At 42.3% G+C, this 115,343-nt stretch carries 108 protein-coding genes, 2 tRNA genes, 1 pseudogene and 1 riboswitch (2 of these 112 running past the window's edge); of the genes and pseudogenes, 38 read left to right on the top strand and 73 right to left on the bottom strand.

Annotated features, from left to right (window positions below; genetic code table 11):
• On the top strand, window positions 1–62 hold the final stretch of the coding sequence (gene hisF, locus J699_RS08745; protein WP_004657307.1) for an imidazole glycerol phosphate synthase subunit HisF. Its footprint begins 697 nt before the window's first position; the window shows 62 of its 759 coding nt (coding positions 698–759); its start codon lies beyond the left edge, outside the window; it ends in the stop codon at window positions 60–62.
• A gap of 302 nt (window positions 63–364) precedes the next feature.
• Here the strand turns inward: hisF and J699_RS08750 are convergent, their stop codons facing one another.
• Window positions 365–1,009: a sterol desaturase family protein gene (locus tag J699_RS08750; protein ID WP_032868510.1), complete on the bottom strand. Its 645-nt coding sequence runs from the start codon at window positions 1,007–1,009 to the stop codon at window positions 365–367.
• Window positions 1,010–1,125: 116 nt separating this feature from the next.
• Here J699_RS08750 and J699_RS08755 point away from each other — a divergent pair, with 116 nt between their 5' ends.
• Complete coding sequence (locus J699_RS08755) at window positions 1,126–2,133, top strand: AraC family transcriptional regulator (RefSeq protein WP_032868508.1); 1,008 nt, start codon at window positions 1,126–1,128, stop codon at window positions 2,131–2,133.
• Window positions 2,134–2,310: 177 nt separating this feature from the next.
• Window positions 2,311–3,000 carry an aquaporin Z gene (gene aqpZ, locus J699_RS08760; protein ID WP_005227775.1) on the top strand — a complete coding sequence of 230 codons (690 nt, stop codon included), beginning with the start codon at window positions 2,311–2,313 and terminating at the stop codon, window positions 2,998–3,000.
• A gap of 49 nt (window positions 3,001–3,049) precedes the next feature.
• On the opposite strand, the gene J699_RS08765 is transcribed toward aqpZ, so the two are convergent.
• The 3 genes from J699_RS08765 to J699_RS08775 form a co-directional block, all read right to left on the bottom strand.
• Window positions 3,050–3,292 (bottom strand): hypothetical protein, encoded by a 243-nt coding sequence (locus J699_RS08765; RefSeq protein WP_005227777.1) that lies wholly within the window; start codon window positions 3,290–3,292, stop codon window positions 3,050–3,052.
• 67 nt (window positions 3,293–3,359) lie between these two features.
• Window positions 3,360–4,433, bottom strand: coding sequence for a DNA/RNA non-specific endonuclease (locus tag J699_RS08770; RefSeq protein WP_032868507.1), 1,074 nt, complete (start codon window positions 4,431–4,433; stop codon window positions 3,360–3,362).
• Window positions 4,434–4,592: 159 nt separating this feature from the next.
• A complete protein-coding gene (locus J699_RS08775; protein WP_032868506.1) occupies window positions 4,593–6,473 on the bottom strand; it encodes a potassium transporter Kup in 1,881 nt (626 codons plus the stop codon).
• A gap of 123 nt (window positions 6,474–6,596) precedes the next feature.
• On the opposite strand from J699_RS08775, the gene J699_RS08780 reads away from it, so the two are divergent.
• Window positions 6,597–6,686 (top strand) — tRNA-Ser (locus tag J699_RS08780).
• A 165-nt stretch (window positions 6,687–6,851) separates the two neighbouring features.
• On the opposite strand, the gene J699_RS08785 is transcribed toward J699_RS08780, so the two are convergent.
• The 3 genes from J699_RS08785 to J699_RS08795 form a co-directional block, all read right to left on the bottom strand.
• The gene (locus tag J699_RS08785) at window positions 6,852–7,805 is read right to left on the bottom strand and encodes a hypothetical protein (RefSeq protein WP_032868505.1); all 954 of its coding nucleotides are present in this window, start codon (window positions 7,803–7,805) and stop codon (window positions 6,852–6,854) included.
• A 146-nt stretch (window positions 7,806–7,951) separates the two neighbouring features.
• Window positions 7,952–8,959, bottom strand: a complete 1,008-nt coding sequence (locus J699_RS08790; protein ID WP_032868504.1) for an HNH endonuclease — start codon at window positions 8,957–8,959, stop codon at window positions 7,952–7,954.
• Between the two features lie 7 nt (window positions 8,960–8,966).
• Complete coding sequence (locus J699_RS08795) at window positions 8,967–9,554, bottom strand: class I SAM-dependent methyltransferase (protein WP_032868503.1); 588 nt, start codon at window positions 9,552–9,554, stop codon at window positions 8,967–8,969.
• 122 nt (window positions 9,555–9,676) lie between these two features.
• Between J699_RS08795 and J699_RS08800 the strand changes: the two genes are divergently transcribed.
• Window positions 9,677–10,003, top strand: coding sequence for a gamma-glutamylcyclotransferase family protein (locus J699_RS08800; protein ID WP_032868501.1), 327 nt, complete (start codon window positions 9,677–9,679; stop codon window positions 10,001–10,003).
• Between the two features lie 100 nt (window positions 10,004–10,103).
• Window positions 10,104–10,179, top strand: a tRNA-Thr gene (locus J699_RS08805).
• A gap of 9 nt (window positions 10,180–10,188) precedes the next feature.
• On the opposite strand, the gene J699_RS08810 is transcribed toward J699_RS08805, so the two are convergent.
• From J699_RS08810 to J699_RS08825, 4 genes are all read right to left on the bottom strand, one after another.
• Window positions 10,189–10,611, bottom strand: a complete 423-nt coding sequence (locus tag J699_RS08810) for a GFA family protein (protein WP_032868499.1) — start codon at window positions 10,609–10,611, stop codon at window positions 10,189–10,191.
• Window positions 10,612–10,618: 7 nt separating this feature from the next.
• Complete coding sequence (locus J699_RS08815) at window positions 10,619–11,446, bottom strand: SAM-dependent methyltransferase (protein WP_032868498.1); 828 nt, start codon at window positions 11,444–11,446, stop codon at window positions 10,619–10,621.
• 1 nt (window position 11,447) lies between these two features.
• Window positions 11,448–12,746, bottom strand: coding sequence for an FAD-dependent oxidoreductase (locus J699_RS08820; protein WP_005282532.1), 1,299 nt, complete (start codon window positions 12,744–12,746; stop codon window positions 11,448–11,450).
• A 432-nt stretch (window positions 12,747–13,178) separates the two neighbouring features.
• Entirely contained in the window at window positions 13,179–14,045 is an 867-nt protein-coding gene (locus J699_RS08825) for a pirin family protein (RefSeq protein ID WP_032868497.1), read from the bottom strand.
• A gap of 286 nt (window positions 14,046–14,331) precedes the next feature.
• On the opposite strand from J699_RS08825, the gene ycaC reads away from it, so the two are divergent.
• Together ycaC and J699_RS08835 are read left to right on the top strand one after the other, a co-directional pair.
• Window positions 14,332–14,958 carry an isochorismate family cysteine hydrolase YcaC gene (gene ycaC, locus J699_RS08830; RefSeq protein WP_004657244.1) on the top strand — a complete coding sequence of 209 codons (627 nt, stop codon included), beginning with the start codon at window positions 14,332–14,334 and terminating at the stop codon, window positions 14,956–14,958.
• Window positions 14,959–15,027: 69 nt separating this feature from the next.
• Complete coding sequence (locus tag J699_RS08835) at window positions 15,028–15,954, top strand: LysR substrate-binding domain-containing protein (protein ID WP_032882829.1); 927 nt, start codon at window positions 15,028–15,030, stop codon at window positions 15,952–15,954.
• Between the two features lie 8 nt (window positions 15,955–15,962).
• On the opposite strand, the gene J699_RS08840 is transcribed toward J699_RS08835, so the two are convergent.
• On the bottom strand, window positions 15,963–16,883 hold the full coding sequence (locus tag J699_RS08840; RefSeq protein ID WP_032868495.1) for a LysR substrate-binding domain-containing protein: 921 nt from the start codon (window positions 16,881–16,883) through the stop codon (window positions 15,963–15,965).
• 136 nt (window positions 16,884–17,019) lie between these two features.
• Here J699_RS08840 and J699_RS08845 point away from each other — a divergent pair, with 136 nt between their 5' ends.
• A complete protein-coding gene (locus J699_RS08845; RefSeq protein WP_032868493.1) occupies window positions 17,020–17,697 on the top strand; it encodes a hydrolase in 678 nt (225 codons plus the stop codon).
• A gap of 108 nt (window positions 17,698–17,805) precedes the next feature.
• Here the strand turns inward: J699_RS08845 and J699_RS08850 are convergent, their stop codons facing one another.
• Window positions 17,806–19,254 (bottom strand): NAD-dependent succinate-semialdehyde dehydrogenase, encoded by a 1,449-nt coding sequence (locus tag J699_RS08850; protein WP_032868491.1) that lies wholly within the window; start codon window positions 19,252–19,254, stop codon window positions 17,806–17,808.
• Window positions 19,251–20,543 carry a 4-aminobutyrate--2-oxoglutarate transaminase gene (gene gabT / locus J699_RS08855; protein WP_032868490.1) on the bottom strand — a complete coding sequence of 431 codons (1,293 nt, stop codon included), beginning with the start codon at window positions 20,541–20,543 and terminating at the stop codon, window positions 19,251–19,253. The genes J699_RS08850 and gabT overlap by 4 nt, the downstream gene beginning before the upstream one ends.
• Before the next feature lie 153 nt (window positions 20,544–20,696).
• Between gabT and J699_RS08860 the strand changes: the two genes are divergently transcribed.
• Window positions 20,697–22,196: a PLP-dependent aminotransferase family protein gene (locus tag J699_RS08860; RefSeq protein WP_032868489.1), complete on the top strand. Its 1,500-nt coding sequence runs from the start codon at window positions 20,697–20,699 to the stop codon at window positions 22,194–22,196.
• A gap of 69 nt (window positions 22,197–22,265) precedes the next feature.
• On the opposite strand, the gene J699_RS08865 is transcribed toward J699_RS08860, so the two are convergent.
• Complete coding sequence (locus J699_RS08865; protein ID WP_032868488.1) at window positions 22,266–23,699, bottom strand: amino acid permease; 1,434 nt, start codon at window positions 23,697–23,699, stop codon at window positions 22,266–22,268.
• Window positions 23,700–24,350: 651 nt separating this feature from the next.
• On the opposite strand from J699_RS08865, the gene J699_RS0218705 reads away from it, so the two are divergent.
• On the top strand, window positions 24,351–24,899 hold the full coding sequence (locus tag J699_RS0218705) for a sce7726 family protein (RefSeq protein WP_131224141.1): 549 nt from the start codon (window positions 24,351–24,353) through the stop codon (window positions 24,897–24,899).
• Here J699_RS0218705 and J699_RS08870 read toward each other — a convergent pair.
• Genes J699_RS08870 through J699_RS08880 form a run of 3 tightly spaced genes read right to left on the bottom strand, consistent with a single transcriptional unit; the run spans window position 24,879 to window position 27,479 of the window.
• Window positions 24,879–25,985, bottom strand: a complete 1,107-nt coding sequence (locus tag J699_RS08870) for a beta family protein (protein WP_032868485.1) — start codon at window positions 25,983–25,985, stop codon at window positions 24,879–24,881. The genes J699_RS0218705 and J699_RS08870 overlap by 21 nt on opposite strands.
• Entirely contained in the window at window positions 25,975–26,802 is an 828-nt protein-coding gene (locus J699_RS08875) for an ImmA/IrrE family metallo-endopeptidase (RefSeq protein WP_032868484.1), read from the bottom strand. The genes J699_RS08870 and J699_RS08875 overlap by 11 nt, the downstream gene beginning before the upstream one ends.
• Complete coding sequence (locus tag J699_RS08880; RefSeq protein ID WP_050441681.1) at window positions 26,799–27,479, bottom strand: hypothetical protein; 681 nt, start codon at window positions 27,477–27,479, stop codon at window positions 26,799–26,801. The genes J699_RS08875 and J699_RS08880 overlap by 4 nt, the downstream gene beginning before the upstream one ends.
• 698 nt (window positions 27,480–28,177) lie before the next feature.
• Between J699_RS08880 and J699_RS08885 the strand changes: the two genes are divergently transcribed.
• From J699_RS08885 to J699_RS08900, 4 genes are all read left to right on the top strand, one after another.
• Window positions 28,178–28,786, top strand: coding sequence for a hypothetical protein (locus J699_RS08885; protein WP_032868482.1), 609 nt, complete (start codon window positions 28,178–28,180; stop codon window positions 28,784–28,786).
• 25 nt (window positions 28,787–28,811) lie between these two features.
• Window positions 28,812–30,050, top strand: a complete 1,239-nt coding sequence (locus tag J699_RS08890; RefSeq protein ID WP_032868481.1) for a tetratricopeptide repeat protein — start codon at window positions 28,812–28,814, stop codon at window positions 30,048–30,050.
• Between the two features lie 572 nt (window positions 30,051–30,622).
• Entirely contained in the window at window positions 30,623–32,383 is a 1,761-nt protein-coding gene (locus J699_RS08895) for an AAA family ATPase (protein ID WP_032868480.1), read from the top strand.
• Complete coding sequence (locus J699_RS08900; protein ID WP_032868479.1) at window positions 32,380–33,222, top strand: HNH endonuclease; 843 nt, start codon at window positions 32,380–32,382, stop codon at window positions 33,220–33,222. Before J699_RS08895 ends, J699_RS08900 begins: the two co-directional genes overlap by 4 nt.
• A 37-nt stretch (window positions 33,223–33,259) precedes the next feature.
• On the opposite strand, the gene J699_RS08905 is transcribed toward J699_RS08900, so the two are convergent.
• The 8 genes from J699_RS08905 to J699_RS08930 all read right to left on the bottom strand — a co-directional run bounded on the left by J699_RS08905 (window position 33,260) and on the right by J699_RS08930 (window position 42,117).
• Entirely contained in the window at window positions 33,260–33,676 is a 417-nt protein-coding gene (locus J699_RS08905; RefSeq protein WP_032868478.1) for a hypothetical protein, read from the bottom strand.
• The gene (locus J699_RS08910; protein WP_228131922.1) at window positions 33,673–35,832 is read right to left on the bottom strand and encodes a hypothetical protein; all 2,160 of its coding nucleotides are present in this window, start codon (window positions 35,830–35,832) and stop codon (window positions 33,673–33,675) included. The genes J699_RS08905 and J699_RS08910 overlap by 4 nt, the downstream gene beginning before the upstream one ends.
• A complete protein-coding gene (locus J699_RS08915) occupies window positions 35,829–37,382 on the bottom strand; it encodes a site-specific integrase (protein WP_079281791.1) in 1,554 nt (517 codons plus the stop codon). Before J699_RS08915 ends, J699_RS08910 begins: the two co-directional genes overlap by 4 nt.
• A complete protein-coding gene (locus tag J699_RS0218690) occupies window positions 37,379–38,311 on the bottom strand; it encodes a site-specific integrase (protein ID WP_228131921.1) in 933 nt (310 codons plus the stop codon). The genes J699_RS08915 and J699_RS0218690 overlap by 4 nt, the downstream gene beginning before the upstream one ends.
• A gap of 76 nt (window positions 38,312–38,387) precedes the next feature.
• Entirely contained in the window at window positions 38,388–38,747 is a 360-nt protein-coding gene (locus tag J699_RS19805; RefSeq protein WP_228131920.1) for a hypothetical protein, read from the bottom strand.
• 147 nt (window positions 38,748–38,894) lie between these two features.
• Window positions 38,895–39,464, bottom strand: a complete 570-nt coding sequence (gene ssb / locus J699_RS08920) for a single-stranded DNA-binding protein (protein ID WP_032882828.1) — start codon at window positions 39,462–39,464, stop codon at window positions 38,895–38,897.
• Window positions 39,465–39,515: 51 nt separating this feature from the next.
• Window positions 39,516–40,877, bottom strand: coding sequence for an MFS transporter (locus J699_RS08925; RefSeq protein WP_032868476.1), 1,362 nt, complete (start codon window positions 40,875–40,877; stop codon window positions 39,516–39,518).
• Window positions 40,878–41,034: 157 nt separating this feature from the next.
• Window positions 41,035–42,117 (bottom strand): DUF475 domain-containing protein, encoded by a 1,083-nt coding sequence (locus J699_RS08930; protein ID WP_005227830.1) that lies wholly within the window; start codon window positions 42,115–42,117, stop codon window positions 41,035–41,037.
• 172 nt (window positions 42,118–42,289) lie between these two features.
• On the opposite strand from J699_RS08930, the gene tenA reads away from it, so the two are divergent.
• Complete coding sequence (gene tenA, locus J699_RS08935; protein WP_032868475.1) at window positions 42,290–42,970, top strand: thiaminase II; 681 nt, start codon at window positions 42,290–42,292, stop codon at window positions 42,968–42,970.
• Between the two features lie 37 nt (window positions 42,971–43,007).
• Here tenA and J699_RS08940 read toward each other — a convergent pair whose 3' ends face one another.
• The 4 genes from J699_RS08940 to J699_RS08955 form a co-directional block, all read right to left on the bottom strand.
• Entirely contained in the window at window positions 43,008–43,739 is a 732-nt protein-coding gene (locus J699_RS08940) for a hypothetical protein (RefSeq protein ID WP_032868474.1), read from the bottom strand.
• A 319-nt stretch (window positions 43,740–44,058) separates the two neighbouring features.
• On the bottom strand, window positions 44,059–44,412 hold the full coding sequence (locus J699_RS08945; protein WP_032868473.1) for a DUF1304 domain-containing protein: 354 nt from the start codon (window positions 44,410–44,412) through the stop codon (window positions 44,059–44,061).
• A 70-nt stretch (window positions 44,413–44,482) separates the two neighbouring features.
• The gene (locus J699_RS08950; protein WP_032868472.1) at window positions 44,483–45,460 is read right to left on the bottom strand and encodes a zinc-binding dehydrogenase; all 978 of its coding nucleotides are present in this window, start codon (window positions 45,458–45,460) and stop codon (window positions 44,483–44,485) included.
• 4 nt (window positions 45,461–45,464) lie between these two features.
• Complete coding sequence (locus tag J699_RS08955) at window positions 45,465–46,067, bottom strand: TetR/AcrR family transcriptional regulator (RefSeq protein ID WP_032882827.1); 603 nt, start codon at window positions 46,065–46,067, stop codon at window positions 45,465–45,467.
• A 244-nt stretch (window positions 46,068–46,311) separates the two neighbouring features.
• Between J699_RS08955 and uvrA the strand changes: the two genes are divergently transcribed.
• A complete protein-coding gene (uvrA, locus tag J699_RS08960) occupies window positions 46,312–49,143 on the top strand; it encodes an excinuclease ABC subunit UvrA (protein ID WP_032868468.1) in 2,832 nt (943 codons plus the stop codon).
• On the opposite strand, the gene J699_RS08965 is transcribed toward uvrA, so the two are convergent.
• From J699_RS08965 to blaOXA, 3 genes are all read right to left on the bottom strand, one after another.
• The gene (locus J699_RS08965; protein ID WP_032868466.1) at window positions 49,105–49,830 is read right to left on the bottom strand and encodes a hypothetical protein; all 726 of its coding nucleotides are present in this window, start codon (window positions 49,828–49,830) and stop codon (window positions 49,105–49,107) included. The genes uvrA and J699_RS08965 overlap by 39 nt on opposite strands.
• 94 nt (window positions 49,831–49,924) lie before the next feature.
• Entirely contained in the window at window positions 49,925–51,646 is a 1,722-nt protein-coding gene (locus tag J699_RS08970) for a GGDEF domain-containing protein (RefSeq protein ID WP_032868465.1), read from the bottom strand.
• 534 nt (window positions 51,647–52,180) lie between these two features.
• A complete protein-coding gene (gene blaOXA, locus J699_RS08975) occupies window positions 52,181–53,017 on the bottom strand; it encodes an OXA-294 family class D beta-lactamase (protein WP_032868464.1) in 837 nt (278 codons plus the stop codon).
• A 690-nt stretch (window positions 53,018–53,707) separates the two neighbouring features.
• Here blaOXA and omp33-36 point away from each other — a divergent pair.
• Window positions 53,708–54,622 carry a porin Omp33-36 gene (omp33-36, locus tag J699_RS08980; protein WP_262475552.1) on the top strand — a complete coding sequence of 305 codons (915 nt, stop codon included), beginning with the start codon at window positions 53,708–53,710 and terminating at the stop codon, window positions 54,620–54,622.
• A gap of 121 nt (window positions 54,623–54,743) precedes the next feature.
• Here omp33-36 and J699_RS08985 read toward each other — a convergent pair whose 3' ends face one another.
• Window positions 54,744–55,394: a response regulator gene (locus tag J699_RS08985; protein WP_005227861.1), complete on the bottom strand. Its 651-nt coding sequence runs from the start codon at window positions 55,392–55,394 to the stop codon at window positions 54,744–54,746.
• A 351-nt stretch (window positions 55,395–55,745) separates the two neighbouring features.
• On the opposite strand from J699_RS08985, the gene msuE reads away from it, so the two are divergent.
• Window positions 55,746–56,486 (top strand): FMN reductase, encoded by a 741-nt coding sequence (gene msuE, locus J699_RS08990; RefSeq protein ID WP_032868463.1) that lies wholly within the window; start codon window positions 55,746–55,748, stop codon window positions 56,484–56,486.
• A gap of 25 nt (window positions 56,487–56,511) precedes the next feature.
• Window positions 56,512–57,618, top strand: a complete 1,107-nt coding sequence (sfnG, locus tag J699_RS08995) for a dimethylsulfone monooxygenase SfnG (RefSeq protein ID WP_032868462.1) — start codon at window positions 56,512–56,514, stop codon at window positions 57,616–57,618.
• 78 nt (window positions 57,619–57,696) lie between these two features.
• Here sfnG and J699_RS09000 read toward each other — a convergent pair whose 3' ends face one another.
• Window positions 57,697–58,110, bottom strand: a complete 414-nt coding sequence (locus tag J699_RS09000; RefSeq protein ID WP_032868735.1) for an Lrp/AsnC family transcriptional regulator — start codon at window positions 58,108–58,110, stop codon at window positions 57,697–57,699.
• A 105-nt stretch (window positions 58,111–58,215) separates the two neighbouring features.
• Here J699_RS09000 and J699_RS09005 point away from each other — a divergent pair, with 105 nt between their 5' ends.
• Complete coding sequence (locus J699_RS09005; RefSeq protein ID WP_032868461.1) at window positions 58,216–58,758, top strand: cysteine hydrolase family protein; 543 nt, start codon at window positions 58,216–58,218, stop codon at window positions 58,756–58,758.
• 267 nt (window positions 58,759–59,025) lie between these two features.
• Here J699_RS09005 and acs read toward each other — a convergent pair whose 3' ends face one another.
• Window positions 59,026–60,969, bottom strand: coding sequence for an acetate--CoA ligase (gene acs / locus J699_RS09010; RefSeq protein WP_032868459.1), 1,944 nt, complete (start codon window positions 60,967–60,969; stop codon window positions 59,026–59,028).
• A 352-nt stretch (window positions 60,970–61,321) separates the two neighbouring features.
• Here acs and J699_RS09015 point away from each other — a divergent pair, with 352 nt between their 5' ends.
• Together J699_RS09015 and J699_RS09020 are read left to right on the top strand one after the other, a co-directional pair.
• Window positions 61,322–61,891, top strand: a complete 570-nt coding sequence (locus J699_RS09015; RefSeq protein WP_005227871.1) for a DUF805 domain-containing protein — start codon at window positions 61,322–61,324, stop codon at window positions 61,889–61,891.
• Between the two features lie 126 nt (window positions 61,892–62,017).
• The gene (locus tag J699_RS09020) at window positions 62,018–62,998 is read left to right on the top strand and encodes a mechanosensitive ion channel family protein (RefSeq protein ID WP_032868458.1); all 981 of its coding nucleotides are present in this window, start codon (window positions 62,018–62,020) and stop codon (window positions 62,996–62,998) included.
• Here the strand turns inward: J699_RS09020 and J699_RS09025 are convergent.
• From J699_RS09025 to prfB, 5 genes are all read right to left on the bottom strand, one after another.
• A complete protein-coding gene (locus tag J699_RS09025; protein WP_032868457.1) occupies window positions 62,978–63,688 on the bottom strand; it encodes a 16S rRNA (uracil(1498)-N(3))-methyltransferase in 711 nt (236 codons plus the stop codon). The genes J699_RS09020 and J699_RS09025 overlap by 21 nt on opposite strands.
• Window positions 63,685–65,004, bottom strand: coding sequence for a 3-deoxy-D-manno-octulosonic acid transferase (locus J699_RS09030; RefSeq protein ID WP_032882826.1), 1,320 nt, complete (start codon window positions 65,002–65,004; stop codon window positions 63,685–63,687). The genes J699_RS09025 and J699_RS09030 overlap by 4 nt, the downstream gene beginning before the upstream one ends.
• A 108-nt stretch (window positions 65,005–65,112) precedes the next feature.
• Window positions 65,113–66,177, bottom strand: a complete 1,065-nt coding sequence (locus J699_RS09035; protein WP_032868454.1) for an alkene reductase — start codon at window positions 66,175–66,177, stop codon at window positions 65,113–65,115.
• 26 nt (window positions 66,178–66,203) lie between these two features.
• The gene (locus J699_RS09040; RefSeq protein ID WP_005403396.1) at window positions 66,204–66,506 is read right to left on the bottom strand and encodes an ArsR/SmtB family transcription factor; all 303 of its coding nucleotides are present in this window, start codon (window positions 66,504–66,506) and stop codon (window positions 66,204–66,206) included.
• 161 nt (window positions 66,507–66,667) lie between these two features.
• Window positions 66,668–67,763, bottom strand: a protein-coding gene (prfB, locus tag J699_RS09045; protein ID WP_104021895.1) for a peptide chain release factor 2 whose coding sequence is annotated in 2 segments (ribosomal slippage) — window positions 66,668–67,690 and window positions 67,692–67,763 — 1,095 coding nt in all. Because the reading frame shifts where the segments join, the coding sequence is not laid out codon by codon here.
• A gap of 417 nt (window positions 67,764–68,180) precedes the next feature.
• On the opposite strand from prfB, the gene J699_RS09050 reads away from it, so the two are divergent.
• Entirely contained in the window at window positions 68,181–68,948 is a 768-nt protein-coding gene (locus J699_RS09050) for a putative porin (RefSeq protein ID WP_005227880.1), read from the top strand.
• Between the two features lie 43 nt (window positions 68,949–68,991).
• Here J699_RS09050 and recJ read toward each other — a convergent pair whose 3' ends face one another.
• The 11 genes from recJ to J699_RS09105 form a co-directional block, all read right to left on the bottom strand.
• Window positions 68,992–70,692, bottom strand: a complete 1,701-nt coding sequence (gene recJ, locus J699_RS09055; RefSeq protein ID WP_032868453.1) for a single-stranded-DNA-specific exonuclease RecJ — start codon at window positions 70,690–70,692, stop codon at window positions 68,992–68,994.
• Window positions 70,693–71,343, bottom strand: a complete 651-nt coding sequence (gene pdxH, locus J699_RS09060; protein WP_005282420.1) for a pyridoxamine 5'-phosphate oxidase — start codon at window positions 71,341–71,343, stop codon at window positions 70,693–70,695. It abuts the gene before it with no gap.
• 12 nt (window positions 71,344–71,355) lie between these two features.
• Window positions 71,356–72,693 (bottom strand): phosphoglucosamine mutase, encoded by a 1,338-nt coding sequence (gene glmM / locus J699_RS09065; RefSeq protein WP_032868452.1) that lies wholly within the window; start codon window positions 72,691–72,693, stop codon window positions 71,356–71,358.
• A gap of 128 nt (window positions 72,694–72,821) precedes the next feature.
• Window positions 72,822–74,288 carry an IMP dehydrogenase gene (gene guaB / locus J699_RS09070; protein WP_005227887.1) on the bottom strand — a complete coding sequence of 489 codons (1,467 nt, stop codon included), beginning with the start codon at window positions 74,286–74,288 and terminating at the stop codon, window positions 72,822–72,824.
• A 141-nt stretch (window positions 74,289–74,429) separates the two neighbouring features.
• Complete coding sequence (locus J699_RS09075) at window positions 74,430–74,795, bottom strand: YkgJ family cysteine cluster protein (RefSeq protein WP_032868451.1); 366 nt, start codon at window positions 74,793–74,795, stop codon at window positions 74,430–74,432.
• Between the two features lie 127 nt (window positions 74,796–74,922).
• Window positions 74,923–75,729 (bottom strand): MBL fold metallo-hydrolase, encoded by an 807-nt coding sequence (locus tag J699_RS09080; protein ID WP_032868733.1) that lies wholly within the window; start codon window positions 75,727–75,729, stop codon window positions 74,923–74,925.
• Window positions 75,730–75,885: 156 nt separating this feature from the next.
• Entirely contained in the window at window positions 75,886–76,461 is a 576-nt protein-coding gene (locus J699_RS09085) for a TMEM165/GDT1 family protein (protein ID WP_005227893.1), read from the bottom strand.
• A gap of 84 nt (window positions 76,462–76,545) precedes the next feature.
• A riboswitch (yybP-ykoY riboswitch) is annotated at window positions 76,546–76,686 on the bottom strand.
• Window positions 76,687–76,720: 34 nt separating this feature from the next.
• The gene (locus J699_RS09090) at window positions 76,721–77,008 is read right to left on the bottom strand and encodes a hypothetical protein (protein WP_032868450.1); all 288 of its coding nucleotides are present in this window, start codon (window positions 77,006–77,008) and stop codon (window positions 76,721–76,723) included.
• A 136-nt stretch (window positions 77,009–77,144) separates the two neighbouring features.
• On the bottom strand, window positions 77,145–79,112 hold the full coding sequence (locus tag J699_RS09095) for a 2-oxo acid dehydrogenase subunit E2 (RefSeq protein ID WP_032882825.1): 1,968 nt from the start codon (window positions 79,110–79,112) through the stop codon (window positions 77,145–77,147).
• 2 nt (window positions 79,113–79,114) lie between these two features.
• A complete protein-coding gene (gene aceE / locus J699_RS09100) occupies window positions 79,115–81,832 on the bottom strand; it encodes a pyruvate dehydrogenase (acetyl-transferring), homodimeric type (RefSeq protein ID WP_005282403.1) in 2,718 nt (905 codons plus the stop codon).
• A 205-nt stretch (window positions 81,833–82,037) separates the two neighbouring features.
• The gene (locus J699_RS09105) at window positions 82,038–82,742 is read right to left on the bottom strand and encodes a M23 family metallopeptidase (RefSeq protein WP_005227901.1); all 705 of its coding nucleotides are present in this window, start codon (window positions 82,740–82,742) and stop codon (window positions 82,038–82,040) included.
• 105 nt (window positions 82,743–82,847) lie between these two features.
• Here J699_RS09105 and J699_RS09110 point away from each other — a divergent pair, with 105 nt between their 5' ends.
• A complete protein-coding gene (locus tag J699_RS09110; protein WP_005227903.1) occupies window positions 82,848–83,288 on the top strand; it encodes a DciA family protein in 441 nt (146 codons plus the stop codon).
• 98 nt (window positions 83,289–83,386) lie between these two features.
• Here J699_RS09110 and lpxC read toward each other — a convergent pair whose 3' ends face one another.
• The 9 genes from lpxC to J699_RS09155 all read right to left on the bottom strand — a co-directional run bounded on the left by lpxC (window position 83,387) and on the right by J699_RS09155 (window position 93,346).
• A complete protein-coding gene (gene lpxC / locus J699_RS09115) occupies window positions 83,387–84,289 on the bottom strand; it encodes a UDP-3-O-acyl-N-acetylglucosamine deacetylase (RefSeq protein WP_032868448.1) in 903 nt (300 codons plus the stop codon).
• Between the two features lie 111 nt (window positions 84,290–84,400).
• Window positions 84,401–85,582 carry a cell division protein FtsZ gene (gene ftsZ / locus J699_RS09120; protein ID WP_005227906.1) on the bottom strand — a complete coding sequence of 394 codons (1,182 nt, stop codon included), beginning with the start codon at window positions 85,580–85,582 and terminating at the stop codon, window positions 84,401–84,403.
• Between the two features lie 164 nt (window positions 85,583–85,746).
• The gene (gene ftsA, locus J699_RS09125) at window positions 85,747–87,009 is read right to left on the bottom strand and encodes a cell division protein FtsA (RefSeq protein ID WP_032868447.1); all 1,263 of its coding nucleotides are present in this window, start codon (window positions 87,007–87,009) and stop codon (window positions 85,747–85,749) included.
• A 61-nt stretch (window positions 87,010–87,070) separates the two neighbouring features.
• On the bottom strand, window positions 87,071–87,928 hold the full coding sequence (locus J699_RS09130; protein WP_032868445.1) for a cell division protein FtsQ/DivIB: 858 nt from the start codon (window positions 87,926–87,928) through the stop codon (window positions 87,071–87,073).
• Window positions 87,929–87,934: 6 nt separating this feature from the next.
• Window positions 87,935–88,861: a D-alanine--D-alanine ligase gene (locus tag J699_RS09135; protein WP_032868444.1), complete on the bottom strand. Its 927-nt coding sequence runs from the start codon at window positions 88,859–88,861 to the stop codon at window positions 87,935–87,937.
• 47 nt (window positions 88,862–88,908) lie between these two features.
• A complete protein-coding gene (gene murC / locus J699_RS09140; protein ID WP_032868443.1) occupies window positions 88,909–90,354 on the bottom strand; it encodes a UDP-N-acetylmuramate--L-alanine ligase in 1,446 nt (481 codons plus the stop codon).
• A 13-nt stretch (window positions 90,355–90,367) separates the two neighbouring features.
• Complete coding sequence (gene murG / locus J699_RS09145; RefSeq protein WP_079281789.1) at window positions 90,368–91,465, bottom strand: undecaprenyldiphospho-muramoylpentapeptide beta-N-acetylglucosaminyltransferase; 1,098 nt, start codon at window positions 91,463–91,465, stop codon at window positions 90,368–90,370.
• A 226-nt stretch (window positions 91,466–91,691) separates the two neighbouring features.
• Window positions 91,692–92,636, bottom strand: coding sequence for a glutathione synthase (gshB, locus tag J699_RS09150; protein WP_032868442.1), 945 nt, complete (start codon window positions 92,634–92,636; stop codon window positions 91,692–91,694).
• A 227-nt stretch (window positions 92,637–92,863) separates the two neighbouring features.
• A complete protein-coding gene (locus J699_RS09155) occupies window positions 92,864–93,346 on the bottom strand; it encodes a glutathione peroxidase (RefSeq protein WP_032868441.1) in 483 nt (160 codons plus the stop codon).
• A gap of 177 nt (window positions 93,347–93,523) precedes the next feature.
• Between J699_RS09155 and J699_RS09160 the strand changes: the two genes are divergently transcribed.
• Both J699_RS09160 and J699_RS09165 read left to right on the top strand, forming a co-directional pair.
• Window positions 93,524–93,976, top strand: coding sequence for a MarR family winged helix-turn-helix transcriptional regulator (locus tag J699_RS09160; RefSeq protein ID WP_032868440.1), 453 nt, complete (start codon window positions 93,524–93,526; stop codon window positions 93,974–93,976).
• Window positions 93,977–94,183, top strand: a complete 207-nt coding sequence (locus J699_RS09165; protein ID WP_032868439.1) for a DUF3565 domain-containing protein — start codon at window positions 93,977–93,979, stop codon at window positions 94,181–94,183.
• A gap of 59 nt (window positions 94,184–94,242) precedes the next feature.
• Here J699_RS09165 and J699_RS09170 read toward each other — a convergent pair whose 3' ends face one another.
• From J699_RS09170 to J699_RS0218685, 3 genes are read right to left on the bottom strand one after another with little or no spacing between them, the layout of a single operon-like run.
• A complete protein-coding gene (locus J699_RS09170) occupies window positions 94,243–94,998 on the bottom strand; it encodes an SDR family NAD(P)-dependent oxidoreductase (RefSeq protein ID WP_032868438.1) in 756 nt (251 codons plus the stop codon).
• Window positions 94,999–96,300 carry an FAD-binding oxidoreductase gene (locus J699_RS09175; protein WP_032868437.1) on the bottom strand — a complete coding sequence of 434 codons (1,302 nt, stop codon included), beginning with the start codon at window positions 96,298–96,300 and terminating at the stop codon, window positions 94,999–95,001.
• Entirely contained in the window at window positions 96,301–96,714 is a 414-nt protein-coding gene (locus J699_RS0218685; RefSeq protein ID WP_032868436.1) for a GtrA family protein, read from the bottom strand.
• Between the two features lie 29 nt (window positions 96,715–96,743).
• On the opposite strand from J699_RS0218685, the gene J699_RS0218680 reads away from it, so the two are divergent.
• The 3 genes from J699_RS0218680 (at window position 96,744) to J699_RS09185 (ending at window position 99,911) form a co-directional block, all read left to right on the top strand.
• On the top strand, window positions 96,744–97,622 hold the full coding sequence (locus J699_RS0218680) for a decaprenyl-phosphate phosphoribosyltransferase (RefSeq protein WP_032868435.1): 879 nt from the start codon (window positions 96,744–96,746) through the stop codon (window positions 97,620–97,622).
• Window positions 97,623–97,641: 19 nt separating this feature from the next.
• Window positions 97,642–98,055, top strand: a complete 414-nt coding sequence (locus tag J699_RS09180; RefSeq protein WP_032868434.1) for a divergent PAP2 family protein — start codon at window positions 97,642–97,644, stop codon at window positions 98,053–98,055.
• Between the two features lie 119 nt (window positions 98,056–98,174).
• A complete protein-coding gene (locus tag J699_RS09185) occupies window positions 98,175–99,911 on the top strand; it encodes a tetratricopeptide repeat protein (RefSeq protein WP_032868433.1) in 1,737 nt (578 codons plus the stop codon).
• Between the two features lie 301 nt (window positions 99,912–100,212).
• On the opposite strand, the pseudogene J699_RS19925 reads toward J699_RS09185, so the two are convergent.
• Both J699_RS19925 and J699_RS09190 read right to left on the bottom strand, forming a co-directional pair.
• Window positions 100,213–101,520 (bottom strand): annotated as a pseudogene (locus J699_RS19925) (PQQ-dependent sugar dehydrogenase).
• A gap of 2 nt (window positions 101,521–101,522) precedes the next feature.
• Window positions 101,523–101,909, bottom strand: a complete 387-nt coding sequence (locus J699_RS09190) for a hypothetical protein (RefSeq protein WP_050441680.1) — start codon at window positions 101,907–101,909, stop codon at window positions 101,523–101,525.
• A 954-nt stretch (window positions 101,910–102,863) separates the two neighbouring features.
• On the opposite strand from J699_RS09190, the gene J699_RS09195 reads away from it, so the two are divergent.
• Window positions 102,864–103,361, top strand: a complete 498-nt coding sequence (locus J699_RS09195) for a hypothetical protein (protein WP_032868430.1) — start codon at window positions 102,864–102,866, stop codon at window positions 103,359–103,361.
• A gap of 20 nt (window positions 103,362–103,381) precedes the next feature.
• On the top strand, window positions 103,382–104,026 hold the full coding sequence (locus J699_RS09200; protein ID WP_032868429.1) for a hypothetical protein: 645 nt from the start codon (window positions 103,382–103,384) through the stop codon (window positions 104,024–104,026).
• Window positions 104,027–104,084: 58 nt separating this feature from the next.
• On the opposite strand, the gene pyrE is transcribed toward J699_RS09200, so the two are convergent.
• Window positions 104,085–104,735 (bottom strand): orotate phosphoribosyltransferase, encoded by a 651-nt coding sequence (pyrE, locus tag J699_RS09205; RefSeq protein WP_005209496.1) that lies wholly within the window; start codon window positions 104,733–104,735, stop codon window positions 104,085–104,087.
• A 41-nt stretch (window positions 104,736–104,776) separates the two neighbouring features.
• On the opposite strand from pyrE, the gene J699_RS09210 reads away from it, so the two are divergent.
• Both J699_RS09210 and J699_RS09215 read left to right on the top strand, forming a co-directional pair.
• On the top strand, window positions 104,777–105,601 hold the full coding sequence (locus tag J699_RS09210; RefSeq protein WP_005227948.1) for an exodeoxyribonuclease III: 825 nt from the start codon (window positions 104,777–104,779) through the stop codon (window positions 105,599–105,601).
• 437 nt (window positions 105,602–106,038) lie between these two features.
• Window positions 106,039–106,389 carry an arsenate reductase gene (locus tag J699_RS09215; protein ID WP_032868428.1) on the top strand — a complete coding sequence of 117 codons (351 nt, stop codon included), beginning with the start codon at window positions 106,039–106,041 and terminating at the stop codon, window positions 106,387–106,389.
• A gap of 67 nt (window positions 106,390–106,456) precedes the next feature.
• Here J699_RS09215 and J699_RS09220 read toward each other — a convergent pair whose 3' ends face one another.
• Entirely contained in the window at window positions 106,457–106,894 is a 438-nt protein-coding gene (locus tag J699_RS09220) for a DUF2147 domain-containing protein (protein ID WP_005227959.1), read from the bottom strand.
• 204 nt (window positions 106,895–107,098) lie between these two features.
• Here J699_RS09220 and J699_RS09225 point away from each other — a divergent pair, with 204 nt between their 5' ends.
• The gene (locus tag J699_RS09225; protein ID WP_005227960.1) at window positions 107,099–108,010 is read left to right on the top strand and encodes an alpha/beta hydrolase; all 912 of its coding nucleotides are present in this window, start codon (window positions 107,099–107,101) and stop codon (window positions 108,008–108,010) included.
• A 274-nt stretch (window positions 108,011–108,284) separates the two neighbouring features.
• Window positions 108,285–109,472, top strand: a complete 1,188-nt coding sequence (locus tag J699_RS09230; RefSeq protein ID WP_032868427.1) for a GGDEF domain-containing protein — start codon at window positions 108,285–108,287, stop codon at window positions 109,470–109,472.
• A gap of 44 nt (window positions 109,473–109,516) precedes the next feature.
• Here J699_RS09230 and J699_RS09235 read toward each other — a convergent pair whose 3' ends face one another.
• The 4 genes from J699_RS09235 to J699_RS09250 form a co-directional block, all read right to left on the bottom strand.
• A complete protein-coding gene (locus tag J699_RS09235; RefSeq protein ID WP_032868426.1) occupies window positions 109,517–110,212 on the bottom strand; it encodes a glutathione S-transferase family protein in 696 nt (231 codons plus the stop codon).
• Window positions 110,213–110,214: 2 nt separating this feature from the next.
• On the bottom strand, window positions 110,215–112,068 hold the full coding sequence (dsbD, locus tag J699_RS09240; protein ID WP_032868425.1) for a protein-disulfide reductase DsbD: 1,854 nt from the start codon (window positions 112,066–112,068) through the stop codon (window positions 110,215–110,217).
• Between the two features lie 79 nt (window positions 112,069–112,147).
• Entirely contained in the window at window positions 112,148–112,915 is a 768-nt protein-coding gene (locus J699_RS09245; protein WP_005227965.1) for a transporter, read from the bottom strand.
• A 31-nt stretch (window positions 112,916–112,946) separates the two neighbouring features.
• Complete coding sequence (locus J699_RS09250; protein WP_032868424.1) at window positions 112,947–113,492, bottom strand: ankyrin repeat domain-containing protein; 546 nt, start codon at window positions 113,490–113,492, stop codon at window positions 112,947–112,949.
• 167 nt (window positions 113,493–113,659) lie between these two features.
• On the opposite strand from J699_RS09250, the gene J699_RS09255 reads away from it, so the two are divergent.
• Complete coding sequence (locus tag J699_RS09255; RefSeq protein ID WP_032868731.1) at window positions 113,660–113,923, top strand: hypothetical protein; 264 nt, start codon at window positions 113,660–113,662, stop codon at window positions 113,921–113,923.
• 181 nt (window positions 113,924–114,104) lie between these two features.
• On the opposite strand, the gene J699_RS09260 is transcribed toward J699_RS09255, so the two are convergent.
• A complete protein-coding gene (locus J699_RS09260; protein WP_005227968.1) occupies window positions 114,105–114,479 on the bottom strand; it encodes an HPF/RaiA family ribosome-associated protein in 375 nt (124 codons plus the stop codon).
• Window positions 114,480–114,848: 369 nt separating this feature from the next.
• On the opposite strand from J699_RS09260, the gene J699_RS09265 reads away from it, so the two are divergent.
• On the top strand, window positions 114,849–115,343 hold the 5' portion of the coding sequence (locus J699_RS09265) for an outer membrane protein OmpK (RefSeq protein ID WP_032868423.1). 231 nt of this gene lie beyond the right edge of the window; only the first 495 of its 726 coding nucleotides appear in the window; the start codon lies at window positions 114,849–114,851; the stop codon falls past the right edge of the window.

The following is a 115,343-nucleotide window of genomic DNA, read 5'->3' as shown; positions in this document are numbered from 1 at the left end:
AACACACCATTCCAGAAGCAAAACAATATCTTGCGGCACAAGGTATTGAAATGCGTCTCTGATACATCAGGGATAGAAATATGAACCTCTCTGATGAGAGGTTTTTTTATGGAAAGCTTTTTACAGGCAAAAAAATACCTTGCTGGGCAAGGTAAGAAACGGCGTTATATAACGCTAGAGGGTAAAACATACATATCCATTTTGAGCAAAATATAGTCAAATATTTTGTCTGAGCTAAAGTAGCGCTAAAATCTGTAGAAATATTGACATTAAAAACCATTTTCATTGACAATTTACGACAAAATTTTGATTCTTCCGTTATGAATCCTGCTGACCAAACCCGTATGCTGTTTTATCGGTCGCTTTAAGCCACCGCATCATCGGCTTGATCTTGCGACGGCACTGCTGTGACCAGTTTAGGTTTGTGCTCCACCCATTTTACCGGGAAAACAGCCTCTACTGCTTGAGTCAGGGCTTGAGACAATACTGCTGGCAAGCGGAGACCCAATGGATTGGCCTCTTTTAAGTCTGCAGATGAGACCACACGGGTACCCATCACATAATCAAACCATGGTCGGGTCACACACCAGTTGGCATCCTGATTGGAATTCATGTGATGATCATAATGCCAGGGAATGGTTCGTTTGGCCCAATCCGGTTCCAGATGCGCACGGCGGTGTACATAATAATAATTGCCTGCACTATACAGCGCGGCCAGAGACATACCTTTTGAAAGTGGATAGAACGCCACACTGGCAACACCGGCCACCACCGCCAATGACATGATTTCATTACGTGTGCGCCAATGCTCAACACCTTCTACATAACAGTCGTCAGAAAACTGCTGCTTACGCACTTCACGATGATGGGCCCAGTGCGACTCCATACTTTTCGGTACCGGACTATAGCGTGGCTGACCGGGACGATGTACGCCATGCAAAATGTATTTATGGGCAAACCATTCAAATGCGTTCGCCACTGCCAAGCCTGCGATAAAACCCTTAATCATGGTCTTCTCCCCTATATTTGCTTATTTTTATTCAGCATATAAATTTTGATAGGCGAAGTATTGACGATAGGCTATAGTTATATTGACAAAACACGACAAGCGAACAGGTGGACAGGATGTCACAGCTCAAGCACTATACCGGCTCTGTTTTTGGTGGTTTGGGGCATTTGTTAAAAGCCTATTGTGAAGCAGAACAGATTGCCATTCCTGAACAATTACAACAGGTTCAGAATCAGGAACGCTTTGATTATGTGATTTGGCGGGATCTGTTAGAAGATCTAAATCGACTACATCCGAAGAGTGGCCTAGGCTTGGAAATCGCCGCCTATGTACAGCCCAAACATCTGGGGATTATTGCCTATCTGGCCTTATCCTGTGAAAATCTGGGCGAAGCTTTAGCGCGTTATCATGACTTTCACCGCCTGATTTATGATGGCAGTCCTTTGGTGGTCGAATTCAATGATCGCTATGCCTCCATCCGCTGGGAAGCGCCTGAACCGCATCCGACCCAACTGACCGATGAAATTGCCATTGCGCTGATGGTGCAATTTCTCAAGCTATTTATGTCCGGTGACGTAATTCAGCTGCATGAAGTGCATTTCGTCAATGCCGCACCTAAAAACATCAGCATTTATGAGCAGTATTTCCGTTGTAAAGTGCGCTTTGATCAGCCTAAAACACAGTTACTGCTTCCGGTTAGCGAGGCATTTAAACCCTTACGTAGCGGTGATCACACCTTACAGCAACTGTTGTTGCAGCAAGCCCAAGCCTTGCTGGATAAATTGCCCAATTCGACCCAACTGGATCAACGTTTACAACATGCCATTTTGACTGGCCTGCAAAAAAACCAATATCAGCTCGATTTTATTGCCGAAAAGCTGGGCCTTTCCGTGCGCCAATTACAGCGTCATTTACAACAACAACACACGACTTTTCAGCAACGGGTGCAACAGGTGCGCTTTATGCTGGCCACTGAATATCTCAAAGATCCGCATCTCAGTTTGCAGGAAATTGCGCTACTGCTATGTTATTCGGAACAAAGCGCTTTTCAGCGTGCTTTTAAAATCTGGACCGGGCAAACCCCGCAACAGTGGCGAAACAACAACACAATTTACAATTCTTAATAAAATTACCCATGAACTAACGGTTTCACAACTGATCCATTTTTTCACACGTTTTATACAAGAGCCTATATACCTATGTGAAATAGTTCACACTTTTTTCACACTGTTGACACATATCCATAATAACGTTTTGGATGCTTGTTTTTTTTATTTTTTAAAACATGTTTGGTGATAACAATGAACAAATATTTAGCAGAATTTCTTGGTACTTTTTGGCTTGTTTTTGGTGGTTGTGGTAGTGCTGTACTTGCAGCAGCATTTCCAGAGCTTGGCATCGGCTTTCTTGGTGTAGCACTTGCTTTTGGTTTAACTGTATTAACGGGCGCGTATGCCTTTGGTCATATTTCAGGTGGTCACTTTAATCCGGCGGTCAGCGTCGGTTTATGGGTCGGTGGACGTTTTAATGCCAAAGACCTGGTGCCCTATATTATTTCTCAGGTGATTGGTGGTGCGCTGGCAGCATTCGTGCTGTACATCATCGTACAAGGTCAGGCCGGTTTTGCCGGTACAGGCGGCTTCGCGACCAACGGTTATGGCGAACTTTCTCCAAACCACTTCTCTGTGGCTTCAGCATTCCTGATCGAAGTAGTCCTCACAGCCTTCTTCCTGATCGTGATCATGGGTGCGACGGACCGTCGTGCACCGGCTGGCTTCGCACCGATTGCGATTGGTTTGGCGCTTACCCTGATCCACTTGATCAGTATCCCTGTGACTAATACTTCTGTGAACCCGGCACGTAGTACTGCGGTGGCTTTATTTGCGGAAACTGCTGCACTTAGCCAGTTGTGGTTATTCTGGGTTGCGCCAATCATTGGTGCCATTATCGGTGCAGTGATCTACAAAGTGGTGGGCAGCGAGAAAAACTAAGCGCATCACACCGCATAAAAAAAACAGCCTGTATCGGCTGTTTTTTTATTTATAAAAATGGATTCTCAATGTCCTGTTCCAGCTGGCGCTCGATCTGTTCAGGCAGTTCCTGTTTCTCCAAGGCTGCCACCACCTCATTGATAAAGCCTTGTAATGCCTTTGCGGTTTTTAAACCAGCCTGATCTTTGGTGATTTGCAAATTGCCATATAAGCTCACACAATCCACCTGATTTTCCAGGGTCAGGTCATAAATTGCTGACGACTCATCACCATGTTCAAAAGGTTTAAACATCTTTCTCTCTCGTTATTGTTGTCTCTCACCCAACATGAGCCAAGCACGATCACTTTGCAAGCGTTTCTTAGCGCAACATTTGTAAGAAATACTGTACCAAGGCATTGATCAGCTGGTTAATCATGGCCTGCTTGGTCTGTTCATCAATCTGCGGCAACTTACTGCCTGCCGACTCAGTCGATTGTGAGGTAAATTGACGCTGCTGGGCCTGAATGGCATCAGTCTTGGCCTCTTCCGCACACTGGCTTTGCCCATCCCAATGTGAATAGCTGATGTCCTTATTCGGCTTCACCTGTTGCGCAGACAAAGGCAACTGATAGACATTGCGTTTCTGCTGTTCGGTCAATTGTGGGAATAAATTAATTCCCAGCTTTTCTTCCAGATAGCAGACACTCACCACTTTGACCTGTAATGAATTATTGTTTGGCGCATAGTAGGCACCAATAATGCCCTGCTTGGGTAAATACACCGCTTTATACACCGCGGTCGGGACAATCACCCCTTTACCAATGGTTTTTAGGCGTTTGCCTTCAAAGATTGGTCCGGTCAGTACATAGGCATCTTTATGCTGTTTGGTGACCATGGAACGCACCGCTTCTTCCAGTTTGCGCCAGACTTCCTGATTATTTTTAGGGGCTTGCGGCACCATATTGGCCAGGGAGAAACTGTCATACTGGGCTGCGGTATTGTTCATGTCCCCGTTAGGTGCCATGTGGCCACGGTCATAGCCGGAACCACGATAATCCGATAACAACGCGCGATGCGCCAACTGCACCCGGGTTTCTTCATGGAAATTATCTTCACGTTTGATTTTGACACTTAAACGTTCAGGGGTGAGATATTCCGCTGACCACAACGGGGTCTTGGAGATGCCCGAATACATTACATTGAAGTCATTAAAACACAAGGCATAACTGTCTTTTTTCAGACTGTCTTTGCTCAATAACGGCGGCACATCACGATAGAACGGTTTTAAACAGGCGCCATTACTGGACTGGAACGGGATCAGTTTCGAAATTTTTTCATTGCCAAATGCAATCGCAAAACTTCCCGTCGCGACTGCAGCCAGCACAAGCTTTCCAACATTCTGGCTCAAAAAAGCAAATGGAGTTTTACCCTTTCTGGTTGGTCTCTTCGCCATAACTACATCAAAATCAATATGAACGCGCAGCTTAACAACTCAAAGCCTTGCTGTATATTGGGTTTCAGCCTAGAGCGACATTTTATGTCGCAAATCTGTACACTTGCTCAACAGACAATAAAAAAGGCACTTGAGCGTGCCTGTTTTATCAACTTCAACTTAAATTTCGATCTGACTACCCAGTTCCACCACACGGTTGGTCGGAATCTGGTAGAAGTCACTGACCGGACTGGTATTGCGCTGCATCGAGATAAACAGCTTTTCACGCCATGGTGACATGCCATCACCAACGGTATGCACAATACGATCTCGCGAAATGAAGAAACTCATTTGCATCATATCGAACTCAAAATCCAGTTGTTTATAGGCCTGTTCCAGCGCGACCGGAATATTCGGCTGGTCCTTGAAACCATAATAGACATAGATGCGATAAAAGTGCTCATCCAGCTTTTCCACTTTTAAGCGGTCGGCTTCAGCCACATAGGGAATATCCTGCGTATAAACCGTCACCATCACATTGCGCTCATGCAGCACCTTGTTGTGCTTGATGTTATGCAACATCGCATGCGGCACAATATTCGGGGTACCGGTCAGGAAAATCGCTTCACCTGGCACATATTGGGTTTCCTTGCTCATGCCAATACTTTTAATAAATAATTCGATTGGCAACGCATTGGTTTCCATGCGGTTATACACGATTTCACGACCACGTTTCCAGGTCATCAGAATGGTATAGACCACCACACCTATCAGGATTGGTACCCATCCGCCAGAGAGGATTTTTAATGAGGTTGAACCGACAAAAATCAGATCTATGATCAGGAATGGCACCGCAAACAACGCCACTTTCCATGCAGGCCAACGCCACACCCCATAGGCCAGCGTCGAGATCAGGATGGTACCGCAGAGCATGGTCATGGTCACCGCAACGCCATAGGCACTGGCCAGTTCGGCACTGCTTTCAAACAGCAGAATCAGGATCACCACCGAGATAAACAACACCCAGTTAATGAAAGGCAAATAGATCTGGCCCTGCTCTACATCAGAGGTATGGTGCACGGTAAGACGTGGCAAATAGCGTAACTGCATGGCCTGATTGGCCATCGAGAACACACCGGTAATCACCGCTTGAGAGGCAATCACCGCTGCGGCAGTTGCCAGTCCGATCATCGGGAATAAGGCCCAGTCAGGCACGAGCAGATAGAACGGGTTTTCAATCGCCTTGGCATCACGCAACAGTAAGGCGCCCTGGCCGGCATAATTGAGCAGCAAGCACGGCAAGACCACGATAAACCAGGCCAGCTTGATCGGCATCCGTCCAAAATGGCCCATATCGGCATAGAGCGCTTCCCCACCGGTCATGGTCAGGATCACCGCTCCCATGGTAATAAAGGCAACTGTCGGCTGGTCATAGACAAAATGCAACGCCCAGTAAGGATTGACCATCATCAACACATACGGAGTCTGAATGATGCTCCACAGGCCAATCAGGCCAATAGATGCGAACCATAATAAGGTGATCGGCCCAAAGAATTTGCCCATGGTGGCAGTACCATGTCGTTGCACCATAAACAAAGCGGTTAAAATACCCAGCGCAATCGGGACTAACCAACGATCCAGTGTGGGTGTGATCAGACTCAGGCCCTCAATCGCCGACAGTACCGAAATGGCTGGCGTAATAATGCCATCACCAAAGAATAGAGATGCCCCGATAAAGCCCAATGCGATCAGAAAGATTTTATTCTTGTTAGTGAATACGTTAGAACGCAGGTTCAATGCCAGCAAAGACATGATCCCGCCTTCGCCATTGTTGTCTGCACGCATGATCATCGACACATATTTAAAACTGATGGTCAGGTTCATGCACCAGAAGATCAGCGACAGGATGCCGAGAATCGATCCTTCACTGATATCCACATGTCCTGTGACAAAGCATTGCCGTATCGCATAGAGCGGACTGGTCCCAATGTCTCCAAATACCACCCCTAATGCTGCCAGCGTCATCGCGGGCAATGCGGCTTTTTTTGCAGTACTTTGCATATTATGTCGCTTCAAACTAAAACGTTATATGGCGCAATCTTATCATTAGCCAAAAAGTTTTTCTGCAAATCTGTTCATCACAACTTGGCAGCCCGCATTTTTTTGGTTACTATCGCACACCTTGGTGAGGTGTCCGAGTGGCTGAAGGAGCACGCCTGGAAAGTGTGTATACGTTTGCGCGTATCGAGGGTTCGAATCCCTCTCTCACCGCCAGAATTTTAATTCATGTGTGTGCATGAAATGAGAAAGCTTAAATCGAAGGATTTAGGCTTTTTTATTGCTTTTATTTTTTCAATTAATTTTATAGGAATATTTAAAATCTCAATAATTTTAATTAAAATACAGTTACTTATAATTAAACTATCTAATAGTTTAAATCTAGTTATCATCAACTTTCCGGACTTTCTCAATCGTAATGTACTCATTCGGAATAACGATCTGTTTCTCAATCTTTTTAACTTTGTAAGCAATCAGAGTATTTTTACCAATACCCTGAAATAAAACTTTTACATCCTTAAAAATAAAGGTTTGATGTTCGCTTAACTCAGGAGTCGTTGTTTTAGGTAAATCAATTAAGCTGGCATAAGGGGCTTTAATATACAGTGTCGCTTTTTCTATACTGACACCTGTTTTTTGCATTGTGAAATCTAAGAATACTTTGCCAATATCTCCAATAAAAAACATAGGTACAAGGGGAATTAGGATAAGAAAGAACGATATTTGTATACTGTCTTTAATATGTGTTTCTAATCTCTTTAATTTAGTTCTTGCAAATGCTTTAAGATTTTCACTGGCATCAGGATCATCAATAATCTCCTTTAAGTTTTCAAACTTATTGCTAAACTCTTTGATCTTCTGCCTATTAATGTAAAAAGCATAATAGAAAAGTGAAATAAAGGCCGAAGTAAGTGCTACATAAAGACTGATTTTCCAATGCAATAACAATAAACTTCGAATGGTATATAAAAGATAAAGAGAGCCAGCTAGTGTCAGGATACTTATCTTTGGAAAGGGAAGTTTTCTACCTATTTGTATGTGCTGAGGTAAATATTTATCTATGGCACTTAAAATTAGATAGGCGATAGGCATCAATGAAATCCCGAAGAAAAACAGCACTATGCTTAATCCAGTATAGACAATAGAACAGGCAACAAAAATCAATAGAAAAATGAGTGTATCGCCAAAGCTAATTTCTGAAGGGATATAACCAATTGTGAGAAGATAGGCAACTAAGCACAATATTCCAATCGAAATAATTACTTTTATAGTTGTTAGCCCTACCTCATGCCACTGACTAAAATTATTTAAAAATCTTGTTGTTAAATCATTCATTATTCATTAAACCAATTTTTATAACGCCCTTTAAATGAGCTTCCCCAAAACATGTAAACCTATTATGAAATACTTATTAATTCCCAAGTTAGATTTTTTAGGTACTTTGCCTCAAACAATTTAGATAAATTCAAAAATAATCTATATCACTGATCCCATAATAGATATCCATTCTCTTTAGCTTGCCGATACGCCCAACTCGCAACACTATGGGATCTTTCAATATTCGTCAGAAATCCAAGCTTTGATAACTCCTCTGTAATAAGGCTATCAAAATTTTGGTTTCGCTCTTGCCACTGCAACAAAAAATCTTCCGACGCCAAGAAATCACTTTTAGCTGAATTACATTTTTCATCTGCAAGTACAAAATTATGACCTGTATCTGCTGGGTATATTGCCCAAGGTATGAAATGGTCTACAGCCCATTTATTTTGTTTAATTGGCTTTTGACAGTAGAAGCATTTACATGCCTGCAGGTCAACTAGAAATTCCCCTACTTGTCGAAGCTGATTTCGGCTAGGTTCAAACATGAATGTTGCCAGATCAGGTAAACCATCCAGAACCAATAAATTACCTTTATTTAATCTAACAAAATCAACCCACTTTTTCTGGCATAACTCTTCAATAATTTCACTGAATTGACGCAAGCAATACATGACATTAGGCAAAAGTATGAGCTGTTTTCGAGAATCTTCTAAACGATATAAAAACTCAATATTTTGCCCTTTCAAATTCTGTAGGTAAGTTACAGGCATTTTCTTTACGATATCTGCCACTTTCTTTTTCAATTGCAACCAATACACATGATCTCGTCTGGCTAAGGCAAGGGATTTATAACTTTGCTGAGCAGTGTAAATTAAGCTGATAATTCCTGCTTGCTTTCCATTATTCTGTTGTAATCGGAACGGTTCATTTTCATTAAAATGAAATGGCAGTGTCTGCTTCCAATATAAATCTATAAATTTTTCTGCAATATCCAGATAGTCTAAAGTTAAGCCTTCTCCAGTATCGCGTCCCTGTTCAATCGCCAAGCGGGAAAGACTCATCAATAAAGCAAATTTATAAGTCGAAGAAAAACTTCCTGAATGTAAAATTTGCTGAATCTGTTTCAGAAACTTGAGTTGCTGCTGTGGTGTAGGTATAGATACTGACATTATTTATTCAATTTTGTTTTTGAAATACGATATTAAGCCAATCTTCATTATGATCGGGACGCTTATCAATGGTAATCCATTGTTGTAACAGTAAAATATTATCAAATTTTTTTAATAGGTTCTGTACTTGTGACTCATTCATATCGGTAAATTGTCGTCCATCCTTGTAACGATCTTCCTTCCCATATTTAAATGATATATAGCAGATTCCATTCACTTTTAATGCTTTTAGTATTTTCTCCAACACCTCAGGCAAACGTTTTCTTTCACAATGTAATAGTGAAGCACATGCCCAAACACCATCATATTGATTTAGCTCAGACAACTCATAGAAGCTTTCAAAACGCACATCGATTCCAGTCAAGCATCTTGCCTTATCAACCAACTCTTTTGAATAATCTATTGCTGTAACCTGATAACCTTTATTCTTAAAAGCCAAGGTATCTCTACCTGAACCACAGCCCAAATCAAGTATAAAGGCATGGGCTGGTAGATAACGTAAAAACGGTTGGTATAGGCTCTCCATATCTACTTTAGATGTAGACTCGAAAAATTCCAATGCATTGATATCGTAATAATCTAGAGTATGTTTCATTTATAACATGAGTAATTTTTTTCGATTCTACCAAAAATAAAAACACATATTCATGAGGCATCAATAAAGTTCTTAGTTTATTATTTTACTACCCTATTCCTTTTACCTCCCTACCCTTCACTATGCTCAGTTTATTTGTTTATGGGACTCTAGGACCCAACCGTCCCAATGCCCATATCATGGAAAATATTGGTGGTACATGGGCAGAAGCACATGTATTTGGTACCCTCAAACAACAAGGCTGGGGAGCAGAACTTGGCTTTCCGGGTATTGTTTTAGATCAAAGCGAAAATCAAGTATCTGGCTTTGTATTTTTCTCAGACAACCTGGAACAACACTGGCAACAATTGGACGAATTCGAAGGTGCAGACTATCAACGTGTGCCTGTCAAAGCCCATTTAAACACAGGCGAAATCATTGATTCCTTTGTTTATGCGCTGAATCAATAGAATTGAACTGGCGAAAATTCCATAGGCCCATTAAATTCATCCGTTTGCTTATTTTTTCGCTTGTTTTTTTAAACAAATTCTGTAGAATTCTCGCCACGTTGCCGGCATAGCTCAGTTGGTAGAGCAACTGACTTGTAATCAGTAGGTCCACAGTTCGAATCCGTGTGCCGGCACCATTTCTTGCTTTATTCTCTTTTCTTCCCCATCATTTTCTCAAAATGCGAAATATCCGGATTTAACAGATCCCATTCATTGGCATGACTCACAAAACATTCTGCTTGTGGTTGATACAGATTTGGATCATCCAGCGTTCCTGCACGAATTGAAATCATCTCCGGTACCAGCTGAGGCAAACCAAACATTTGCGAACCACAGGTTGGGCAAAAGGCTCGGCGAATCGGCTTGCCAGACAATCCCAAAGATTCAAAATATTTTAGTTCGCCTTCGATCTTCAGTTCGGATTGATGAAAGAATGCAATCGGCGCATAGGCACTGCCCGTGGCCTTCTGGCAATCACGACAATGACAATTAAAACGATAACGTGGCGCAACCTCCGCCTGATAGCTCACCGCCCCACACAGGCATGAACCTTTATATTGATTTGGCATCTTGTTCTCACTGTTTTACTGCACTGACCTGAATATAACGTACTAATCCATCCTGATAGAGTTTTCGGCACAACTTGGCAGTCATCTCGATTTTGAACTGGGCAAAATCAAAACCATGCTTTTCAGCTTTTCGCGACTCAATATATTGAGCAAAACCTTTTAACACCGGTTCGGAAAAATCCTGAATCTGAATTTCGCAAAAACCCTGCTGCGCCAAGGTCTGCTCAAGCTGCTGCTGATCTAGCAGCTGCTGCCAATGCACATCGGCGCTCTTTAACAGGTAATGATAGTGCTGTTGTTGAAGATATCCACAGTTTGCCCAGTTCTCTGACCACATCAAGGTATGAAATGCGATTCGGCCTTTTGAATTTAAAACCGGGGACACGGCATCAAGAAATGAATTCAAATCACTGTGATAAGCTGCATCGATACACAGCACCGCATCAAATGAATTCAAAAGTGGCAGTGCTTTTAAATTCAAAAAATTTGCACAATAAATTTGAACTTGCGGTAAGTATTTTTGAATTCGTTGTACACAGGCAGGTTGCAGTTCAACTGCGCTGAGTTGTTGAATCTGGTATTGCTGTAACCAGTGCAACAGGCTGGCCCCTTGTCCACAGCCCAGATCTAAAACACGATCTGTTGATTTGAGTTGTAGGGAGGCAGCGATCTGATCGGCCAGACTTTGGCAAGCCAGCGCATAGTCCTGCTGCTGGTCCTGCCAAAAGCCCAAATTGCTCCAGGCAAGCGCTGCGTCATCTCCGAGATGCCCGGCATCAATGGCATATTTATGCCCGATGACTTTTTCAATCAGTGCCTGCTTGAAGAAGCGCATATTAATAACCGAGTTCGGGTGCAACCTTCACTTTTGGTTTTAGTCCAACAAAAGGTAACGGCGCACCTAAAATTTCAGAAATGTGCATGGCTGAAGTGACAGCCGATTCTAAAATTGGCAAACCATCACATGACCATGAACCACAATAAAACACTTTACGGTTTTGGTCTAAATGACGCTGCTGGATCTGTTTATTCAGCGCGACCGTTTCCGAGTCCACCACCGCACGGGTCAGTTTGACCTTGGAAATGATTTTCTTCGGATCAATGTCAATGACTGGGCACCAGGTCTGGAACACGGCATTTTTACCGACCAGCGTCGGTTCAATCGAGTTAATCCACACGGTAAATTGCTGACGGGTAAATTTACGGTCCATCATATAGCTGAGTACCGCCCAGTCTTTACGGCGTTGCGGCATCACAATCGGGTCGGTATGAATGACCAGATCACCTTCTTCAAAACGGAATTTTTTCAGCAAGGCAATATCTTCAGCAAACTGCGGCTGTTTCAGGAAGCCTTCAATCGCTGGGGTTGGCGTGGCAATCACCACCCGGTCAAACAGCTGGCGCTCGCCCTGGTCATTTTCCACCAGCACTTTATCGCCCTGCTCTTCCACTGTCTTCACCGGTGAGCCACTATGGATCTCAATGCCATCAATCAGGCGGCTGACCAGCGCGGGCGTGCCGCCTTTCATCCGCAATAAGGCTTCACCTTCGGTCAACTGGCGAATAAATTCCAATAATGGTTTGGCTGGCCATTCACCAATAGTCTTGGGATGACAGGTACAAATGGTATACAGCACTGGCATCACCGTACCATGCCAGAACACTTCCTCAATATGATATTGATTCATAAATTCAGCTAAGGTAATGTCCTGCTTGTCTGACTTAAAGAATTGGTGTACTGCCGTTTTCAGCTGCAACATGCCCTTGACCAGACGCCAGCCATATTGCTGGATGCCTTTACGGTTATTAATGATCGGGAAGTTACCAATGCGGCTGCGTGAGGTGGTGAGCCAAGTCTCTGTTTTATCTTCAAACAGCCAGCTGCACGCCATAAAAGTGCGTACCGGGAAAGTTTCAATACCTAAGTAGCTGGCCAGACTCAGGGTGTTCTGCCACAGCTTTGGATTCATGACACGCAAAGGTGCATCAATAATGCCACCATCAAAGTCAATACTATGACTATCCATGCCTCGACCTGCGAGCGCTTCGAATATCGTTACTTTATGTCCTGCATCATGTAGGATTCTGGCTGAGGCAAGTCCTGCCATTCCACTGCCAATAATTGCAATATCCAAAATTATGTCCCATCAGTTGATGATTTTTCTTGATTATGACTGATACTCGGGCCAAATACGGTATTAAAAAATACCAGATTCAGCATTTCAGGCCATGTTTTGTTGAATTTCATTGTTCATTTATTGTTACATTTTATCACAATTCTGATTCTGCACTTAAGCCAATGAAACCATTCAAAAAATTACCTTTTAGGCCACAAAACTATACAGAACATTCTTTATTTTTTCATTTTCAGGGCTTTAGGGGCTTTGCAAAGCACAAATTTAGCGCTATTCTTTTGATATAAGAACGAGAACAAAGTCACATAATAAGCTGAATAATTATAAGTGACAATAAATTAAAAAAATCAATAGAGGACCCTTATAGCGAAAGCCCGTCACACTTCAAGGTGTGACGGGCTTTCTTACATAGGCTTGGATTTAACTGCGCAATCAAGCCTCCATCCGGCCAAATTTACCGCTATTGAAATCACGTACAGCTTCAACGATTTCCGCTTTGCTGTTCATGACAAAAGGCCCATAACCTTCAATCGGTTCATTTAGTGGCTGACCGGTCAGGATCAGGAATTTACTGTCCTGTTCCGCCTTGAGGCTAAACTCGATATCTTCACGGCTCAGTACCACCAGACTTGGCGCTTCAATGCTTTGGTCGTCATTCACGCTCACTTTCCCAGACAGCAATACCAATAAGGTGGTATGGCCTTCGGTCACATAAAAGCTGTGTTGCTGACCCTGTACAATCGTGCCATCCCAGACATTAACCGGACTAAAGGTGGTAGCGGCGCCATCCACGTCCTGATATTGACCTGCGATGATGCGCATTTCACTGCCTGCATCATCCAGGGCAATGTGCCGAATCTGGTCGGCTTCAATGGCCTGATATTTTGCTTGCGTCATTTTTGAATGAGCGGGCAAATTGACCCACAGTTGCACCATTTCAAACAAGCCGCCCTCGTGGGCAAATTCAGGCGAATGAAATTCCTGATGCAGAATCCCGCCACCGGCCGTCATCCATTGCACATCACCCGCTTTAATGGTTCCGCCACCACCACTGGAGTCTTTATGGGTCACTTCACCTTGGTAAGCAATGGTGACTGTTTCAAAGCCACGATGCGGGTGTGAACCCACCCCATGTTGCGCTGTAGTTGGATCAAAACGATAAGGCGCAGCGTAGTCCAGTAACAGGAACGGACTCAGGCTCTGGCCTAAACGGTCATACGAAAACAGGTTATACACCGGGAAACCATCACCGACCCAGTGCATGTGTTTGTTCTGATACACACCAAGAATTTTCTTCATCTGGTTTCTCCTATAGAGTAGAAGTTCTGCTGTTGGATGCTATTTTACGCCTGCAACAGGGGGGCTTATAGCCTCAGAATGGCAACACATTATTCTATCTATAGGACAATTTAAAATTAAGGAGCCTATTGAAAGCTAAATATAATCAATCATCCTATTTTTGATATTGTTTGTCTCATTTTTTGTGCTTCATCTGACTTAAAAATTTAACTAGCATAATTTCAAGCAGTACGGACCTTCATCTTCTTATCCGTCTTCTTCTTTACAACAACATGAGGATACAACAATGGCTAAAGACTATATTCGCCTAGACAAAGACAACGCAGCGGTTCTTTTGGTCGATCACCAGGCTGGCCTACTTTCACTGGTTCGGGATATTGATCCAGACAAATTTAAAAACAATGTGCTGGCCTTGGCAGATGCGGCAAAATACTTCAACTTACCGACGATTTTAACCACCAGCTTTGAAAATGGCCCGAATGGTCCACTGGTGCCTGAACTGAAAGAACTGTTTCCGGATGCGCCTTATATTGCCCGTCCAGGCCAGATCAATGCCTGGGACAATGAAGATTTTGTCAAGGCAGTGAAAGCCACCGGTAAAAAACAATTGATTATTGCCGGTGTGGTGACGGAAGTCTGTGTGGCATTCCCTGCGCTGTCTGCCTTGGCAGAAGACTTTGAAGTGTTTGTGATTACCGATGCCTCGGGAACCTTTAATGCGCTCACTCGCGATGCCGCGTGGGACCGTATGTCACAAGCCGGCGCACAGCTGATGACCTGGTTTGGCATGGCCTGTGAACTGCACCGTGACTGGCGCAATGACATCGAAGGGCTGGGGGCTTTATTCTCGAATCACATTCCGGATTACCGCAATTTGATGACCAGCTACTTCACCAACACCGCAGAAAAATAAGCCGCCCTATTAAGATCAGGACAGTTAATGCTATCCTGATCTTGTCGTATTTACCGGATCTGCTTTGCCTTGATCAACTCATTTGATGACTTTCATTATTTCTATCTGGTGGTGAAACACGGCGGATTTAGTGCGGCCAGCGAAGCTGAAAATATCAGTAAATCCAAGCTGAGCCGTCGCATTATTGAACTGGAACAGAAGTTTAATGTCAGCCTGATCCAGCGCACCACCCGGCATTTTAAAGTCACCGAGTTAGGCCAGGAATTCTATGAAGAATGCTGCAAGGTCATTGCCCAAGTGGAATGTGCCGAAAATGTCTTGCTGAAACAGAAAAATGAACCGCAAGGTACGGTCAAGATCAGTTGCCCACCGTTGATGATGCATTTTCAGATTCGTAAATTACTGAATCAGTTCTTAAAAAACTATCCCAAAGTTGACATCTCTCTGGAACTGACCAGCCGTCGTGTCGATGTGCTGCATGATGATATTGATATCGCGATCCGTACCAGTTTTGAACCGAATCAGGATTCCAGCCTGATTGTCCGTGACGTGATTCGTACCGAACATTGTCTGGTGGCGGCCCCCGAATTACTGCAAGGCCAGACCATACAGCATTATTCAGACTTGCAGCACTATCCGAGCGTGGCCCTAGGTATACAAAAACATCAATATTACTGGCACTTATGTCATGTTGAGCGGGATGAAACGGTGGATGTGCCGTATCAGCCACGGGTCAAAAGTAATGATCTGGCAGGCGTGTATTATGCGGTGCGTGATGGGCGGGGCATCGCAGCCTTCCCCTCCCTGACCGTGAAAGCCGATATTGAAAAAGGCAAACTCATTCATTTACTGCCCGAATGGAAATCCAATCGCGGTACGGTACAACTGGTGTATGCCTCACGTAAAGGCCAACGTCTGGTGGTGGAAAAACTGATCGAGACCCTGATGCAGGGCCTGCGTGAATTGGCAAAAACTGACAGCGGCTATTCGTTATAGGACTCTGATTAATACAACACCGAGTTGTGTTGTTTCATTTCGTCAAACTTTTTGACTAGAAAATCGATCAATAATTTCATTGAGGGCAGCAAGCCGCGTCTGGAGGTATACACCAGATGGATCAGCTCAGGCTTGGGTTGCCATTCAGGCAAAACATGAATCAGGCGCCCCTGTTTGATATCTTCAGCCACCATCAGTTCCGGTAATTTAGCGATACCCAGTCCTTGTAAAGTAGCTTCTCTTAATGCTGTTAAATCAGTAGTGGTCAGTCGTGGATGGCACTGTACTTTCAGTTCCTGTTGATCCTGCGAAAATAATTGCCAATGATATTCAGGTGCAAAAGACTCCATCATCAGCACCGGAAACTGGGTCAATTGCTGCGGTTCACTGATTGAATAAAACTGATGTAACAGGTCTGGACTCGCGACAATAAACTGCCGTGCCAGCGCCAGTTCCCGCACAATTAAATCACTGTCTGGCAAAGGCAAAGTTCGAATCCGTAGCGCCAGATCAAAACGTTCATTGATTAAGTCAACCCGGCGGTTGGTGGCTTCCACATGCAGGCTGATCTTGGGATATAGCTGCAAAAACTCATTCAGCATCTGGCTGATATTGATATGCAATAAATTGGTCGGGCAAGACAGTTTGATCAGGCCGCGTGGTGCAGCGGTTAAAAACTCGATGGCCTCCTCGGCTGCCTCGGCCTCAATCAACATGGCCTTGCAATGCTGATAATAGATTTTACCCACTTCGGTAATCGAAACCTGTCGGGTGGTCCGGTTGATCAGCTTGACCCCGAGACGTTCTTCCAGATCGGCGATGCGGCGACTCAATAAGGACTTGGTGACCATCAGTTCCTGACTGGCGGCAGAAAAGCCACCGCAATCGATGACTTTGACAAAGAAATATAAGTCATTTAAATCTTTCATCTTATTTGCTCAACCTGTCAGTATTCAGCAGCATTGTTCTTTTGACATGACAATATATCCTATTATAGATATTTTTCAGTCATCGTCCTGTCTATATTATTAATTATACCCCCTAAGACAAGATGAGGATACAACAATGACAACACCAGCAAATTTCAATGGTCAGGCACCTGTGATTGATGTCAATGATGCCGTAATGCTATTGATCGACCATCAGAGTGGCTTATTCCAGACGGTCGGTGATATGCCCATGCCCGAGTTACGCCAACGTGCCGCAGCTTTGGCCAAGATCGCCAGCCTGGCCAAGATTCCGGTGATCACGACAGCGTCGGTGCCGCAAGGTCCGAATGGACCGCTGATTCCCGAGATTCATGCCAATGCACCGCATGCGCAATATATCGCCCGTAAAGGTGAAATCAACGCCTGGCACAATCAGGACTTTGTCAATGCAGTCAAAGCAACCGGTCGCAATACCTTAATTATTGCGGGAACCATTACCAGTGTGTGTATGGCTTTCCCTGCGATTAGTGCAGTTGCAGAAGGTTATAAAGTATTTGCCGTGATTGATGCTTCGGGCACCTATAGCAAAATGGCAGAAGAAATTACCTTGGCCCGTGTGGTACAGGCAGGTGTGGTGCCCATGGATACCGCAGCGGTGGCCTCTGAAATCCAGCGTACCTGGAACCGTGATGACGCACTGGAATGGGCACAGGTCTATACCCAGATTTTCCCGGCCTACCAGTTACTGATCGAAAGCTACAGCAAAGCTCAGGCTGTGGTTCAGAATAATGAAAGACTGGACTCGGCCCGCTAAGCCCAGTCAGAATGAAAAAAGCCAGTCATGAATGGGCATGACTGGCTTTTTATCAAACTTATGCTGTGTAGAACATTGCTAAACTAAGACATAAAACGTTTTTAGGTCTTATTCAGATAAATCCACACACAGATACTTCATTTCAGTATATTCCTCGATACCGAATTTTGAACCTTCGCGGCCTAAGCCCGACTGTTTCACACCACCAAATGGCGCAACTTCATTGGAAATCGCACCCGTGTTGATGCCGACCATGCCGTATTCCAGTGCTTCACCGACTCGCCATTGACGGGCTGTACTCTGGGTAAATAAATACGCCGCCAGACCGAACTCGGTATCGTTCGCCATTGCCACCGCTTCGTCTTCGGTTTTAAAACGGAATAAAGCAGCCAGTGGCCCAAAGGTTTCTTCTTTCGAGACCTTCATGTCTTGGGTAACGCCCGTCAACACGGTCGGTTCAAAGAATGTTCCACCCAAAGCCGAACGTTGTCCACCAATGCGTAGCGTCGCACCTTTGCCAGTTGCATCGGTAATATGCGACTGAACTTTGGTAATCGCATCTTCATCAATCAACGGTCCCTGGGTTGAGCCTTCTTGACGGCCATCGCCCACTTTCAACTTAGACACCGCTTCCACCAGACGATCTGCCAAAGCATCGTAAATGCCATCTTGTACATAGATACGGTTGGCACACACGCAGGTCTGACCGCTATTGCGGTATTTGCTGGCCATAATGCCCTGCACGGCCTGCTCAAGATTGGCATCGTCAAATACCAGTACCGGTGCATTCCCCCCCAATTCCAGCGAAAGCTTTTTAATGGTTGGTGCGCATTGCTGCATCAAAATACGACCGACCTGGGTTGAACCGGTAAAACTGAGCTTTCGCACAATGTCGCTTTCGCATAAAGTCTTGCCGACTTCAATCGCATCACCACTGATATTGATTAAAATATCGGCAGGCAAGCCAGCCTGTAAGGCCAATACTTCGAGGGCATAAGCGGTTAATGGGGTTTGCTCTGCGGGTTTGACCAGCATGCTACAACCCGCCGCAATTGCAGGTGCTGCCTTACGGGTGATCATTGCCGCAGGGAAATTCCACGGCGTGATGGCCGCCGTTACCCCAATGGCCTGTTTAATCACCAGCAAACGCTGGTTCGGCTGGGTTGAGGTTAGCACTTCACCATCAATACGGCGTGCCTGCTCTGCAAACCAGCGAATAAAAGAAGCGGCATAGGCAATTTCACCACGGGCTTCCGCCAGCGGTTTGCCCTGTTCGGCAGTAAGAATCTGTGCCAGATTTTCCTTATGCTCGAGCATCAGGTTGTACCAGCTCAGCAATACATCGGCACGTGCCAGTGCGGTTTGCTTTTTCCAAGCTGCCTGCGCCTGGGCAGAACGCTGGATCGCCGCATCAACGGCCGCTCGGTCATAGCTTTTGACCCAAGCCAAGCTATCGCCAGTTGCTGCATCGTTGACTTCAATATAATTACTGGATGCAGGCTGATTAAATGCAATATCGGGATGTTTTAACAGATACTGCAAATTGTTCTGAATCATGCAGGTTGCTCCATTGCTGTTATGCGCTGTGGATTCAATGCGACAAAACCTTGTTTCAAGATCTCCAGACCTTGACGGAATTGTGCAGCAGGAATAGTTAATGGGTATAAGAAACGAATAACGTTACCGTATTTACCGCAAGTCAGGAGTAACAAACCGTTTTCCATTGCATAATTTTGTACAGCTTTTGCTTGCTCAGCCGTTTCCAGTTCAACCGCCACCATCGATCCGAGTGCACGAATATCGGTCACTACCTCACCCGATGCCTGCTGGATCTGTTTAAGCACAGTGACCAGCTCGGCACCCAGTTCATTGGCACGTTCGCACAGTTGCTCTTGTTCAATCGCATCAATTACCGCATGGGCTGCCGCAACCGCAATCGGGTTACCTGCATAGGTTCCGCCCAGACCACCCGGGTTTGGCGCGTCCATCACGTCGGCACGCCCCACTACACCTGAAATCGGGAAACCGCCACCCAGACTTTTTGCCATGGTGATCAGATCGGCTTTGGTCTCGTAATGGTTCATGGCAAACAGTTTACCTGTACGTGCAAAACCGGTTTGGACTTCATCCGCCACCAGTAAAATACCATGCTTGTCACTTAAGGCACGTAAACGCTTTAAGAACTCGGCAGGTACCACATTGAAACCGCCTTCACCTTGCACTGGCTCCAGTACAATCGCTGCCACGTCATGCGGGGCAATGTCTTCACTGAAAATATCTTCAACACTGGCAATAGCTGCATCGACGCTGATGCCTTTGGCTGGCACAGGATAACGGGCATGGAACACCCCTGCTGGCATCACCCCAAAATCACGTTTGTACGGCGCTGTTTTACCGGTCATGGCCATGGTCATGAATGAACGGCCATGAAAACCATTACCAAAGGTGATAATGCCATGACGGCCAGTATATGAACGTGCAATTTTCACGGCATTCTCAACCGCCTCGGCACCTGTGGTAAAGAAAGCCGACTTGGCTGCCCCCGCAATCGGCGCACGTTCATTAATCCGTTCAGCCAAAGCCACATAACTTTCGTAAGGCGTAACCTGATAAGCCGTGTGGGTAAATTTTGTCAGTTGCTCAGTCACCGCGGCCATCACCTTGGGATGACGATGGCCAGTATTCAACACCGCAATCCCGCCGGCAAAATCGATAAAGGCATTGCCGTCCTTGTCCCAAATGGTGGCATTTTCGGCTTTTGCCGCATACCACTGACACATCACGCCCACACCACGTGGTGTGGCTTGCTGTTTACGTGCGTTAAGTGCAGAATGTTGATTGTTCATTTAATTCCCTCATATTTTCATCGTCAGTTACAGTGTTGCCCGACATCCAGCTCGTTTTTTTCAGGATGTTTTACCAGGACTGTCTATAGCTGTAATTTCGCGCGTATGAAGGCCAGTGACGAGAGCCACTTTTAAATTGAAGGAGAGAGCCAATTGCGTAGTTTACTTGGAGACCATTTATTACAACGTCTCCAACAGGACATGGAAGGAAAACTACATCAACGCCTATTTCGCTGTTTACGCGGGGCCATTATCGAAGGCGTCATCCAGCCGAAAACCCGCTTGCCTGCTTCACGTGACTTAGCCAGTGAAATTCATGTGTCCCGTAATACGGTGCTTTCAGCCTATGAACAACTTCAGGCAGAAGGCTATCTGGAGGCACGTACCGGACATGGCACCTGGGTGGCAGAACAGCTTCCTGAAGCCTTTTTAAATACCAAGATCAATAAAAAACAAGCGCCTGTTGCCCAGCAAGAAACCTCGGTGGTGCTGTCACAACGCGGCTCGAGTTTATTGGGCTATGCTGCGGCTTCTCCACATCAATGGGGAGCGTTTGTCCCGGGCGCTCCTGATGTCACCGAGTTTCCGCATCATATTTTCAGTCGTATCCAGGCCCGTCTCAGCCGTGAACCCGATATTAACCGGCTGATTTATAGCAGCGCCGGTGGCTGTATTGAACTGCGCAGCGCCTTGGCCGACTATCTCCGTGTTGCCCGTTCCGTGCAGTGCGATGCAGACCAGATCATTATTACCGAAGGCATCCATCAGGCCATTGATCTGGTTTCACGGGCGCTCAGTGATATTGGCGATCGTGTCTGGATTGAAGACCCGGCCTATTGGGGCATGCGCAATACCTTAAGGATCAACGGGCTGGATATTCAGGCCATGCCGGTTGATGCCGAAGGGATTATTCCGGAACAACAGCCAGCCGAACCGCCTAAACTGATTTTTGTGACCCCCTCACATCAATATCCACTCGGTTCGCATTTAAGTCTGGACCGAAGAAAACAACTGATCCAGATCGCCCGACAACATCACAGCTGGATTGTGGAAGATGACTATGACAGTGAATTCCGCTTCTCTGGCCAGCCTTATCCTTCCCTGCAAGGTCTGGAAAATGATGCGCCCGTGATTTATATGGGCACATTTAGTAAAACCATTTACCCTTCATTACGCATTGGTTATGTGGTGGTGCCTAAGCCGCTATTTTCCCCTTTACGGATTGTGGCAGCGGAATTATATCGGGGTGGACATCTGCTCGAGCAGAAAGCCTTGGCTGAATTTATTCGTGAAGGCCATTATGAAGCGCATATCCGCCGTATGCGTTTACTGTATGGCAAACGTCGTGACTATCTGGTGAGCCTGATTAACCGTTATTTGGGACCTGAATTTGTGCATGAATATGATGAGGCGGCCGGCTTGCATCTGGTGCTCAAGCTTCCGGCACAATGCGACGATGTCGCGGTTGCCGCCACCGCACTGGAACGAGGTGTCAAGGTACGCGCACTGTCACAATATTATATGCACTCCCATGCTCATGCGCAGCGTGGACTGCTAATGGGTTTTGCCTGTGTCAATGAAAAAGATATGGTCATGGCCTTTGGTGTGTTATTGCAATGTCTACGTGAAGCAGGGGTTGCGACCCTGCCTTAAGCACAAATGAAAAATAGAGAATCTCGTTCCCGGGATTCTCTCTGGATTTAAATGATGATTCATGCATGTTTAGATCGATTGTTTTTTCTGGATCAGGGCATTGTTGCTGACTTTAGCCTTATTTAATTTCTGCACCAGCACACCAATCATTACAATCGACAAGGCCAGTATGGACGTATAGGTCACTTCTTTAAAATAAGTCCCTTCAATCAACATCACCAGTAGTGATCCAATAATGATAAAAATCACGGCATAAGTTATCCACGGGAACAGCCACATTTTAAAATCGATCTGTTTGCCTTCACGCTGGTACTTTTTACGCATCCGTAACTGGGAACAGGCAATCGCCAGATATACATATAAAGCCACCGTGCCTGTGGCCATCATCAGCACATCATAAACATTCATGCTTTCAGTTGCGGTTAAATATACGGCAACAACGGCAAATAAACTGGAAAATACCACTCCGATCCATGGACTGCCCTGACGGTTGGTCAGCGCCAGACATTTGGGTGCATCGCCACGCTTGGAGAGCGAAAATAGCATACGTGAACAGGTGTACAGTGCCGAGTTAAAGCAGCTACATACCGAGGTGAGTACCACAAAATTGACAATATGTCGTGCTTCAGGAATCCCCAGTGCCGTCAAGGTAACGCTATACGTGCCCCAGGTCGGATCCTTTAATAAAGAGTTGTCATGCGGAATCAAACAGACCGTGATCAACATGGAGCCGACATAGAACAATAAAATCCGCCAGACCACCGAATTGGATGCTTTGCGAATCTCTTTTTCCGGGCTTTTGGATTCCGCAGCCGCCACCGTGACAATTTCAGCACCGACATAGGCAAACATCACTCCCAATAACGCAGTAATCACTGGTGCGATCCCATTCGGCATAAATTCTTGTTGGAATAATCCCGTTGAACCTGCTTGAGCCAGATCGCCCCACGGCCACAGATGAAAAATGGCTAAACTGCCAATCACCAAAAAGATAATAATCGCCACCACTTTAATCAGGGCAAACCAGAACTCAAATTCACCATAGCTTTTGACATCTTTTAGATTGACCCAGACCAAGGACACAATCACCAGTAGCATATAGCCCCAGATCGGCATAAACGGAAACCAGCTATGCAGAATCTTACCGGCGACATAGGCCTCCCAGCCCATCAACAGGGTCCAGAAACACCAGTACAGCCAGCCAATTGAGAACCCGGCCCAACGTCCAATGGCACGATCGGCATAGGTCGAAAATGAACCGCTATCCGGATTCATCACTGCCATTTCACCGAGCATGCGCATGATGAACAGCACCAGTAATCCGCCTAAGGCATAAGCCAGGATAACCGCGGGACCTGCGGCGTAAATAACGTTACCAGAACCGACAAATAATGCACCGCCAATCACTCCGGCAATCGAGATCATGGTGAGATGGCGCGACTTTAATCCACTTTGTAAGCCTTGGGCTTGTTTGGCTTCGGAACGATCAGGGTGTGCTGTCATTATTGTTCTTCCTTCACTTCAGGCGCATCTTCCGGTCTCAGAACAGTGCATTCTGAAATAGAAAATACCCTCAAAAAATTTAGTCGTTTTGTTCATCATCCATGCCTGGATCTTTCTATGACTAAACCGACGCTTCCGTATGCATACGTCCAATAGATTTAATGTGTCGCTTCGGCAGCCAAGAAACGAGAGCCATTTTGAGAATAAAACCGAGGGCCAATTGCAGAATTTCTCATCACAACCGGGACTTTTTTTAAAGTGTGTTTTTAAGGCCGTTCTTGTTTTATTTTTTAGCAATAAAGCACTGAATTCTTTTCAAGATATGAGCTAACAAGAGGATTTTACGGATAGGTGATGCAGGGAATGAGGCAATAAAAAAGCGAGGTATAACCGAAGTTATCCTCGCTTTTGAACATCTGCTTTGGGCTTAAAATGGTTAACTATATAAAAAATTATTTAAAATTTAAAAAAATGATAAATCACATAGTCTTAATTAAAATTAAATCAAGAAATTTATAAAAAGTTTGATTTACTCTTCTTACTTTGCAAAATTTAGTTATAAATACAATTTTTCATCAATGAAAAATTAAAGCTAAGACAAAAAAGGTTATAATTATAGGAATATTTGCTTAGCTAAAAATTATGTTCGTTATGAATGATGCTGAGATCAGACTAGCATTGATCAATTGGCTAAACCAAAAAAAAATTACACCTCAAAAGATTCTGAATGAAGTTACCATTTCAGACGGTTTGGCTCGTCCCGATATTATTGCTATTTATAGCTATTCACATTGTTATGAAATCAAAGGAGATAACGATCAAATACAGCGTATAGCTAAACAATTCATTCATTATCAATCTTCATTTAAGAAAAATACACTTATAACAACTCAGAAGCATTTAAAAAAAGCGCTCGAGATTCTTCCTGATTTTTGGGGAATTATTGTAGTAATAAGTGAAAATCAAACAATAAAATTCAGGTACGTGAGAAAGTCATCTCATAACCCATTCTACCGTAAAGATATTGCTTCAAGGATTCTCTGGAAAGCCGAGATGCAACAACTTTTAGAGAATAAAGATATAAGTTTCCGATCAAATTCAACAAGAAATGATCTCATTCATCTCATCGACACTTCTTACACTTCATATGAGCTAGACCAATCAATTTGCCTTAGCTTATTAAACAGAAAAGTCTCTTAGCATATAAGTCATATGTAGACTAATGTTAGGCTTTAATATAGAAGATGCATTCACTTTGAGTCCCGTTGGCTGTTTTTCAAAGATATATTTATCACCGTAGGAATAGGATTTACCTCTATAGAATGCATTACTTACTATCTCATCAAGCAGAGGCTTGAATGGCGCAATTACACTTTTAGTCTTTCCACTTCTTGTCACATAAAGTTTATGATCATACGGATAAAAAATTTTCCCAGTCATATAAGATTGAATTTCCTCAATATATATATCTAAAAAGCTGGTTTCTGGACTAACACAAGTATAATCACCATAATCAAATAACACGTTCTTTTCTTTTAACTTTTTAAATACTAAAACTTCCTTTCTATCAACAATCTTATTTTTTTTTGTTTCAATGAGTTTAGTTATAACTTTAGGGATAGTTGACCCCGATACTATAATTCTTTCAAATTTACTTAAATCTAGATTATCTAGAAAATCTATGACCTGTTTGCTAGATGCCTCGATATCTTCTATAACCCTTAAATCAAAAATAAGAATAATTTTTTCAAAGACTGCTTCAAGATTTGCTACGCAATCCTCAAACTCATACTCAATGAACTCATAATCCTCAAAGGCTGACTCAGTCAATCTAAGAGCAACTTTATCTGTTAAAAACATACCTGCTTTTGCACTAGCTATCACGCAATCTAAATGCTCTGGTACTCGGTCATCAACACCACATACAGGTATCATTCCAAGAGGAGCAAACTCATCTATTACAGACTGATAGTTATATGTTTTTCCATCAATTTTCACTAAAGGATCAATATCATAATTATCAATAAAGATTTCATTTACAAAATTAAGCTTAGTAGCCAGATACTGTTTTTGAGCTGCAATTTTCTTTTTCAATGCGTCAGTTTTGAATTCAAGTAATTCTTCTGGAGAAAAAGAATCAATACCATCATTATGTGACTTTGAAGGAAGTTCATTTGGCAAGTCAAAAAATACACTCAATCTTTCCTTGAGTTCATCATGTAAGTAACTTAAAGCATAAACTTCATTCATTTTAAATTTTAAAAATGGAATATATTTAGAATTCATAGTCAATTTTGTATTCTGCTCTTAATTTTGAATAACTAGTCCAATCATTATTTTCAAATGATAGTCTCCCGGCAATAATACTTGGATGAACTTTGAATAACTTCGAATAGCTAGCCAAGTCTTCTAAATTTCTTGTAGTTTTAATAGTTCTCCAGATTGAGTTTGGGATCATTATTTCCCTTGCGAGTTTATTTGCTTGTTTTTCTAATTTATTTATATCTACGTCAGAGCTTTCTTCAAAATAGTCAACAATAGGCTCATCCAACTCTTCAAAATGCAATACGATATGGGATAATTCATGCAATAGAGTAAACCAAAAACTATCTAAATTTTTTAGTCTTAAGGACATAGCAACAACAGGCTTTTCATTAACTTTTAGAGAGACACCATCTACTTTAGTACCTTCCTTAGCACTTTCAAAAATTAAATATATGCCTTGCTCTAAAAGATGATTCTGTATGCCAGTCAAATTAGTTTCTTTGATAAAATTATCAAAAAATGCCCGTAGAAAATCTCTGTTTATACCAGCATAGGGCTTATCTAAAAAATCATCTAAAAATCTAGCTTTACCACTTACAGTTGAGACCCAAAAATCAATTAGATATTGATCAGCTGAATCTGTTTTCTTGAATAGACTCTTACTAGGGCTATTACGGTAGATATTGAAAAACTTATAATAATTTTCATCATTAATACCAATTTTCTTTTTAATATTATTTGGCATTTGAAAGTAATATGAATAAAAGTTTTCAAATTCATTAAAGATTTCAACACTATTAGATGAATGACAGCCAATTGACTCTAGTTCCAAGCTCATGCTACTGCTCCAATAATATTTGAAACTTCATGATCCGGTAATTCAAAGTACTTTAATGAAGGTTTGTCATTACTTTGAACATGTTGCATCTTTAATTTATTAATGTAATACCCTTCAGCTTGTATTAGCGAATGTAATGAAAAACGCCCAGAATTTTTATATTTCTTTGCGAGATAATTAAGTGATTTTAATAGTAGTAAGCTTCCTAGCCTTTTATATCTTTGATCTTCAATAGGAGTATAGCGATTCCATGGAGCAACTGCTAAATATTCAACATAAAAAATATTTTCTGAAGGATTCAAGAAACTATCTTTAGGGAAGTAAATTAAGCATGCGGCTTCTACCTTTGAATCGATTGTAAGATAAAACCATTCATTACAATCATCAGTTTTCAAATGATAAGTTTTATTTAGCCAATTCCAATGCCAATCCTGTGAATCAATCTTTTCTGCTAGTTCAATAGCATTTTTTTCAGGTAAAGTTTTTAGGAAAGCTAAAATTTCTGCGTGATATAGCTTCCATTCCTGATCACAAAAAAGAGACTTTTCGAAGCTATATCCATTAGAAATTTCGAGCAACTGTCCAGCTGGCAGAGATTCTGAGTAAATATTTAACTCATTAGGTGATTGAATTGGTATTCCATAGCTCTTCAATTGATCTAAAATAGTTTTTCCCATATCACCCCCTTTTTTTTATACATTATAGCAAATAAAATCAAAAAATTATGATAAAACCATATTAAAATATTTTTTAATATTTTATCAATCCCATATATTATTAAGCTACATTAATAAATAAAAATTATCTTGGTAAGGTGACTAACTCACACATACATATTGATTGCTACTTAACTATAATTCTATTGAAGTTAGAATCTTCAGATTGACTCACTACTGACTTAATTTTATCATGCACCTGCTGGCCTACATTGTCAGTCGGTTTTGACAGACCGTGCGTATAGCGTACCTGATTCATACTTTTTTAAGTATGCATTTATGTGCGAAACCCTCATGTTCCCCCTTTGCGGTAGAACGGGAGGGGGACGCTTCGTGCGTGCTGGTTCTATATGCCCAGTCTGTCAACCCCCTCTTTGTTCTACCACCATCATTTGACAGTGATTTGGTAGAACCTTTATTCGCATATAGGAATTTATCATGTCTCATTCATCTTTTCTCATCTGTGCTTCGCCACATGTTAAACCTCGTTATATCAGTCAATGGGGAATACAGAGCTAATTCTTATTTAGCTGCATTAAAACAACATTTTGAAATAGAACAATTTCATAAGGTGGATGGCTAAGTCACGCCTATAAAAAATACCTATTTTATCCCCTTATGATTGTGAAGTATTGCATTAAACATGTGTGGGAATAACTATGACTGAATTAACGAAACCAAAAATCATTCCAATCGAAAACTATCCAAAAAAATCCAAATTATTTTTAAAATGTGTGGTCTTGCCAATTGTGATTTTTCTCATTGTCGCTAAAAATTTTTCCTTTGGCGCTTTTGCCTATATCTTCTTTGGCTTTGACCTATTCTGGTTTGTGATCATTTACTACCTATATCAATACGGAAATACCTACTTTGATGGGATGACCGAACAACTGAAACGTCAGGGTGAAACCTTTAATTATCAAAATCGTGGAGTCTGGATTAACAGTCAGGATAAGACCATCATCCTGTTTGATCAACCTGATCAACGCCTAGTCAAATATCCTTTTGACTATATTACCTCTGTAGGCCATTACAATTTGGTCGAAGATCGCTTCAGAACCACAACTACCGTGATCAGTAACCCGATGATGGGAACACATATTAATCAGCGTGAACATCGAACACCAATGAAGCGTGAGTTCCAAGTCAATATTGGAACAAGAGATCAATTTAAACCTAACTATAGTCTTAAGGTACTATTTCCTTGGCGTAGTCCAAAAATGGCAAGTGAAATCCGCCAGTTACTATCGGCTGATCATTATCAATAACAACAATATATAGGATAAGAATCAGATGAAAAAATTAATGCTCAGTATTGCTATGACTACTAGTATGGTCTTAACCAGTTCAACGGTATGTGCTGAAACCAAAAAAGTGAACCTGTCAGCAGGGTTAAACTATGTTCTGTCTCAAGTAGCGACAAAGGGAGATAACAATCAAAGTAACCATAATATGGGGATGCTTTACTACATAGGTAAAAATGGCGTACCTATAGATCATAAAAAAGCTGCTGAATGGTTCTCCAAGTCTGCCGCCAATGGTTATGCTCCATCCCAGTACGCATTATCGGTCATGTATTTAAATGGAGATGGTGTGTCACAGGATGAAGAAAAAGGTGTAGCCTTATTGCAAAGTGCTGCTCGGCAGGGACAACCTGAAGCGGTCAAGTTATACAATACTTTGCAGACTAAAGCACAGCAGCTCAATGCTGTTCAAACGCCATCAGTACAAACAGCCACAACAGCCATTAAATATTATGATACATCCAAGCTTGAACCTAAAAACTTTAAGCAGGTGGTACTTCCTAACCTAAGTACAGATACCGTTGCTCGAAGTTTTTATAAAGTGACATCATCTAGAGAAAGACAAAAAGATGATTACTGGGGGAGTGGCAAATACTATTATGTCAATAAGCCAAGTGACTTGGATGATCTCACAGATGCTGTAATCAGTATCGCGCCTATTTTTACTTACCAGAATATGCAGGGGGAAGCCCGTTATTTAGTCCCTGTCGAAGTAACTTTAGCAATTGAAGACAGGATAGAAACTTCACATGCTACACGAGGCACTTTGGAGTTATATCTCTTTAAAAAATTGGACAATGGACAATTCCAAATGATTTCAAAAACAGCCCAAGGGGGAGTTGAAAGTATTGAGGGATATGGTCGAACCTCATGGAACGCCCAAGAATTTAGAAAGAATTTACAAGCTTTTGGAGAGAATACGCTAGGAAGCTATACCATTGATGGTTATTATGGCAATGGTTATGGGGAAAGCGTATGGTCACTTCTTCTATTAAATGAAGAAGGATATATTGTTGAACAAATGTTCGAAGAAGGAAAAGTTTCAGAACAACCAGTGTACGGCTATTCTTCAGCAATCCAAGTCAACAAAAATGGACAACCATTTTATCCATTCCAGATACATTATCGGGGAACGGATATGAACGACAATAATCGGATGGTTAAAGTTAATAAAATTGTATCTTATCAGTATGACAGTAAGAGTAAGTTTTATTTGAAGCTGAAATAATACTCTTAAATTAGAATAGCTATATTGATGTCTATCCTCCTTTTTCTAGGTATTAGGAATTGGGGGACACATAAGAATAGGGAAATATCAGTGAATATTAAACCAATCAGAAATGATGCTGATCTTACTAACTCTTTTATTCGCTTAGAAAGTATCTTTACGGACGATCAAGGCACACTTGAAGCTGATGAAATGGAAGTTTAATTGCACTTATTAAAGCTTATAAGGATAAATATTACCCAATCAAATTTAGATCCTAAAGTGGTGTTGGCTAAAGCATTCCAAGGCTCAACAATACGACTAATGTAGGAAGAACTAGATTATTTTTTATTTGTATTTATCGTGCAGTTTGCACTAACTCGTTAAGATTAAAAGTGGATTAAATAATGCATGAATTCCTATAAACAAGCGAACAAAGGGATACCAGTTGAGCAGATTCAAAGCATTAGTGGCTTAGTTATACTACTAAATTTTGTTGACAGAATTACTTAGAAAACATGACTTTTAAAAAAAAAGTAAAGTATTGATTTATGAAATAAAAATACTATAATAAATAAAAATAGGAAATTACTATGTATTATTTTTTTAAAGATATAAAGCTATCAATTGAAGAAGAAAATCAAATTCTTAATGAAAGTTTAACAGTTCTAAAAGATCAATTTTTTTTAGTTACTCTGACGGCTACAGACTGGGATGATTATGGTTTTAAAACCGATTTTACTGTTTGGATCAACAACTTAAAGACTGGTATAAAGTGTGGATTAGGCACATTAAAAATTGGCTATAAAAATCAACAAGAAGGATGGACAATTGAAGACTCCCGAATAAAAAATAAAATTTTAAATTCTCTAGATGATGATTTTTTTTCAATGTTTTCTTCAGAGGATTCATACAATACAATTTGGGAGTACTTTACAGATGAATATGAAACATTATCCAATAGAAATTTAATTGAACCGATCAACAATGAAACTTTCATCAGATCAAATGTAAATTCTCTTTTTAATGGGCTAAATGAAATTGCTTATAAAGAAACTTTAAAAGATGATGAAAATATAGTAAAAGATCAAGATGTTTTTAAGCATTCTTTTCTAAGAAGTACATCATATACTTCAATATTATATGATTACAGCGACTCTGCTAAAAAAAATGAAGGCATTACAAATTTTTTTGTCAAAATAAGCAATATAGAGTTTAAATCAATATTGAATTCAAGACCAAGTACAAACATACATGCTATTATCGGAAGCAATGGTAATGGAAAAAGTTATATCTTAGATAAAATTATTGAAGATTATTTAGTAAATTCTGAGAAAAATAAAAAAATTAGAAAGTTAATTCTCGTATCTTTTAGCCCATTTGATAAGTTAAGTTCATATAAAAAATTCTTAACAAATGATAATTTCGATAGAAAAATAAACTATATTGGGTTAAAGGAATTTTATATTAATGCTTCATCACCCGAGCGCTTAATTATTGAACAAGTAAAAAATAATGAACATTTAGAGAATGAATTTTACACTAATTTTTCACTTGCATTAAAAAAAGATAGAGAATTATTACACAAAATATTCTCTGAAATAAGTAAATCACATCCAATATCTTTATTTAAGGAAGTTGATTTAGATAGTATTCTAAATTTAGATAAAAATGAGGATTATATAAATTTTATACTTGAATATGAATCTAAAAAAACAAATGAAGATAACAACAAAGATATTATTTACAAAAATAAAGATGAGTTAGAAAGTGATTATATAAACTCAAAAATAGGCTCTGAGGAATTTAAAATTGAAACTATTGAAAAATTTAGAAAACTTAGTTCTGGCTATCAAATGATAATTTATACACTCTCTAGCTTAATTGCGCACCTAGAAAAGGGGAATTTAGTATTATACGATGAACCTGAAGTTTATCTGCATCCCCCCTTACTTCTGACCTATATTAAACTCTTAAGAAGCATTTTTATTGAAAAAAATGGTATGGGAATTTTTGCTACTCACTCACCTATTCTTCTCCAAGAACTACCGAAAAATTGTGTAAAAATTATTAAAGGAATTAAAAACAATAAGAGAATTGTCTATTCTTCGTGCCCTGTTGAAACTTATGGATCTAGTATAACCACTATTAATAATGAAATATTTAAATTAGAAAATATTAATACAGGCTATTATAATGACATACTAGAAAATTGCAAAAATATTGAAGGTGAGTTTAAAAATACAATTGATAATGAGGAAAAAATTGATAAAGTTATAGCACTATATAACGATAGTATTGGAGATGAAGGCTTAGCTATTATTTATAATTTTTTTTACACGGATGAAGAATGATAAATTTAACTCCCCCTGACTTTTCTTTTATTGAAATTTTAAAGGCTTGCCAAGATAATGATAATAGAGTTCATGAAAACACATTTATTATTCCACGTGTAAATAAAAAAATACAGGAACTTGGTAAACTATATGATAAATATGCTCAAGAAAATAATTTAAACTCATGCGAATTAGCTCATTTTCACCTTGATGAGGATATTGACTATTTGCAAAGACTTTATACATATAGGCTCCAAAAAAAGGAAGAGGGTCGAGTTTATTATGAAAAAATAATTGATGATATAAGTGAGTTTTGCCCTTATTGTAATCATGGAGCCATCTCTCAAGTAGATCACTTTTTACCAAAAAGTTTATATGACAGTTTTACAATTTATCCAAATAACTTAGTCCCAATATGTGCAGTATGCAATGGCGTAAAAGATGATTATTATGGTTTAGAACTCACTAACAACTTACTCCACCCCTATTTTGATGATTTAAATCATTCTCAATGGTTATTCTCAAATTTGAGACCAAATCCTCAAAGAAGATTAATTGTAGAGTATATTTGCCAACCAAATCCACAATTTTACAATCCCAATGAAATTGCTAGATTAATAAATAATTTTAACAAATTAAAATTAAATAACAGATTTAAAGCCATCGCACGCTCCCAAAGTAGACAGATTAAATCCAATCTAACAAAAGTAATATCTTTCAATAGTAATTCCGTTAAAAAAAGATACATAAAAAGAGTAATTAACAAGGGTATTAGTGATCATGGCCCTAATCATTGGAACGTTGCACTATATCAAGCTTTTTATTCATATACAGGTGACTTACAAGATTTTATATGAAATTAAAAATAGCTTTAAAATTAAAATTTTTTAATCTCTATTTTTTTGTAAGCGGTCTGTCTAGAGTTGCTAAATCAACATTCGGCATTTGAGATAAATTATATTGCCATCGCCTATACTGATCAGCCCATAAAGTTTCTCGTTCTTCAAGTAACTTTTTCAAATGTGAAACTTGGTTTCTTAAATCTTCATTCTCTTTAATAAGCATATCAATCGTTACATCTCCCATTGAAGATATAATCATCGATTTTGCTTCTCTGAGAGTCTTTTTCCGAAGATTAAACGCTTGTTTTACAGGTTCATAGCTCATTAAAGTGAATTTAGATATAGATGACTTATTCAATGTTTTAGCTACCGAAACTGCAAAAAGATCCCAGGTTAACTTACCCGACCATTTATTCAGAATATTCTCGATAACTTTCATTTCTTTTACATCAATTAACTTAGGTTTCATAAACCACCTTGCAATAATGCCAAGAACAAATTCTTTGAATCACTCACTATTTGTTCAGACATTGGGTTCTTGCCATCTACCGTATTAATTAAGTTTTGTTCACCCAACGCAATTTTTGTTAGGCTAACATCCAACTCTTCTGGGATACGAAGTATCAAACCATCAGGAAACTGATCATCTTCTAGACACTTCAATAGCGTCTTAATAATAGCGAGCTTTTTACCATGGTAAATTAACCAAGCATTTGCGCCATGAAAACCTTCTTTCGTTGCAACAGCAGCTCGATTAAGTTCATTTTGCACAACATCTTCCAGTTTTTTGAGATGTTCAACATTTTTCGGAATTCCTTTAACACAAGCATGTTCTTTACAACTGATACATTCACCTGCTTTGGTACAGGGTGTCATTGTCCAGTCATGCTCACAGTATCCATAACCTGAAACTTGTACTGTACCTATTCGGTCTCTATGACCTAACATTTCAAAAGTAACAGGTACATTAACCTTCACGGCCTCTAAAGCTTTTGTACCATCTAAGCTTTCTAAACCTAAAGTTAAAAGTTTTTTGGACTCTTGCTTTAACTCGCTTATTGGTCTTAAATCATAAGCACGATTATCTTCAACTCGCGAACGTCCAGCAAACATAGCAAGATCTAATGAATCCATTTCGCCACGTTCCGCCATTGTAGATAACCATACTCGAATCTGATGCGAGGTTATAACTAACTCTTTACCGTCTTCATTTTTAATTCCTAACTCGCTAAAAAGTGAATTGCTGCCCGGCAATCTCTGATGTATTGCCCCTAATGCATCATTAAGTAAATTTAGATTTGGGGATTCAAAACTATACTCTTTAGGTGAAAAGTCATTATGGAACTCATTTTCTCGAACTAAACATAATAAGTCATAAACTGGTTTATCAATTTCAGCTATATTCGGCCATTTGGGAAACTTCTTTTTATATTTTTCAACCGTGAATTCAGCTAAATCTCTGTAAGTAATCACCGATTTATTCGCTATTAACTTTCCAATCCACTTTTGTTGATAATATTTTTTAATAATATCTGTACTAGTAGAAAATCTATCTTGATCTATAAATACATCCTTTAAATTAAATGCAGCAGCGAATTCTGCAAGATTTAAAGGGGAATCTTCAGGATGGTCTTTAGAGGTTATACAGCCTTCATGCCTATAAAATTCATCAGGATGATCTATAGCCCATTTAGCAGCTTTCCGTGCTGATAAACCAATTTCAATTAATCTATTAATTGCTTCTCGAGCGGTGGAAGCAATTGAGGGATGAACAGGTTTTGGGATTAAGCCACCACCTTTCTCAGCTTTCCAACGAATATAATGTATTATATTTTCTTGATCTTCAAACTTACCAGTTTTTTCATTTTTTACTTCTTTAATATCTCTTTCTTCAAACCAACAATCAGTCGTTAAAAAACTTAATTCTCCACCTCTACTAGGTGCACACATCAATAATACAGCTTGAGCAGAGTAAAATTTTTGATAATCTGTTTTCGCTAAAGAAAATGTATCTGCCAAAGCCATTATTTCGTATGTAGTTAATAATCTTTCAGCTTGCCACTTTCTATCCTCAACTGAGGTGCCTTGTGCTCGATTACCCGGTCTTTTCCATGGGTTTTTCCATGATGGAATCTTTAAATTTATTTTAAATTTTTTTAGATCATCAAGGAATTGCTCTATCATTTGACCATAACGATATCTTGATGATTCTGAACTTCTTTCAAAGATTAGCTCTGTCATCTTATGAATAACTAAACCGTCAACTAATAATATGTCAGCTTTTGAGTAAACTTGAAGTAATGAATCATGACAGGCTTTTAAAACCATCATCATATTGCCTGGATTAGTTGCTTTCCAAGTTTGATTATCACGTACATATGCTTTTGCAAAATCAATAAAAGGGCTTTCCATAGGCTTACCAGTTTTTTTACCCGCAGGAGCTAAACTTGTAAATTCCATTGCCTGTGATCTTCCATTATCTAGATAATGCTTCCAGTTAGAACTAGCAAATCCTCCTTGATCTTCATATATCTTTAACTGATTCTTTGCTCTTTCGATGAAATCTACCAAGTTATTTTTACAATCTAATTCATGTTTTGGCGTAAAAGCAATTATCTGGTTCATGCAATCGACTCAACTTGATTGTATTTGTCACATGCATCCATAATTGCTTTTATATGAGCAACTTGAAGATCATAAGACTTCAAAACTAATTCACTTGCACCTTCTCGCTTACGCTGTTCTAATTCTTCTATAAACTCTAAAAAGAGTTCATCCCATGGCGCATAAACTAAAGGTTGGAATTGATTACATAACAAACAAGCTTTCATTCCTGCTTGACATGATGGTGAGCCACCACAATTACCTAATTGATTTCCACTGGATTTAAAAATACGACTACTAGGATCAGATGCTCGTAAAGCTTCACTTTCATTCTTAATAATTCGACCTTCAAACTGCATAGCTAAGAGTGTCATAGCATCGTTCATTTTATCAAAAATTCGTAAAGCTAATTCACCTGTATGAGCTGTATAAACTTTTAGTTGTTGGGTATCTGAATGGTCTAAAAGATATGCCATTTGTACTCCAGTAATACCGTGCCTAGATAAGTTCGTTGCTCGAGTACGTCTACATCTAATAGGGGTAAAGTGAATATAATCACCTGTCCGTTCAGAAACCGCTTCACATTTTCTACTTATCACTTGACTCATATAATTTGCATCAGCGGAAGACATATGGAAAAAGTCTGGTGTTTGATTTAAAATAGCTTTAAAGTCATGGATTTTCTTGCAATCATAAAACTTACTAAAATTCATAAAAATAGGAAGTTGCACCAACTCAGACTCTTTTAACTCTATTAAATGCTCTAATGCCTTTTTACGAACTATTTCAGTCAAATTTTTTAAAACTAGATAAATATCTTCGGTAATTCGAAGAGACCTAAATTCTTCTCTAAACATTCCATTCCTTTGCTTAGCTCTAGGAATATTTATTTTGTAAATTACTTCATTACCATTGTTCTGGGTTGATAAATCACAAAGACGCAATGCTCTAATTTGACTAGGTCTACGAGCAGTTGCATAGATTGAATAAAACCAAGCAAACTCTTCGAGAGTAAGATTTTCTTTTTGAAAGGCGTTCCCGGCCCACACCAATAATGACTGTTGTTCTGTTAATGAATAAGGGCCTGTATAAGGGCAGTGATGTAATACGGCTTTACCTTTTACATTTCCACTCAATACTAAGCGATCTAACGTGTGTTCTAGGTTTTTTTCAAGGCCATTAAAGTTCCATTCAATCCAGCACCTAAGTAATGCACGGATTGTCCCGAGTTTATACTCATTTTCTTTATTTAAAGTAGCTTTTAAAGCAAGAATTAAACTTGAAGTTATTATTCCTCCTTTATATATTTCTGATGATAAAAGATATTGCTTGAAATACATAAAGCAGTTGAATGTATGATGGGAAGAAACTTCCTCAGCCAATCTAGCTATTGATAATTTAAATCCTTCATAAACCATTGGATTTAAATCAATATTTATTAGATTCCAATTAATAGTTCTATTTTGATCAAGAATCCATATGTCATTATTTATTTGAAACTCATACCCTGCTTTAGTAAACCTTGGTAAAATTTGTTCAGGCTTATCAGAAAATCTAATTTTAGTTGTCATTTTTTCATTCCTTTCTTAATATTCTGATCAATTTTTTCTAACTCTATCTTTAATAATTTTTCAGCTTTTTCTTTAGTATGACGTAGATTGTAAACCTCAGCCGACTTTTCACTTTTATGACCATTGAGATACATTCTTTGTTCTATTTCCTTTTTCTCTGAAATAACATCATGCATACGCCCCTCATCGTTAGCTTGTTTGTTTTCTTGGTCTATAACTCTTGATAACTTATTATTAAAATTATGCCGAAAACCATGCCTAGTGATTTGTCTATTAACTAAAATTCCATTATTTTTAATAAATCGAGTTAACTCCTCATTTATTGAAGCTTTCTCAACAATTCTAGAAAATTGTATAGAAGACAAAGGAGAACCTTTAGTTATTCCTTTATAAGAAACAAACAGAAAACCATGCTTCTGCGTATTCGGAATAAAACGTCTTTCTTTTAAAATATAATCTCGTATTTGATCTCTTAAATCTTCAGAAATAGGTATATCTCTCTCAAGAGTTTTAGCATTCGGTTCATCTTTTCTGAATGTATCTTCAGGATCATCATGTCGAGTCCGAACCATAATCTCACTTTGAGAAAAGTCAATATCAGATATTTTTAGCTGCAAGACCTCACCAGCCCTTAAACCAGTATCATAGAGAATTTTAAAAAGTAAATAATTTCTTTGTCTTACTGATAATGTATATGGATTATAATCATTTAAAGGCTCAACAATTTCCATTAGGTATTCAAAAACCTCTGGTGGGGGAGATTTTCTATTCGGGTCATTTGTATTATTTTTTGCACGTCCACCTTTTTTTCTATGTTTAAGTATTGAAATTTTTGTATTCTCAATAACGTCTAAGTAAGTTGAATAATTAGCTCGTTCTCTTAATATATTTTTAGCAACGAATTCAAAATATGCAGCAAAGGTGGTCAATCTATTTGAAAATTGAGCCTTTCCAACAACTGGATCTGGGATCTTATAATTTGGAAAAGAAATCTTTAAAGCTATATCATCTCTTTTTTTCGAGTTTTGAAGTAAATTTTTTTTTCCTAGCAGTTATGGTCTGTAATTTACAATAATCTGCTAATTTTTGAAGTTCCATATCATTGTAAAATTTATCATAAGTTGTATTTTTCTTGTTATATGAAAAATTTAAAATTCTTTCAGAAACCCTTTCTCCAATATGTATTTCCCAAATATAAATATGAACTAAATGATTCAAAATTGCCTTCTGAGTAGAATGTTTTTCAAAACGTAAATTCGTAGTTAAATATAAAGTAGTCCAAAAATCAGGAATATTTTTACTATCAACAAGTAAGCCAAATCTTTCTCCATTTTTAGCTATGTAATTTTTCCGGTATAGGCTCACTGAGTTTTCTATCTTTAAATACAATTTTTTTATTGTATAAAGTTATTTTATTTAGATGCAACATTTTCTTTGTAAAAAAAAAGAAAGAACTTAATATAAATCAAGTTCTTTCTAGAAAATAAATACAATAATTAAATATTGTACAAGTTAGAACGGTAAGTCGTCGTCTAGATCCGCAGGTGCTGCAGCGGGTTGCGGTGCTGCTTTTGGTGTATTAAAACCATTACCTGCTTGAGGGCTGCCCGCATAATTACCTTGGTTGCCGCCGTTAAAGCCGCCATTCTGGTTGTTATTGTTATAACCCGTGTTCTGGTAGCCACTACCTTGATTATTATTATTAAAGCGTGGTTGATTAAAATCGCCGCCGCTTTGCTCGCCTTGCTGACGCGTATCCAGCATTTGCATCTGGTCGCCACGGATTTCTGTGCTATAACGTTCCTGACCATTCTGGTCGGTCCATTGACGGGTACGTAATGAACCTTCGATATAGACTTTTGAGCCTTTACGCAGATATTGCTGAGCAATTTCACCTAAACGGTTATGCAATACAATACGATGCCATTCCGTTTGCTCTTTACGTTCACCTGTACTCTTGTCCATCCACGACTCACTCGTTGCAATCGAGAACTGAGTAAGCGCCCCGCCATTCGGGAAGGTTTTTGTTTCTGGATCTCGTCCTAAAGTACCTACTAAAATAACTTTATTCACACCACGCATTAGCTGTCTTCATCCTATATATTTATATGTTTCACTTTATAAGAGTTATGATCAAATGGCTACCTCTTTGCCAATCAAGTGCGTTAAATCTTGTCGTCCAGCATCATCAATGCACTGTTTATCGACTTTAATATAAGCAACTTGTTGCTCAGGCATCACCACGACTTCTTCAATACCACGAATTGCCAAAAGTTTTGAAGTCCATTCGTCTGTTTGTACCGTCTGAGGTAAAGGCAATACAATTGAGGACAGATATCTTGGCTGTGCCAACCCAAAACTAATCAGCAGCCATATTATAGCAATCCCGGTCAGCACACTCCACCCAAGCGCAGTATTCTGCATCATCAAAAGTTGCCCGCCCAAGGTACCGCCAAAGAAAGCGCCGAGGAACTGGCTGCTGGCATTGACCCCCATCGCAGTCGCTTTCGACTGGATTGGCGCAGCCTTGGACAACCATGACGGCAATAAGGCTTCCATCACGTTAAATGCAATAAAGAACAGGCCTAAGCCGGCCAGTAACACGTATTTTGATTCATAGCCAAAAATCAGGATCAACAGGCCGCCAATAATCCCTGTAATGGCAGTGAGAAAAATGCCGCGCATCTTGCGATATTTTTCCGCAATGATAATGCTTGGAAACGCAAAGAATAGACTGATCACTAAGAGCGGCAAATAGACGAATCCGTGCTTCGCCAATGGAATTTGTGCGTATTCAATCAACTGTGAAGGCACATAGATAAACATGGCGGTCAGCAACAAATGCAACGCAAACACCGAGACGTGCAAGCGATTCAATTCACCCATCTGGATGACTTGCTTGAGCTGATTCAGATAGCCCTGCTGGTAGTTTCGATGATGACGGGTCACTTTAGGCACCAACAGCAACATTAAAATGGCCGCCAGCCCCATAATCGTGGTCACAAAGAATAGCCCCGAAATACCGACCAGACTGGTCAGCCACGGCCCCAAACTAAATGCCACCACAAAAGACAGGCCAATACTCATGCCCATCGCAGCCATGGCTTTGGTGCGTTGTTCTTCTCGGGTCACATCTGCCAGTAATGCCATCACCACCGCTGAAACGGCACCGGCACCGGCAATGGCACGACCGATAATCACGCCATAAATGGTGTCCGACAAACCCGCAATTGCCCCACCGATTGCAAATAGCAACAGTCCAAGCACCACCAGCGGTTTACGGCTAAAACGGTCTGCCAGCAAACTAAATGGAATCTGTAAAATTGCCTGGGTTAAGCCATATACCCCGACTGCAAGACCAATCAGGGCTGGCGTGGCGTATTGATAGGATTGTCCTGCCACTGAAAAGACAGGAATAATCATGAACAAGCCCAACATGCGTAAGGCAAAAATGCTACTTAAGGCAAAGGTTGAACGGCGTTCTAAAGCATTCATTGTTGATAAGACACTATAACGGGCTCAGCGAATTATAAGCCATTCGCCTGCAAAGGTTGTAAGTTAGATCATGAAAATCACAATCTTTCTTCAGGGAAAAATAAAGGAGCGAATATCGCTCCTTTATTTAACATAGCTGTTCAAGCTGAAAACAAGCTTAAGAAGCCTGTTGTTCCCGCTTGCTGTACTGAATCGAAGCAATCACCGCCCAGACAATAAAGGCCACCCCGATCAGGCCAGTCACCACTTCAGGTACATGTAAGCCGGTACCGCTGGCAATCATGATAAAGGCCAAGGCACCAATCGCATAATGTGCGCCATGCTCCAGGAAGATATAAGCATCCAGAGTACCTTTCTCGACCAGATAAATAGTCATCGAACGGACAAAGATCGCACCGATCGCCAGACCGAGCATGATGACCACCACATCGCTGGTAATCGCAAAGGCACCAATCACACCATCAAAACTGAATGAGGCATCCAGCACTTCCAGATAAAGGAAACCACCAAAACCGGCTTTGACCACACCCGCAGCAGCACCATTTGAATCATGGGTGACAGCATTCCCCTCATCATCAATTTCAGGTTCGCCACCCAATAAATGACTCAACACCTGAACACCGATGTACACCACAATCCCCCAGATTCCCGCCATGGTGACCGCTAGACGCACCGATTCTTCCACGTTAGCTGCCATGATGATCATTGCAATCAGGGCAAGGAAAACCGACATCGCAGGTACGCTGGCCAAATGCGCCAGTTTGGCTTCTAACCATTTAAACCAATGGGTTTCTTTGCCATCGTCAAAGAAGAAATTCAAGAACACCATCAATAGGAATGTACCACCAAAGGCTGAAATTTCCGCATGATGGGCCATTAAACGTTCGGAATAGGTTTTTGGGTCATTCAGGGCCAGTTTTGCCACTTCAATCATGCCCATATCTGCCGTCACGGCCACGATGACCACAGGGAAAATCAAACGCATACCGAATACGGCAATCAGAATCCCTACGGTTAAGAAAATCATCTTCCAGAAATGATCCCAACCACGTAGCACCGAGGCATTTACAACCGCATTATCAAACGATAAAGAGACTTCCATCACCGCCAGAATCGCAGTAATGGTCAAGGCTTTCAGCATGGTGGTTACACCTGCTTCAGGCCCGTGCGTATAGCCCCAGTAGGCCGATAGTGCAAGACACACCACCGTAAAGAAAATTGAGAAACGAAAATGCTTCATGAGCAGCCTTTTATTCAAATAGTCGGGTGATAAAAATGTGTCTATTGTAGGCGAGTTTGCGTTGAAATAGACAAAAGATTGTTGCACTTATTTTGAAGAAAATTTTATCTCCGGCAGACTCTGTTATAGTGCTGACAGCATTATTTAGCATGTTTTTTAATAGGTTCAATCCATGACGTTTTCTCAAGATGTATGGCAACGTAATCAAGACTTATATCAAAAAATATTAGCCTTGCCTTTTAATCAGGAACTTGCAGCAGGGACATTAGATCGCAAGGTATTTTGTCATTATGTGATTCAAGATGCGCATTACTTACTGGCCTATGGTCGGGCATTGGCTGTGGCTGCGGCAAAAGCCTATGATGCCGATGATGTGATTCAGTTTTCTGAAGCCGCAAAAATCGCCATTATTGTAGAACGCAGTTTGCATAATGATTTTATGCAGGAGTTTGATGTCAGCAAGGCCGAGTTTGAAAATACACCACTGACTCTGGCCTGCCATCATTACACGTCTTTCCTGACGGCAACGGCGTGGTCTGAAAGCTATCCTGTCATTTTGGCGGCACTACTGCCATGTTTCTGGATTTATGCCGAAGTGGGCAAAGATATTATCAGCCAGTCTGTTGACAATAATCCTTATCAGGCCTGGATCGACACCTATGCGGGCGAAGAATTTAACACGGCCGTACGGAATGTGATTGCGACCATAGATAAAGTCGCTGCTCGCTGTGATGCGGACACCCTAGCCAAAATGCATGCCGCCTATACCATGGGGGCAAAACTGGAGTGGTTATTCTGGGACAGTGCTTATCAGCAACGCCAGTGGTTAGGTCTGGATCAGATAAATCCATAACCAAGGAGGCATGTGCCTCCTTCTTTTATGAGCAAAGTTAGTTTCTACGCCATTTGCCCCAGTTCAGAAAAATAGCGGCCCCCAGCAGGGTCAGGAAAATCAGGAATTTTGCTTCAAATCGGGCAATACTGAATTGCTGACGATGACTTTGCCCCTGCAACGATGGCTCAAGCTGTTGGGAATCCAGCGGATGAATGTCCAGCGCCAATAATTGCGGTGTTTTTTGCGCCTCGCCAATCACCACATAGGCCGCTTTAATTTCGAAGTCCTGTGGGTTGGTTATCCCAAAACTGATTTTGGCAGGTGTGCTGGAGTTATATTCTGGAATCCAGTCCATAATCTGGCCATATACACGAACATTATCGGTTGTGCCCAAGACCGGGTCTTGTATCTTTTTCCCGGTTTGCTCCTCAATCTCATCCACCAGATCTTCAAATTCATGAAAGGAATAGTTCTGGCGGACTGGTAAATGATTTGCGACCAGATTCACCCGCTCTGTCGGGTTGGCAGGATGCGCCTTATTAATCACGCCTTCACCCTTAACCACAAAATCGGCCTGGCTATTATTTGAAGCAGATTTGGGCACACCGACCAGATAAAAGGCAGTCCAGAGCTGTGCGCCCGGATTCAGGTTTTTCATCTGCAACTCATACACTTCATCGTGATTTAAATTAAAGACCTGATCAAACCCAATGATTATTGTTTCCTGTGCCATGAGACTTAAACTCAGACACATGCCCCACCCCAGTACCATCAGTTTTCTTAACATTATTATTGCTCATGTGTTCTATGTTATTCATTTTAATTTATTTATTTGATAAACCAGAAGATAATTCCTGACTTTCTTCAGGCAGGATGACCAAAAATGACAGCTTGTAGCATTCTGTTATCCTTAGTTCCCAATCTGGCTCAAGGTCAACATGTGCGGATTGCATGCAAGCAGGTCCTGCCCTGAAAAACAGACATAAAAAAGCCCCAATTAAGGGGCTTAGTCGTATATCGTATCGTCCGATATACTGTATGAGGCTCATCTCAAACTGGGCGCATTAAAACATAAATCCATCCAGTTGCCTACTGATATCTCTCGACTAAAAAACATTCACTACAATTAAAGCAATGAATGCGGGGATGGCCTGAATGTAAATAATCTTCTTGCTGGCGGTTAACCCCCCATAGATTCCAGCAATCAGCACACAGCCCAAAAAGAAATTGGCGATCGCAATGGCATAGCTTGCAGGCGCCAGTAATGACCAGAACAAACCGGCTGCAAGAAAGCCGTTATACAACCCCTGATTTTGTGCCATCACTTTGGTGAGCTGTGCTTTTTCTGGACTATTGCCAAAGGCTTTTAAGCCATAAGGCTTGTCCCACAAAAACATTTCCAGCACGAGAATATAGACGTGTAATAAGGCAATGAGTCCAATGAGCAGTTGTCCAAGCATCTGATTATCCTTTTTATAATGACGACATAGCGAATGAAACCAGCCTCACGGCTGGCAGTGATGATTTAACTTAGGGCTTCAACAACACTTTACCTTGACGAGCACCTTGGGTTGCCTTGAGTGCAGCAGTTTTGATTTCGTCAAAGCCAAATACGCCTTCAACAGGCAGAATCAGTTTCTTTTGCGCCGCCAGGGTCAGGAGTTCGACAAATAATGCCTTTTTGCGTTCTGCTGGCATTTCTTTGCTCACCACACTGGCCCAGAAACCTTTTACCGTCGCCTGTTTAAAGATCAGGTCTCCTGACGAGATCTGCATGGTTTCCCCAGTCATACTACCAAAGGAAACCAACAGGCTATTTTCACTGAGCAGATTCAACATTTCACCACTGGCACTGCCACCAATGGAGTCCACTCCCGCAATTAAAGGCTGATCTGCATGGAGGGCTTTGACTTGCGCTTTCCAATCGTCCTGATCCGTTGCCACCACATGCTGGATGCCGAGGGCCTGCATTTCGGCAATTGCATCGCTACGGCGCACTAGATTAATGACTTGCAGACCACGCGCCTGAGCGATCATGGCAACCGTTTTTCCCACCGCACCGTTGGCGGTATTCTGGATCAGCCATTGACCGGGCTGAATATTGACAAAATCCAGCAGCATCAAGGCACTGATCGGCATACCAATCAATTGAGCGGCTGTTTCATTATCAATGGCATCATTTAAGGGAATGATAGCCTGTGCAGGTGCAATAAAATATTCTGCCCAGCTGCCATGCACACCAGCAACTGCCACGCGTTGTCCTAATTTACTTTGATCAACGCCTTCACCTACCGCATCGACCATACCGACCGCCTCACTACCGCCAATGGCAGGAAGGGTTGGCTTATAGCCATAGCTGCCACGGACAGTCCAGACATCGTGATTATGCATGGGAGACAGGATGGTTTTAATACGAACTTCACCGGCTTTCGGTTCAGGCTGTGGCATTTCTGCCTGCTGTAACACCTCGGCAGGTTCACCAAAACTGTGATGGATAATACTTTGCATCTTTTTATTCCTTAATCGGTTGTAACAGCTGTTGTGTGGTTTCCAGGGCCAGATGTAGCGGTGCTTTGTCTTGGGCTAGTTTGGTCATCAGGGCTGCACCCAGCCATAACTGATACATCACCTGAGCCGTTTTAAATGGCTCCAGATGCATTGGAATGGAGCCTTGTTGTTGCCCTTCTTGTAGTAACAAGGCCACTTTTTGTGTCAGCCGATGTCCACCGAGATTGAGAATTTCACGCATGTCCTCGGATAAATCTGCCACCTCTGCACCTAATTTCACAATCAGGCAATTCTCGGCCCAGCTGCCATACACAGGATCATCAATCCAGGCCCGCCATAACGCCATCAAACGTGCATAGGCATCTGCTTCTGTCTGTTGCCAAAGCTGCTCGACCCGGACTTTGTAATCTGCCATGTACTGTTCCAGCAAGGCACAGCCGAAGGCTTCTTTAGAAGCAAAATAATGGTAGAACGACCCTTTCGGAACAGCACAGGTCTTGAGAATTTCTTGCAAGCCCACCCCGACAAAACCTTTACGCAACACCAGTTCAAAACTGGTATCGAGAATATGTTGTCGCGTGGCTTCACTTTTAATTGATCGTTTCATCAGCACACTATAAATTAATATTAGACCAGTCGTCTAGTGATTTGTATATTTTTATTCCTTCCGTGTTGATAAGTCGTAATTTGGCCTAGGGAAAGCTCAAAATAAGAGGCATATTACCAACAATAAATGTGAACCAGTTCATTAACCGTCACAATTTGTCGTTTTAATTATTTTTATATCACTTGAACAATTTTAAATCGTTATCATATACATGTTTTCATGTTCAGCTTATTGAGATGTATTTATGAGTCAAAGTCATATCCGTATTCGAGGCGCACGTACCCATAATTTAAAAAACGTGTCGCTCGATATTCCACGTGACAAGTTTGTGGTGATTACGGGACTTTCTGGCTCAGGAAAATCATCCTTGGCCTTTGATACCTTGTATGCCGAAGGCCAGCGCCGTTATGTCGAATCGCTGTCGGCCTATGCACGCCAGTTCCTGTCACAAATGGAGAAGCCGGAAGTCGATTCGATTGAAGGTTTATCTCCTGCGATTGCCATTGAGCAGAAGTCGACCAGTCATAACCCGCGTTCGACCGTGGGGACCATTACCGAAATTTATGACTATTTGCGTTTGCTCTACGCGCGTGTCGGTACGCCTTACTGCCCTGAACATGACTTACCGATGGTGGCCCAAACCATTTCGGAAATGGTCGATGTAGTCAAGAGTCTGGAAGAAGGCACCGCATTGATGCTGCTTGCGCCTGTAGTGCGGGAGCGTAAAGGTGAGTACACCCAACTGTTTGAACAGTTACAGGGTCAAGGTTTTGTTCGTGCCCGTGTCGATGGTGAAATTATTGATATCGATACCCCACCCGAGCTGGACAAAAAGAAAAAGCACACCATTGAAGTGGTGGTGGACCGCTTTAAAGTACGTGATGATCTGGGTAACCGGATTGCAGAATCGTTTGAAACTGCACTACGTCTAGGCGGCGATATTGCGGTGTTATCCTGGATGAATGGTGAACATCCGGAACGTGTGTTCTCGGCCAAACACTCTTGTCCTGAGTGTGATCGTGCCGTCGCTGAACTGGAACCACGCCTGTTCTCATTCAACAATCCCTTCGGTGCCTGTCCGGTCTGTGACGGTTTGGGAACTCGTAGTCATTTCAGTGCAGATAAACTGATTCCGAATGCTGAGGTTTCGATCAGCCAAGGTGCGATTCGTGGCTGGGACAGACAGCGTCCGTATTACTACACCATGCTGCAAAAAGTCGCGGATCATTTTGGTATCGATCTGGATGAGCCTTGGAACAAACTCGATAAAGATACGCAAAAGAAATTCCTGCAAGGTACAGGCAAAGAGAAAATCGACCTGAGTTATATTGATGAGCGCGGCCGTAAGCACACCCGTGTACAAGCCTTTGAAGGCATCTTGCCGCATCTGGAACGTCGCTACCGCGAGACTGAATCGAATTATGTCCGTGATGATCTGGCGCAATACTTGTCGAATGCCGCATGTGATGCTTGTGGCGGTTCACGTTTGAATGAAATTTCCCGTCATGTTCGGGTCAAGGACAAGACCATTGCCCAGATCACCAAGATGTCGATTGGTGATGCGGAAAATTATTATCAGGACCTCAATCTTGAAGGTGCCAAAGGTGAAATCGCCGATAAAATCTTTAAAGAGATTCGTGAGCGTTTGCACTTCCTGGTCAGCGTTGGCCTGAATTATTTGAGTTTGGCACGTTCTGCCGAAACCCTTTCAGGCGGTGAAGCCCAACGTATCCGTCTGGCGTCACAGATCGGTGCCGGTCTCATGGGCGTAATGTATGTACTGGATGAACCGTCAATTGGTCTGCATCAACGTGACAATGACCGTCTGTTGCAAACCCTGATTCGTCTACGCGATTTGGGGAATACCGTACTGGTGGTTGAGCATGATGAAGATGCCATCCGTGCCGCTGATCATATTATTGATATTGGCCCGGGCGCAGGGATTCATGGCGGTGCCGTAATTGCCGAAGGGACTTATCAAGAACTGGCAGATCATGCCGACTCGCTGACAGGTCAATATCTGTCAGGTAAGTTAAAAATCGAAGTACCGAAACAACGCACCCAGTCTCCTCGTCCGGATGAAGTGATTAAGCTGTCTGGTGCCAGTGGACATAACTTGCAGAATGTTGATCTGACGATTCCACTGGGCATCATGACCTGTATCACCGGGGTGTCTGGTTCGGGTAAATCAACCTTGATTAACCGGACTTTATTGCCGTTGGCAGCAACGCAACTGAATGGTGCAACCACGCTAACTGCCGAGAAGTTCGATTCAATTGATGGCTTACAGCATCTGGATAAAGTGGTGGATATCGACCAGAGTCCAATTGGGCGTACCCCTCGTTCCAACCCAGCAACTTATACGGGTTTATTCACCCCGATTCGTGAATTGTTTGCGCAAACGCCTGAAGCCAAAGCGCGTGGTTATAGCGCAGGCCGTTTCTCGTTTAACGTCAAAGGTGGGCGTTGTGAGGCCTGTGAAGGCGACGGTATGATCAAGGTGGCGATGCACTTCCTGCCGGATATGTATGTGCCTTGTGATGCCTGTCATGGCAAGCGTTATAACCGTGAGACTTTAGAAGTCGGTTATAAAGGCAAGAACATTTCTGATGTCTTGGAAATGACTGTGGAAGATGCAGCGGAATTCTTTAGTGCTATTCCGGTGATTCATCGTCGTTTAGATACTTTGACTCAAGTGGGCCTGGGCTATATCCGTTTAGGTCAGGCTGCAACTACCCTTTCTGGCGGTGAAGCGCAACGGGTGAAGCTGGCACGTGAGTTGGCAAAACGCGATACAGGTCGAACCTTATATATTCTGGATGAACCGACTACAGGTCTGCATTTCCATGATATTGCCAAGTTACTCGACATCTTGTATGAGCTCCGCAATAAGGGGAATACCATTGTGGTGATCGAGCATAATCTGGATGTGATCAAGACCGCTGACTGGGTGATTGATTTAGGTCCTGAAGGTGGTTCTGGTGGTGGTCAAATCATTGCCGAAGGTACACCTGAACAGGTCGCCGAGGTTGAGATTTCACATACAGGGCGTTTCTTGAAGCCGATGTTGAAATAAACTTAATTGGTTCACTAGTAGTGGTGTAAATTTAGGCTGTCTTCGCCCTTGAAGTTTAAATTTACGCCAACTTCCTAAATATTGGACTGGAGCATATTCAAGATTATCAAACAAAGAATGTTGGGTTTTCTGGAGGTTTTCAGCACGCTTTAAACATGCTCTTAACCATGAGTAAGACATTTTCATATAATCAGCAATACTTAAGTACGTATATTTGATAAGTTTAGGTTTAAGACTTTCAAATAAATGAACAAAAGCTAAAGCCATAGAAAAACTATTTTCTTTGATTTGGTGTGTTTCTTTGTTTTGTTGAATGTGCTGATTTTCAGTATCTAAAATTCGTTGCAATGGCTCAGTAGATGCCGGAGAAGATAGGGTTAAAAGGATGGGATTAATTGCCTCGTCTAAATCATTTCTCGTACTGTGATCAAAATTAAAAGCATTTTTAAGTAGACGATCGGCACTATGGACGAATTTATTCCACATTTTATGTTTTAATTCATTCCAATGTTCATTATTTGCTAAATCAAATTCTCCAGTCCAATGCTCGATAATAAATAAAAAGGCATCTTGAGCGATATCATCGCTTTCACATTGTTTAGAAGCTCGCGCTATCTTTTGCCAGTCTTTGTAATGTTGAGATGAATAAATAACTTGAGATAATTTATTTTGGTCTTTTGCTAACACAGATAGAGTCTTATATTTTGGATTCTTCTAAGTTAGCAGTTTTAAATTTAGATATGATGACTAAAAAATTACTATTGAAATCAATACTAAATAATCACCCCTCCACCACATTCTTCCCTTTTGCCTTGGCTTTTAACAGCGACTGATCTGCTTTTTCTAACAGGGCTAACCAGCTATTTGCCCCAATCGCAACACCAATACTCACCGAAACCCGAATCTCGTCGGCCATACCCGAAAGCAGAATACCTTGCTCTGCAACCCCTTCACGAATATTTTCCGCAATCGCTTTAGCAGCATCCATCTGAATATTTTCCAGCACAATAAGAAATTCATCACCGCCATAACGCACGATCAGGTCAGAGGTCCGTACATGACGCTTAAGCTGGTCTGCAATCATGCTGATTACCTGATCTCCGACAATATGCCCGTACTGATCATTCACAAACTTAAAGTTATCAATATCAATGGCGATCACACAAGTTTGAGACAAACCCTCAGCTTTTGCCTCGAGTGCAGCGATATACTCCTCTAAGGCCAAACGATTCGCCACGCCTGTCAGTACATCAGAGTTCGCAATCTGCTTGAGTTGCAACTCCATGCTATCGCGTTGTTTCAACATCCCTCTGAGTTTATCGATGGCTTCAAATAATGAAAAAAACTCTTCCTTGTTTTTGCGCATTTGAGTCAGTTCATCCGAGCTACCGGAAAGACGCAGAATCATATTGCGTGCATTGATCAACGGACCAAATACCCTGCGCTTGGCATAAATCATGGTAAAGATGGCAATCAGTAACGATAAACTGGAAATACACAGGGTAAAGATAAATTGCAGTTTTGCACGCCGGTTTTGTTCGTCTGCAACCGCAATACTGTCGTCGAGAATATAGTTTTGCAAATCCATGACCGTAGTAAATTTACCGACCATTTGATCGGTCAATTCGTTCGCGGTAATAAAGTAGGCCTGATGATTTTTACTTTCATCCAGTAACTGCGAAATAATAGGCAGGCCTTTATCCAGAAACTCTGTTTTTACCCGTAAATATAAACGGACATATTCAGTTGATTTGGACTGTTCAGGCTGAATGGTATCCACCAACCCCCATAGATAAATGGCTTGATGCTGGGTCTGTAAGGAGCGCGCCCGATTCTCATCAGAAATTTTCTCGTCAAAGGTCACAGGCGCCATAATATTGGAAGCGACTCGCCCGGCCTGATCCCGCATATCGGTTAAAATCAGGATCGAAGTAAAGTAGTTCGACATTTTACTGTTTTTACTTTCAGACAGGACCATTAACCATTTGAGCAACTCGCGGCTTTCATCCCAGACATCAAACATGGACAGGATGGCGCGATCAAACTGGATCGAGGTCCGTTGAGGCGTTGGAGTATTTGCATAAGCATCTACCGTGCTACGCGCCTGCGCCAGTTTGGTCTTGAGGTCGGTATCCAAATCTTCGGCAATCATGCCAAAACCATTTCGTTTTAAAGTCTCAATGGTTTGTTCTATCTGCAGATCGACGACCTTGCGGTATTGTTGTAAGTCCTGACGGTTTTTGGCCAGATCCTGTGGCTGACTCGACATGACTTTATTGGATGGAGCACGTTCCCGTGAAATTTTATTGGCAGTTTTCACCAGACTTCGCAGGCTAATGATCTCGATTAAGGTTTTATTTGTTCTTATATATTCTTGATAACTATTAATAATAAGCGGAATAGACAAATAAGAGATAGAAAAAATAATAACAAGCATGCAGAGAAACAGGCGCCGACTAATTTGCTCAGAACGTAATTTCGAGCTTTTCAAGTGTTGCCCCATTAACACACCTTACACTTTTTCAAAAAATGATCTCGATTGCATTTTCAACAGTGCATAATTTTACCTGAATTTTAAATCAGACGACCATGATAAAGCAGAGTTTTTTATATATATTCAATTCTCTTCATTCAATATTTCTGATTTCCAAGTCGATAATGGATAAAAATATTATTGATTGAGAATAATTTTTATTAATATTTAGGTCTTTAAATAAGGTTTATGTGGTAAAAGGAATGAATTTATAATTCATAAAATTCAAAAAGATAGAATAATAATTTAAATTTATTTTATTTAAGCCCTGATTTATATTTATTTTTAAATAAACAACTCACCCTATTTTCAATCGAAAAACTCTATCTTAAAAATAAAAATTATCAATTTCACAAATTACTTTCTAAAGAACATAATTTAATCAGGCAAAGAAATTCTTTTATTATCCAGAAACCCTCAAGGATGTTTTTCTCACCAACGTAAAACATCCTTTTTTCAAACCCAGCTTGATCTTAAAAGCTGGGTCTTTTTTTTAACAAAATTTTATTGCCCAATTAAACCGAGCTGTTGCAGGGCCTGATAAACAATGGCTTTACGTGCTTCTGCATGTGCTGCCTTCTTCATTTCCATATTCAGTGAAAATGCAGTGACCTGTCCATTGGGTTGTTCTACCCAACCTGTCCACCATCCCACCTGAGGATTTACATCCATGCCCCATCCACTTTTGGCATAGATTTTGGTGCCCTGAATATCTTCAATCAGCAACATATCTTTAACTTGTTGCTGGGTTGATGAGTCAAATGCAAGTTGTTTTTTCGCCAAGGCATAGGCAAATTTTACTTCCTCAACAGGGGTAATTTCTAAAGGTCCCACTAACCAGAAATTATCCACTTGCGTTCCAATCGACTGATTGCCATACCCGACCCGTTTTACTTCACTGGCCATTAATTCCAGACCGATACGGCGCGCCAGTTCCTGATACACAGGTACAGCCGAAGCCTGCATGGCTTCTGCCAGGGTTAAGTCTTTTTCCCAGCTGGTAAAAGCCCGCTTCTGTCCATCCCATTTAAATACTTCATTCGGTGAAGTCTTATGATGCTGGATACCAATCAAAGCATTCAGCATTTTAAAAGTAGAAGCCGGAATATAGCGCTGATCGGCCCGATTAAGCGCATTGCCATATTTTTGAATAGCTTTGCCATCATAAGTGACCAGGACACCGAAGGTCTGGATATTTTCAAATGCAGTTGCGATCTGATCTTCAGTCTGTTTCTGCGTGACTAAAGTTTGAACGTGTGGCTGAATATTTTGGCAGCCCAACAATATTATTGAGGGCATCACAACTACAGATAGAGCGAGTAATTTTAATTTTTTCGGCATGACTATAAAATTGAATAACACAGAAAGAACCTATGACTATAAGCTTTTTCATTTATCTATACTGTAGCGTTATTTACTAGGCAGAATGGGCCATTGCAGACAAAAAAAAGCTCAGCCTTGGGGAAAGCCGAGCTAGTAAAACATTGATGTTTAGAACATCAGAATACTCAAGAAAATGTTATGAGATATTAAAATGCAAATTAGATACCTCTTGCTGATTATTATGTGAATTGCTTCTCGAAAAGTAAAGTTGATTAAATAGATCGGAATTAAATTTCCAATCGTTTTTGTTAATTGGTTATTAAAAATCAGATTTATGAGTTATTTTCGGTTATATTAACCCAACTTGAAAAAACGCATTTTTTTGCCTACCGTTTCGCATAATATCGAAATAAGGTTATTTCAGCTCACGCTTTTGATTACCTTTTTATGACAAAATAAAGCCACAACTTAACGAAAAAAACGATTATAACAATCGAACAAACCAATTAAACTATTTATTTACGACATACTGATTACATTCTATAAAAACACAAAATATAAGCTTATCTCATTGTTAGTTATATAATTTATAAATGGTTGACAACAATTTAATTAAACGTTCACTTTTTAAACGATCGCTAGTCGCATTTTGAACGTTTATCGGAAGGGCGAATTTATTACATTGACTTCATAAATTGTTACAATACAATGGCTGCAAATTTACTCTTTCTTGTTTTAAAGCTGGAAATCATTATGAAAAAACTCGGTTTAGCCACTGCTCTAGTTTTAGCCATGACCGGTGCTCATGCATACCAAGTCGAAGTTCAAGGTCAATCTGAATTTTTAGATACTAAAAAGAATGACAAAGACTTCACTGGTGCTGGTCAAATCAGCTATTTCCTTAAAGATGTAGACGCTTCTAAAGGTCCTTTAGCTGAAGCTGCATTCTTAAACCAAGCTTCAAATGTTTCTGTAGCTTATAGCTTTGCTAAAGAAAGCGGTGATGAAATCGCAACTCGTAAGAATGAGTCTTACGGTGCGAAAGGTGAAGCATATATTCCGACACCTTATTTACCAGTATACACAAGCGCTTCTTATAGCCATTCTCAAACTAAAATTGATGGCAAAAAAGACAATGGCGATCGCTATGCATTAGAACTAGGTACTATGCTTGCACCTAACTTCTTGGTTGCTGTTGGTTATACAAACATCGCTGACCAAGTTGCTATAGACGCAAATAGCGTTCTTGCACGTGGTATTGCAAAATCTGTAGCTGAAAGCAAAACTATCGGTCAAGATCAAGACGCTGTGACTGCACGTACTAAATACGTAGGTAACATCGACGGTACAAACATGGCTGTAGGTTTCGAAGCTGGTCTTGTTTACGGTGATGACACTGCTTACGAACTAAAAACTGATCTTTATGTAACACCTAAGTTAAGCGTTGGTGCTTCTTACGCAGAGTCTAGCTACGCTAACACTCCTGATTCAGCTTGGGGTGCGAACGTAAACTACTTCATCACTCCAGCAGTTGCTGTAGGTGCTAGCTACGTTAATGCAAATGCAGTTAATGCAAACTTAGATACGCAAACTGTTGGCTTAAACGCGAAGTTCCGTTTCTAATATTGGATTTTGGTTCTAGTAATAGAACAATAAATTCATAATAAAAAACCAGTTCGAAAGAACTGGTTTTTTATTTTCTGATCTTCAATAAAATTAAAAATCGAATTTGTCATTCAATTTCTTACATCTTCTTGTCTTCAATATTTAAAGCACTGATTGCCAAGACAGCCTGAGTACGGTTCTGTACACCCAATTTACGGAAGATGGCCGTGACATGGGCTTTAATGGTTGCTTCAGAGACTTCCAGTTCATAAGCAATCTGCTTATTCAATAAACCTTCTGCCACCATCATCAACACACGGAACTGCTGTGGTGTCAGTGATTGCAGGCGTTCTGCCAAAGCGGTTTCATCCGCGGCTCTTGGGTCAAAACCGGCATGCGTCGGTAAATTCGGCGGTAGCCAGATTTCACCTTCCAGAACGTGTTTAATTGCTTCACCAATATGGCTTGGATGTGAAGATTTCGGAATATAGCCCATGGCACCATGTGCAATGGCACGCTGGATGATTGACACTTCTTCATGGGCTGAAACGATGATAATCGGAATGGCAGGGTATTGTGCACGCACATATACCAAAGCAGAGAAACCGGAAGCACCCGGTAGATTTAAATCCAGTAACACCAGATCAGGTTCCGCACCATGTTCTAAGCGTGCATAGAATTCATCGACATCAGCCGTCTCCTGAATCTGTGCCTGAGGCAAACTATAACGAACCGCTTGAATCAAGGCATGTCTAAAGAGAGGATGGTCGTCTACAATTAAAATATTCATAAGCGCTTAAGCTGTCTGCAAGTACGTCACTGTACGATGTTTATTTAAATTCAATCCGTCTAAGCCTATTTTCAATTAGCGCTGAGGTCAAGCACAAGCATTGATTTATTTCTTTTTCCCGCAAAATAAATCAAATATTGATATAACCCGTTTAAATCCTAGGCAACTCAAAAAATAGTTTCAAAATCCTGAATAGAAACAGTTGATTAAATCCGAATCATTTTAAATGAAGGCAATTACATCGATATATCTATAAAAAAGATAAGCTTGCAGCATTTCCTTATTTTACAGCCCGCATGCCGATATAGATAAATAAATAGCAATTCGAAATGATCTTTTTAGGCAGTTATTATGTCCAATCGCAATACCGTATCGACTCCCCTGAATATTGTTGCTGTTTCTGGCGGTTTAAATAGTCCATCAAAAACTGAAAGCCTGATTCAGGCCATTTTAGATGAGCTTTCAGAAGCCATTGATATCAAGGTGCATTTTGTCAAACTCAGTGAAATTGGACCATTATTGGGCGGCGCCATTTACCGTAATCAATTGCCGCAAAGGGTTCAGGATGATCTGGCAGCTGTCGAAGCAGCAGATGCCCTGATTGTCGGTACACCTGTTTATCGTGCCTCATTTACCGGCCTGTTCAAGCACTTCTTTGACTTTGTCGAACAGACTGCACTGGTGGATGTCCCTGTCCTACTAGCTGCATCAGGAGGCAGTGACCGTCATGCGTTGGTGCTCGAACATCAATTACGTCCCCTCTTTAGCTTCTTTCAGGCACAGACTTTACCGATTGGCGTCTATGCAACAGATCGGGACTTTACCCCTGAATATACGGTCAAAAGTGAGCAACTGGCAGATCGGGTTACTCTGGCTGTTGCCCGTGCTTTACCGATTTTGGAATGGGCCCCCGCCAAAGGCCAGCGTGCCGCAGCCATCAAAACCAAAACCGAGCAGGCCAATCAAAACCTGGGCATTAATAAACAGATTGAACAAGCAGAGGTCTTGCCTTCCGCTGCTGTACCGAATCTGGATGTGGCTGAATCACGCCTGCATCCCAAGTCTGCAAAGAATTTAACGCACGTCGCATAAGCCATAGTTTATGGAGGGTACAACGATGACAATAACAACATCTGCAATCAAATTTGCCTATTGGGTTCCCAATGTAAGCGGTGGTCTGGTTGTGAGTAATATCGAGCAACGTACCGACTGGAGTTATGATTATAATGTGCGTCTGGCACAGGCTGCAGAACGAAACGGTTTTGAATATGCGCTGACCCAGATCCGTTTTACCGCGGGATACGGGGCTGAATATCAACATGAATCGGTCAGTTTTAGTCATGCCTTGTTGGCAAAAACTGAAAAGCTCAAAGTCATCGCAGCCATCCTGCCTGGCCCCTGGAAGCCCGTACTTGCAGCTAAACAGCTGGCCACCATTGACTATCTGACCCAAGGGCGAATTGCCATTAATGTGGTGAGTGGCTGGTTCCGTGGGGAATTCGATGCCATTGGTGAACCGTGGCCAGAACATGATCAACGCTATGTACGCTCGGAAGAGTTCATCCGTACCCTGAAAGGCATCTGGACTACAGACAATTATAGTTTTGACGGCAAATATTACCAGTTCCAGAATTACACACTCAAACCGAAACCACTGCAACAGCCTCATATCGAAGTATTTCAGGGCGGTAGCTCGCGTGCTGCACGGGATATGGCTGCGCGCGTGTCCGACTGGTATTTTACCAATGGCAACAGCGTTGCAGAAATCAAAAAACAGATTGAGGATGTCCGGACAAAAGCCAAACTGGAAAATCGTCAGGTCAAAATTGGCGTCAATGCATTTATTATCGCCCGTGATACTGAAGAAGAAGCCAAAGCAGTACTGAATGAGATCATTTCTCAGGCCAATGTTGAAGCCGTCAATGCCTTTGGAGATGCCACACGTGAAGCAGGCGCAGCTGCGCCTGAACGTGAAGGCAACTGGGCCAAATCGACCTTCGATGATCTGGTGCAATACAATGATGGCTTTAAAACCAACCTGATTGGTACACCGCAACAGATCGCAGAACGGATTTTGGCCTTAAAACAGGTGGGCGTTGATCTGGTTCTTTCTGGCTTTCTGCATTTCATTGAGGAAATCGAATATTTCGGCGAGAAAGTCTTACCCCTGGTTCGTCAACTGGAGCAACAACAGGAGACGTTATTGATCGAAAAATCAGCTTAATCTTAATTAGGAAACAAGAAGAAAAAGAAAAGATAGGGCAAATACTCTCCCCCAAGACTCGGCTTGGGGGCTTTTATTTTAAGTGGTTGCAATTTCCCGCATCACCGTTTCAACCGAATAACGGCACCATTTGGACAACTGCTCAATGAAATCATTCAACTGCGCAGGATTAAAGTGACTGACAATCATGTAACAGGCATTACCAAGAATCTTGAAGCATTCATCGACCTGATCATATTGTTTGACCAAGTGCTCAACCTCAATAAAGGCCTGCTGATCATTCATAAACAGTTGAATAAACTGCTTGTGTTCATATTGCAGGGCAATGGTGTAATTTTTAATGATGCCAGCATCCATCAGTTGGGCAATACGTGCCCCCACAGCTTGCCCTGTACGATGCACCCGCTGGCCAATCTGTTTATGGCTTAACCGCGAATCCTGTTTCAGCAATTCAATAATTTTTAAGTCGATGGGATCAAGTTCAATATTCATTTTTTCATGACGAAAGAAAACCGGCAACAATGCTTTCACCTGAATATAGCCGATTTTTCACGCTTGCCCTACTCTTGTTTTAACTTAACACGGGAAGTAAAAACCATGAAACAGGCCCTGCTGATTATTGATGTGCAAAATGATTATTTTAAACATGGCAAAATGGAACTGGTCAATCCAGACCTAGCACTGGCACAAACCAACAAGCTAGAAGATTATTTTATCCAGCATAATTTACCGATTATTTATATCCAGCATATTAGTCCGGCCACGGCCAGCTTCTTCCAAGAAAATAGCGTCGGCGCTGAACTACATCCACAGTTAAAACTAAACAATCATTCGATTATCGTGGAAAAGCATGTTCCAAATAGCTTTGTAGACACCAATCTACAGGCCATTCTTGAACAGCATCAGGTTGAGCAACTGGTAATTACGGGCATGATGACCCATGTATGTATTGATTCGGGCACACGTGCTGCCAAAGAACTGGGCTATCAACCGATTGTGATTGCAGATGCCACTGCAACCCGTGATCTCGAATATGACGGTAAAACAGTAAAAGCAGCAGATGTCCAAACTGCATTTTTATCGGCACTGGGTTTCTTTGCCACGGTACAAAATACGGCTGATTTTTTAGCACAGTATTAAACAATAGAGCTCTTTCAAAAGTCAAAAAATGATCAATCATTGGTAAAAAATTAGTTTTGAAAGTTCTTTCTCCCTTTGGGATGAGGGCTGCAATTCTGCAAGAGAATGAGAGTATTCTTCATATTAATCCTCTCCCTAGCCCTCTCCTTTAAAAAGGAGAGGGAACTTTCATTCCGAACTCAATACAGCTTAAAATGACTTATGCAAGAATTCTAATGCAGATAAAAAAAGAGCGTTCGATAACGCTCTTCTTCAATTCAAACATGGTTATCGGTTCGGATACACTGTCGCAATCAAATGATCCACCACCGCTGGCTCTGCTAGTGTTGAAGTATCACCAAGCGTATCCAGTTCATTGGCAGCAATCTTTCTCAAGATACGGCGCATAATTTTACCTGAACGCGTTTTTGGCAAGGCTGGTGCCCAATGTAAGGCATCCGGCGTTGCCACTGGCCCAAGGACTTTACGCACCCAGTTCACCAACTCCTTACGCAGCTCTTCCGATTCTTCAACATCAGCCTGCAAGGTGACAAAAGTACATATGCCCTGTCCCTTGATCTCATGCGGCATGCCGACCACAGCCGCCTCGGCAACCGCTTCATGTGCCACCAGCGCACTCTCGATTTCAGCCGTACCCAGGCGGTGCCCAGAGACGTTAAGCACGTCATCAACACGTCCGGTAATCCAGTAATAGCCATCTTCATCTCGACGCGCGCCATCACCAGTGAAATAATTGCCTTTAAAGGTCGAGAAATAGGCCTCAATAAAGCGTTCAGGGTCGCCCCAAATGGTACGCATCTGGCCCGGCCAAGAATCTTTAATCACCAGATTGCCTTCAGTCGCACCTTCAAGTTCATTGCCTTCACCATCCACCAAAGCAGGTTGCACCCCAAAGAATGGACGTATCGCTGAACCCGGTTTAAGTGCTGTTGCCCCTGGTAATGGGGAAATCAGGATGCCACCTGTTTCAGTTTGCCACCAGGTATCGACGATTGGACAACGTCCCTCACCGACGACTTCGTGGTACCAGTTCCATGCCTCTGGGTTGATCGGCTCCCCGACAGAACCGAGTAAGCGCAAGCTACTGCGATCACTTTCACGCACATAAGCATCACCTTCACGCATCATGGCGCGAATTGCAGTGGGTGCAGTATACAGAATGGTGATGTTGTGCTTATCAATCACATGCCCGATACGCGCCCAGGTCGGATATTGCGGAATGCCTTCAAACATCACCGTTGTGGTGGCATTACTGAGTGGACCATAAAGTAGGTAACTGTGTCCGGTGATCCAGCCCACATCTGCGGTGCACCAGTACACATCATCTTCTTTTAAATCAAAGATTTCTCTAAAGGTACTGTTGACATAAACCAGATAACCGCCGGTGGTATGCAACACACCTTTAGGTTTGCCGGTTGAACCCGAGGTATACAGAATAAATAACGGATCTTCCGCTTTCATGGGCTCAGGTGGACAATGCTCATCTACTTCCATAATGGCAAGGTGATACCAGATATCACGTGCTGCATTAAACTGAATCGGATTACCGGTACGGTGCACCACAATCACATTCTGCACGCTTTCAGTTCCTGCAATCTCTAATGCAGCATCGACATTTTCTTTCAATGGCAGCAACTTACCGCCACGCATCCCGGCATCGGCAGTAATCACCAGTTTGGCCTGACTGTCTTCAATCCGGCTGGCCAGTGAATCTGGCGAGAAGCCACCGAATACAACACAATGCACGGCACCAATCCGTGCACAGGCCAACATCGCAATTGCGGCTTCTGGTACCATCGGCATATACAGCACCACACGATCGCCTTTGCTGATCCCGTGTTTTTTCAAGACATTGGCAAAGCGGCACACTTCATCATGCAGTTCGACAAAAGAAATGATCTTGTGACGTGATGGATGATCACCTTCCCAGATAATCGCCGGCTTTAATGGATTATCCTTAAGATGGCGGTCCAAACAGTTTGCAGAGACATTCAGTTCACCATCGGCAAACCATTCGATTTTAAAATTATCTTGCTGAAAACTGGTATTTTTTACCTGGGTAAACGGTTTGATCCAGTCAATATTTTTTGCTTCTTCTGCCCAAAATGCTTCGGGCTGCTCAATCGATTCCTGATAACGTTTGAAATAGTCTGCTTCCGAGATTCTTGCCGTTTCTTTGAATTTATCAGGCACTGGGTAGATTTCTTTCATAGCTTACTTCCTTGGTCTTTTATTTCATATCCTAGATGCTCTCATCTATTCTTCTGGATATGTTTTGTTCTCTTTAGCAGTATGTGCATCATTTACAAGTGCAAACAATGCGGCTTTGGTCGTAGGAATGTTATTCTGTTACGACTAGGGGCTGTTAACATTTCACCTTGCAAGCTAAAGCTCTCAATGCATGGCTGAAGTGTCAACAGTCCCTAATTTATTTTCAAAAATTTACTCAAAATAATTTAAATCTGAACTGCTTGTCTATGCTTTTTCTTTTTAAAATAAGTGATTATTTTGATCATTGCAGCAAGCTTAAAAGATTTAATAAACAAAAAAACAGGACCCACCTATGTTCAACCCCGATACCCCGACCTCATCCCCACCACTAAACGACCATCCGCTGTCGCCAAACGGCCGTTTTAATCGCCTGAGCTATATTGGCTGGTACGGATTACTCAGTCTGCTGTGCATGGCTGCTTTTCTTGGCCTGTTTGCATTTACCGGGCTTTTTAGCATGAATCAGGTCAATATTGATGCTGCGATAATGTCGGCCTTTTCTGGCTTTTCGGTCTTTGCCCTGATCGCATTGTGGTTGGTGGCAATGTATTTCCAAATTGTGTTCTTGATCCGTCGTTTACATGACCTGAATAAAACAGGCTGGCTCAGCCTGCTGATGCTGGTACCTCTGCTGCAGTTCTTTTTTACCTTATATGTGTTACTGGCACCGGGCACGCCACATCGCAATGACTATGGCGAGGTACGTCCATCACGTGGCTGGGAAAAACTGCTGGCCTGGCTCATGATTCTGGTCACAGTATTGATGATGTTTGGCCTGTTTACTTTTGCTTATTATTTTGCCAGTCCAGACCTGTGGGAAGCCCCAACACAAATGATTCAAAATACAACCGATTATTTCTAGAACATAACAAAAGGTAGCGGATAATTAGAGGGATCAGGTCTATGAATTATGCATGCGTATTCGCAAGAAATTCATTATGATTGCTTCCTTCATTGACTCCATCCTTTGCGAAATAGAGATTTTCCTGTGGCGAATGAACAAACAACATTGACTGAAGTGGCAAGAGATACGGGTGAGCTGATTCATCAGGCAGGGACCAAAACTACCCAGACCGTACTCGCTCATACTGAAAAATATCACGATGCCTATACCACGATTGATAAAATCATGGATAGCTTTTGGGAGCGTTTGCCTTATATCGGGATCGCGATTACGGTTTTCGTCATTTTCTGGCTTTTGACCAAATTATTTAAACTGTTTATTCGCAAGACTTTAGAAAATCGCAGCTATACCCGTCAGAATCTGGTGCTGGTCCTGAATCGTGTCGGCAGCACCTTTATTATCTTCTTCGGTTTCCTGATTGCACTGGTCATCGCCATTCCAGGCTTCACACCCAGCCAGCTGATTGGCGCCTTGGGGATTGGTTCGGTTGCGATTGGTTTTGCCTTTAAGGATATTTTCCAGAACTTGCTGTCAGGTATCCTGATTCTGATCAGTGAACCATTCCGTATTGGCGATGATATTGTGGTCAATGGTCTGGAAGGCAATGTCGAAGATATCCAGATTCGCGCGACTTTTTTACGTTCGCCTGATGGCCGCCGTATCGTGATTCCGAATGCAACCGTCTATACCAGCGCGGTCACAGTCAATAATGCCTACCAGCGCCGTCGTTGTGAATTTGTGGTCGGCATTGGCTATGAAGACGATATGCAAAAGGCCAAGCAGATCATTCTGGATATTCTGGATCGTAACCTGAATGTGCTCAGCCAGCCCGGTTTCTCTGTCAATGTCACGGCGCTTGCAGATTTCTCAATTAACCTGACTGTACGCTGGTGGGTCAATACCACTGAAACCTCGACCTCCACCTCAATCAGTGAAATTCAGGAACAGGTAGTCACGGCTTTTGACGAGAAAGGTATCTCTATTCCCTACCCGGTACAGGAAGTCAAAGTCTATCGTGGCGATCAATCTGAACAGGCTGATTCCTCAGACAAACAATCGACCTAAAATATTCGATACGGCTGTTTCAGTCCGCAAAATCCGGTTGCCGATGCTCATTGCCTGGCAGCCGTTTTTTTTGAGTAGATCAACCTCATAGGGAATAAATCCACCCTCTGGTCCCACAATCAAGCTACAGCCCTGCTGAATCGCATAAGGCATGTGCTGGTCTGCATAGGGATGCGCTACATAAGCAGGTCGCTCGGCATTGATCCAGGTCGGCAAGACATCTTCAACAAAGGGCTTAAAACGTTTATATAATTGGATCTCGGGTGCAATGGTATCGCCTGCCTGCTCCAGACCCAGTGTTACATAATCATCCAGCTGTTGTAAAAATGGCGTTTGCCAGTAACTCTTATCCACCCGATAACTATGAATCAGGCTAATCCGTTCAACGCCGATCGTCACGGCATCCATAATGATACGACGCAGGACTTTGGGGCGAGGCAAGGCAAGAATCAAATGCACAGGCAACTTTTCCGGGACAGTTTCTAGCCGAACAGGTTTCACCAGAATGTGCTGCTCTGAAATCTCCAACACTTCGCTAAGATAACGAGGGCCTTGGCGGATGCCCACTTTCAAGCTATCGCCAATTTTTAAATCAAGATGCTGCCGTAAATGCTGTAATTGACGGGGGGACTCAATTTTCCATGCATCACTACCAGCAATCTGCTCAGGGTCAAGTAAAACGATATTCATGGCAAAGTGGCTTGTGCTAAATAATGATCAAGTAACTGAATATGTTTTTGTAAGGAACCCTGATTGCGTTGCAATACCTGTTGTGCACGTTCAAGCCGTTGCGAGACGTGGGCAGAATTCTCCAGGCAACTCAATAACTGCTGTACCACCTGCGCTGCATCCTCACCGATCAGAATCGCTTGTTCAGCCACGAACTCATCCACAATCGTTTGAAAATTAAAGTACCGTGGTCCAATCACGGTCGGCACATCCAGCACCATTGGCTCTAGGATATTATGTCCGCCACCTGGCTCATTCAGTGAACCACCAACAAAACAGGTTTGACTTAAGGCATACCACAGCCACATTTCTCCCATGCTGTCAGCAAGAAAGACTTGGGTATCCGCCTGAACCGGCTGTTGTAAACTACGGCGTTGCGTTTTCAAATTTAGACGCTGGCAAACTTCAAACACCTCATCAAAGCGTTCCGGATGTCGTGGCACCACGATACAGAGTAAATCCGGATTTGAATTTAAATACGGTTGCAACTGTTGCAACAGGCTTTGTTCTTCAGGCGCATGGGTACTAGCCAGCGTGATGATTTGACGTCCCGACAATGGCCAATCCTGTTTGAGTTGCCGTGCTTGCGCGACAAAATGTTCTGGCGCGGTAATGTCAAATTTAATATTGCCGACCACCTGACTGTTAGCCTGATCAAATCCCAAGCTGACATAACGTTGTTGCGTAGCCTCATCTTGAGCCAGCATCCAGGTCAACTGTTGCAACATGGGCCGGGTTAAACGGCGAACTTTAGCGTAACCTTGGGCCGATTTTTCAGAAAGGCGGGCATTTAATAGAATACAAGGAATCTGCTGTCGTTTGGCTTCGGCAATCAGGTTCGGCCAGATTTCGGTTTCAACCAAAGCCAGTATTTTCGGTTGATAACGCTGAAAAAACTGTTTGAGTAAGGGCTTCTGATCAACAGGCAGATACACTGCCTGAAATAAATCTAGATAGGGTGCTTTTTGAAACAGTGATTTTGCCCGTGCCTGCCCGGTCTTGGTGGTATTGGTGACCAAAACGGGATGGCCTAATTTTAAGTAATGCTCAATTAAAGGTTGGGCGGCATTGGTTTCCCCTACTGAAACAACATGAAACCAGATTGCACCCATATTTTTGACGGGCTGGAATGGACCAAAACGCTCAAGACATTCCTGCTGAAACAGTGCATCACTTTCCGCCCGCTGTTTGATTTTCCAACGATATAACGGTTTGAGACATGTCAGTAGAAAGTTATACCAGAACGGGGTTTGCTGTACTGCGTTTTGCGGCGCCATCCGAGACCATCATTGACAATTTGATTCCCGCTCATTATGCGGAATTTAAATAAAAAACTCATGCAATTTTGGTAAATTACATGAGTCATTTGTAGCATTTAATACGGCTTAAGCTTCTAACTTTTCAAATACCGGATAATCGGTATAGCCTTCCGCACCAGCACCATACAGGGTTTGGGGCTGAAGTGGATTTAAAGGCAAATCATGTTGCAAACGATCCAGCAAATCCGGATTGGCAATATACTGTTTACCGAATGAAACCGCATCCGCCTGACCAGTTGCCAGAATACGTTTCGCAGATTCAGCAGTTAGGCCTTCATTGGCAATCCATACACCTTTAAATTTAGGGCGTAATTTTGGCATTAGGCTATCTTCTGCTTCATATTCACGCGTGAAAATAAATCCAATGTTACGCTGATCCAGTTGCTCCACCACATAGCCAAAGGTTGCCAACGGATTTTCATCTCCCATGTCATGCGAATCACCACGTGGTGCCAAATGGACACCGACACGACCAGCGCCCCATACCTCAATAAAGGCATCGACCACTTGCAATAATAAACGCGCACGATTTTCAATTGGACCGCCGTATTCATCATCACGTTGGTTGGTCGTGCTTTGCAGAAACTGATCGATCAGATAACCATTGGCGGCATGCAATTCAACCCCATCAAAACCAGCGGCTTTTGCCAGTTCAGCCGCATGTTTATATTGCGCGACAATTTCCTGAATTTCTTCATGCGATAAAGCACGTGGAGTTACAAAAGGACGTTTTGGTCGAAGCAGGCTCACTTCACCTGCGGGCTGAATCGCGCTTGGTGCAACAGGGATATCACCATCCAGTAAGTCCGGATGTGAAATACGTCCAACATGCCAGAGCTGAACCACAATTTTTGAACCCTGTGCGTGCACAGCATCAACAATTTTATGCCATGCCTGAGCCTGTTCTTGTGTCCACAGACCAGGGGTATTGGCATAACCCGCTGCTTTCGGACTGATGACGGTCGCTTCAGTAAGAATGAGGCCCGCATTGGCACGTTGTTGATAATATTCCACCATTAAATCATTCGGAATACGTTGTTCACCACTCCGTGCTCTGGTCAGAGGTGCTAAAACCAGACGGTTTTTAATGGTAAAATCACCTACTTGTAACGCAGAATTTAGTTCAGCCATGATCGCCTCAACTTACACTTATTGATCTAAAGTGTTTGTTTTAAATGTTCGATATATTGCTGAATCAAAGCTTCATTACGGGTGAAATATGACCATTGCCCATATTTTTCGACCTTAATCAGGCCTGCCTGTTGCAAGACAGACAAATGATTCGACATGGTCGACTGTGCAACTTTTCCTAAACGTTCGATGTGCCCTGCACATACGCCCCGTTCGAAACTGCCACCACATTCCTGTACCGGTAAAAATTGCTCAGGCTCTTTTAACCATTGCAAAATCTGTCGACGTAATGGATTGGCTAAGGCCTTGCTTATTACATCAATATCCATAGACTCACCACGCTTCTCAACAGGCAAAGCTTTGTTCAGCATCTAAATCCAGTATATCGAAATTTTCAAATATTAATATCCATTTTTTTCGATATTAATATCATGTTTTTTCGATTGACCAGCCGATGCTGAACGAGATTGCCGTTTTAATTGATAAAAACTTATAGACCTTGCTTCAAACTTGCTTCGATAAATTTATCTAGGTCACCATCTAAAACTGCTTTGGTATTAGAGGTTTCCACACTGGTACGCAAGTCTTTAATACGTGAATCATCCAGGACATAAGAACGAATCTGGCTGCCCCAGCCAATATCAGATTTCGAATCTTCCAGCGCCTGTGCTGCTTCATTACGTTTGCTCATCTCTAATTCATAGAGTTTGGCACGTAACTGTTTCCAAGCATGGTCACGGTTGGCGTGTTGTGAACGCTGGTTCTGACATGCCACCACAATACCGGTTGGTGCGTGAGTTAAACGGACCGCAGAGTCAGTTTTGTTAATGTGCTGACCACCTGCACCCGATGCACGGTAAGTATCAGTACGGACATCAGAAGGATTAATATCGATTTCGATATTGTCATCAATCTCAGGTGAAATGAACACCGCCGAGAATGAAGTATGACGGTTATTGTTACTATCAAATGGTGATTTACGCACTAAACGGTGAACACCGCTTTCAGTTCGTAACCAGCCATAAGCGAACTCGCCATCGACACGAATGGTCGCAGATTTAATCCCTGCCACATCACCATCCGACACTTCCATCAATTCCGCTTTAAAACCGTGACGCTCGATCCAGCGCAAGTACATACGCAATAACATCGATGCCCAGTCTTGTGCCTCTGTCCCGCCAGAACCTGACTGGATTTCAAGGAAGCAAGGATTTGGATCCATTGGATTGCTAAACATACGGCGGAATTCAAGATTACCTAATGCCTGTTCAGCACTGTCCAATTCAGCCTGTACATCGACAAGCAGGCTTTCATCATCTGCTTCAACTGCAAGGTCCAGCATGGCTTTGGCATCATCGAGCTGTTCAGCAAGACGATCAAATACACCAATGGTATTTTCTAGGCTGCCCTTTTCTTTCGCGATCGCCTGAGCACGACTTTGATCATTCCAGATCGCAGGGTCTTCTAATTCTCTTAAAACTTCTTCTAAACGCTCAACCTTTAGATCGTAGTCAAAGATACCCCCGTAGTGTTTGGCTACGATCAGATAAATCTTTCAATTGGACTAAATACGGATTAATTTCCACGCGTGTTTTCTCACAATTTTCTCACTTAATCCGCTATTTTAACATAACTGTTTTGGTCGACACAGCATCCTTATTCTGGCTCAATCTGTTTAAAAAAAAATCTCTAAAGTAAGCTGGGCTGCTAAATCAACCGTATTTTAGGCCTTAATTTTGATTAAAATTTCTTAACAATTCACTTAAATTAGTCTTTAAAATAGCCAAAAACACAATCTCTACTAAGTTTTAATAATTCAAAACAATTGAAATTTATATTTAAATATCAGAAACTTGACCTGTCAATTTTACAAGTCCATTACATTTGTACACTCTGCTTACGTTCCTGCGATTGACGCTCCTGTTATTTCAATTAGACTGGTAGTTGTAACAAAACATGTAATTAACATTCATCTGGTTCATTATCTCAAAAGGGGCATAACCATGAAAAAATTAGCAATTGCATCAGCACTATTATCTGCTTTGGCAGTAACAGGCACTGCTCATGCTTATCAAGCTGAAGTTGGTGGTTCTTATAATTATCTTGATCCGGATCACGGCAACAGCGTAAGCAAATTTGGTGTCGATGGAACTTATTATTTCAATCCAGTTCAGACCCGTAATGCACCGCTTGCAGAAGCAGCTTTCTTAAATCGTGCCAGTAATGTTGACGCCCATGTGAATTATGGCGATAACAGTGGGACTAAAGATACACAATATGGTGTAGGTATTGAATACTACGTTCCAAACTCTGATTTCTACCTCAGTGGTGATGTAGGAAGACAGGAACGTGAAATTGACAAAATCAATTACGACCAAAAATTAACGACCTATGCTGCTGAAGTAGGTTATTTACCAGCGCCTGGTTTATTACTTGCTTTAGGTGTGAAAGGTTACGATGAGAAGAATGGTAAAGACGGTGCAGATCCTACCGTTCGTGCGAAATACGTAACACAGGTCGGCGGCAACGATATCAACCTTGAAGCTTATGGCGCTTTTGGTGATCTTGACGAATACCGCGTTAAAGGCGACTACTACCTTGATAAAACTTTAAGCGTAGGTGCTGATTACTACAACAATGACCTAACTGATAAGGATGAATGGGGTATTAATGCCAAGAAATTCTTAAATCAGCAAGTGAGTGTTGAAGGCCGTATTGGTTTCGGCGATAACGATAAAAACTACGGTGTCCGTGCCGCTTATCGTTTCTAATCTCCGCCAGAAACAAAAAATCCGCTCAAATGAGCGGATTTTTTTATTGTTTTAAATAGGCAATTTGCAGCTGCAGACAGGTATTGCCATTAAAGACATTACGCTCCAGTGTATAGACCAGATCGACATGGCCCAGCATGGGATCAAATTCAAAACGATCTTTGGCATTAAAGGCAATGGCATCGACCGAATGTGGCCCGACCGCCAGTTTCAATTTCAGATGCTGTTCTTTCAACCAGCGATAATCAATGACTTTGAAGCGTCCCTCGAATTGAGGTAATGGAAACTTTTGTCCCCACGGGCCCAGTTGTTCGATCCAGTCCAGGGTTCCCAAATGCAGATCGGCATCGGTCAATTCACCATCGGTCCACAAAGTCGCTTGAAATAGATCCTCATCCATCTCGGCAATCGACTGGGTAAATACGCTTTTAAATGCCTCAAAATGTTCTTTTTTCAGGGTTAAGCCGGCTGCCGCAGCATGACCACCAAAATGGCTGACCAGATGCGGATACTGCTCAGCCACCTGCTCAATGGTATCGCGAATATGAATACCTTCGATCGAACGTGCCGAACCCTTGATATGCACACCATCTTCATCAGGTGCAAACACCAGACTGGGACGATGGAACTGTTCCTTTAAGCGCCCTGCCACAATGCCAATCACCCCTTGATGCCATTGTTCATCAAACATCACTAGGGCAGCCGGTAGATGGGTCGTTTCCAGTTGAATATGTTGCAGCGCTTGCATTGCCTGCTGCTTCATTTCATTTTCCACCTGACGGCGTTCGATATTCAATTGGTTCAACTGTTGCGCCAGCGGATAAGCCGTTGCCATATCGGCGGCCAGCAGGCATTCAATGCCGATCCGCATGCTTTCCATCCGTCCCGCTGCGTTAATGCGGGGACCAACAACAAAACCTAAATCTTGTGCGCGCAAGCTGGCAGGATCACGCCCGGCAATATCCAGTAAGGCCAAAATGCCAGCACGACACTGCTGTTGCTGAATCCGCTTTAATCCCGCGTCAATCAGAATGCGGTTGTTATAGTCCAGTGTCGCCACATCGGCATAGGTGCCCAAAGCCACCAGATCCAGATATTGCGTCACTTTAGCACTACTTTTCCCTTGCTGAGTCCGTGAACTTGCCAATCGTGCCAGCACATAGAAAGCAACCCCGACACCAGCCAGGGTCTTACTGGGAAAGTCACAGCCCAGTTGGTTCGGGTTGACCACCGCTTCGGCAACTGGGGTCGGTTTAGTGGTCAAGTGGTGGTCAGTAATGATCACCTGCATGCCTAGCCCTTGGGCAGTTTCCACCCCTGCATGACTGGAAATACCATTATCCACGGTAATCAAAAGATCAGGCTGATAACTGTGCTGGGCCAATTCGGCAATTGCCGGGGTCAGACCGTAGCCGTATTTAAATCGGTCAGGCACCAGATACTCGACCTTGGCGCCCATTTCTTGCAAGACCAGCATCATCAAGGCAGTACTGGTTGCGCCATCCGCATCATAATCCCCAACAATCACGATCTGTTTTTGTTGATCAATGGCTTGATCCATCAACTCAACTGCCATCTCCAGGCCTTTTAACGCTGGAGGCAGTAAATGTTTCAGTTTCAGTTCAAGCTCTTGTTCTGACTGCACGCCCCGTCTGGCCAGAATTTCAGCAATAAAAGCAGGCACGCCCTGAAACTGTTCAGGGCGTGTAATTAAAGGTCTTTTTTGAATTTGCATCTGCGTCATTTATGGCATCAAACGTTGTAGGGCCCAGCGGTCGTTCTGTTTTTCATAACTTAAACGATCATGTAAGCGATTTGGTCGCCCCTGCCAGAACTCATAATAATCCGCTTCTAGGCGGTAACCGCCCCAGAACTCAGGTTTGTCCAGCTCGGCCTGGGCTTGGCTCTGTAATGCTTGAAAGCGTTGTTGCAACACTTCACGACTCTCAATCACGCCACTTTGTGGTGTACTGATATGCGCTGCAATCTGACTATCACGTGGACGTTTATGGTAATAGTCGGTCGATTCCTGTTCAGAAATCTTGGCCACCTTGCCGCCAATGCGGACCTGACGCTCCAGACTCGGCCAATAGAATAACAATTCAGCATAAGGATTTTCCGCAAGGTCCAATCCTTTCTGACTGTCATAATTGGTATAGAAGTCATAACCCGCTTCTGTGGCACCACGTAATAACACCGTACGTACATGTGGACGGCCTTGTGCATTTGCGGTGGCTAAAGACATGGCATAGGGTTCATGCAAATTCGCGGCAAGGGCATGATTAAACCAGTTTAAAAACTGCAAGTGAGGCTGATCGCTCACTTGGGTTTCATGTAATTCACCTTGTTCATAGCTTAAACGCAATTCACTCAGGTCTTTAATCACATCATTCATGCGGGGACTCTCTTAAGCAGCTTGGGCGTGAGCACGGACCGCATCAGCCAAATGGTTCGCCAATGCTTCAACTTCTTGCTGTTGATCGCCTTCCACCATGACACGAATAACAGGTTCAGTACCTGACTTACGAATCAAGAGTCGACCACGGCCTTTGAGTTGCTGCTCTGCTTTTTCAAACTCTGCAACCAGTGCAGGAATCGAATAAGGATCAATCATGTCCTGTAGGCGCACATTGACCAAGACTTGCGGGAATAGTTCAAAACCTGCAACCAGTTCATGTAAAGCCTTACCTTGTTCCACCATCACGGTTAATACCTGAAGTGCTGCAATGATCGCATCACCAGTGGTACTCTTATCCAGCGTCAGGATATGTCCTGAAGGTTCGCCACCTGTCACCCAGTTATTTTCTTCCAAGGCCTGTAATACATAGCGGTCACCGACTTTGGCACGGACAAAACCAACCTCGGCCTTTTGTAAAGCCAGTTCCAGCGCCATATTACTCATCACGGTACCGACAACGCCTGCTGGCTTGTGGTTTGCCTGTGTCGCAAGGATATACAGGATGTGGTCACCATCAACCAATTGACCATTCTTATCCACCATAACCACACGGTCTGCATCACCATCAAACGCAATCCCCAGATCCGCCTGATGCGCTACTACTGCTTTTTGCAATTGTTCAGGATGGGTTGAACCGCAGTTTTCATTGATATTTAAACCATCTGGCTCATTAAACAGTGGAATAACTTTCGCGCCTAATTCACGGAATACCGATGGCCCAACGCTATAAGCAGCGCCATTGGCACAATCCACCACGATTTTTAAATTACGCAGGTCGAAATGGTAGGGGAAGGTCGATTTACAAAATTCGATATAGCGACCATTGGCATCTTTGACACGCACGCTTTTACCGAGATTTGCCGTGTCCTCAATAACCAGCTCTTTTTCTAATTCCTGATTGATCTGATCCTGAATGGCATCAGGTAATTTCTTGCCTTCACTGGAGAAAAATTTAATCCCGTTATCGAAATATGGATTATGCGATGCTGAAATGACGATACCCGCATGCGCATGTAGTGCACGGGTTAAATGCGCAATCGCTGGTGTTGGCAAAGGACCTAACAGATGCACATAAACACCTGCGGCATTCAAGCCAGCCTGTAGAGCCGCTTCCAGAATATAGCCAGATAAACGGGTATCTTTTCCTAATACCACAATCGGCTTACTTTTAGGATTATTTCTTTTTAATACTGTTCCTGCGGCAAAACCTAGTTTTAATGCGAACTCTGGGGTAATTGGCATTTGTCCAAACTTGCCTCGAATTCCATCAGTACCAAAATAGCTCATGTTTTACTCACTTTCTTATCTTTTATATGGCCTGTAACCATATCCTTCTTCATCCTGTTCACTTTACACCAAAACAAAAAAAACCGTCAGTACACTGACGGTTTTTCGATCGGCAAAATTACCAAAAATCAACCAACTCGGTAGTTTGGTGCTTCCTTGGTAATGGTTACATCATGCACATGTGATTCAGACATACCTGCTGAAGTAATTTTCACAAATTTCGCATTTTGACGAAGATCTTCAATCACAGATGAACCGGTATAGCCCATTGATGAACGTAAGCCACCCATCATTTGATGAACGATATTGCCCATTGGGCCTTTATATGGCACGCGGCCTTCAATGCCTTCTGGAACTAACTTCTCAGCACCTGCTTTAGCGTCCTGGAAGTAACGGTCCGCAGAACCGGATACACCTGCCATCGCGCCTAATGAACCCATACCACGGTAAGCTTTGTAGTAGCGACCCTGGAAGAACTCAACCTCACCAGGCGCTTCTTCAGTACCAGCAAGGAGTGAACCGACCATAATCGTACTCGCACCCGCACCGATCGCTTTTGCCATATCGCCAGAGAAACGGATACCGCCATCTGCAATCAAAGGAATCTGATCTTTCAGTGCATTGGCAACGCTGTCAATCGCCGAAATCTGTGGCATACCAATACCAGCAACGATACGCGTGGTACAGATTGAACCTGGACCGATACCGACTTTGACCGCATCTGCACCGGCATCAAGCAAGGCCAACGCTGCATCACCCGTTGCAATGTTGCCGCCAATCACTTGAACTTGTGGGTAGTTGGCTTTTACCCAACGTACGCGTTCAATCACACCAGCAGAATGACCATGCGCCGTATCAACTACAATCGCATCGACACCCGCCTCAACCAAAGCCTCTACACGGCTTGGAGTTTCAGCACCGGTACCAACTGCAGCGCCGACACGTAAACGGCCTAAATCATCTTTACAGCTGTTTGGATAGCTTTCGGCTTTACGGAAATCGGTCACCGTAATTAGACCTTTCAGCTCATGGTTCTCACCAATCACCAACACTTTTTCAATACGATGCTTTTGAAGCAAAGCTTGGATATTTTCTTTTGATTCACCTTCACGAACAGTCACCAAACGGTCTTGACCGGTCATGATGTTGCTTACAGGCTGTTCAAGATTGGTTTCAAAACGTGTATCACGTCCGGTGACAATACCCACCACTTTGCCGTCTTTCACAACAGGCACGCCGCTAATATTATTGGCCTGGGTAATCGCAATCAGTTCACGCACTGTTGTCTCAGGTGATACAGTGATTGGATCTTTCACCATACCTGCTTCAAATTTTTTCACACGACGGACTTCAGCAGCTTGTGCTGCGATATCCATGTTTTTGTGCAAAATACCTATACCACCGTTTTGCGCCATTGCAATCGCCATACGTGATTCAGTCACGGTATCCATTGCAGCAGAAACGAGAGGGATATTAAGTTGAATTCCGCGAGTTAAACGTGTCTTTAAGGAGACATCTTTTGGGAGAACAGTTGAGTAGGCAGGAAGTAATAAGACATCATCGAAGGTTAACGCTTCTTGAACGATGGTCAGCATAACAATCTCACTGGTAATTTCCGTGAGCTATTATAAACAAATTTCGATGTGATTTTCATTTTCTATGATGAAAATAATTTCAATCGTTGTTTAAAAAGCTTTCAGCTAGAGAGTTTTACCCTTCGAATCAAATACATTCCGTTAGCAAACCTGATCATAATTGTCATTATTTTCAGAGGCCTGCTGGTCAATCGCGACCAGCGGGATCAGGTTATGCGCCAGCCGTGCCTTGTTACAATGCGAATCGGCAATCTGTACTTCCTTGCAACTTGAGCTCCGAACTGGATAGATGGAACAGCTAACTTGCTGCCCCACTTCACCTTGCAAGGCCACACATTTGACTTGTGCCTGATTGGTGCCTTTCATGCATGAGTAGACTGCAGTCAACGGCTCAACCATGTGTTCAGGAATTAGCTCTGCCTCAGCCCAATAGAAAGAGACACGGTAATTTGCACAGCAGGCACCACAACTGACACACGCATCGGGAGTCGCAATTTGAGACAACATTTTGTTAAAATTCTCGTTATCAGATTCAATCCTTGATCCGATAAATCCTAAGAAAATTTATGCCTGCCGACAAGAGTGTCTGATCAATGATTGATGTATTTTCCAGTCATTTTCCAACCCCGGACATTTAGCTCATTTCAGCCGGCAAACTGAACACATATTCATTCATCAGATCTACACCACATTCCAGCGTTTCGATCCAGTCCAGGAACTGATTGATCATCGCTTTACCAACAAAAGCGGTCCCATGCTGCGGCACAATCATTTCAAGATCCATCTGCCGAACCATATTGACCCACAAACGAATCACCTTATTGGAACACATATAACGCTGGTGAAAACCTTTCATTTTTTTGATGTGGGCATCAAAGTCAGTAATTGGTAAGCTGGCATCTTCGACAATTGAAGCCCCCATATCGCCTGAAAATAAAATTTTTGCAGTCGGATCATAGAACTGGAAATTTCCAACCGAGTGCAGGAAATGCGCAGGCACAGCCACAATCGAAGCTTCACCGAGAGGAATGACTTGCCCTGTATCTGATAGCTCAATCAGGCGCTCCTCCCAATTGCCTTTCATACGGTCACTCATAAAGGCCGAATTCAGATGCGGTAAAAAGCGTGCCCATAACTTGGAAGCCACCACTTTGGCGTCAGTATAGACCAGCCAGCGCGGCATCGAGGTAATAATGTCAGGATCTTGATGGGAGGCCATCACATAGTCCAGATTTTTTAGTTTGGTATAACGGTTCAGTTCCATGGTTAAAGGGACATAGGTCAGGTCACCGCCCGGATCTAAAACCGCGGCCCGATCATGGTTAATAATTAAAAACTGATTGGCCTGAATGCCTTCCCCTTTGACCAGACTGGTAAAACTGATGCATTTATGTGTGCCATTATCAAATAATATTTGTGACGTTGTGCGCTCGAAACTCATAACTACCCCGGAAAAATTCTTTAAATATGAAATATTTTTTAATTCCATAATAAAATAATGGGATTTAATGCATGTTTCAATCAGAGTTTAGATTTTTATCATTATTTATAAAAAAACCCGTCACGACTGGACGGTTTTTTTCAGGTTCTAGCTCAATTAGAAGAAATAATGCTGCACTAAGGTTGAGACACCCACCACCAGGAAAATTGCAGCACCAATTTTATGGATCAAGGAAATCGGTAATTTATCTGCCAGCTTATCACCAATAAACACAGCGGGTGCATTGGCAAGCATCATGCCGAACGTGGTTCCACACATGACCCAGAACACACTATCAAAACGTGCCGCCAAAGCCACGGTTGCAATCTGGGTTTTATCACCAATTTCAGCCAAGAAAAATAAGATGAAGGTGGCACCAAAAACCCCAAATTTCTGCCATTTATTGATACTTTCGCTTTCATCACCCAATTCATCCGGAATCAGCATCCAGATCGCCATGCCGATAAAGCCTAGGGCGAGAATCCACAACAGGATTTCAGGACTGAGTACGGTGGTAATCCATTGCCCTAAGACAGCAGAAATACCATGATTAATAGTGGTCGCAAGCAGGATGGCAATCAAGATCGGAACAGGTTTACGGAAACGCGCCGCCAGTAATAATGCCAGCAATTGGGTTTTATCGCCCATTTCAGCAAGGGCAACAATTGATGTGGAGATGAGGAATTCATACATAGTTGAATGCTCTGGCTAGCAAAATATACCGATGACCTACCCCTCCTGCTAGCCAAAATCAAATAGATTGATGCAGAGTGGTAAATCAAAGGTCTTGCCAACAAAAGCACAGCTGAAAAGCTGTTCTTGGTTCTTTGCTATGATGACCATGTTCGGTTGAACAATTATGTTGATCATCACCTCTTTACTTTGCGTAAAGAGCGGCTACTCCCCAATGAAGTAAGGCCATTCTAGCAAACAATAAAATGCTTTTGAATGCTTAAGCCCAAAATTTTTGGTAACTCCAGACCAAGAGACGGATCAGCCCCAGCATAAACGCCAGATAGGCACTGAGACCGAGAAAACCAAAACTGCCCCCAGCACTTACCCCACTGACATGCTGTGCCTGATATTCCATGGCCATCACTACAGTCCCGACCAGTACCTCCAGCCCCATAACGGCGTACATGACCCAGTCCCAAGGGAAATGCAAGAAACTCACCCATAAGCCCATTAATACAAAAACGATGAGTAATAAGAGTAGCATCACCCGATAAATCACTAACATCCTTGCTCCCTGATCCAAAAAATCGTTATCAATACGGATTTATTTTAGGCAAAAGTATTCTCAAATAAAGCCATATTTTTGTCACCCTAAAAATAGAAAACCCCGCTGATGCGAGGTCTTCTAGATTTAAAATCGATTACAGCAATAAGCTACGAATGTCTTTGAGTAACTTGGTCAGCTTATTGGTAAAGCGTGCTGCATCCGCACCGTTAATGACACGATGGTCATAAGACAATGACAATGGCAACATCAAACGCGGATCAAAGTCTTTACCATTCCATACCGGTTGCATGGTTGCAGGTGAAATACCTAAAATCGCAACTTGTGGCCAGTTCACTAACGGTGTAAATGCGGTTCCACCAATACTGCCTAAGCTGGTAATGGTAAAGTTGGCACCTTGTAAATCTTTCGGCGACAATTTGCGGTCACGTGCTTTCTGGCTCAGTTCAGCCAGTTCAGTCGCGATTTGCTTAATTGATTTCTGGTCAGGATTACGCAGTACTGGAACAGTCAAGCCATCTGGGGTCGCAACCGCAATACCCATATGGATTTCGTTACGTAACAATATTGACTTCTGATCATCCGCCAGATGGCCTGCGAAATAAGGTTCTTCTTTCAGCAAGTGTGCGACTGCTTTGGCAATAAAGGCCAAAATGGTTAAGCTCAGACCCTGCTTTTTAAAGCCGTCCTTCAGCTCGCCACGCCACGCTTCAAGCTCGGTGATATCGGCCAAATCAAACTGTGTGACTTGCGGGATAAAGTTATTCAATGACAATTGCGGTACAGACACTTGCTGTAAACGCGTCATGGCTTTCACTTCACCGCCACCAAAGGCACTAAAGTCTGGCAACTTCGGCAAGCCCGACGCTACTGGCGCTGCTTGCGCAGCAGGCGCTGCCTGAGCTGTAGTGAGACGCGCTTTTACATAAGCAAAAACATCGTCTTTCATCACACGACCATGTTCACCTGAAGCCTTCACCTGACCCAGAATAACACCTAATTCACGTGCCAGTTTACGCACCGCAGGACCTGCATAAACCTTCGCATTTTCAGCTTCTTGTTCTTTGGTCAGCTTTTCTGCTTGCGCTGGTGCACTCGGTGCTGCGGTCGCTGCTGCCTGTGGTTTTGCTGGTGCTGCTGGAGTCGCAGGTGCTGCGGCAGGGTGAGCTTTCGCTTCTGCTGGAGCAGCAGCCTGACCGCTCACCTCAATCGTTGCCAAAGCCACGCCTTGACGCACTTCCTGGTTGGCAGAGACATGAATTGCTTTCACAATCCCTGCAACCGAGCTTGGCACTTCAACCGATGCCTTATCTGACTCAACCACACATAGGCTTTGTTGAGCTTCAACGCGATCGCCAACATTGACCAGAATTTCTGAAACTAGTGCTTTTTCTACACCCAGATCAGGCACTTCAATTTCAACATTACCTGTTGAGGTCTTGCTTGCAGCTGGTGCTTCTGTAGTTGTGACTGGCGCTTCTGCTTGAGCTGGGGCAGCTTGCGGTTCCGGTTCCGATGCTGCATGAGCAGCTGTCTTCACCTGAATTAAGACCACACCTTCTTTGATGCTGTCGCCTTCTTTGATCTGAATGGCTTCTACAACCCCTGCAACCGAGCTTGGTACTTCTACCGTCGCCTTGTCCGATTCAACCACAACAATACTTTGTTCTGGTTCAATCTGGTCACCGACTTTGACCAGCACTTCTGCAACCAAGGCTTTTTCTACACCAATATCTGGAACTTTGACATCCACAACCTGGCTTGCTGTCGCTGTTGGAGCGGCAGCGGGTTGTGCTTTTGTTTCAGCTTCGACAGGTTTTGCTTCTGCTTTTGGCGCTTCCGCTTTCGGTGCTTCGTTCGCAGGTGCTTCCGCAGCAGACTCCGACTCTAGTTCGATCAATGCCACGCCTTCAGTGACTTCATCACCCTGTTTAACCAGAATACTTTTTACAACACCAGCTGCCGTGCTTGGCACTTCAACCGTTGCCTTATCTGACTCTAACACCAGCAGGCTATCGTCAACTGCAACATGGTCGCCTACTTTGACCAGGATTTCTGCCACCAGCGCTTTATCTACGCCAATATCAGGTGCTTGGATTTGCATGATTATTTCCCCTCACCTGTTTGTGTTTCATTGTATTCAGCCACGGCCTGAACTTCCGGATGCGCTTGTGGCGCCCATGCAACTGGACGATCTGTATCTAACTCAAAGTTAGAAATGGCATCTTTCACCAAACGCGCATCAACTTCACCTTCGTCAGCGAGTTTTTTCAACGTCGCCACAACGATATGCGCAGCATCAACACCAAAGAAACTACGTAAGTTCGCGCGTGTATCTGAACGACCGTAACCATCTGTACCTAATGCAACAAATGGACGACCATCTGGAAGATAGGCACGAATTTGTTCGCTATACGCACGCATATGATCTGTTGCAGACACAACGATACCTTCAGTACCACGTAACTGTTTCGATACCCAAGACTCTTTCACTTCTTCAGCCAGTGGGTGTAAACGGTTGTATTCTTCACATGCCATACCGTCACGTGACAACTCATTGAAGCTGGTGACACTCCAAACGTTTGAATGAATCTGGTATTCATCACGCAAGATTTTCGCAGCTTTAATCACTTCACGCAGAATGACACCTGAGCCCATTAATTGAACCGTAGCTTTGTCATCTTTTTCGAACAGGTACATACCACGTTTAATGCCTTCCTCAGCGCCTTCTGGCATTGCAGGATGCTCGTAGTTTTCATTCATTACGGTTAAGTAATAGAACACACGCTCTTGGTTGACATACATACGTTGTAAACCGTCATGTACGATCACAGCCAGTTCATAACCAAAACATGGATCATAAGATACGCAGTTTGGAATCGTGTTTGCCAAGATATGCGAATGACCATCTTGGTGCTGTAAACCTTCACCGTTCAATGTGGTACGGCCAGCAGTCGCGCCCAACAAGAAACCTTGTGCCTGTGCATCACCTGCAGCCCATGCAATGTCGCCAATACGCTGGAAACCGAACATTGAGTAGTACATGTACATTGGAATCATCGGCAAGTTATTGGTCGAATAACTGGTTGCCAACGCAGCCCAAGCGCTCATCGCACCCGCTTCGTTGATCCCTTCTTGCAGCATGTGACCGTCACTTGCTTCACGGTAATGCATTAACTGCTCTTGGTCTTCTGGGGTATATTTTTGACCGTGAGCGGCATAAATACCGAGCTGACGGAACATCCCCTCTAAACCAAATGTACGTGCTTCATCTGGAACGATTGGCACGACGCGGTCTTTAATCGCTTTTTCTTTCAGTAAAGCAGCAATTAAACGCACCATCAACATCGTGGTCGATTGCTCTTTACCACCAGAACCATTTAATACCGCATCAAATACTGATAATTCAGGAATCGCTAAAGTTTCACTCTCTTTACGACGTGCAGGTAGGTAACCGCCTAATGCCTCACGACGCGCTTTCATGTACTTCATTTCTGGAGAGTTTTCACTTGGGCGATAGAATGGCAGCTCTTCTAACTTATCGTCTGTAAATGGCAGGTTGAAACGGTCACGTACATATTTCAAAGAGTCGATCTGCATTTTCTTGATTTGGTGAGTTTTGTTCACCGCTTCAATTTCTTCAGACAAACCATAGCCTTTAACCGTTTTCGCAAGAATAACGGTTGGTTGACCTTTGGCTTTCATTGCTTCGGCATAGGCAGCAAAAACTTTGTACGGGTCATGACCACCACGGTTAAGATTGTCGATGTCTTCATCGCTTAAATCTTTGACCAGTTCCGCAGCTTCTGGGTACTTACCAAAGAATTTCTCACGTGTATATGCACCGCCTTTGACTTGATAGCGTTGGTATTCGCCATCAACGGTTTCATCCATCACTGCTTTTAAAGCACCAGACTTATCTTTGGCAAGGAGCGGATCCCAATGACGGCCCCAAACCACTTTAATCACACGCCAGCCCGCACCACGGAATAACGATTCTAATTCTTGAATGATTTTACCGTTACCACGTACCGGACCATCCAGACGCTGTAAGTTACAGTTCACCACCCAAATCAGGTTATCAAGCTTTTCACGACCTGCCAGTGAAATTGCACCCGTACTCTCTGGCTCATCCATCTCACCATCGCCGAGATAAGCCCAGACTTTACGGTCTTCTTCTTTGATCAGGCCACGATTCATCAGATATTTCTGAATATGTGCCTGATAAATCGACATGATCGGACCAAGACCCATTGATACGGTCGGGAACTGCCAGTAGTCCGGCATTAAATAGGGATGTGGATAGCTAGGTAAACCGTTACCGCCCACTTCACGGCGGAAATTACTGAGCTGCTCTTCATTTAAACGTCCTTCAAGGAAAGAACGCGCATAGATACCCGGGGCACAGTGACCTTGATAATAAATCATGTCGCCGCCAAAGTTGTTCGAGGCAGCACGGAAGAAATGGTTGAAACCAACATCGTACAAGGTTGCAGACGATGCGAAACTTGCAAGGTGACCACCCAGATCATCCCCAGTCTTGTTCGCACGTAATACCATTGCCAAAGCATTCCAGCGGATCAAAGCGCGGATACGGCGTTCCATATCCTGATCACCTGGCATTGCAGGTTGTTCATCAACTGAAATGGTGTTGAGGTAAGGTGTATTTAAGCGCTGGATTGGCACATGTTTCGCAATTGCCCGTTGATAGAGTTTTTCTAGTAAGAATGCAGCTCGTTCCGTGCCCATGTGTTGTAATACAGAATCAAATGCTTCTTGCCATTCTTGGGTTTCTTGCGCGTCAGAGTCGCCATAAAACGCCATACAATTCACCTTTTCCCTTAAGTTATTTGTCGACCCTATTTTTATCATGTTTTGCTTTATAAAGGGTATGGCCCTAGCTGAATGGGAAACGCTATATTATTTTCTGACAAAATAGTCATTGACCGAACTGAAACAAAACACATAAAAAATCGCCAATAAAGGCGATTTTCTCTTAACATTTATATACAACTGTTAACAAATTACATTAAGGCAACATTGCGAGGTAAGTTGAAGGGTTTTTACGCTGTCCATCTTTCACAACTTCAAAATGTAAATGCGGGCCAGTACAACGACCAGTACAGCCAACATTGGCAATATGCTCACCTGCGCTAACACGATCGCCTGCGTTCACGATTAAACGTGATGCATGGGCATAGCGAGTGATATAACCATTGCCATGATCAATTTCAACATATTGACCATAACCCGTGCCCCAGCCTGATTTGGTCACAACACCAGGACCTGTTGAATAAATCGGTGTGCCTGAAGGTGCAGCCAGATCAACCCCTGAATGATGGCGGGTTGAACCGAGTAAAGTACGTGTTCCCCAAGAAGAACTCACGCGACCTTCCTGTAATGGATGGCTGACCAACCAAGAATAACCGGTATTTGCAGAGAACGAAGAAGACGCATTGTCTTGAGATGAAACCGCTGAACGACCATATTTCTTTTCGATCGTTGCATTGTTCAATTCAATGGTTTTTTCACGTAATTTAACTGACACATTCGAAATAGCAGGCAGATCCATATCTGCAGAATGAGTATAAGAACCTTGAGCGAGAGTCTTTGATAATTGCTCTAAACGGTCATCACCTGTTGACTGACCAATATTCTGGTAGTCTGCAAAAGCAACCGAAGCAGCTGAAGCAGCCAATGAAAATGCGAGTAAAATACGACGCGTATGATGCATAAAAAACCTCTTGAAACCGTCCTTCAAACGTTCCTTTATCATCTCTTCCTTGATAACAGTTGAACCAAACGCTTAAGATGGACACATTACCTCCGAGGAAGTTCTATGTCTGAGCCTAACAACGTTTTCCAACAGAAAGGACAACACATAAAAACTGGAAACTTAACGTTTCTGACAACGCAAGTTACGCAATGGAAACAACTTACGAAAATTATTCAACCGTTATTGCCCCAACCAGAGCAATGGCAAGTTGTTTGTTATCAACATGGTGTTTTGATCATTACTGGTGAAAATCAGGCCATGATTAGTCAACTCAGCTATTTACAAAGCAACTATGTTGCGCAGTTAGCTCAGCTCGAAGGACTCAAGGAATTACGAAAAATTCAAGTTCGTTTAAGAAACAAAACAGTTGTCTCGCGTGAACCCTCTCCCCCAACAAAAGCACTTACATCAGAGACCCAAGAGCAATTGCGTAGCGCCGCTGAATATGTGAGCGACCCTAAGCTTAGCCAAGCTCTACTACGTTTGGCAAGCAATAAAAAGTAAACTTCATACATTCAGTATCGAAATACATCATTATATTTTGTGACAAAATTCTCAGATTCATTTGTTATAATATAACATAGCCAATAAAAGACAATGACTTATGTCACACTCACATAAGGAATTGGACAATCCTTCTCGTTATTAAATGTTACAATTTCATAGCTGCTTGGATCATTTTGAACATTGCGTAATAACTGATTGTTCAGCGCATGACCCGACTTATAACCATCAAACTTGGCAATAATCTGGTGACCAAGCAAATATAAGTCACCGACTGCATCTAAAATCTTGTGTCGCACAAACTCATCGGCGAAACGCAAGCCTTCCTCATTGACCACACCAGTATCATCAACACCAATGGCATTTTCCAGGCTTGCACCCAAGGCCAGATTATTGGCTTTGAGATAATCCAGATCCTTCATGAAACCAAAAGTTCGGGCTTCACTCACTTCATAGACAAAGGTTTCTGTTGAAAAATCAATGGTCGCCGACTGGTATTCTTTGGCAAAGGCGGGATGATCAAAATCAATGGTAAAGTTAAGCTGAAAGCCCGAATGAGGCATAAAAATCGCTTTTTTGTCATCAATTAAAGCTTCGACGGGCTTTAAAATGCGGATAAACTTCTTTGGCGCATCTTGCTCTGCCAGCTCACCTTGCATGAGCAGATAGATAAAAGGTCCCGCACTGCCATCCATGATCGGCACTTCAGAAGCAGACACTTCAACAATCAGGTTATCGATTCCCAATCCAGCAATCGCACTCATGACATGCTCAATGGTGCCCACTTTGATATCCTCACGCACCAGATTCGAACACATAAATGCTTCTTGAATCAGCAAGGCATTGGCTGGAATATCTACAGGGGGATTTAAGTCGATACGGCGAAAGACAATACCTCCGTCAATATGGTGTGGAACAAAATTGATCAGCACCTTTTGACCACTGTGCAAACCAATCCCGCTCGCTTTCACCACACGCTTGAGAGTACGTTGTTTCAACATGCCATACCAACTTCATTTGCAAAAACCGATATAACTTAGCATATTTTGCCATTTTAAAAAAATAAAAAAGGAGGCAATTGATTGCCTCCTTTCTCTAAATAACTGATTTTATTATTTACGTTGCTGATTTTTCAGATAGTCTTGAATGCTCATTGGCGATGAACGTGGCGTAGAACTTGCGGTAGCACTTGCTGGAGCATCTACATTTGCTCGTTTACTAATCGCCGGAACGTCATCTTCATCAACCGGTTGTTGTGCCACTTGAGCAGAACTTACATGCGAAGCAGCAGTCCGTCGTTTCTGATCCACTTCACTTGCATTACGCGTTAAACCAGTCGCGATAACCGTAACACGAAGTTCATCACGCGCATCCGGATCGAATACCGTACCGTAGAAGATTTCACCTTCATCCAGGTCAACAATCTGGTTCACCACATCGGTAATGATCTCGGTTTCACGTAAGGTAATATCATCACCACCGGTGATGTTGATCAATACACCTTTCGCATTGATAATATTCACATTATCAAGCAACGGGCTACGGATCGCCTGTTCAGCCGCCTGACGGGCACGATCTTCACCACGACCTAAACCAGCACCCATCATGGCATAACCACGCGTACTCATCGCTGTTTTCAAGTCGGCGAAGTCGAGGTTAATATGACCACGATTGACCACAAGGTCAAAAATACTGCGAACTGCGTTCAACAATACATCATCTGCCTTTTTATAGGCATCTTTCATTGAGATATCGCCATAGACACTGAGTAAGCGCTGGTTCGGAATGATAATCAGTGAATCAACATGTGCTTCTAAAGCATCAATGCCTTTTTCAGCAGACTTTTGACGGCGACGGCCTTCAAAATTAAATGGGGTTGTCACTACACCAACGGTCAGGATACCCATTTCTTTGGCAACTTCAGCAACAACCGGTGCAGCACCTGTACCAGTACCACCACCCATACCGGCAGTAACGAAGACCATATCAGTACCTTCAAGGTGCTGACGGATCACATCACGGCTTTCTTCAGCTGCGATTTGACCCACTTCCGGATTCGCACCCGCGCCTAAACCACGCGTACTTTGTTCACCCAATTGAATTTTGAATGGCGCGTTCATGCTGTCCAGTGCTTGTTTATCTGTATTGGCACAAACAAACTTGACACCTTGAATATCCGATTGGGCCATGTGTTGCACGGCATTACCACCGCCACCACCCACACCAAATACTGTGAAACGGGCTTGACCGTTGCCATTGTCTAGTTCATCTTCTATAAATTCAAATGAGGCCATGACCTTTAGATTTCCTAATATTAATGGCAGTTACTTCAGCCCGTTACTGCCCTGATTTTTAAACAACTGATGTTTAGGATGCTGTTCAATAATCACCAGATTGTCAAGTACAGTGGCAGATTTAGAACAACTTCCTAACAAATTTTCCCAAAAATAACTACAACTTAAAAAATGGCCTTTAATTTGCTATTTAATGCATTCCAACCATTGGCAACCCGATCAACAAAACTACGATCGCTGGCCTCTTCTGGTTCTTCAACCGTATCCTGCAAATCACTCTGGCTAAACATCAACAAACCTGCTGCAGTAGCATACATTGAACGACGCAATGCTGGTAAATGCTGATCCTCCGCATATACTTGCAGTGGCGGATTGCCCAGATGCGCAGACACACCGAGCGTACGACGCGCCAGATTCACCATGCCTTCAATTTGGCAGGCATCTCCAGTCAGCACCACACCATGATATAAACCATGAATCGCTCCGCTATGCTCCAGTTCTTCACGAATTGAAGCAAAGATTTCTTCATAACGCGCAATAATGATTTCTGCAAGCTCAATACGACTGATGGTTTGTGTGCCATCAATGCCTTGCACCTGAATCATATGGTCTGGTTTCACCACACTCAGATCGACGCAACCATGTAAAATCTTGATGCGTTCCGCTTCTTCTGTGGTGGTTTGTAAAACCGCTGCAATATCACGGGTGACATTCTCGCCACCACGTGGCAAGGTCCGTGCGAGTGCCAGACGACCATCCAGATACACTGCAACATTGGTAATGCCTGCGCCAATGTCGACCAGACAAACCCCATATTCTTTTTCATCTTTGAGCAGACTTGCCTCAGCCGTTGCCAGACAAGACACCACCATTTTCTCTACCCCGATATTGGCCCCTTTCATGGCACGATCCAGGTTTTGCATGGTGCTGATCGGCATCATCATCAACTGATAATGGCCTGTCATGCTATGTGCAGACATATTGACCGGATTCTGCACCCATTCAGCCGAATCACCGAGCTCAAAGCCCAATGGCACAGCGCTGGCCAGATAATAATCCGGTGAGACATGACTGGCTTTGGCCAATTCCAGCGCACGCACCACTTCATTTGTCGTAATAATATGATCGTGGTTGGCGACAGGGGTACGGCCTGATGCATAAAAACTTTGTAATTCAGTACTCGGAATAGACACCCATGCGCTATGAATACGGCACTCTGCCATATCTTCTGCTTCGGATACTGCATTTTTAATCGCAGCAATGACCTTGTCCAAGCTGACAATCTTGCCTTTAACCATGCCTCGGTTGCGAGCAGTTGCCATGCCAATGACCTGGATCTTATCCGGTGCATGGACCTTACCAATCAAGACTGAGACTTTATGGGTCCCAATATCAATCGCAACAACTGAGGGAACAGCTTCACTCATTACTTCAATACCATATCTTTAGTGTTGTTTAGGACCACTGCCCTTTATTTTAAGCCACGTATTATGGCTTTGCCTGAATTGCCCCTGCAAGGCTTGTGTCATCAATCGTTACAACTAACTGACCATTCACAATCTTAGGCGGAGCTGCGTTTTTCCATTGAATGGCCAGGCCATTGCGGTAACGCAGATCAATTGCCGTGATTTTAGACCATGCAGGTTTTAGATCTGTCTGTGCCAAATGGCTTAAGCGCTGCAGCTTATTCATGGTCTGATCCTGATCCACGATAATCCGTAAACCCGAATCAAACTGCATAAACCAGGTCATGCGCTCAGTTAAATACAGTTCTTTTAATCTTAAATTCGCTGGATGAAATAACTGGTTAATTTCATTATAGCGACGCATCATCATTTTGGATTGGCTGGCCGGCCCATGTAACAGTGGCAAATTTGGATGTGCTTGCGGAACCGCTTCACTAAACACCTCACCATTATCACTCAGCAAACGCCCTGTTCCCCAACGTGCAATCGCATGACGCGGCATCACCCGCACCCGAATTGCATTTGGCCAAGCTCGTGATACCACCACACGGTCCACCCAAGAAACCTTTAATGCCTGATCCCGAATCTGTTCTAAATCCGACGTAAAGTAGTTATCTTTAATAATCGGGTTCAGGTATTTAACCAATTGCTGATTTTCGACTTCAGAATTGGTGCCCACCACCTGCAACTCTGCCACTTTGGCATCGGTCATAACTTTATATAAGCCAAACAGACCTAATGCCAGTACAGCAAATGCAATAACAAGTAATGCCCAGCCGCCCGCATTCACCATCTTTTGTTTAGGCGAAGGTGGTTTCTCGTGAATCGAGCTAATGGCGGGTCGCGTTTTGCGACGCATGGATGCAGGAAGTTGAGCCATAAATAATTAAGCCGGCTGTGCTAAGGTTTGCTCTAAAATCGCAACACAGAGCTGATCGAAATTATAACCAACGGCTTGCGCTGCTTTTGGTACCAGAGAATGACTGGTCATGCCTGGAACGGTATTAACTTCCAATAACCAGAAATCCCCCTGTTCATCCTGCATCGCATCAATACGGCCCCAGCCTTCTGCACCTACGGCCTGGAAAGCACGTAAGCATAATGTCTGTAGACTTTTCTCTTCTGTCTCGCTGAGACCGCAAGGAATACCATATTCCACATCATTACGCTGATATTTTGCTTCATAGTCATAAAAAGCCACATCTGCGGGTGGCTGTAAACGTATCACCGGCAAAGGCTGACCGTTCAGGAATGAAATCGTGAATTCACGACCTGTAATCCATTTTTCTGCCATCACCACTGCATCATGCTGGGTCGCTTTTTCGATCGCAGCGGCAAAGTCTTCAGCTTTTTCAACCTTGCTCATGCCAACGCTCGAACCTTCATGTACCGGCTTGATAATCACAGGCAAGCCCAATTCAGCAATTACAGGTTCAAGATCGGTATCCTTGGTAATAATGCGGTAAGGCGCAGTCGGTAAATCGCTACCTTGCCAGATCTGCTTGGTTTTGACTTTGTCCATGCCAATGGCAGAACCTTGCACGCCAGTCCCAGTATACGGAATATTCAACCACTCCAATACGCCTTGAATCTGGCCATCTTCACCGCCACGACCATGCAATACGATAAAAGCACGATCATAACCGACCAGTTCAGTCACACTACGATCTTGCGGATCAAATGCTTCTGCCTGCACACCCGAACGTAACAATGCGTCTAAAACGGCCTGACCGCTGTCCAATGACACCGCACGCTCAGCCGATTTCCCACCAAATAACACAGCAACTTTGCCGAATTTCGCAGCATTTGACACGTTTATATCCTTAAAACTGTAAAACTTTTAATATTCAAAACACAAAATTATTGGGCATACAAACGATGCTGGGCCAATTCTACCGAAATTGCACCCACGTTACCCGCGCCTTGTGTTAATAACAGGTCATTAGCTTGTAACACTTTTTGTAAAACGCCTGGTAAATTGCCTTCCACTGGATCAACCAGAATCGGTTCCACTTCGCCACGCAGACGAATACTACGTGCCAAGGCACGGCTATCCGCACCCACAATCGGTTTTTCGCCTGCTGGGTAAACTTCTAACAATAATAACTGGTCGACTTGTGATAACACATCTACGAAGTCATCAAAACAGTCACGGGTACGGCTAAAACGGTGCGGCTGGAACAACATCACCAAACGGCGGTCCGGATGGCTGGCACGTGCCGCCTTAATGGTTGCCTCAACTTCTTTTGGATGATGACCATAGTCATCTACCAATTTCACCATGCCCTCGCCAACTTCATATTCACCTTGCACCTGGAAGCGACGACCCACACCACTAAAGCCTTCTAAGGCACGGCAAATCGCACCATCAGAAACGCCTTCATCAGTTGCTACTCCAATCGCAGCAAGCGCATTTAGGACATTATGCAAGCCAGGCTGATTAATGGTGACACGTAAAGGCTCACGATCTTTACGCAATACGGTAAAGTGCGAACGCATGCCTTCCTGCGCCACATCAATAGCACGAATATCGTTACCTTCGTCAAAACCGTAAGTTAAAACCGGACGACCAACACGCGGTAAAATCTCACGAATATTGGCATCATCGCCACAGCCCACAGCCAAGCCGTAAAATGGCAGGTTATGCAGGAACTGGATAAAGGTATCTTTTAACTTATCGAAACTGCCTTCATAAGTGTCCATGTGATCTGCATCAATATTGGTCACAATCGCAGCCATCGGCTGTAAATACAAGAATGAAGCATCCGACTCATCTGCTTCCGCCACGATAAAGCGGCTTTCGCCCAAGGCTGCATTGACCCCGGTACTATTCAGCAAACCACCGATCACATAGGTTGGATCTAGATTTTCTTCCGCCAGCATGGTGGTCAATAAACTGGTGGTGGTGGTTTTACCATGTGTTCCCGCAACCGCGATACCATGACGGTAACGCATTAACTCACCCAACATTTCTGCACGGCGCACAATCGGGGTACGTTGTTCAATTGCAGCTTTAATCTCTGGATTTTCAGGATCAATTGCTGTCGACACCACCAGTACATTGGCGTTTTTAATATTGTCTGCCGAGTGGCCGATAAACACCTTGATGCCGTTGGCTTCAAGTTGAGCGGTGGTTTTTGAGGCTTTGATATCAGAGCCCGAAATTTTATAACCCTGGTTACTCAATACCTCGGCGATACCACACATCCCCGCCCCCCCAATACCAACAAAGTGGATATTTTTAATACGGCGCATTTCTGGCACTTTAATCAGCTTTTTGGCTTGGTTTGGATTTGTAGGAGACATAGATAAACTCGAATTACAATTTTTTAATCAGATCAACCACATGCTGCGTCGCATCCGGTTGTGCTTGTTGACGTGCTTTAACTGCCATTTCAGAGAGGAGCTGGCGATTGAGCAAGCTGGCAAATAACTCATCTAAAACAGCAGGGGTCATTTCTGTTTGCTGGCAAATCTTTGCAGCGCCTGCATTTGCCAAAAATTTGGCATTTGCAGTCTGGTGATCATCCACCGCAATCGGTAAAGGAACAAAAACCGCTGCCAGACCTGCGGTTGCGACCTCAGTTACCGTTAAAGCACCGGCACGACAAATAATTAAATCAGCTTCGCTATAGGCTTTGGCCATATCATGAATAAACGGCTCAACCTGAACCGTTAAATGCTCAGCTGCACCTTGATAGAGGGCACGCGTCGCATCTTGCTTATTTTGACCACATTGATGGAATACATTCAGCGGTACACTAACTTTCTTCAATGCCTCTGGTAAACGTTCATTTAACGCCTGCGCCCCCAATGAACCACCCACAATTAAAATATTCAGTGGCAATTGTTGCTGTTCACGGGTTTGATAACGCCATGACGGATTCAGAATCGCAGTGATTTCGGCACGCACAGGATTGCCTGTGGTCACCACTTTATCACTACTTGGGAATGTCTCTGGAAAAGCCTGACATACGGTTGTGGCGATACGTGCCAGTTGGGTATTGGTAAAGCCTGCAATCGCATTCTGTTCATGGATCAACACAGGAATACCCAGCAACCGTGCAGCCAAGCCACCTGGCCCGGCGACATAACCGCCAAAACCCGCGACAGCATCAATTTTCAGCTGCTTCATGTAGTGCATGGCGCTTAAGGTTGCTTTTAAAATTTTAAATGGTGCACTGAGTTTACGGATCAGGCCATTACCACGCACACCTTGAATATCGATCTGATAAATCGGAATATTTTGATCTTTGAGTAACCGGTTTTCCATTCCTGTCGGGGTCGCCAGCCAAGAGACCTGACAGCCCTCTTGTTGCAGTTGTTTGGCAACAGCAAGCGCAGGAAAAACATGTCCACCTGTACCAGCGGCCATCATCATGACATGTTTGGGTTTGTTCTGGGGTGAATTGGTCACGGTTTAATTCTTCAACTCAAAAAAAGGTTATCGTCTATTGTTTTCGAGCGTTATTTTAATCCTAAAGCTTCATTCACGAAAAGCGAATTTCACTTGTTTACAACAGAAAGCTGAGCTTTTTTCGATTGTTTGTTAAAAACTAGAGACCGCCGATATCTAAAAGCCCATTTGCATCCAAAATTCGAGGCAATACAAACGGGCAGTTTGGTCAAAAAATAAGAATTATTTAGTTTTTAGATCCTGCTTCCAGCACGGCAAATAGATCATCCGCAATCGATGTCCCAAATTGTGCATCAATCTCACGGATACAGGTTGGACTGGTCACATTAATTTCAGTCACGTAATTACCAATCACATCCAGACCAACGAAAACCAAACCTTTTTCACGCAGGAACGGACCAACTTTTGCCGCAATCAATTTATCATTTTCAGTCAGCGGACGTGCCTGACCTAAACCACCTGCCGCCAAATTACCGCGCACTTCGCCATTTTGCGGAATACGTGCCAGACAATAGGGAACCGGTTCGCCATTGACCATCAAGATACGCTTATCCCCTTCTACAATCTCAGGAATATAACGCTGTGCCATGATCGGACGTGTCCCCATTTCCGTGAGCATTTCCAGCGTTGAACCGATATTCACCCCGTCTTGATACAAACGGAAAATCCCCATGCCGCCCATACCATCCAGCGGTTTCACAATCACATCACCATGTTCTTTGATAAATTCACGAATCAGGCTTTGTTGAGACGTCACTAAGGTCGGGACTTGCAGTTCTGGGAATTGGGTGGCAAATAGCTTTTCATTACAGTCACGTAGCGATTGCGGTTTATTGATAATCCATGCACCTTCACGTTCTGCTTGTTCCAGAATATAAGTGGTATAGACAAAGTTCATGTCAAACGGCGGATCTTTACGCATCAATACCACATCGTAATCGGCCAGCGATTCTTTGCGCTGCTCACCCAACTCGTAATAATGATTGTAATCTTCAAATACTTTTAAAGGAGAGATCAGACCAAACGCTTTGCCTTGATCGATATATAAATCGTGCTGTAATGCATAACCCAGTTCATGTCCACGACGGCTGGCCGCCCATAACATCGCCATGGTGGAATCTTTTTTAAGATTCACGGTTTCAATCGGGTCCATCACTACCAGTACACGCATAATCTGACGCTCGTATTTTTAATCTTGGCAAAAAGTATAACCAAGTTTGCGGTCAATCGTGAAACAAGTTGTATAAATCTTAGAGATTAAAAAATCTATTTTGTTCAATTAATTACAACATATTAAAAATATTCAGCTTTATCATTTAATTTATTGAGGAGAAGGAAACCACCAGTTGACTCAACTTATAAACCAGTCATTTCCACTCTCCTTATTTTAAAATTGCTTTAGCCAAGAAGGCGTTGAATATCTTTGGCAATTTTTTCAGGTTTGGTAACCGGCGAATAGCGTTTGACCACCTCACCATTTTGATTAATCAAGAATTTGGTGAAATTCCATTTAATACTTTCACTGCCCAAAATACCCTTGGCTTCAGAAGTTAAATATTGATACAAGGGATGTGCGGTTGGACCATTCACATCAATCTTGGCAAACATTGGAAATGACACACCATAATTACGCTGACAGAAGCTGCCGATTTCTTCGTTGCTGGATGGATCTTGATTGGCAAACTGGTTACATGGGAAACCAAGAATCACCAATCCTTGCTGTTGATAATCCTGATATAACTTTTCCAGACCTTCAAATTGTGGCGTAAGGCCACATTGGCTCGCCGTATTCACCACCAATAACACCTTACCTTTGTAATCGGCGAGGTTCTTTTGTTCGCCTTCTAACAGTTCAGCCTGAAAATCATAAATCTTGCTCATACACATACTCTCATCAATCAAATTGCGGACTTACCCAAAATACGCTGCTTAATCATTCAGCTTGTTTATTTAATATTGCACACAATTATATTGCGCACAAGTTAATTATACGCAATGTACTTTTTGAACGATCCAATTTATACTGAATGTTCAACAACCAAGTCGAGGAAAAACATCATGGCTGAAGTTTCATTTTTGGATAATCAGGTATGTTTTGCCATGTATTCCGCGACCCATGCCATGATTCGCCAGTATCGTCCGTTGCTTCAGGAATACGATCTGACCTATCCGCAATTTATTGTGTTACTGGCGCTGTACGAACAAGACAATGTTATGTTGTCAGAGATTGGACAAAAAACTTTTTTCGACTCAGGTACCCTAACGCCAATTATTAAAAAACTTGAAGAAAAACAGTTTTTAAAACGTGTTGCGGTCAAAGAAGATGAGCGGATGAAGAAAGTGATCTTGCTGGAAAAAGCACTGGTTTCAAAACATGCAATTACCGCGATTCCGTTTAAACTCGCCTGCGCTTTAGGCATGAAGCAGAATGATCTGCTGGCGATTCATAACTTATGCCATCGTTTTTTAAAGGGTTTGGAACAATCGAAACTCGAGTCTATGGAAAGTTAAATGCAGCAAGCGATTGTGGGTTTTCATCTCGATGAAGAAGGACATTGGGTTGCAGAGCTTGCCTGTGGGCATGGGCAACATGTCCGTCATGATCCACCGTGGCAAAATCGTCCTTGGGTGTTGACCGAGCAAGGACGCAAAGAGAAATTAGGGATGATGCTGGAATGTAAGAAGTGTGAGGAGAAAAATTGCAGTGCACTTTTTTAAGACAATGTCGTTAAAAAAAAGCCCAATACAGGATTGAGCTTTTTAATTATCTTTCTAGTTTAGATATCCATTTTTCTAAACAAGAAGAAAGGTAAATTACGGATAATCATCATAATAATTGCCCATTTACCTGGTGTATAGACAGTTAATTTACCCTGATCAATGCCTTGCACAATATCAGCAGCAACTTGCTCAGGTGAGGCAAGCTTGCCTTTACCCGACATTCCAGCCGTCATCGGTGTCGCTGTTGGACCCGGCTTAATTAAAGTTGCTGTAACAGAAGAACTAATTAAAGCGAGGCGGTGTTGTAATCCTTGCAAGTATTTATCAATCAACGCTTTCGATGCACCATAGACATAATTTGATTTACGCCCTCGGTCCCCTGCTACCGAACCAATCACGGCCAATTTACCGTGATTCTGTTCGATCATATGTTTGGCAATGATTTCAGTAAACAGGACTGGAGAAAGTGCATTGACCTCAATCGCCTGCTGACATTGCAACAGATCATTCTGACATTGCTCTTGATCAGGTAAATTGCCATGCGCAATCAGGGCAATATCAATTTTACCCTGTTGATTAATGGCATCAATGCAGTCCTGAATCGCTGTCGCATTTAAAAAATCGACGGTCTGAAATTGGATATTGGCCTGTGGGGTACGGACTTTCAGGTCACTTACCACACGCTGTAATTTATCCTGATCCCGACCTAATAAAATCACTTCACACGGCTGCTGCTTAAGCCAGAGTCTGGCACAATGTTCAGCAATAGCGGACGTCCCGCCTACAATTAAGATTTTGGGTTGATTTGACATTTAAGCCCCTAATAGACGACGAGACATTTCCGAACTGATGCCGGGATCCCGATATTTTAAAAATTCATTCAACTGCGGATAACCCGCTTCAAAAAGTGATCGAGGCATACGCGCATCTTTGGCTAAATAAAGGCGGCCTTGCGCTTGCGCTACAATATGATCCAGCTCATTTAACAGTTTTAAGGTTTTTTCCCCACGATTCGGAAAATCCAGCGCCAAAGTCACCCCTGGTTTTGGGAAGCTCAGCAAGCCTCCTGACTCACGGTCACCAAATGTTTTTAATACAGCCAGAAATGAACCTTCACCTGATTTCTTAATGGCATTTAACATCTCTTGAGTGACTTCTTTACCAATCTCTTTCGGCACTACACTTTGATATTGATAAAAGCCTTTCGGTCCATACATTTTATTCCATTCATGCATGGCATCTAATGGATAAAAGAACGGCTCGTAATGGACCTTTTGCTGCTGGCTTTTGAGTGAGTTACCGTGAAAATAGGCAAAATTAAACACAGGTAAACTGAGTTTATTGACCAAGGAGACCGGAGGCGTGATTGGAAAGGTTTTATCGTTAATTGCAGGTTCGACTTGCGTAGAAGCGCCCGCCAGATTGCCGCGTGAAAAAAGTCCTTTGGCATTGGCACCATTCATGCAATCAATCCAGGAAACGGTGTATTCCCAGTCGGGTTCAGATGAGTCAGAAAGTGCGAAAAACTCATCCAGATTATGATAGGGAATGGTTTCTGCATCTATCCACGAACTTTGGACCGGACGCAACTGTATTTTCACTTCCAGTATGATGCCTGTTAGACCAATCCCAGCGACCGTTGCATAGAACCACTCTGCTCTTTCCGTCTTTGAACACTCAATAATCTCACCATCCGTACGCAGCAATTTGATGTACAGGACATGATCGCCAAAAGAGCCAAAAGCATGATGATTCTTGCCATGCACATCATTGGCAATCGCCCCGCCGACAGTAATCATCTGTGTACCGGGTGTTACAGGTAACATCCAGCCCTGCGGAATCAGGGTACGTTGAATATCCTGTAAGGTTGCACCTGCTTCGCAGTGTAGAATTCCAGTCTGCAAGTCAAAAGAAATCAGATGATTCATGGCTGTCGTCAGCCATAAAACGCCGTTGCCATTTAATGCAACATCACCATAACTTCGCCCCATACCATGTGCAATACCGGGAAAAGTTTCTTGTCGTATTTGTTTGAAGGCGTGTACAGGTGTTATTAACGGAATAACCTGATGCTCAGTATTAGAAAGCCTACCCCAGGCCTGTATTGTTTTCATTTATGCCTCAACTTTACGAAACACAAAATGTTTATCGAGGTAATATTTACATATATAGCCAATCATTAGACCGATTATTCCACCCAGATAGCGCATCTCTTTGGTTCCAAAAGCGGCATGAAAGCCAAACTCAAAACCCCAGAAAATAATAGTGGTAAACAGACCCATGACGGCATATAGCATAAAAAGCTTTCCATCATGTTTGGTATTCTGAGTTTTATATTTAAAAATATATTTTTTATCCAATATATATTTAACCACCAGGCCAACCCCTGTACCCACAACTATTGAAATAAAAATATAAAAATTTCCAACATAAATATAACTAGAAATATCTTGTGCTATAATATTGCAAAACGTAGCAACTATAGCAAACGCTGTATAAAGCAGCGCGAGCTTAATCGAGTCCATCATTTATATTTAATTAATAGCGCTGAAAAAAAATGTATGATATAGCAGAAAATCGGTCTTTTCTAGCAGAAATCCCAGGACTGATAAAACTAATAAGACCAAAACAATGGCTCAAAAACACCTTTGTTTTTGCACCTTTAATCTTCGCAGGCGAATTCGTAAATTTAGAATCTATTTATTCCGTACTCTTTGCGGCATTTCTATTTTGTTTAGCTGCCTCCGCCGTCTATATCGTCAATGATTTGAAGGATATAGAAAAAGATCGGGCCCATCCTGAAAAATCCAAAAAACGACCTTTAGCATCAGGTCAGGTCAGTCCTCAAAGTGCCATCGTTTTATTAACCTTGATTTATATTGCTTTGGGGTTTTCCTGGTTAATTGCACCCAAGGTTATTTACGTGATCGTAGTTTATTTGCTACTGAATTGGGCCTATACCTTTAAGCTGAAACATGAGCCTGTCATTGAAATCTTTATTGTGGCCTTCGGTTTTGTATTACGTGTATATGCAGGCGCTGTGGCGTTGGCAGTACCCGTCTCGCACTGGATGTTTATTACCACATTAAGTATTTCACTTTATCTTGCCTCGATTAAACGTCGTCAGGAACTGCTACAAAGTGGTTCGCAAGGACGTGGTGTACTTGAACACTATTCAGTGAGCTTGATTGACCGCTTTGCTGGCATGTCTGCTGTTACCGCGATCATTTTTTATAGTCTGTATACAATGCAAGTACAGCCACAACTTATTATCACCATTCCATTTGTCATGTTCGGTTTATTCCGTTACTGGTTTATTGTTGAAACCTTGAAAGGCGGAGAATCCCCGACTGACGTGATTGTTCAGGACTGGCAAATTATGATTACAGTTGTTTCGTGGGTCGCGTGTTGTATCTGGACATTATTGCCAGCTTAGTTTTATTTTGGATGATTTTGTGACGTATTATATTTATTTGATTACCCCGTTTTTAGCCTGGCTCGTTGCAGGCTGTCTAAAGTTTCTTATTAATTCAATTAAGGCCAGAAAACTGGCCTTTGGATTAATTGGTTATGGGGGATTACCGAGTAACCACAGTGCGATTGTCAGCAGTATGACTGCACTTATTGCTTTTAAAGAAGGTATTGATACCCCCGCTTTTGGTGTTGCGCTTACCCTTTCATTTATTGTGTTATTAGATGCAAATAGTTTAAGACAGGCTGTTGGTAAACATGCAGTGGTGATTAATCATTTGGCTAAAGATACACCTGAGTACACACAATTAAGAGAACGCATGGGACACACCAAGATTGAGATCTTGGCTGGTGTATTAGTCGGCTGTCTTATTGCATATTTAGCTAGTACGCTATAAATCAAATATTAAATTATGAGGATATAACTCATAGATGTTAGTTTCTTCACCAATTTAGCTATCCCTCTTTATTGGTTAACTAATAGTTATTTTAACAATTAATTTTTAGTAGCGCACTTATGAACACGTTTATAAAAGGTAATAAAGAATATTTTAAATTTACTCTATATTCTTTATTAACACTTCTTGTTATAGTATTTATTCACAGCAATATATATTCTTTTGACTTCAAAATAACATTACATGACTATTTATACTCTCAATGGGTATTTAGTTATGATTATGGCTTTGTTAGAAGAGCTTTGCCTGGTGAAGTATTAAGTGCCATGGGGGTAGACCCAACTTATAGACATGTACGCTTAGCATCAAATATATTATTAGTTATATTATTCTCGCTTTTTACTAGAATTACATATCTTTTTTTCAAAAAACTAGATATTAAAAACAAATATATTATAATTTTTTCACTATGTATATTTAGCTTATCTTTTCTAACCTCCCAATGGGTAAGAGAGTTGTCCCGTTTTGACCATATTGGTCAAATTATTTTATTAATTTCAGTTCTACTTATACTGAGAAATGTAAAAAAATCAATTGTTCTCATATTTATATTATTAACATTACCAATCATGGCACTGACTCATGAAGCAATGCTTATCTTTTTTGTTCCAACTTTAGCTTATATATATTATCAAAAATACAGAAAAATAAGCCATATTCTTCTGATAAGCGCAGAATCTCTTTTACTATTAGCTGCGGTTGTTATCTATGGAAAGATGTCTACTTTTCAGGTTAACTCAATTATTAATAGTTTTATGTATTATGAACATTTTCAATCTTATGCTGTCAGCACATCGCTACTTACGTTAAAGGAGAATTTCGAAACCAATTATCAGACTTTCTTTGAAACCCGAGCATATTTAAAAATATTTTTTAGTTTTCTATTTTGCTCACCTATACTTTTATTTATTAGAAAATGTACCGATAAAAAAACTTTCCTCTTGATACTATTCTTTTCCGCATCTCCTCTAGCGCTAACATTAATAGCTTTTGATTACATTCGATGGGTTGCATTATTCTTCTTTAATCTTTCAGTGATATTTATGTCATTAGCAATAATGAATAATATTGATAGAGATTTAATTTCCTCAAATTTCCTAAAATTCAAGAAACTTATTTACTCTTATTCACTAGTTTCCTTATTATTAGGTCCTTTAGGAATAGGCAGTACTTTCATCAACTTCTATGAGATAAACCATCCATGGGAAAAAAGAGAAAAATGGGATCAAGACTTACTTATCAAGTTAAATGACCCCCTACCTTTATCTAACATTAGATTAAGTATTGGTGATGTTAATTCAATTACACAACTTTACTTTTTAGGGCAAGAAAAGATTAAACAGGATAAGCTCAATAAAACGGTTATTAAGTATTACACAGAGGCTTCAAAAACAGGAAATACTGATGCCCAGAACACACTTGGTTTCTTTTATTTCAATGGAATACATACTGCTAGAAACTATTGTACTGCATTAGAAATGTTTAAAATGGCGGCACAAAATAGAGATAAGCATGCTTTATACAACCTATCTCTTTTATATAGGAATGGAATTTGTATCGAAAAAAATATTAAAAAAGCAAATACTTTATTAGTACAAGCTGCATCTCAAGAAAATGACTTGGCAAAATTCATGTTGGCTATAAATTATTTACATGGCAATAATGGATTCATTCAAAACAAAAAAGAAGCTTTAAAAATATTAAACGAACTTAAAAACAAAGATAATTTGCCTGCTAAAATCACATTAGAATCACTTAAGCTGGAGCAAACTAAAAAACTTGATTCTAATACGTAATATTCGCATTGAATTATTGGTTTTAACTATTTAAAAATAGTTAAAACCAATATACTAATTTTGATACAGGACCTATTTGTTCTTTTTCCTCTAAATCCGTTTCAGCACACTGGGACGGATTTTCTATATTTTAGGTATCCATCCAATAAACATAATAAAAATTTTCTGAATACATCTTATCTACAGCACCTGAACTGATCCATGCTATAACCCAGTATTTTGCGCTTAGTATACAATACAAATATCTAGATACTTAGGCCAATCCAGACTGACCTAAGTCTTTAGACAGACAGCGAACCTATCAAGGTGAATAAACACGCCATACCGTATTGCCAACATCATCCGCAATCAACAAAGCACCGCTTTTATCCTCAGTGAGACCCACAGGCGCACCATATAAAGTTTTTTCATCTTTTGAATAGAAACCCTGAACCACATTAACAGGCTTGCCATTCGGTTTACCATTTTTAAATGGAATAAAGATCACGTTATAACCATTGAGCGGATCTCTATTCCAGCTACCATGATTACTTACAAATGCGCCATTTTTAAACTGGTCAGACAGCTGGGTTGTATTTGAAGCAAACCATAAACCTAAGGGTGCAACATGAGAACTCAAGGCATAATCAGGTTTAATCGCTTTAGCAACCAGATCTGGACGTTGTGGTCTAACCCGCTCATCCACATGCTGACCATAATAACTATACGGCCAGCCATAAAATCCTTTTTCCTGGACCGAGGTTAAATAATCAGGCACTAGACTGGCACCAATTTCATCCCGTTCATTCACAATCGTCCATAATTTTCCAGTTTCAGGTTCCCATTGCAGTCCGGTTGGATTGCGAATGCCAGTGGCAAAAATACGGCTTTAACCTGTGGCGGCATCAACTTCTAAAACCGTTGCACGGCGATATTCAATCGCCAATCCATTTTCAGTGATGTTACTGTTTGAGCCCACACCGACATATAGCTTCTGCCCATCTTTACTGGCCAGTAATGATTTGGTCCAGTGATGATTAACCGTATCCGGTAAATCAGACAGTTCTTCTCCCTGATCAGTAATTTGGGTTGCATTCTCCTCATAGTGGTATTTCATAATATTATTGGTATTTGCCACATATAGATTATTACCAATCAATTGCACCCCAAATGGAGAATGCAGATGTTCCAGAAACTTATATTTCTTCCACTGGCCATCGGCTTCCAGTCGAAGTAAGGTGATTCGATTTCCCCCTTTACCACCTTTGCCTGAAGATTTTTTAACAAAATTAGCAATCACCTGTTTTGGTGCAGTCAGTGGTGCCTCTCCAGGATTGTTCGATTCAACCACCAGAATATCGCCATTCGGCAGAGTATATAACTGACGTGGATGCTCAAGCTGATCAGCAATCTTTTCAATCTTTAAACCCTCGGCAACCACAGGCGTCTGATTGGCTTTCCAGCCCACCCCATTTGGTACTTTCATTGGAGGAACCAGAAAGTTCTTTGCTTCAGGTAGTTCAGGATCGGGACCATATTGCGTTTGCGGGTCAAGGGGTTTTCCACCAGAACAGCCGAATAAACCTATACCCAGCAAAGCTGAAAAGAATAATGTATTTGATCGTTTCACGTTTATTCTCCAATCAGTCTATTATGGATATGGGTGGATTGATATAAATAATGCAGTGCAATCAGGACAATGGTCAGGGTCGACAAGATAAGATTTTCTGGCGCGATGGCAAAGGCGTCACGACTATGCACAAAGGCATTAAAGGTCGCTGCAATAATGGCAAAACCATAGAGCCAGAAGCCGACAATATCAGCTTTTCTTTGCTCAACAACGGGACGAAACCAGACATAAAACAAGTTGATAAAACGTGGAATAATACAGATCAGCAGACCGAACGTAATACACCAGGCGGCTGCCTTCGCCCATAACATTTCAGCACTCTGATTATAGAAAATATCAAAAATCCAGCCAGCGACAAAAAAGCCAAAGGGAAGCGGGTTCAACAGCATATAGATGGCATACAGAACGCCAGATCTTGGAGTGTTTTTTTCATTCAAACCTCTTACTTTTAGATTATTTATGGCTATTCAATACAGCGTAAAAATCTCATTATTTATTGATAAATCAGCTAGTATAATTTTCATCCACTATAAATGGACTATTCATTTTCTGTCAAAAATAATAAAGAGGAAATATATGTTTAATCTTTTCTAAAAAAATAAAGCTCATGATTTATTAGGATAAAGATAAACATTTTTTATATTTTTATTTAACATTTTAGGACATGCTTAACTTGGCACAAGAAATTTTTTATATTTTAGTAATCTTATTTTACTTAGCGTTAAATTTTAAGATAATTTATTACGAATCAATTACTGAGTAATAATTTGTAAAAAACAGCCTATAATGTTAAATAAAATGGACCATTTAGTAATATAGTTTTCGCTTTCCCTCACTAAGCTTTTAAATACTTTTGCAACAGATATCGATAAAATCATAATTGCCAAAACCATTTTGGTCGGTCCAATAGCTGGTGCAAGGGATAAATCGCCCCATAAACAAATGGTTTTCTCGGTAACTCAGTTTTCGCCGAGACAAATCGCAGTCACGATTAAAAAACTTAGAGATCCCTTGATTGATATGGTTTTAGAAAAAACTGTTCTTCTCTTCTGCTGGCTGATGTGCTTCAGGCCATACAGTATCTATTTTTAGCTCCGTAAAATTCATTTGCGTTAAAGAAAGATGACCAGACTACAGGAATAAAGTGTTTAAATTCTGATCTAGGCGGATATTGTCCCTCCTCAATATTTTATCTTGTATTTTTTATAAAGACTCATCTGTATACTATCTGTTTGCAATGAATGCCTTTAAGTTCATTTTTCCAAAACGATTAGATCAACTCAAAATTCAAGATGTACAAAATTATTCTAATTCTATTTTTATGCTGCTTATCTACAGCTTGCATGAATACCAAGTATATTGATCATCCAGATCAATATTTCGATCTTTTGGGCGAAAGCACAGCAAGCAAAGCTTTTGAAAACTTCGTCAATCAACTTGAACCCAAAGAAATGCCCCAGCTCACTAATCAATTCTGGAATGAAGAGTTTCCCAAGCTTGATTTCTATGATCAAAGCTTAATGTTTCCTCTCAATGGCATCGAAATGCTGTTAAAGAATAAGAAAATTGTCTCGATTAAGCTTTATCTTCCTGATCCTGAAATTACATTTGCCAATTATAAAGGTCATCAATTACCACTCGGCCTTTTCAGTGATGATACTGAACAAGAAGTGACGGAAAAACTGAAGACCGATATAGACACCAATACCAATCCTTATCGAAACGTAAAAGAATTTGAGACGGAAAACGCCAGTGTTGCAATTGATCAGGACAGCGGAAAAATTATTTATATCGAGTTATATAAACAATCTCCTTATCGAGATCAAAAAATCAAACAATAGATCTACACGGAACATCAAATATGCAAAGCACATTCAAATATATATGCATTAGCCTGATTTTGCTTCAATCAGCAAACAGTTTTGCAGAGAACCAAATACGTCCTGAAGAAAAAGCCGTTTATCAAGATATCGGGGCATTGCTTTCAGGTCAGCCTCAAGGCACTCAAATCACGCCTACAAGAAATGGTGTCTATGTCGAAGCTTTATTTTGTCGAAAACAGACCTCACCCTTTACCACTTTATTGAAAGGTCGCTTGTCCATTCAGCAGGATCAGGCGTTATTGTCGCTTTTCCAGAATATGTTTTGTGCACCGGCCGACAAGGAAGAGCAAGTCAGTTTAAGCGCCTTTGCCAATCAGATTCAGGACCCGCTTCCCTTTAGTCTGGTGAGCTATTCTGGTATGCAAGAACTGGGACAATGGTCTTTCGAAGAGGCTACCCTACTTTCCACTACTCCAGCCAAACAAGTTGAAGTCAATATGTTTGGATTACATCCTCGACAAGTCTCAAACTCGGTGGTTTTTTGGGAAGTCCTATCCCCGACCCATGTCCGGGTCTGGTATGGCATGTTTAAAATGGCACCTTCGGATGCAATCATCTATGAATTTAGATTTGCAGACCAAGCGTGGAAATTGTCTCATCTGTGGATGGGCACCCGTTTGTAAAGCTTTTGATGAAAATAAAAAAGGAAGCCTTCGCTTCCTTTTCTTTTACAGCTAAAACTTAGATGCCATATTTTTCACGATAAGCCTGCATATTCGCCAAAGCGTCTTTTTCGCCTTTGGCATCCAGATAATCCATCAAGTCCTTCATGGTAATTAAGGCATGCACCGGGATTTCGAGTTCTTTTTGTACTTCCTGAATCGCAGAAAGCTCACCTTGACCACGTTCCTGACGATCGAGTGCAACCAATACACCCGCAATTTCAGCACCGGCATTTTTCAAAATGGTCACGACTTCACGAATCGCAGTACCAGCCGTAATCACATCATCAATGATCCAGACTTTTTGACCGGCAACTGAGGCACCCACCAACACGCCACCTTCACCATGATCTTTGGCTTCTTTACGGTTAAAACCCCATGGCACACTTTTGCCATGAACCTGAGACAAAGCCACCGCGGTTGCTGCCACAAAAGGAATTCCCTTATAGGCTGGACCAAAAATCACACCGACATTGTCACACTGCACCAGTTTGTCGGCATAGCCTTGCGCTAATAAAGACAGTGCTTCACCATCATTGAGTAAACCTGCGTTAAAGAAATAAGGGCTGACACGGCCTGATTTTAAGGTAAACTCACCAAATTTAAGCACTCCACGTGATAATGCGAGTTCGATAAAAGCTTGCGGATGAAATGACACAGGCGTTGTCATATAAGGTGCTCCAAATTCTTCAATTGAGGTTAAACAGACGTATGATACCAAAGGATAGCTATCCAAGTGATGTAAAAATTCTTCGAGTCGTTTCAATTAACGTAAATGGCTTGCGTGCTTCTGTCACCAAAGGCCTGCTCGAATGGTTGGAACAGTCTGGTGCAGATGTGGTGTGTATGCAGGAAAGTCGCATTACCCATGAACAATGGACCGATAAATTTAAACCTGAAGGATGGTACACCCACTTATTCCCTGCTGAACGTGCAGGTTATGCAGGCACAGCCATTTATAGTCGCCTGCCTTTCGTCTCGGTGACCAATGGCTTGGGGTTTGAACTGGCCGATACCCAAGGCCGTTTTATTTCAGCTGAATTTGATTTAGGGCTGTCACAAACCGTTCATATTGCTTCTTTATACTTGCCATCAGGATCAAGCGGCGATGAAGCACAGGCACGCAAAGACGTGTTCTTAAAAGAGTACGCGCAAGTACTCAAACAATGGCGCGACGAAAATAAATCCATCATCGTGTGTGGGGACTACAATATCGTGCATAAACGCATCGATATTAAAAACTGGTCAGGGAACCAGAAGTCATCTGGCGTATTGCCGCATGAACGTGCCTGGCTCGATCATATCTATGATGAGCTGGGTTATGTGGACACCTTCCGTGAGGTACGACCTGAAGCAGAGTTGTACTCATGGTGGTCAAATCGCGGTCAGGCGCGTGCGAAAAATGTCGGGTGGCGAATTGACTATCATGCCTGCTCTCCAGACTGGAAAGCACGTACTGCGAATGCATGGGTCTATAAAGAACAATGGTTTAGCGACCATGCACCGGTGATTATCGACTATAAAATACACGAATAAGTGAACATATGTTCACTTAACCCGCTTCTTTAGCTTACAGAACTTGTCGCTTTTGTGTATTTTTATTTACCAGCTAGAACGGCATTATAGCTTCACGGCACAGGGAAGCGGTCAGGATGACCAGAAAGGGATAGGACGCCGTAGGAAGATAAAATAAACTTGATTCAAGTTTATTTGCATGGATGAGACATTGGACGTTGAAATGAGACCCGCATAATCAGGAAGATTAAATGCGGGTTTTCTCTTTTTTGATATTAGATATTTTCTGTTTATTGTGTCATTCACCATTTTGCTCAAAAAACCTGCGCATTTTGATCATTGCATCATAATTGAACCGCTCTACCGATAAACTTAATAAAAAATTTCAACTGGCGCATCAGCTACTTTTTACGTTAGGCTTTCATCCATATTTTTCACTCTTTCTAGGGTTTTTTCTCATGTTTAAAATTTATGGCATTAAAAATTGTAATTCAATGAAAAAAGCCTTTGATGCGTTACAGGCAAAAGGTATCAATTACGAGTTCCATGATTACAAAAAACAAGGCATTGATGCCGATACTTTAGCAATCTGGTTAAAAGAAATTGGCGCAGACAAAGTCCTAAATAAAAAAGGCACGACCTGGCGCAAATTAACTGCTGACGAGCAAACACACGCCACCAGCAATGAACATAACCTGATCGAAACACTGATGGCCCAGCCTAGCCTGATTAAGCGTCCTGTCCTACAAACCCCTAACGGCTTTGTGATTGGTTTCGATGAAGCAACCTATCAGGATTTATCCGCTTAAAACCAATAAATCGCAGCGATAAAAAAACCGAGTCTGATGACTCGGTTTTCTGTGATTTAAATCTGGCTTAGTTGGTACGAATCCAGGTCTGGTTACGACCTAAAGCTGCAACACCAATATAGCCACGTAATTTCAGCTTTTTGCCGCCATCGAGAATTTCAGCTTTTAACTTATAGGTTTTGCCATTTTTAGGATCGATGATCGAACCTTCATCATAGCTGGTACCGCCTACATTTTTCAGGCCATGTACGATGGTCACGCCTTTCAGCGGTTTGTTGTGATAAGGTCCTTCACACTTAGAGCATGCATTTTCCTGACCTGCCACTAAATATTTTTGAATAGATGCGGTGAGGGTTCCATCCTTTTGCTCAGTAAACTTCACAATCGCCTTCGGCTGTTTCGTTTCATCATCAATGGTTTGCCAAACACTGCCATTCAGCGCATCCGCTGCATTGGCAAAAGTTGTTAAACCGAGCAATCCAAATGCTAGAGCAATTTTCTTCATTTTTGTAATATCCTTAAGGGGTCTTTCAAACTGAAAGTATTGAGAAGTTCAATCAATATTGCAATTCTTGATTATGACTATTTGGTATAACCTGCGTAAGAGTGACATAGCGCACAATTTTTCAGTTTTTATCATGAGGTCTTGGCGCGACTGATATTCAAGAACTTTCTTATTGGTATACCCAACTAACAATATGGAAAAATTATGAAATTTGCTACTGTTTGGAAATATTATTTTACTGAATCTTTACTTAAAGCCACGATTCGGACACCAAGCCAATTTAATCTGGCACCCAATGCTTTACGACCATTACTGGATCAACTCTGTCGCCTATTTCCACACAATCCAACAGTACAAATTCGACCGTTACGTTTAGCGGGTGTTCGTGGTGAGGAAATTAAAGCGCAAGCTGCGGCAACACAACTGATTTTACATATTCACGGCGGTGCTTTCTTCTTAGGTAGCCTGAATACTCATCGTGCGTTGATGACCGATATTGCGGCACGTACGCAAATGCAGGTGATTCATGTTGATTACCCGCTAGCACCAGAACATCCTTTTCCTGAAGCGATTGATGCGATTTTTGATGTCTATCAGGCCTTGCTGGTACAAGGGATCAAACCTAAAGATATTATTATCTCGGGGGACTCTTGTGGTGCCAACCTCGCCTTGGCCTTGTGCTTGCGCCTGAAACAGCAACCTGAACTGATGCCAAGCGGTCTGATCCTGATGTCGCCTTATCTGGATTTAACCTTGACCAGTGAATCACTTCGCTTCAACCAGAAACATGATGCCTTGCTCTCGATTGAAGCGTTACAGGCAGGTATCAATCATTATCTGAAAGAGGGTATTCAGGCTGATGATCCACGCGTTTCACCATTATTTGATGATCTGACCGGCTTACCCCCAACACTCGTTCAAGTCGGTTCTAAAGAAATTCTGCTGGATGATTCAAAACGCTTTAGAGAAAAAGCTGAAAAAGCCGATGTTGAAGTGAACTTTAAACTGTATACCGGCATGTGGCATAACTTCCAGATGTTTAATGCCTGGTTCCCTGAGGCTAAACAAGCCTTGGCCGATCTTGCTGAATTTGCACATGCCTTAGATCGCGACTAAGCCCTCTCAAAATCTGTGTAAAAAATGGTCAGCTTGGGCTGACCCTTGTCACTCTTGATTCAGTTTGGTCATCAACAAATAAAAATCATTGAATATTCTGATAACAGCTTATTTTTCAAAATATTTTTCCCGTCCTGATTTGCACTAAATCCGCCAGATGCAGACTTTTTTCTCATTCTAAAGATGCTATTGTTATTTGAATAAGCGTTCCTCCGTATTTTGATGACGGATATACAGTTCCTAGGAATCTCATTGCATAAAAGGATGCATGCCAATGGTGAAGATTCATTTTAATAGGTCAACTGACGCAAAACGATGGGGCTTTCGGCTTTCTTGGGAACATCATATTGTCGTCAATTGGACCATGCTTAAAAAAAGCATTTTATTACTTATACTTGCTGCATTAATGAACCTGTTCTGGATCAGCTGGGATATTTTCGTACTCATGAATCCTGTTTATTCGGAATGGGTCCATCTCAAGCTGGTCCGTTCACAATTATGGACCAGCCTGATTATGCTGGTGGTTTTGATCCTGTTGATTATTCCCTGCCATGTGTTCAGGGAACAACACTGGGTACAGGAAGTCCTCCCGATCCTTAGTGTGCAGGTCTTTACTGCCATGCTGTGCCATAACAGCTATCTGGTCGGCAGCTTTAGTCCGGCCACCATGGTGGGCTATGTCAGTGTCGTGGGTGTCGGTCTGGTGCTGTTTGATCGCCGTATGGTGTATTGCGCTCTCATTCCTGCCACGCTGGCTTTGTTCTTTTGCAATTATCTCAGCATGGTCGGGATCCTTAGCTACGCACCATTATTTAACATGCAACATCTGAATCAGGTGGCCATGCATCCCTTCTGGGTCGGCAGTATGCTGTTTTTTCTGGTTCCGATCTTGCTGGCCTGTTTATTTCTATTTGAAATTTTACTGACCCAATGGCGGACTCGCGAAATGACCATCCAGATGTTGAGCCGTCTCGACCCCCTCACCAATGTCCTGAACCGGCGCAGTATTGGCAGTTATCTGGACAGATTACACCAACAACCAGAGCAGCAATATTCGATTGTGCTACTCGATTTAGATCATTTTAAAAATATTAATGATCATTTTGGACATAGCATGGGAGATCAGGTGCTGATTCAGGTGGCACAGTGTCTGACCACCCATCTTAGAGAGCAGGATATGATTGGCCGCTTTGGCGGAGAGGAGTTTATTTTATTGCTGCCCGATACCCATACCGCTCAAGCACAAAAGGTTGCAGAGCGCTGTCGGCAGGCGATATCTCAATTGCGTTTTATTACCGAACATAAGCAAGAATTCAGTATTAGTGCCAGCTTCGGTATTAGCAGTTCGCTTAGTGCCGATGAGCCACATCTGATTATTAGTCAGGCAGATCAGGCCCTGTATGCGGTGAAAGCGGCGGGACGTAATCAGGTTAGAATCTTTACTGACCTGATCACCCGTTAGCAAAGTGAAGGCCTTGACTAGACTTGCCTTCACTTGAGTCCCAATCAGACTTTTAAAAATTCTTCACGCTGTTGACGATAAGGCTCATCAAAAGGCACAAACTGCTGTTCTTGCTTGGCTTCAGCAATCCATTGTTGTACTGAAGGTAAAGCCAATATTTTCTGCATATAGCTTTGGCTAGAAGCCGAGATGGGGAGTTGATAACAGTCAAAACGCATCACCACCGGCGCGTAAAATGCATCTGCAATACTGAATTCGCCACATAAAAAACTGTCGTCATCTGGACGTTCTGACCAGATCTGTTCAATACGGGCCACATCAGCACGCAATTGCGCATGCTCAGACCAGAGCTGCTGACCAATATATGTCAGGTCTGCTTCAACATTCATGGGACAAAGATTGCGTAATCCCTGAAAGCTACTATGCATCTCGGCACTGATACAGCGCGCTCTGGCACGTAAGCTTTTATCTTGTGGCCATAAGGCATGCTCAGGATGTTGTTCTGCCAGATATTCACAAATAGCCAGTGTATCCCAAACCACCCGTTCTCCATCCAGAAGTGCTGGCACTTTCCCGGTTGGATTCAGTTTAAGAATTTCTGTTTTAAACTGGCTATCTGCTTCAAAGCTATCAAACCGGATCAGCTGCTCCTGAAAGGGTATGCCCGCCTGTTTCAATAAGATCCACGGACGCATGGACCAGGTTGAATAGTTTTTATTGCCAATAAAGAGTTGGTACATTGTTATTCTTTTCCTTTAAATAAGGCCAGTTGTTGTAATAGCTCGGCTTTCTGGAATGCACCCGTTAAACGTAGCGAGCGAATTTCTTGTTGTTGCTGATCGAGGAATAAATAGGTTGGTGGACCTAAAATATCCCACTGTGCTAAAAGTGCCTGATGCGATGCATCATAGTGGCTTAAATCCAGTTTAATTAAATAGTAACCCGCTAACGCCTGCTGCACCTCGGCATCTTTTAAAATACGATGCTCAATTGGCTGACAAGCCACGCACCAGTCTGCATAGACATCAATCACGATACCGCGATCTTTCGGTGCCTCGGCGAGAATCTGCTGAAACTCGTCCGCAGTGTGTGCCACATGCCATTCAGCCAGCTTGTCTGCCTGAACTGAACTCAGGCTTTGGATGTGCTGGTATTGGTTAAAAGCCAAGGCCGGAATCACGACAATCAGTAAGACCGCATACAGCCATTGCAGCTTGGATTTTTGCCCGAACAGGCGATAAACCGCATAGATAATAAATGCCAGACCCAGAACTAAACTCAGGATTTGAATAGCGAGTTCCGGCAATAAAGGACGAATGAAATAAAGACTCAGGGCCAGCATCAAGAAGGCAAAGATCACCTTGATCTGGTTCATCCAGTCACCGGCTTTTGGTAAGGCTTTGGCCCCCAAAACACTGGCAAGTAACAATGGAATGCCCATGCCAAAACCCAGGGTAAACAGTAATAATGCACCCTGCCATTGGCTCTGCGTTTGCGAGATAAACAGTAATACGCCGGCCAGCGGTGCCGTCATGCATGGCCCAACCAGCAAGGCTGAAATCATGCCCATAACACTGGCACCCACCAAGGTACCGCCTTTTTGATTGGATTGCATCTGATCAAGTCGATTGACCCAACGCTGGGGCAATTTCAACTCGAACAGGCCAAACAGATTCAGGGCAAACACCACAAACAGCAAGCTAAATGCAATCAGGGTCGCAGGTTGCTGTAACCAGCGCTGAAAATTCAAACCTGCTGCGGAAGCAATTAAACCGAGGACCGCATAGACCAGCGCCATACTAACTACAAAGGTCAACGCAATTGACCATGCTTTCACGCCTTTATTATCACGTACGATCAACGAGGTCAGAATCGGTAACATCGGTAGAGAGCACGGCGTAAAAGCCAACAGAATGCCTAAGCCCAAGAACAATAAGATGCTATAAGCCAGGGAATGCTGTTCCAGTGCACTGGACCATTTCTGGTCTTGGGCCATCACACCCGAGTTGCCTTGTGAGGTTGATTCTGCAGCTGTTTCAGTCTGTACTTCATCATCGCTGGCTGACTGTTGTGCATTCAATACACTGGATGAACGGGCCACGTCCAGAAAGCTTTTTTGCGTATTGGAGCTGACATTCTGGGCACTGACCAAACCATCCGCATCGGTTTGAAACTCAATATTTTGTGGTGGATAGCAAATACGGTCTTTGGCACAACCCTGCCAAGTCACGCGGTAGTGTTGTGATGCTTGAGTCGGGATACTGAATTCAGCTTGTTGATAATAAACCTGGCTATGACCATAGTTTTCATCATATTGCTCAACCGCTTTGGGCAGATTCAAGGCAACCGGTTGATTGCCCTGCTTTACCTCAAATTTATGCTGATAGAGATAGTAGTTGGGCTGAATCGACCAGTGTAACCGTGCTTGATTCGCTTGCGTCGACTCAACCGTAAATGCAAACGCCTGTTCAGGGCTAAGTAAGGGTGCCGATGTATTCTCTTGGGCATAGGTCAGTGACCCACATAACAACAATAAGGTCCCCAGAAAATAATGCATCAGTGAAGAACCGTCTCCACCTTGAACAGAGCTTTTCATTCTCATCTCGCTATTTTTCTCCCGAATCTGCTGGGCACTTCTATAAAAGTAAGTTTAAGCGTATTCAGGAGCATGATTATTAGAATAAGACCGATACGCCGAGGCCACCGTTATAGCTTTTCTGGTCGCCATTGAGATCAACCCCAATGCTGGCGTCCAGCTGGGTACGATTATTCAAAGCATAAATCAGGCCTGTACCTAAACCGTATTCATAGTCTTGGCTCTCGGCTTTACGGTAAACAAATTCTGAATAACCTGATAATTTTCCTGCAATTTTATAGTCAATGGTTGGAATCGCAGTCACCGCCCAATCACTGTTTTGCGCTTCATAACGCATGGTAATCGAGGTGCCGATCAGGTCGCTAAATTCATAAGCAACCGCTGAGGTAAGACTATAAATATCATCATGGTTGGTAAATTCATCATTACCTGTCGCAATGATGGCTTCTGCCAACAAAGCCATAGATAAACGGTCATCTTTGAGATCAATGGCTTTTTTCAAACCAATACTGACATCGCCTAATCCATTGGTTTCCTTTTTCATGCCGGCACGCTTATATTGCTGCCAGACCGGACCTTGCCAACCCAATTGCAATTCCAGGCCATCTGCCAGACCGGTACGCAACAACATATCGCCATTTAAGGTCAGGGTCTTATCTTTTACCCCATCGACATTACCTTCCTGATAACTGACGCTTGGCAAGCTTTGTTCCCATGCCAGTTTACCAACCGGGGTAATGCCTGTGCCCATACCGGCACCAGGACGGTCAAAAGAAAAATCAGCCGCAAAAGCGCTGCTTGCCAGCATCGATACGGCAACTACGCTTAAAGTTTGAAATATTTTCATCATGTTCCTCGTTCTGTTATATCGGCTGGGCTTAAGCGCCTAGCTCTTTTGACATTTTTGCGCCATGCTGACGTAACAATTCCAGTGTTGCACGTTCTTCTGGCAATGATTCTGACCAGTCAATTTCATCAAACTCACAATCAAAGAATAATTGGCTAATTGAAGATAGAACAGTTAAACCCTCTTCATCACGGGTATTTGGATCTACTTTTTCTTCGAGTAAACGTTGTACCACAGGCACACAAGCCGAACTTGCTGCATCCCAAAGCGGGCCATAAAATTCTTCAGCATCCCATAAATGCAAATTGGCTTTGGCCTGAATCAGCGCATCCAAAATGTCCAGATAGACTTGAAGCGATTTTTGCTTTTCTTCTTCGCTTAATGGCTGGCCTGCCTCATATGCTTCACAAATTGCTTCCCACCAGGTGAATAAACCATCACAAATCACCGATACAGGCGGCCCCTGTTCAGGATCAATAAAATTCGGGTCGAGTCCTTCAGCAAGTAAAGATTGCACTTGGTCTAAATCGAGTTGTTGTATGGCTTGCACCAAGGCCTGCTGTTGCTTATTTAACATGACCAGTTCTCACAATATTTTTTAATGAATGTATTATGCCGAATATCCTGACAGGATTTTATAAAACCATCTAAAAAATCATGTAGAAATTTGATACAGGCATAAAAAAAAGCCTTAAATTAGTCTAATAACACATTATTTGTTTAATGAGAATGGACAGTGTCGGAATGAAAATAACTTTATTAGAGGTACAAAAAGTATTCACCGATGTGCTAAATCATAGAATTAGTCGAGAGCAAGCTGAAGCATGGGCAGCAACAAAGATGAATGCCTTGGACAACAATGAATTGTTCTTTGATCCTGCTACAAAAGAGGATCTTCTATGGGAGGCTGTACTCTATTTAAGTGGTATTGGGTTAAAAATAGCCCCTGATAAGTATTTGGAGAATGAAGATGGCATTAAAGAAATGTTTGATAGTTATTGGAATTAATAAGTGAAGATCTAAAGCTAACCATGAGAAATATATTCACGATTAGAGTCACAATAAATTCAAGCTTAAATTAAAAGGACCGAGTCCTACCTATATACAGAACTCGGTCCTTAAAAGCTGTTTAATCAAACTGCTCAAATTATTGAGATCAGCTCAGATAAGGCCTTTTTTGCGTTTATTTTTACGCTTCGTCGTCTACTTTGACACCTTCATCTGCATCGACATATTCTGGTAAACCGCCACGGTGATGATCTTTCTTCTCATAAAGATGCTCCAGACTGCGTTTTAATTTATCAATCGCACCATGAATCGAGTGATCAATATTTGGCGCTTTATGTGTCACTGCAACAGGTTTCATGCCTGCTGGACGGGCTTCAATCATACAACGTTTGTCATGATCGCCCGATTTGTCCCCGTTTTCATCACTAATATGAACCGAAAAGTGCGTAATACGCTCGCTATAACGTTGGAATTCCTGTGTAAGTTCTGCACGAACATAACTAATTAAACGTTCACTACCTTGAATGTTTTTATCTGTACGGATTTCAATATTCATAAATATCTTCCTCTCTTTTCTGTGAGACGGTGCTACAAAACTTTGTTATTCAGCACACTTTGAGCATGCGGTCATTCAGTGCAGTTGTATATTTTGATTATGTAAATGCTTGTGGTCTCCTCGCTTAGCATCTGTTGATTTTCAGTATGTAAGAAGATCTTCTATAGTTCCAATATCTGTCTTTCCTCAGAAATATGCAAGCTGATTTTTGACATTTTTATTAAAACTTAAACAAAAACAGCTTTAACTTTACACGACTTTATTTTTGGCCCGAGCTCTACAATTATTTTGTACCTTTGGTCAAATTTGGCTTTATTTTTGCTTAATACCTTGTATGCTTTACACGCCTTTTTGGGGGGAGATTTTTAAATGCAATTGAAGCAAGTTACAGCAGCATGTTTATTGGTATCTACAGCAGCTTTCGCACAGGCAAAGCCAATCTGGCAGGACTTTAGCCTGACCGGTTTGTATGGGGAAAACTACGAAGTTGTTGATGAAAAACAAACAACCTTAACGGTTGAATATGCGGCAAAAGTGAAGTATGCCGATGTGTTTTTCTTTATGGACCGTATGCGTGGTAATGAAGACCATAAAGTGACTTATTTCGAACTCTCTCCGCGTTTTAGCTTAGGCGAGATTTCAGGTCACAAACTTGCTTTTGGTCCAATTAAAGATGTATTGATTTCAACCACTTGGGAAAGCAACAATGATGACTTTTCCAGTTTTGACAACTTCTTGTATGGCGTAGGTTTTGACCTTGCAGTTCCATATTTCCAATATGCAAATGTGAACTTCTACCGTGCCAACAATGAAAATACATCTGATGACTATCAAATGACCATTGCCTATGCATTGCCATTTAAA

It is taken from the genome of Acinetobacter sp. 1000160, assembly GCF_000588715.1.
Taxonomy (GTDB): domain Bacteria; phylum Pseudomonadota; class Gammaproteobacteria; order Pseudomonadales; family Moraxellaceae; genus Acinetobacter; species Acinetobacter courvalinii.
This window is presented reverse-complemented; position numbering and strand designations above follow the sequence as displayed.

Bases quoted from the DNA above. Each gene is read 5' to 3' on its own strand.
- J699_RS08750 (WP_032868510.1), bottom strand. From the start codon at position 1,009: ATGATTAAGGGTTTTATCGCAGGCTTGGCAGTGGCGAACGCATTTGAA.
- J699_RS08755 (WP_032868508.1), top strand. From the start codon at position 1,126: ATGTCACAGCTCAAGCACTATACCGGCTCTGTTTTTGGTGGTTTGGGG.
- aqpZ (WP_005227775.1), top strand. From the start codon at position 2,311: ATGAACAAATATTTAGCAGAATTTCTTGGTACTTTTTGGCTTGTTTTT.
- J699_RS08765 (WP_005227777.1), bottom strand. From the start codon at position 3,292: ATGTTTAAACCTTTTGAACATGGTGATGAGTCGTCAGCAATTTATGAC.
- J699_RS08770 (WP_032868507.1), bottom strand. From the start codon at position 4,433: ATGGCGAAGAGACCAACCAGAAAGGGTAAAACTCCATTTGCTTTTTTG.
- J699_RS08775 (WP_032868506.1), bottom strand. From the start codon at position 6,473: ATGCAAAGTACTGCAAAAAAAGCCGCATTGCCCGCGATGACGCTGGCA.
- J699_RS08785 (WP_032868505.1), bottom strand. From the start codon at position 7,805: ATGAATGATTTAACAACAAGATTTTTAAATAATTTTAGTCAGTGGCAT.
- J699_RS08790 (WP_032868504.1), bottom strand. From the start codon at position 8,959: ATGTCAGTATCTATACCTACACCACAGCAGCAACTCAAGTTTCTGAAA.
- J699_RS08795 (WP_032868503.1), bottom strand. From the start codon at position 9,554: ATGAAACATACTCTAGATTATTACGATATCAATGCATTGGAATTTTTC.
- J699_RS08800 (WP_032868501.1), top strand. From the start codon at position 9,677: ATGCTCAGTTTATTTGTTTATGGGACTCTAGGACCCAACCGTCCCAAT.
- J699_RS08810 (WP_032868499.1), bottom strand. From the start codon at position 10,611: ATGCCAAATCAATATAAAGGTTCATGCCTGTGTGGGGCGGTGAGCTAT.
- J699_RS08815 (WP_032868498.1), bottom strand. From the start codon at position 11,446: ATGCGCTTCTTCAAGCAGGCACTGATTGAAAAAGTCATCGGGCATAAA.
- J699_RS08825 (WP_032868497.1), bottom strand. From the start codon at position 14,045: ATGAAGAAAATTCTTGGTGTGTATCAGAACAAACACATGCACTGGGTC.
- ycaC (WP_004657244.1), top strand. From the start codon at position 14,332: ATGGCTAAAGACTATATTCGCCTAGACAAAGACAACGCAGCGGTTCTT.
- J699_RS08840 (WP_032868495.1), bottom strand. From the start codon at position 16,883: ATGAAAGATTTAAATGACTTATATTTCTTTGTCAAAGTCATCGATTGC.
- J699_RS08845 (WP_032868493.1), top strand. From the start codon at position 17,020: ATGACAACACCAGCAAATTTCAATGGTCAGGCACCTGTGATTGATGTC.
- J699_RS08850 (WP_032868491.1), bottom strand. From the start codon at position 19,254: ATGATTCAGAACAATTTGCAGTATCTGTTAAAACATCCCGATATTGCA.
- gabT (WP_032868490.1), bottom strand. From the start codon at position 20,543: ATGAACAATCAACATTCTGCACTTAACGCACGTAAACAGCAAGCCACA.
- J699_RS08865 (WP_032868488.1), bottom strand. From the start codon at position 23,699: ATGACAGCACACCCTGATCGTTCCGAAGCCAAACAAGCCCAAGGCTTA.
- J699_RS0218705 (WP_131224141.1), top strand. From the start codon at position 24,351: ATGAATGATGCTGAGATCAGACTAGCATTGATCAATTGGCTAAACCAA.
- J699_RS08870 (WP_032868485.1), bottom strand. From the start codon at position 25,985: ATGAATTCTAAATATATTCCATTTTTAAAATTTAAAATGAATGAAGTT.
- J699_RS08875 (WP_032868484.1), bottom strand. From the start codon at position 26,802: ATGAGCTTGGAACTAGAGTCAATTGGCTGTCATTCATCTAATAGTGTT.
- J699_RS08880 (WP_050441681.1), bottom strand. From the start codon at position 27,479: ATGGGAAAAACTATTTTAGATCAATTGAAGAGCTATGGAATACCAATT.
- J699_RS08885 (WP_032868482.1), top strand. From the start codon at position 28,178: ATGACTGAATTAACGAAACCAAAAATCATTCCAATCGAAAACTATCCA.
- J699_RS08890 (WP_032868481.1), top strand. From the start codon at position 28,812: ATGAAAAAATTAATGCTCAGTATTGCTATGACTACTAGTATGGTCTTA.
- J699_RS08895 (WP_032868480.1), top strand. From the start codon at position 30,623: ATGTATTATTTTTTTAAAGATATAAAGCTATCAATTGAAGAAGAAAAT.
- J699_RS08900 (WP_032868479.1), top strand. From the start codon at position 32,380: ATGATAAATTTAACTCCCCCTGACTTTTCTTTTATTGAAATTTTAAAG.
- J699_RS08905 (WP_032868478.1), bottom strand. From the start codon at position 33,676: ATGAAACCTAAGTTAATTGATGTAAAAGAAATGAAAGTTATCGAGAAT.
- J699_RS08910 (WP_228131922.1), bottom strand. From the start codon at position 35,832: ATGAACCAGATAATTGCTTTTACGCCAAAACATGAATTAGATTGTAAA.
- J699_RS08915 (WP_079281791.1), bottom strand. From the start codon at position 37,382: ATGACAACTAAAATTAGATTTTCTGATAAGCCTGAACAAATTTTACCA.
- ssb (WP_032882828.1), bottom strand. From the start codon at position 39,464: ATGCGTGGTGTGAATAAAGTTATTTTAGTAGGTACTTTAGGACGAGAT.
- J699_RS08925 (WP_032868476.1), bottom strand. From the start codon at position 40,877: ATGAATGCTTTAGAACGCCGTTCAACCTTTGCCTTAAGTAGCATTTTT.
- J699_RS08930 (WP_005227830.1), bottom strand. From the start codon at position 42,117: ATGAAGCATTTTCGTTTCTCAATTTTCTTTACGGTGGTGTGTCTTGCA.
- tenA (WP_032868475.1), top strand. From the start codon at position 42,290: ATGACGTTTTCTCAAGATGTATGGCAACGTAATCAAGACTTATATCAA.
- J699_RS08940 (WP_032868474.1), bottom strand. From the start codon at position 43,739: ATGTTAAGAAAACTGATGGTACTGGGGTGGGGCATGTGTCTGAGTTTA.
- J699_RS08945 (WP_032868473.1), bottom strand. From the start codon at position 44,412: ATGCTTGGACAACTGCTCATTGGACTCATTGCCTTATTACACGTCTAT.
- J699_RS08950 (WP_032868472.1), bottom strand. From the start codon at position 45,460: ATGCAAAGTATTATCCATCACAGTTTTGGTGAACCTGCCGAGGTGTTA.
- J699_RS08955 (WP_032882827.1), bottom strand. From the start codon at position 46,067: ATGAAACGATCAATTAAAAGTGAAGCCACGCGACAACATATTCTCGAT.
- uvrA (WP_032868468.1), top strand. From the start codon at position 46,312: ATGAGTCAAAGTCATATCCGTATTCGAGGCGCACGTACCCATAATTTA.
- J699_RS08970 (WP_032868465.1), bottom strand. From the start codon at position 51,646: ATGGGGCAACACTTGAAAAGCTCGAAATTACGTTCTGAGCAAATTAGT.
- blaOXA (WP_032868464.1), bottom strand. From the start codon at position 53,017: ATGCCGAAAAAATTAAAATTACTCGCTCTATCTGTAGTTGTGATGCCC.
- omp33-36 (WP_262475552.1), top strand. From the start codon at position 53,708: ATGGCTGCAAATTTACTCTTTCTTGTTTTAAAGCTGGAAATCATTATG.
- J699_RS08985 (WP_005227861.1), bottom strand. From the start codon at position 55,394: ATGAATATTTTAATTGTAGACGACCATCCTCTCTTTAGACATGCCTTG.
- msuE (WP_032868463.1), top strand. From the start codon at position 55,746: ATGTCCAATCGCAATACCGTATCGACTCCCCTGAATATTGTTGCTGTT.
- sfnG (WP_032868462.1), top strand. From the start codon at position 56,512: ATGACAATAACAACATCTGCAATCAAATTTGCCTATTGGGTTCCCAAT.
- J699_RS09000 (WP_032868735.1), bottom strand. From the start codon at position 58,110: ATGAATATTGAACTTGATCCCATCGACTTAAAAATTATTGAATTGCTG.
- J699_RS09005 (WP_032868461.1), top strand. From the start codon at position 58,216: ATGAAACAGGCCCTGCTGATTATTGATGTGCAAAATGATTATTTTAAA.
- acs (WP_032868459.1), bottom strand. From the start codon at position 60,969: ATGAAAGAAATCTACCCAGTGCCTGATAAATTCAAAGAAACGGCAAGA.
- J699_RS09015 (WP_005227871.1), top strand. From the start codon at position 61,322: ATGTTCAACCCCGATACCCCGACCTCATCCCCACCACTAAACGACCAT.
- J699_RS09025 (WP_032868457.1), bottom strand. From the start codon at position 63,688: ATGAATATCGTTTTACTTGACCCTGAGCAGATTGCTGGTAGTGATGCA.
- J699_RS09030 (WP_032882826.1), bottom strand. From the start codon at position 65,004: ATGGCGCCGCAAAACGCAGTACAGCAAACCCCGTTCTGGTATAACTTT.
- J699_RS09035 (WP_032868454.1), bottom strand. From the start codon at position 66,177: ATGGCTGAACTAAATTCTGCGTTACAAGTAGGTGATTTTACCATTAAA.
- J699_RS09040 (WP_005403396.1), bottom strand. From the start codon at position 66,506: ATGGATATTGATGTAATAAGCAAGGCCTTAGCCAATCCATTACGTCGA.
- J699_RS09050 (WP_005227880.1), top strand. From the start codon at position 68,181: ATGAAAAAATTAGCAATTGCATCAGCACTATTATCTGCTTTGGCAGTA.
- recJ (WP_032868453.1), bottom strand. From the start codon at position 70,692: ATGACGCAGATGCAAATTCAAAAAAGACCTTTAATTACACGCCCTGAA.
- pdxH (WP_005282420.1), bottom strand. From the start codon at position 71,343: ATGAATGATGTGATTAAAGACCTGAGTGAATTGCGTTTAAGCTATGAA.
- glmM (WP_032868452.1), bottom strand. From the start codon at position 72,693: ATGAGCTATTTTGGTACTGATGGAATTCGAGGCAAGTTTGGACAAATG.
- guaB (WP_005227887.1), bottom strand. From the start codon at position 74,288: ATGCTGACCATCGTTCAAGAAGCGTTAACCTTCGATGATGTCTTATTA.
- J699_RS09075 (WP_032868451.1), bottom strand. From the start codon at position 74,795: ATGTTGTCTCAAATTGCGACTCCCGATGCGTGTGTCAGTTGTGGTGCC.
- J699_RS09080 (WP_032868733.1), bottom strand. From the start codon at position 75,729: ATGAGTTTCGAGCGCACAACGTCACAAATATTATTTGATAATGGCACA.
- J699_RS09085 (WP_005227893.1), bottom strand. From the start codon at position 76,461: ATGTATGAATTCCTCATCTCCACATCAATTGTTGCCCTTGCTGAAATG.
- J699_RS09090 (WP_032868450.1), bottom strand. From the start codon at position 77,008: ATGTTAGTGATTTATCGGGTGATGCTACTCTTATTACTCATCGTTTTT.
- J699_RS09095 (WP_032882825.1), bottom strand. From the start codon at position 79,112: ATGCAAATCCAAGCACCTGATATTGGCGTAGATAAAGCGCTGGTGGCA.
- aceE (WP_005282403.1), bottom strand. From the start codon at position 81,832: ATGGCGTTTTATGGCGACTCTGACGCGCAAGAAACCCAAGAATGGCAA.
- J699_RS09105 (WP_005227901.1), bottom strand. From the start codon at position 82,742: ATGCATCATACGCGTCGTATTTTACTCGCATTTTCATTGGCTGCTTCA.
- J699_RS09110 (WP_005227903.1), top strand. From the start codon at position 82,848: ATGTCTGAGCCTAACAACGTTTTCCAACAGAAAGGACAACACATAAAA.
- lpxC (WP_032868448.1), bottom strand. From the start codon at position 84,289: ATGTTGAAACAACGTACTCTCAAGCGTGTGGTGAAAGCGAGCGGGATT.
- ftsZ (WP_005227906.1), bottom strand. From the start codon at position 85,582: ATGGCCTCATTTGAATTTATAGAAGATGAACTAGACAATGGCAACGGT.
- ftsA (WP_032868447.1), bottom strand. From the start codon at position 87,009: ATGAGTGAAGCTGTTCCCTCAGTTGTTGCGATTGATATTGGGACCCAT.
- J699_RS09130 (WP_032868445.1), bottom strand. From the start codon at position 87,928: ATGGCTCAACTTCCTGCATCCATGCGTCGCAAAACGCGACCCGCCATT.
- murC (WP_032868443.1), bottom strand. From the start codon at position 90,354: ATGTCTCCTACAAATCCAAACCAAGCCAAAAAGCTGATTAAAGTGCCA.
- gshB (WP_032868442.1), bottom strand. From the start codon at position 92,636: ATGCGTGTACTGGTAGTGATGGACCCGATTGAAACCGTGAATCTTAAA.
- J699_RS09155 (WP_032868441.1), bottom strand. From the start codon at position 93,346: ATGAGCAAGATTTATGATTTTCAGGCTGAACTGTTAGAAGGCGAACAA.
- J699_RS09160 (WP_032868440.1), top strand. From the start codon at position 93,524: ATGGCTGAAGTTTCATTTTTGGATAATCAGGTATGTTTTGCCATGTAT.
- J699_RS09165 (WP_032868439.1), top strand. From the start codon at position 93,977: ATGCAGCAAGCGATTGTGGGTTTTCATCTCGATGAAGAAGGACATTGG.
- J699_RS09170 (WP_032868438.1), bottom strand. From the start codon at position 94,998: ATGTCAAATCAACCCAAAATCTTAATTGTAGGCGGGACGTCCGCTATT.
- J699_RS09175 (WP_032868437.1), bottom strand. From the start codon at position 96,300: ATGAAAACAATACAGGCCTGGGGTAGGCTTTCTAATACTGAGCATCAG.
- J699_RS0218685 (WP_032868436.1), bottom strand. From the start codon at position 96,714: ATGATGGACTCGATTAAGCTCGCGCTGCTTTATACAGCGTTTGCTATA.
- J699_RS0218680 (WP_032868435.1), top strand. From the start codon at position 96,744: ATGTATGATATAGCAGAAAATCGGTCTTTTCTAGCAGAAATCCCAGGA.
- J699_RS09185 (WP_032868433.1), top strand. From the start codon at position 98,175: ATGAACACGTTTATAAAAGGTAATAAAGAATATTTTAAATTTACTCTA.
- J699_RS09190 (WP_050441680.1), bottom strand. From the start codon at position 101,909: ATGCTGTTGAACCCGCTTCCCTTTGGCTTTTTTGTCGCTGGCTGGATT.
- J699_RS09195 (WP_032868430.1), top strand. From the start codon at position 102,864: ATGAATACCAAGTATATTGATCATCCAGATCAATATTTCGATCTTTTG.
- J699_RS09200 (WP_032868429.1), top strand. From the start codon at position 103,382: ATGCAAAGCACATTCAAATATATATGCATTAGCCTGATTTTGCTTCAA.
- pyrE (WP_005209496.1), bottom strand. From the start codon at position 104,735: ATGACAACGCCTGTGTCATTTCATCCGCAAGCTTTTATCGAACTCGCA.
- J699_RS09210 (WP_005227948.1), top strand. From the start codon at position 104,777: ATGATACCAAAGGATAGCTATCCAAGTGATGTAAAAATTCTTCGAGTC.
- J699_RS09215 (WP_032868428.1), top strand. From the start codon at position 106,039: ATGTTTAAAATTTATGGCATTAAAAATTGTAATTCAATGAAAAAAGCC.
- J699_RS09220 (WP_005227959.1), bottom strand. From the start codon at position 106,894: ATGAAGAAAATTGCTCTAGCATTTGGATTGCTCGGTTTAACAACTTTT.
- J699_RS09225 (WP_005227960.1), top strand. From the start codon at position 107,099: ATGAAATTTGCTACTGTTTGGAAATATTATTTTACTGAATCTTTACTT.
- J699_RS09230 (WP_032868427.1), top strand. From the start codon at position 108,285: ATGGTGAAGATTCATTTTAATAGGTCAACTGACGCAAAACGATGGGGC.
- J699_RS09235 (WP_032868426.1), bottom strand. From the start codon at position 110,212: ATGTACCAACTCTTTATTGGCAATAAAAACTATTCAACCTGGTCCATG.
- dsbD (WP_032868425.1), bottom strand. From the start codon at position 112,068: ATGAAAAGCTCTGTTCAAGGTGGAGACGGTTCTTCACTGATGCATTAT.
- J699_RS09245 (WP_005227965.1), bottom strand. From the start codon at position 112,915: ATGAAAATATTTCAAACTTTAAGCGTAGTTGCCGTATCGATGCTGGCA.
- J699_RS09250 (WP_032868424.1), bottom strand. From the start codon at position 113,492: ATGTTAAATAAGCAACAGCAGGCCTTGGTGCAAGCCATACAACAACTC.
- J699_RS09255 (WP_032868731.1), top strand. From the start codon at position 113,660: ATGAAAATAACTTTATTAGAGGTACAAAAAGTATTCACCGATGTGCTA.
- J699_RS09260 (WP_005227968.1), bottom strand. From the start codon at position 114,479: ATGAATATTGAAATCCGTACAGATAAAAACATTCAAGGTAGTGAACGT.